110 protein-coding genes and 7 tRNA genes (2 of these 117 cut by a window edge) are annotated in these 115,343 nt (G+C 46.8%); 41 read left to right on the forward strand and 76 right to left on the reverse strand.

Annotation, left to right across the window (positions count from 1 at the left end; all coding sequences use genetic code 11):
* From OCU49_RS18465 to OCU49_RS18490, 6 genes are all read right to left on the reverse strand, one after another.
* On the reverse strand, window positions 1–66 hold the 5' end (the start) of the coding sequence (locus tag OCU49_RS18465) for a hypothetical protein (protein WP_261842028.1). Its footprint begins 192 nt before the window's first position; only the first 66 of its 258 coding nucleotides appear in the window; the start codon lies at window positions 64–66; the stop codon falls past the left edge of the window.
* A gap of 11 nt (window positions 67–77) precedes the next feature.
* Window positions 78–1,778, reverse strand: a complete 1,701-nt coding sequence (locus tag OCU49_RS18470) for a type II and III secretion system protein family protein (RefSeq protein ID WP_261842029.1) — start codon at window positions 1,776–1,778, stop codon at window positions 78–80.
* Between the two features lie 84 nt (window positions 1,779–1,862).
* Window positions 1,863–2,621, reverse strand: coding sequence for a Flp pilus assembly protein CpaB (gene cpaB, locus OCU49_RS18475; protein WP_261842030.1), 759 nt, complete (start codon window positions 2,619–2,621; stop codon window positions 1,863–1,865).
* Window positions 2,614–4,044, reverse strand: a complete 1,431-nt coding sequence (locus OCU49_RS18480) for a DUF8689 domain-containing protein (protein WP_261842031.1) — start codon at window positions 4,042–4,044, stop codon at window positions 2,614–2,616. Before OCU49_RS18480 ends, cpaB begins: the two co-directional genes overlap by 8 nt.
* Entirely contained in the window at window positions 4,041–4,622 is a 582-nt protein-coding gene (locus OCU49_RS18485) for an A24 family peptidase (RefSeq protein WP_261842032.1), read from the reverse strand. Before OCU49_RS18485 ends, OCU49_RS18480 begins: the two co-directional genes overlap by 4 nt.
* A gap of 53 nt (window positions 4,623–4,675) precedes the next feature.
* The gene (locus OCU49_RS18490; protein WP_261842033.1) at window positions 4,676–4,864 is read right to left on the reverse strand and encodes a Flp family type IVb pilin; all 189 of its coding nucleotides are present in this window, start codon (window positions 4,862–4,864) and stop codon (window positions 4,676–4,678) included.
* A gap of 368 nt (window positions 4,865–5,232) precedes the next feature.
* Between OCU49_RS18490 and OCU49_RS18495 the strand changes: the two genes are divergently transcribed.
* Window positions 5,233–6,048, forward strand: coding sequence for a helix-turn-helix transcriptional regulator (locus OCU49_RS18495; RefSeq protein ID WP_261845262.1), 816 nt, complete (start codon window positions 5,233–5,235; stop codon window positions 6,046–6,048).
* A 48-nt stretch (window positions 6,049–6,096) separates the two neighbouring features.
* On the opposite strand, the gene OCU49_RS18500 is transcribed toward OCU49_RS18495, so the two are convergent.
* From OCU49_RS18500 to gstA, 7 genes are all read right to left on the reverse strand, one after another.
* Window positions 6,097–7,407 carry a ferredoxin reductase family protein gene (locus OCU49_RS18500; protein ID WP_261842034.1) on the reverse strand — a complete coding sequence of 437 codons (1,311 nt, stop codon included), beginning with the start codon at window positions 7,405–7,407 and terminating at the stop codon, window positions 6,097–6,099.
* A gap of 42 nt (window positions 7,408–7,449) precedes the next feature.
* Window positions 7,450–7,896 carry a MarR family winged helix-turn-helix transcriptional regulator gene (locus tag OCU49_RS18505; protein WP_261842035.1) on the reverse strand — a complete coding sequence of 149 codons (447 nt, stop codon included), beginning with the start codon at window positions 7,894–7,896 and terminating at the stop codon, window positions 7,450–7,452.
* Window positions 7,897–7,994: 98 nt separating this feature from the next.
* A complete protein-coding gene (locus OCU49_RS18510) occupies window positions 7,995–8,591 on the reverse strand; it encodes a YceI family protein (RefSeq protein ID WP_261842036.1) in 597 nt (198 codons plus the stop codon).
* 88 nt (window positions 8,592–8,679) lie between these two features.
* Window positions 8,680–9,105, reverse strand: coding sequence for an organic hydroperoxide resistance protein (locus OCU49_RS18515; RefSeq protein ID WP_261842037.1), 426 nt, complete (start codon window positions 9,103–9,105; stop codon window positions 8,680–8,682).
* Window positions 9,106–9,278: 173 nt separating this feature from the next.
* Window positions 9,279–9,503 carry a tautomerase family protein gene (locus tag OCU49_RS18520; protein ID WP_261842038.1) on the reverse strand — a complete coding sequence of 75 codons (225 nt, stop codon included), beginning with the start codon at window positions 9,501–9,503 and terminating at the stop codon, window positions 9,279–9,281.
* Between the two features lie 48 nt (window positions 9,504–9,551).
* Window positions 9,552–9,926 (reverse strand): nuclear transport factor 2 family protein, encoded by a 375-nt coding sequence (locus tag OCU49_RS18525; RefSeq protein ID WP_261842039.1) that lies wholly within the window; start codon window positions 9,924–9,926, stop codon window positions 9,552–9,554.
* The gene (gstA, locus tag OCU49_RS18530) at window positions 9,926–10,534 is read right to left on the reverse strand and encodes a glutathione transferase GstA (RefSeq protein WP_261842040.1); all 609 of its coding nucleotides are present in this window, start codon (window positions 10,532–10,534) and stop codon (window positions 9,926–9,928) included. The genes OCU49_RS18525 and gstA overlap by 1 nt, the downstream gene beginning before the upstream one ends.
* 117 nt (window positions 10,535–10,651) lie before the next feature.
* Between gstA and OCU49_RS18535 the strand changes: the two genes are divergently transcribed.
* Window positions 10,652–11,542, forward strand: coding sequence for a LysR family transcriptional regulator (locus OCU49_RS18535; protein ID WP_261842041.1), 891 nt, complete (start codon window positions 10,652–10,654; stop codon window positions 11,540–11,542).
* A gap of 941 nt (window positions 11,543–12,483) precedes the next feature.
* On the opposite strand, the gene OCU49_RS18540 is transcribed toward OCU49_RS18535, so the two are convergent.
* Window positions 12,484–12,560: transfer RNA gene (locus OCU49_RS18540), tRNA-Met, on the reverse strand.
* Window positions 12,561–12,785: 225 nt separating this feature from the next.
* Here OCU49_RS18540 and OCU49_RS18545 point away from each other — a divergent pair.
* A complete protein-coding gene (locus OCU49_RS18545; protein ID WP_261842042.1) occupies window positions 12,786–13,403 on the forward strand; it encodes a DsbA family protein in 618 nt (205 codons plus the stop codon).
* A gap of 64 nt (window positions 13,404–13,467) precedes the next feature.
* Here the strand turns inward: OCU49_RS18545 and OCU49_RS23710 are convergent, their stop codons facing one another.
* Complete coding sequence (locus OCU49_RS23710) at window positions 13,468–13,902, reverse strand: cold-shock protein (RefSeq protein ID WP_272885300.1); 435 nt, start codon at window positions 13,900–13,902, stop codon at window positions 13,468–13,470.
* A 225-nt stretch (window positions 13,903–14,127) separates the two neighbouring features.
* Here OCU49_RS23710 and OCU49_RS18555 point away from each other — a divergent pair, with 225 nt between their 5' ends.
* Window positions 14,128–14,337, forward strand: a complete 210-nt coding sequence (locus OCU49_RS18555; protein ID WP_261842043.1) for a SlyX family protein — start codon at window positions 14,128–14,130, stop codon at window positions 14,335–14,337.
* Between the two features lie 22 nt (window positions 14,338–14,359).
* On the opposite strand, the gene OCU49_RS18560 is transcribed toward OCU49_RS18555, so the two are convergent.
* The 5 genes from OCU49_RS18560 to mpl form a co-directional block, all read right to left on the reverse strand.
* Window positions 14,360–15,181: a class I SAM-dependent methyltransferase gene (locus OCU49_RS18560; protein WP_261842044.1), complete on the reverse strand. Its 822-nt coding sequence runs from the start codon at window positions 15,179–15,181 to the stop codon at window positions 14,360–14,362.
* Complete coding sequence (locus OCU49_RS18565) at window positions 15,168–15,974, reverse strand: undecaprenyl-diphosphate phosphatase (protein WP_261842045.1); 807 nt, start codon at window positions 15,972–15,974, stop codon at window positions 15,168–15,170. Before OCU49_RS18565 ends, OCU49_RS18560 begins: the two co-directional genes overlap by 14 nt.
* 24 nt (window positions 15,975–15,998) lie before the next feature.
* Complete coding sequence (gene tsaB / locus OCU49_RS18570) at window positions 15,999–16,703, reverse strand: tRNA (adenosine(37)-N6)-threonylcarbamoyltransferase complex dimerization subunit type 1 TsaB (RefSeq protein ID WP_261842046.1); 705 nt, start codon at window positions 16,701–16,703, stop codon at window positions 15,999–16,001.
* A gap of 105 nt (window positions 16,704–16,808) precedes the next feature.
* Window positions 16,809–17,420, reverse strand: coding sequence for a flavin prenyltransferase UbiX (locus OCU49_RS18575; protein ID WP_261842047.1), 612 nt, complete (start codon window positions 17,418–17,420; stop codon window positions 16,809–16,811).
* A gap of 112 nt (window positions 17,421–17,532) precedes the next feature.
* The gene (mpl, locus tag OCU49_RS18580) at window positions 17,533–18,918 is read right to left on the reverse strand and encodes a UDP-N-acetylmuramate:L-alanyl-gamma-D-glutamyl-meso-diaminopimelate ligase (RefSeq protein ID WP_261842048.1); all 1,386 of its coding nucleotides are present in this window, start codon (window positions 18,916–18,918) and stop codon (window positions 17,533–17,535) included.
* Window positions 18,919–19,347: 429 nt separating this feature from the next.
* Here mpl and OCU49_RS18585 point away from each other — a divergent pair, with 429 nt between their 5' ends.
* Window positions 19,348–20,319, forward strand: a complete 972-nt coding sequence (locus OCU49_RS18585; protein ID WP_261842049.1) for a class 1 fructose-bisphosphatase — start codon at window positions 19,348–19,350, stop codon at window positions 20,317–20,319.
* Between the two features lie 179 nt (window positions 20,320–20,498).
* Window positions 20,499–21,032, forward strand: coding sequence for an inorganic diphosphatase (gene ppa / locus OCU49_RS18590; protein ID WP_261842050.1), 534 nt, complete (start codon window positions 20,499–20,501; stop codon window positions 21,030–21,032).
* Window positions 21,033–21,176: 144 nt separating this feature from the next.
* Here ppa and OCU49_RS18595 read toward each other — a convergent pair whose 3' ends face one another.
* The 5 genes from OCU49_RS18595 to OCU49_RS18615 form a co-directional block, all read right to left on the reverse strand.
* The gene (locus OCU49_RS18595; protein WP_261842051.1) at window positions 21,177–21,347 is read right to left on the reverse strand and encodes a hypothetical protein; all 171 of its coding nucleotides are present in this window, start codon (window positions 21,345–21,347) and stop codon (window positions 21,177–21,179) included.
* Window positions 21,348–21,494: 147 nt separating this feature from the next.
* The gene (locus OCU49_RS18600; RefSeq protein ID WP_261842052.1) at window positions 21,495–22,736 is read right to left on the reverse strand and encodes a porin; all 1,242 of its coding nucleotides are present in this window, start codon (window positions 22,734–22,736) and stop codon (window positions 21,495–21,497) included.
* 331 nt (window positions 22,737–23,067) lie between these two features.
* The gene (locus tag OCU49_RS18605) at window positions 23,068–24,384 is read right to left on the reverse strand and encodes an aspartate aminotransferase family protein (RefSeq protein WP_261842053.1); all 1,317 of its coding nucleotides are present in this window, start codon (window positions 24,382–24,384) and stop codon (window positions 23,068–23,070) included.
* A 51-nt stretch (window positions 24,385–24,435) separates the two neighbouring features.
* Window positions 24,436–25,095 (reverse strand): GntR family transcriptional regulator, encoded by a 660-nt coding sequence (locus tag OCU49_RS18610; protein WP_261842054.1) that lies wholly within the window; start codon window positions 25,093–25,095, stop codon window positions 24,436–24,438.
* A gap of 269 nt (window positions 25,096–25,364) precedes the next feature.
* Window positions 25,365–25,709: a helix-turn-helix domain-containing protein gene (locus OCU49_RS18615; RefSeq protein ID WP_261842055.1), complete on the reverse strand. Its 345-nt coding sequence runs from the start codon at window positions 25,707–25,709 to the stop codon at window positions 25,365–25,367.
* Window positions 25,710–25,805: 96 nt separating this feature from the next.
* Between OCU49_RS18615 and OCU49_RS18620 the strand changes: the two genes are divergently transcribed.
* Window positions 25,806–25,976 carry a hypothetical protein gene (locus tag OCU49_RS18620; RefSeq protein WP_261842056.1) on the forward strand — a complete coding sequence of 57 codons (171 nt, stop codon included), beginning with the start codon at window positions 25,806–25,808 and terminating at the stop codon, window positions 25,974–25,976.
* A 218-nt stretch (window positions 25,977–26,194) separates the two neighbouring features.
* Here OCU49_RS18620 and OCU49_RS18625 read toward each other — a convergent pair whose 3' ends face one another.
* Window positions 26,195–27,988, reverse strand: coding sequence for a TolC family outer membrane protein (locus OCU49_RS18625; protein ID WP_261842057.1), 1,794 nt, complete (start codon window positions 27,986–27,988; stop codon window positions 26,195–26,197).
* A gap of 464 nt (window positions 27,989–28,452) precedes the next feature.
* Between OCU49_RS18625 and OCU49_RS18630 the strand changes: the two genes are divergently transcribed.
* Window positions 28,453–29,118, forward strand: coding sequence for a transglutaminase-like cysteine peptidase (locus OCU49_RS18630; RefSeq protein ID WP_261842058.1), 666 nt, complete (start codon window positions 28,453–28,455; stop codon window positions 29,116–29,118).
* Between the two features lie 202 nt (window positions 29,119–29,320).
* Here OCU49_RS18630 and OCU49_RS18635 read toward each other — a convergent pair whose 3' ends face one another.
* The 13 genes from OCU49_RS18635 to OCU49_RS18695 form a co-directional block, all read right to left on the reverse strand.
* Complete coding sequence (locus tag OCU49_RS18635) at window positions 29,321–29,653, reverse strand: hypothetical protein (RefSeq protein ID WP_261842059.1); 333 nt, start codon at window positions 29,651–29,653, stop codon at window positions 29,321–29,323.
* A gap of 19 nt (window positions 29,654–29,672) precedes the next feature.
* Window positions 29,673–30,608 carry a type I secretion C-terminal target domain-containing protein gene (locus tag OCU49_RS18640; protein ID WP_261842060.1) on the reverse strand — a complete coding sequence of 312 codons (936 nt, stop codon included), beginning with the start codon at window positions 30,606–30,608 and terminating at the stop codon, window positions 29,673–29,675.
* A gap of 108 nt (window positions 30,609–30,716) precedes the next feature.
* On the reverse strand, window positions 30,717–35,309 hold the full coding sequence (locus tag OCU49_RS18645) for a retention module-containing protein (protein WP_261842061.1): 4,593 nt from the start codon (window positions 35,307–35,309) through the stop codon (window positions 30,717–30,719).
* A 101-nt stretch (window positions 35,310–35,410) separates the two neighbouring features.
* Window positions 35,411–36,031 carry a response regulator transcription factor gene (locus OCU49_RS18650; RefSeq protein WP_261842062.1) on the reverse strand — a complete coding sequence of 207 codons (621 nt, stop codon included), beginning with the start codon at window positions 36,029–36,031 and terminating at the stop codon, window positions 35,411–35,413.
* A 3-nt stretch (window positions 36,032–36,034) separates the two neighbouring features.
* Entirely contained in the window at window positions 36,035–37,438 is a 1,404-nt protein-coding gene (locus OCU49_RS18655) for an HlyD family type I secretion periplasmic adaptor subunit (RefSeq protein WP_261842063.1), read from the reverse strand.
* Window positions 37,435–39,564, reverse strand: a complete 2,130-nt coding sequence (locus OCU49_RS18660) for a type I secretion system permease/ATPase (RefSeq protein WP_261842064.1) — start codon at window positions 39,562–39,564, stop codon at window positions 37,435–37,437. Before OCU49_RS18660 ends, OCU49_RS18655 begins: the two co-directional genes overlap by 4 nt.
* A gap of 449 nt (window positions 39,565–40,013) precedes the next feature.
* Entirely contained in the window at window positions 40,014–40,823 is an 810-nt protein-coding gene (locus OCU49_RS18665; RefSeq protein ID WP_261842065.1) for a hypothetical protein, read from the reverse strand.
* Between the two features lie 452 nt (window positions 40,824–41,275).
* A tRNA-Ser gene (locus OCU49_RS18670) sits at window positions 41,276–41,363 on the reverse strand.
* 281 nt (window positions 41,364–41,644) lie between these two features.
* The gene (ftsZ, locus tag OCU49_RS18675; RefSeq protein WP_261842066.1) at window positions 41,645–42,841 is read right to left on the reverse strand and encodes a cell division protein FtsZ; all 1,197 of its coding nucleotides are present in this window, start codon (window positions 42,839–42,841) and stop codon (window positions 41,645–41,647) included.
* A 153-nt stretch (window positions 42,842–42,994) separates the two neighbouring features.
* Window positions 42,995–44,233: a cell division protein FtsA gene (gene ftsA, locus OCU49_RS18680; RefSeq protein ID WP_261842067.1), complete on the reverse strand. Its 1,239-nt coding sequence runs from the start codon at window positions 44,231–44,233 to the stop codon at window positions 42,995–42,997.
* A 1,039-nt stretch (window positions 44,234–45,272) separates the two neighbouring features.
* The gene (locus tag OCU49_RS18685) at window positions 45,273–45,923 is read right to left on the reverse strand and encodes a gamma-glutamylcyclotransferase (RefSeq protein WP_261842068.1); all 651 of its coding nucleotides are present in this window, start codon (window positions 45,921–45,923) and stop codon (window positions 45,273–45,275) included.
* On the reverse strand, window positions 45,920–47,656 hold the full coding sequence (locus OCU49_RS18690) for a DNA recombination protein RmuC (RefSeq protein WP_261842069.1): 1,737 nt from the start codon (window positions 47,654–47,656) through the stop codon (window positions 45,920–45,922). Before OCU49_RS18690 ends, OCU49_RS18685 begins: the two co-directional genes overlap by 4 nt.
* A gap of 36 nt (window positions 47,657–47,692) precedes the next feature.
* Complete coding sequence (locus OCU49_RS18695) at window positions 47,693–48,049, reverse strand: CNNM metal transporter family protein (protein WP_261842070.1); 357 nt, start codon at window positions 48,047–48,049, stop codon at window positions 47,693–47,695.
* Window positions 48,050–48,239: 190 nt separating this feature from the next.
* Between OCU49_RS18695 and OCU49_RS18700 the strand changes: the two genes are divergently transcribed.
* The 11 genes from OCU49_RS18700 to OCU49_RS18750 all read left to right on the forward strand — a co-directional run bounded on the left by OCU49_RS18700 (window position 48,240) and on the right by OCU49_RS18750 (window position 56,680).
* A complete protein-coding gene (locus OCU49_RS18700; protein WP_261842071.1) occupies window positions 48,240–48,881 on the forward strand; it encodes an O-methyltransferase in 642 nt (213 codons plus the stop codon).
* Between the two features lie 12 nt (window positions 48,882–48,893).
* Entirely contained in the window at window positions 48,894–49,295 is a 402-nt protein-coding gene (locus OCU49_RS18705) for a hypothetical protein (protein WP_261842072.1), read from the forward strand.
* 36 nt (window positions 49,296–49,331) lie between these two features.
* Window positions 49,332–51,800 (forward strand): intermembrane phospholipid transport protein YdbH family protein, encoded by a 2,469-nt coding sequence (locus OCU49_RS18710; RefSeq protein WP_261842073.1) that lies wholly within the window; start codon window positions 49,332–49,334, stop codon window positions 51,798–51,800.
* Between the two features lie 111 nt (window positions 51,801–51,911).
* Window positions 51,912–52,079: a YnbE family lipoprotein gene (locus tag OCU49_RS18715; protein ID WP_261845263.1), complete on the forward strand. Its 168-nt coding sequence runs from the start codon at window positions 51,912–51,914 to the stop codon at window positions 52,077–52,079.
* A gap of 10 nt (window positions 52,080–52,089) precedes the next feature.
* On the forward strand, window positions 52,090–52,437 hold the full coding sequence (locus OCU49_RS18720; protein WP_261842074.1) for a YdbL family probable chaperone protein: 348 nt from the start codon (window positions 52,090–52,092) through the stop codon (window positions 52,435–52,437).
* Between the two features lie 84 nt (window positions 52,438–52,521).
* Window positions 52,522–53,058: a disulfide bond formation protein B gene (locus OCU49_RS18725; RefSeq protein WP_261842075.1), complete on the forward strand. Its 537-nt coding sequence runs from the start codon at window positions 52,522–52,524 to the stop codon at window positions 53,056–53,058.
* The gene (locus OCU49_RS18730) at window positions 53,010–54,131 is read left to right on the forward strand and encodes a lipid A deacylase LpxR family protein (RefSeq protein ID WP_261842076.1); all 1,122 of its coding nucleotides are present in this window, start codon (window positions 53,010–53,012) and stop codon (window positions 54,129–54,131) included. Before OCU49_RS18725 ends, OCU49_RS18730 begins: the two co-directional genes overlap by 49 nt.
* A gap of 82 nt (window positions 54,132–54,213) precedes the next feature.
* Window positions 54,214–54,972: a phosphoribosylformimino-5-aminoimidazole carboxamide ribotide isomerase gene (gene hisA / locus OCU49_RS18735; RefSeq protein ID WP_261842077.1), complete on the forward strand. Its 759-nt coding sequence runs from the start codon at window positions 54,214–54,216 to the stop codon at window positions 54,970–54,972.
* Window positions 54,973–55,057: 85 nt separating this feature from the next.
* Entirely contained in the window at window positions 55,058–55,321 is a 264-nt protein-coding gene (locus OCU49_RS18740) for a hypothetical protein (RefSeq protein WP_261842078.1), read from the forward strand.
* A gap of 12 nt (window positions 55,322–55,333) precedes the next feature.
* A complete protein-coding gene (locus OCU49_RS18745; protein ID WP_261842079.1) occupies window positions 55,334–56,104 on the forward strand; it encodes a DUF4197 domain-containing protein in 771 nt (256 codons plus the stop codon).
* 9 nt (window positions 56,105–56,113) lie between these two features.
* Complete coding sequence (locus OCU49_RS18750) at window positions 56,114–56,680, forward strand: peptidylprolyl isomerase (protein WP_261842080.1); 567 nt, start codon at window positions 56,114–56,116, stop codon at window positions 56,678–56,680.
* An 81-nt stretch (window positions 56,681–56,761) separates the two neighbouring features.
* On the opposite strand, the gene OCU49_RS18755 is transcribed toward OCU49_RS18750, so the two are convergent.
* The 5 genes from OCU49_RS18755 to OCU49_RS18775 all read right to left on the reverse strand — a co-directional run bounded on the left by OCU49_RS18755 (window position 56,762) and on the right by OCU49_RS18775 (window position 60,464).
* Window positions 56,762–57,238 (reverse strand): YiiD C-terminal domain-containing protein, encoded by a 477-nt coding sequence (locus tag OCU49_RS18755; protein ID WP_261842081.1) that lies wholly within the window; start codon window positions 57,236–57,238, stop codon window positions 56,762–56,764.
* A gap of 10 nt (window positions 57,239–57,248) precedes the next feature.
* The gene (locus OCU49_RS18760; RefSeq protein WP_261842082.1) at window positions 57,249–57,806 is read right to left on the reverse strand and encodes a nitroreductase family protein; all 558 of its coding nucleotides are present in this window, start codon (window positions 57,804–57,806) and stop codon (window positions 57,249–57,251) included.
* 61 nt (window positions 57,807–57,867) lie between these two features.
* A complete protein-coding gene (queF, locus tag OCU49_RS18765) occupies window positions 57,868–58,707 on the reverse strand; it encodes an NADPH-dependent 7-cyano-7-deazaguanine reductase QueF (RefSeq protein ID WP_261842083.1) in 840 nt (279 codons plus the stop codon).
* 20 nt (window positions 58,708–58,727) lie between these two features.
* On the reverse strand, window positions 58,728–59,501 hold the full coding sequence (locus OCU49_RS18770) for an ABC transporter permease (RefSeq protein ID WP_261842084.1): 774 nt from the start codon (window positions 59,499–59,501) through the stop codon (window positions 58,728–58,730).
* Between the two features lie 42 nt (window positions 59,502–59,543).
* On the reverse strand, window positions 59,544–60,464 hold the full coding sequence (locus OCU49_RS18775; protein ID WP_261842085.1) for an ABC transporter ATP-binding protein: 921 nt from the start codon (window positions 60,462–60,464) through the stop codon (window positions 59,544–59,546).
* 188 nt (window positions 60,465–60,652) lie between these two features.
* On the opposite strand from OCU49_RS18775, the gene OCU49_RS18780 reads away from it, so the two are divergent.
* On the forward strand, window positions 60,653–60,970 hold the full coding sequence (locus OCU49_RS18780) for a PA2817 family protein (protein WP_261842086.1): 318 nt from the start codon (window positions 60,653–60,655) through the stop codon (window positions 60,968–60,970).
* 90 nt (window positions 60,971–61,060) lie between these two features.
* On the opposite strand, the gene OCU49_RS18785 is transcribed toward OCU49_RS18780, so the two are convergent.
* The 8 genes from OCU49_RS18785 to OCU49_RS18820 all read right to left on the reverse strand — a co-directional run bounded on the left by OCU49_RS18785 (window position 61,061) and on the right by OCU49_RS18820 (window position 66,474).
* On the reverse strand, window positions 61,061–63,937 hold the full coding sequence (locus OCU49_RS18785) for a bifunctional diguanylate cyclase/phosphodiesterase (protein ID WP_261842087.1): 2,877 nt from the start codon (window positions 63,935–63,937) through the stop codon (window positions 61,061–61,063).
* 15 nt (window positions 63,938–63,952) lie between these two features.
* Window positions 63,953–65,146, reverse strand: a complete 1,194-nt coding sequence (locus OCU49_RS18790; protein ID WP_261842088.1) for a porin family protein — start codon at window positions 65,144–65,146, stop codon at window positions 63,953–63,955.
* Window positions 65,136–65,561, reverse strand: a complete 426-nt coding sequence (locus OCU49_RS18795) for a hypothetical protein (RefSeq protein ID WP_261842089.1) — start codon at window positions 65,559–65,561, stop codon at window positions 65,136–65,138. The genes OCU49_RS18790 and OCU49_RS18795 overlap by 11 nt, the downstream gene beginning before the upstream one ends.
* 171 nt (window positions 65,562–65,732) lie before the next feature.
* Window positions 65,733–65,808 (reverse strand) — tRNA-Glu (locus OCU49_RS18800).
* A gap of 24 nt (window positions 65,809–65,832) precedes the next feature.
* Window positions 65,833–65,908, reverse strand: a tRNA-Gly gene (locus OCU49_RS18805).
* A 14-nt stretch (window positions 65,909–65,922) separates the two neighbouring features.
* Window positions 65,923–65,998, reverse strand: a tRNA-Glu gene (locus OCU49_RS18810).
* Window positions 65,999–66,274: 276 nt separating this feature from the next.
* A tRNA-Gly gene (locus OCU49_RS18815) sits at window positions 66,275–66,350 on the reverse strand.
* Window positions 66,351–66,398: 48 nt separating this feature from the next.
* Window positions 66,399–66,474, reverse strand: a tRNA-Glu gene (locus tag OCU49_RS18820).
* Window positions 66,475–66,913: 439 nt separating this feature from the next.
* Here OCU49_RS18820 and OCU49_RS18825 point away from each other — a divergent pair.
* Window positions 66,914–67,951, forward strand: coding sequence for an ABC transporter substrate-binding protein (locus OCU49_RS18825; RefSeq protein WP_261842090.1), 1,038 nt, complete (start codon window positions 66,914–66,916; stop codon window positions 67,949–67,951).
* Between the two features lie 19 nt (window positions 67,952–67,970).
* Window positions 67,971–71,459 carry a bifunctional diguanylate cyclase/phosphodiesterase gene (locus tag OCU49_RS18830; RefSeq protein ID WP_261842091.1) on the forward strand — a complete coding sequence of 1,163 codons (3,489 nt, stop codon included), beginning with the start codon at window positions 67,971–67,973 and terminating at the stop codon, window positions 71,457–71,459.
* 959 nt (window positions 71,460–72,418) lie between these two features.
* Here OCU49_RS18830 and OCU49_RS18835 read toward each other — a convergent pair.
* The 6 genes from OCU49_RS18835 to radC all read right to left on the reverse strand — a co-directional run bounded on the left by OCU49_RS18835 (window position 72,419) and on the right by radC (window position 77,900).
* Entirely contained in the window at window positions 72,419–74,671 is a 2,253-nt protein-coding gene (locus tag OCU49_RS18835; protein ID WP_261842092.1) for an EAL domain-containing protein, read from the reverse strand.
* Between the two features lie 74 nt (window positions 74,672–74,745).
* Entirely contained in the window at window positions 74,746–75,633 is an 888-nt protein-coding gene (locus tag OCU49_RS18840) for an alpha/beta hydrolase (RefSeq protein WP_261842093.1), read from the reverse strand.
* A 48-nt stretch (window positions 75,634–75,681) separates the two neighbouring features.
* Window positions 75,682–76,494, reverse strand: a complete 813-nt coding sequence (gene mutM, locus OCU49_RS18845) for a bifunctional DNA-formamidopyrimidine glycosylase/DNA-(apurinic or apyrimidinic site) lyase (protein WP_261842094.1) — start codon at window positions 76,492–76,494, stop codon at window positions 75,682–75,684.
* Window positions 76,495–76,614: 120 nt separating this feature from the next.
* The gene (gene rpmG, locus OCU49_RS18850) at window positions 76,615–76,770 is read right to left on the reverse strand and encodes a 50S ribosomal protein L33 (RefSeq protein WP_205657861.1); all 156 of its coding nucleotides are present in this window, start codon (window positions 76,768–76,770) and stop codon (window positions 76,615–76,617) included.
* Window positions 76,771–76,781: 11 nt separating this feature from the next.
* Window positions 76,782–77,018: a 50S ribosomal protein L28 gene (gene rpmB / locus OCU49_RS18855; protein ID WP_205657860.1), complete on the reverse strand. Its 237-nt coding sequence runs from the start codon at window positions 77,016–77,018 to the stop codon at window positions 76,782–76,784.
* Window positions 77,019–77,204: 186 nt separating this feature from the next.
* The gene (radC, locus tag OCU49_RS18860; protein ID WP_261842095.1) at window positions 77,205–77,900 is read right to left on the reverse strand and encodes a RadC family protein; all 696 of its coding nucleotides are present in this window, start codon (window positions 77,898–77,900) and stop codon (window positions 77,205–77,207) included.
* Window positions 77,901–78,126: 226 nt separating this feature from the next.
* Here radC and coaBC point away from each other — a divergent pair, with 226 nt between their 5' ends.
* Genes coaBC through OCU49_RS18890 form a run of 6 tightly spaced genes read left to right on the forward strand, consistent with a single transcriptional unit; the run spans window position 78,127 to window position 83,591 of the window.
* A complete protein-coding gene (coaBC, locus tag OCU49_RS18865) occupies window positions 78,127–79,329 on the forward strand; it encodes a bifunctional phosphopantothenoylcysteine decarboxylase/phosphopantothenate--cysteine ligase CoaBC (protein ID WP_261842096.1) in 1,203 nt (400 codons plus the stop codon).
* 6 nt (window positions 79,330–79,335) lie between these two features.
* Entirely contained in the window at window positions 79,336–79,803 is a 468-nt protein-coding gene (gene dut / locus OCU49_RS18870) for a dUTP diphosphatase (RefSeq protein WP_261842097.1), read from the forward strand.
* A gap of 36 nt (window positions 79,804–79,839) precedes the next feature.
* Window positions 79,840–81,315: a phosphomannomutase/phosphoglucomutase gene (locus OCU49_RS18875; protein WP_261842098.1), complete on the forward strand. Its 1,476-nt coding sequence runs from the start codon at window positions 79,840–79,842 to the stop codon at window positions 81,313–81,315.
* Window positions 81,302–82,228: an acetylglutamate kinase gene (gene argB / locus OCU49_RS18880; protein ID WP_261842099.1), complete on the forward strand. Its 927-nt coding sequence runs from the start codon at window positions 81,302–81,304 to the stop codon at window positions 82,226–82,228. The genes OCU49_RS18875 and argB overlap by 14 nt, the downstream gene beginning before the upstream one ends.
* Complete coding sequence (gene slmA, locus OCU49_RS18885) at window positions 82,225–82,818, forward strand: nucleoid occlusion factor SlmA (protein ID WP_261842100.1); 594 nt, start codon at window positions 82,225–82,227, stop codon at window positions 82,816–82,818. The genes argB and slmA overlap by 4 nt, the downstream gene beginning before the upstream one ends.
* 8 nt (window positions 82,819–82,826) lie before the next feature.
* A complete protein-coding gene (locus tag OCU49_RS18890; RefSeq protein ID WP_261842101.1) occupies window positions 82,827–83,591 on the forward strand; it encodes a sulfite exporter TauE/SafE family protein in 765 nt (254 codons plus the stop codon).
* 11 nt (window positions 83,592–83,602) lie between these two features.
* On the opposite strand, the gene OCU49_RS18895 is transcribed toward OCU49_RS18890, so the two are convergent.
* From OCU49_RS18895 to gpmI, 4 genes are all read right to left on the reverse strand, one after another.
* A complete protein-coding gene (locus tag OCU49_RS18895; RefSeq protein WP_261842102.1) occupies window positions 83,603–84,451 on the reverse strand; it encodes a divergent polysaccharide deacetylase family protein in 849 nt (282 codons plus the stop codon).
* A gap of 46 nt (window positions 84,452–84,497) precedes the next feature.
* On the reverse strand, window positions 84,498–85,817 hold the full coding sequence (locus OCU49_RS18900) for a S41 family peptidase (protein ID WP_261842103.1): 1,320 nt from the start codon (window positions 85,815–85,817) through the stop codon (window positions 84,498–84,500).
* A 62-nt stretch (window positions 85,818–85,879) separates the two neighbouring features.
* Window positions 85,880–87,031 carry a murein hydrolase activator EnvC family protein gene (locus OCU49_RS18905; RefSeq protein WP_261842104.1) on the reverse strand — a complete coding sequence of 384 codons (1,152 nt, stop codon included), beginning with the start codon at window positions 87,029–87,031 and terminating at the stop codon, window positions 85,880–85,882.
* Window positions 87,032–87,068: 37 nt separating this feature from the next.
* Window positions 87,069–88,619: a 2,3-bisphosphoglycerate-independent phosphoglycerate mutase gene (gpmI, locus tag OCU49_RS18910; RefSeq protein WP_261842105.1), complete on the reverse strand. Its 1,551-nt coding sequence runs from the start codon at window positions 88,617–88,619 to the stop codon at window positions 87,069–87,071.
* Window positions 88,620–88,985: 366 nt separating this feature from the next.
* Here gpmI and OCU49_RS18915 point away from each other — a divergent pair, with 366 nt between their 5' ends.
* The 3 genes from OCU49_RS18915 to secB are packed head-to-tail and all read left to right on the forward strand — an operon-like array spanning window position 88,986 to window position 90,171.
* Window positions 88,986–89,399 carry a rhodanese-like domain-containing protein gene (locus OCU49_RS18915; RefSeq protein WP_261842106.1) on the forward strand — a complete coding sequence of 138 codons (414 nt, stop codon included), beginning with the start codon at window positions 88,986–88,988 and terminating at the stop codon, window positions 89,397–89,399.
* Window positions 89,400–89,403: 4 nt separating this feature from the next.
* Entirely contained in the window at window positions 89,404–89,658 is a 255-nt protein-coding gene (gene grxC / locus OCU49_RS18920; RefSeq protein ID WP_261842107.1) for a glutaredoxin 3, read from the forward strand.
* A 27-nt stretch (window positions 89,659–89,685) separates the two neighbouring features.
* The gene (secB, locus tag OCU49_RS18925) at window positions 89,686–90,171 is read left to right on the forward strand and encodes a protein-export chaperone SecB (protein WP_261842108.1); all 486 of its coding nucleotides are present in this window, start codon (window positions 89,686–89,688) and stop codon (window positions 90,169–90,171) included.
* A gap of 110 nt (window positions 90,172–90,281) precedes the next feature.
* Here the strand turns inward: secB and OCU49_RS18930 are convergent, their stop codons facing one another.
* The 6 genes from OCU49_RS18930 to glnA form a co-directional block, all read right to left on the reverse strand.
* Complete coding sequence (locus OCU49_RS18930; protein ID WP_261842109.1) at window positions 90,282–90,743, reverse strand: YehS family protein; 462 nt, start codon at window positions 90,741–90,743, stop codon at window positions 90,282–90,284.
* Between the two features lie 94 nt (window positions 90,744–90,837).
* Window positions 90,838–91,164 carry a hypothetical protein gene (locus OCU49_RS18935; protein ID WP_261842110.1) on the reverse strand — a complete coding sequence of 109 codons (327 nt, stop codon included), beginning with the start codon at window positions 91,162–91,164 and terminating at the stop codon, window positions 90,838–90,840.
* A gap of 37 nt (window positions 91,165–91,201) precedes the next feature.
* Entirely contained in the window at window positions 91,202–91,666 is a 465-nt protein-coding gene (gene trmL, locus OCU49_RS18940) for a tRNA (uridine(34)/cytosine(34)/5-carboxymethylaminomethyluridine(34)-2'-O)-methyltransferase TrmL (protein WP_261842111.1), read from the reverse strand.
* 66 nt (window positions 91,667–91,732) lie between these two features.
* Complete coding sequence (gene ntrC / locus OCU49_RS18945; protein ID WP_261842112.1) at window positions 91,733–93,154, reverse strand: nitrogen regulation protein NR(I); 1,422 nt, start codon at window positions 93,152–93,154, stop codon at window positions 91,733–91,735.
* Entirely contained in the window at window positions 93,147–94,268 is a 1,122-nt protein-coding gene (gene glnL, locus OCU49_RS18950) for a nitrogen regulation protein NR(II) (RefSeq protein WP_261842113.1), read from the reverse strand. The genes ntrC and glnL overlap by 8 nt, the downstream gene beginning before the upstream one ends.
* Before the next feature lie 310 nt (window positions 94,269–94,578).
* Window positions 94,579–95,982, reverse strand: coding sequence for a glutamate--ammonia ligase (gene glnA, locus OCU49_RS18955; RefSeq protein ID WP_261842114.1), 1,404 nt, complete (start codon window positions 95,980–95,982; stop codon window positions 94,579–94,581).
* Window positions 95,983–96,627: 645 nt separating this feature from the next.
* On the opposite strand from glnA, the gene typA reads away from it, so the two are divergent.
* The 7 genes from typA to OCU49_RS18990 all read left to right on the forward strand — a co-directional run bounded on the left by typA (window position 96,628) and on the right by OCU49_RS18990 (window position 104,857).
* Window positions 96,628–98,445, forward strand: a complete 1,818-nt coding sequence (gene typA / locus OCU49_RS18960) for a translational GTPase TypA (RefSeq protein ID WP_261842115.1) — start codon at window positions 96,628–96,630, stop codon at window positions 98,443–98,445.
* A 149-nt stretch (window positions 98,446–98,594) separates the two neighbouring features.
* Entirely contained in the window at window positions 98,595–99,545 is a 951-nt protein-coding gene (pip, locus tag OCU49_RS18965) for a prolyl aminopeptidase (protein ID WP_261842116.1), read from the forward strand.
* 317 nt (window positions 99,546–99,862) lie between these two features.
* Window positions 99,863–101,341, forward strand: coding sequence for a Na+/H+ antiporter NhaC (gene nhaC / locus OCU49_RS18970; protein ID WP_261842117.1), 1,479 nt, complete (start codon window positions 99,863–99,865; stop codon window positions 101,339–101,341).
* A 248-nt stretch (window positions 101,342–101,589) separates the two neighbouring features.
* A complete protein-coding gene (dtd, locus tag OCU49_RS18975) occupies window positions 101,590–102,027 on the forward strand; it encodes a D-aminoacyl-tRNA deacylase (RefSeq protein WP_261842118.1) in 438 nt (145 codons plus the stop codon).
* Between the two features lie 32 nt (window positions 102,028–102,059).
* Window positions 102,060–102,953: an AEC family transporter gene (locus OCU49_RS18980; RefSeq protein WP_261842119.1), complete on the forward strand. Its 894-nt coding sequence runs from the start codon at window positions 102,060–102,062 to the stop codon at window positions 102,951–102,953.
* 114 nt (window positions 102,954–103,067) lie between these two features.
* The gene (gene bioA / locus OCU49_RS18985) at window positions 103,068–104,378 is read left to right on the forward strand and encodes an adenosylmethionine--8-amino-7-oxononanoate transaminase (protein ID WP_261842120.1); all 1,311 of its coding nucleotides are present in this window, start codon (window positions 103,068–103,070) and stop codon (window positions 104,376–104,378) included.
* Window positions 104,379–104,425: 47 nt separating this feature from the next.
* Entirely contained in the window at window positions 104,426–104,857 is a 432-nt protein-coding gene (locus tag OCU49_RS18990) for an acyl-CoA thioesterase (RefSeq protein ID WP_261842121.1), read from the forward strand.
* 86 nt (window positions 104,858–104,943) lie between these two features.
* Here OCU49_RS18990 and OCU49_RS18995 read toward each other — a convergent pair whose 3' ends face one another.
* Entirely contained in the window at window positions 104,944–105,102 is a 159-nt protein-coding gene (locus OCU49_RS18995; protein ID WP_261842122.1) for a hypothetical protein, read from the reverse strand.
* A gap of 23 nt (window positions 105,103–105,125) precedes the next feature.
* Between OCU49_RS18995 and OCU49_RS19000 the strand changes: the two genes are divergently transcribed.
* Together OCU49_RS19000 and OCU49_RS19005 are read left to right on the forward strand one after the other, a co-directional pair.
* Window positions 105,126–107,450, forward strand: a complete 2,325-nt coding sequence (locus OCU49_RS19000; RefSeq protein WP_261842123.1) for an FdhF/YdeP family oxidoreductase — start codon at window positions 105,126–105,128, stop codon at window positions 107,448–107,450.
* Between the two features lie 216 nt (window positions 107,451–107,666).
* Complete coding sequence (locus OCU49_RS19005; protein ID WP_261842124.1) at window positions 107,667–108,299, forward strand: ankyrin repeat domain-containing protein; 633 nt, start codon at window positions 107,667–107,669, stop codon at window positions 108,297–108,299.
* Window positions 108,300–108,370: 71 nt separating this feature from the next.
* Here OCU49_RS19005 and OCU49_RS19010 read toward each other — a convergent pair whose 3' ends face one another.
* The 7 genes from OCU49_RS19010 to hemA form a co-directional block, all read right to left on the reverse strand.
* Window positions 108,371–108,724 carry a RidA family protein gene (locus OCU49_RS19010; protein WP_261842125.1) on the reverse strand — a complete coding sequence of 118 codons (354 nt, stop codon included), beginning with the start codon at window positions 108,722–108,724 and terminating at the stop codon, window positions 108,371–108,373.
* A 165-nt stretch (window positions 108,725–108,889) separates the two neighbouring features.
* Window positions 108,890–109,243 carry a RidA family protein gene (locus OCU49_RS19015; protein WP_261842126.1) on the reverse strand — a complete coding sequence of 118 codons (354 nt, stop codon included), beginning with the start codon at window positions 109,241–109,243 and terminating at the stop codon, window positions 108,890–108,892.
* Between the two features lie 188 nt (window positions 109,244–109,431).
* Window positions 109,432–109,845 carry a CoA-binding protein gene (locus OCU49_RS19020; RefSeq protein WP_376787884.1) on the reverse strand — a complete coding sequence of 138 codons (414 nt, stop codon included), beginning with the start codon at window positions 109,843–109,845 and terminating at the stop codon, window positions 109,432–109,434.
* A gap of 3 nt (window positions 109,846–109,848) precedes the next feature.
* On the reverse strand, window positions 109,849–110,613 hold the full coding sequence (locus OCU49_RS19025; protein ID WP_261842128.1) for a HesA/MoeB/ThiF family protein: 765 nt from the start codon (window positions 110,611–110,613) through the stop codon (window positions 109,849–109,851).
* Between the two features lie 17 nt (window positions 110,614–110,630).
* Window positions 110,631–111,470 (reverse strand): peptide chain release factor N(5)-glutamine methyltransferase, encoded by an 840-nt coding sequence (gene prmC / locus OCU49_RS19030; protein ID WP_261842129.1) that lies wholly within the window; start codon window positions 111,468–111,470, stop codon window positions 110,631–110,633.
* On the reverse strand, window positions 111,470–112,558 hold the full coding sequence (gene prfA / locus OCU49_RS19035; protein ID WP_261842130.1) for a peptide chain release factor 1: 1,089 nt from the start codon (window positions 112,556–112,558) through the stop codon (window positions 111,470–111,472). Before prfA ends, prmC begins: the two co-directional genes overlap by 1 nt.
* A gap of 2 nt (window positions 112,559–112,560) precedes the next feature.
* A complete protein-coding gene (hemA, locus tag OCU49_RS19040; protein WP_261842131.1) occupies window positions 112,561–113,829 on the reverse strand; it encodes a glutamyl-tRNA reductase in 1,269 nt (422 codons plus the stop codon).
* A 356-nt stretch (window positions 113,830–114,185) separates the two neighbouring features.
* Between hemA and OCU49_RS19045 the strand changes: the two genes are divergently transcribed.
* On the forward strand, window positions 114,186–115,343 hold the 5' portion of the coding sequence (locus OCU49_RS19045) for a tetratricopeptide repeat protein (RefSeq protein WP_261842132.1). 642 nt of this gene lie beyond the right edge of the window; only the first 1,158 of its 1,800 coding nucleotides appear in the window; the start codon lies at window positions 114,186–114,188; its stop codon lies beyond the right edge, outside the window.

Here is a 115,343-nt window from a genome sequence, read left to right on the forward strand (position 1 = left end):
TGGTCTCTGCTGGCTACTACAACCGCTAATCATCAATCCCATTGCTATTATCATCAGGGTTTTCATGCCGCTGCCTCCTAATTAATTGAATGGCCGTAGTTATTTTCTAACCCACCGGATGAGCCATTAATTTTTGGCAATGGCGGTACGGCATAACTGGTTGCTGGCAACGACTTTTGGTCATCCTGATTGTCTGCAATCGCTTCGTTAATTGGTGCTTTTTTCAGGGTTTTATTACCCGCTGATGCAACCTGCTGCTGAGAGACATTTTTATCTTCGCTGTCTCCCAGGTTCTGACCCAAAATATAGAACTCAAAATCAGAAGGCTCGACAAAGTTGTCTGTTGGTAATGCTATTTCTTCGGTATTCAACGGCTTAGCCAATTGAGGTGTAACCAAAATAACCAGCTCTGTTTCACCTTTTTCAAATTCCTGGCTACGAAACAGATTACCCAGCACAGGAATGTCACCTAAGCCTGGAAACTTGTTCACAACTTCACGCATGTTTTCGTTAAGCAATCCTGCTATACCAATGGTCTGCCCATCAGCCAACTCAACCGTTGAGCTAGCTGAACGTTTGGTCAGTGCTGGCACGAAAAAGGTGGCATTAGTATTACCCGGAGATGCCGATACGCTGGCTGTTGAAGTCAATTCACTAACACTGATATTCAGTTTCATATTGATACGCTGGGAATCTAACACCACTGGTACAAACTTCAGGCCAATACCAAACTCCTTAAAATCAATGGTAATGCCATCTTCATTTGGTACTGGGATAGGAAACTCACCACCGGAAAGGAAAGACGCTTCCTGACCAGTAAGAGTGGTTAATGTTGGCTCTGCCAGAATTTTTGCTGAACCATCTTCTTTAGCAGCATCAAGCGCCATGCTGAACAGGAAATCCCCTCCCAGATAGCTGGCAAATAAACCTTTATCAGCAATAGCCAGATCATTCGGCGCAAATTCATCTATTGCAGGTCCGAAAATACCTCCTTGAGTGAAAACTGGAGTACGGGCACCTGTTGCACCGGCATTTAAACCACTAAATACGGCATCAGGAAAAGTCGCCCCACCACTGACAGCACCGAACTGGAAGTCATTGCCGGCACTGACCGCGTTGAACTTAATGCCCAGACGGCGGGCCACCCGGCGGGAAACCTCTGCAACGGTTACTTTCAGCATGACCTGCTGCGCGCCACCGACGCCCATCAGGTTGACCACACTGGAGATAGCATTATCTTCAGAATCATCTTTGGTGGGGACGGTAAAACTTTTAGCAATTTCTACTGCGGTATTCATCCGCGTCAGACTGCTAACCTCACCGCTCAATACAATCGCGCCCTGGGAGGAATGTACCTCTATATTCTCTTCGGGTAACAGTTCAAACAGCTTGGACTTCAGAGTATCCAGATCATGAGTTACTTCGATATCAAAGGCGCTGATAAGCTTATTACGGCCATCCCAGAGCAACACATTTGTGGTACCCAGACCACGGCCCAGAACATAAAGCTGTCCAGACTGCATGATGAGAATATCAGCGATATCAGGGTTACCAATTGAGATCTTTTTGACCGGCTTATTCAGACGCAGAATATGTGACTTATATAAAGGCACCCAAATCGTCTCTACTTGCCTAGTATGGTCGGTCAGCTCGTCATAGGTCTTTAATGTAGTACTGCGTGTTGTTTCCTGCGCGGCAACTGAACTGGCGGAAAACAAGAACATCAAGACAATCAGAGCCCTAAAAAGCTTACCGGGATATTGTATTGAATATTTCATAGTGACTTCCTTTCTTGCTGTCTGTGGAGGCTACATTTAGTGGCCGGATTCAGACGATTCAAAGCATTCGCGCAAACAGACGCCCTACAGTCTTACCTTGCTCTTCTGCACATTTGTGCCGCGAATTATAGTGACGTACGACCCACTGCTTGCCCGACGAATCTCTGGTTTCTTCACGACACCGCGATCCTTAGGGTTACGCAGGCTCAACTGGATAGGACCTTCATCACGGGCCTTAACAATGTCTTCTGCTTGCTGTGGTGATACTTCCAGAGTAACGGCACGCACGATCACCGGGTCTTTTTCATTAGTACTGGCGGTCTGGTCTACTGCCAGAACTTTCAGGTCGCTGAGAATAGTATTCGTAGTTGTACGTTTTTTAACGGTACGGCTGGCCAGGACATCAACCCTGTTACCCGGCAACAAGAAGCCACCGACACCGACAACATCATTTACCCGAACGGTTACGGCCCGCATATTAGGTTCAATAAGCGATGCTAACGTGCTGCCTTCAAGGTGCTCGCTGAAACGAGCCTGCATGAGAATCTCACCAGGAATAATATTCGCACTGGCAACCATGCCTTCTATTTGCTGGGCATTGCGAACAGCACCATCAGGAGCGAGCCCCATAGGCATCTCAATACGTTTCAGATGCCGTGATTCAACTTTTTGACCGTAAGGAATTTCCAGGGCAGCAGTCATAATGATTTCAGTCTCTACAACTTCTTTCGTTTCAACTACCTGGGGTTGCTGTGCGGCTAGCCAGTTATTAGCAACAAACACTGCCGCTACAGCCAGTAAACCTGAGAGCAGTAATAGCAATAGGGTTCTTGATTTAAACATGGTGACCTCCTGACAGTTCACCGGTATAGGCAAACTGGTCTTTTTCCTGATCAAGTTTTACGAAGTAACTTTTCCAGGCCCAGTCGATCAATTCTTCAGACAGTTTTCCGGGGTCAGCGAGATACAGCGCCTTGTCCTGCGCTATTCCTAGTATGTCTCGGGGGTGACATGGCAGTAAAGGTCGCTGCTCTCGCTGATAATGCTCCTCGAAAAGATATGTCAGTAGTGTTTGATCAAACTCGATCTGTTTCTCGATACAGACCTTTTTCCAGATTTCAGTAAATGCATACTCATCCAGCGTATCGAAAAAAACCTTATGGCCAATCCGGCGTAAGAAAGCCGCATCACCTAATTCAAGCGGATTAATATTGGTAGAAAAAATCAGAATCTCGTCAAAAGGCACTTCAAAGCTGTTACCGTTTGCCAGGCTGAGCAAATCTTTACGTTCTTCCATGGGGTAAATCCAGCGGTTAAATAACTCAACCGGACTGACCCGCTGTCGGCCCATATCATCAATGATGTACATGCCGTTATTGGCTTTAAGCTGAAGTGGCGCACGATAAATCTTAGTACTGGGCTCATATTTAACTTCCAGCATATCCAGAGTTAACTCACCACCGCTAATAACCACAGGACGTTTACATAATTTGTAACGTGGATCATGACCTTCGTTAAACAGCAAGTTAGGTCTGCCATCCGAATTCGCATCCGGATCGACAGCTTTGTGCACAAGTGGATCGTACAGCTGGATAATGCTTTCATTCACAGATATCGCATATGGAATCAGGCAGGCATCTGTCAGTAACCGGGTCAATCGCTGTGAAATATAGGTTTTACCTGTGCCGGGTGGGCCATAGATAACGATTGAGCGTCCCGAATTCATCGCTGGACCAAGCTGATCCAGTAAAGATGACCTGATAACAATATCCTGAAAAGCCTGCTGAGTTTCCTTCTGCTTAATAATCACCCGATGCACTGACTGAGCCTGAACAACTTTTTCATATTCAGATACAGGAACGGGAGCTGGGCCAATATAGCCACTTTTATTCATTGCTTCCTGACCGGCAATCCGCCCCAGGTCCGTCAGACTGTAATACAGTTCTTTGCTCTGCCCCAGACGGGGCAACACTTCAAGGCGACTTTCCTGGCGCAAATAATTGAGAATTTCTTCAATTACTGCACCGGACAAACAAACCCGATGGACTAACTGCGATATGGTCAGTCCACCCGCGTCATACAAATGCTTACTTATTAGCTCAACCAGAAACTGTTTACTTAAATAAGTATCTTCAATGCTGGTTGGTCGCGGTGCTAGCATCCGGAAAGACGACAATACAGTGCCATTGCCATTACCGTTGCCATTTACACCGGAGTTAGTACTGCCGCCACCATTAAGTAACGGATCTTGCTGGTGCTTTCTCATAAGGCACCGCCTGTGAGTAATTCACGCAGGTGATAAAACCCAAGTTGAGACTGATGCGCCAGCGCCAACACCGTTCCGGTAGTAATCGCCAGAGCATATGGAAAACGTAACGCTGCGGCTTCACCTTCCTGTGGCTGGATATAAATCAGCTTACGGGTGAAAAACAGCGTTTTAAAAATCAAAAAATAACGTTTCAAAAGCGCTAACAAACTGCCCTTAAACAGCACTACAAGTAACGCCAGAAACATACCTGCAATTAAGCTCAGTCCCGCTGCCTGAAACGCAGACAGCGGACCAAGCAGCGTTGCAGCAGCGGCCATCATTTTTACATCTCCGGCCGCCATCCCACCCGCTATATAAAAGGGAATGAAGATAAGAAAACCAACAACAAGGCCACTAAAGGCTGTCATTAAGCCACTCAGCCCTATCATTTCTAACTGGAATGCAACGCCACATATAAGAATCATCAAATTCAGTAAATTAGGAATTATATGTCTCGTAACATCAGATAATGTTGCTAGTAAGAGTAAGAACAGCAATACAAGCGTTACAGTTTCGCTAACTAATGTCTGTTGCATGTTGCAGTCCTCCTCTTAACTAAAACTAATCATCACGGCCTTATTAATAGCTTTTAAGAACCAGCAGTAATTGCATCTTCAAGACCTTCAATTGTGTTACCTACTGCTGTACCCAGGTCACCAAATGCAGTTACTACAGCAAGTCCCACTAAACTACCGGCAATTGCGTACTCAACTGTTGTCAGGCCTTCTTCATCTTTAAGGAATGCTGTTACCTGAGCAGTAATTGTTTGCATGTTCATAGGAAATTACCCCTGTTCGTTATGGCATGCAGTGCACACCTTATTATTCATTTCAATTTATTTTCTGGACTCTTGTTCTGATCGTTTCGGACCACGAAAAGTCGCTGTACATCAAATTTAGGAAGCGCCAGAAAATAACGTTAGGACTATTTTTTAAAACACTAGGACTATCTTTGCAGTCAGGTTTTATTTCGGATCTAAGTCAGTTGATATTGCAGTAAGTTATGTTTGGCAGGTGTTTGTTTTTTGATCTAAGGTTAAGAAACCCATTTTAGAAATGAAGCGTAAGGAAACGTGCGAATTACACTAAAAACAGCCAGGGAACAGGTGACAGAAAGGTAAAGTGAGGCCTTATGCACATAGCTACCATGCTCTGGGTTGACCTTAGAAATCAGTCAAATCAGTCATGTTTATCAAGCAGTTTTGAAGGTATTTGTCATACACAGACAGTCAAACAATCTTCCACATGCCCTCGCTTGTTAAACACCACTGAAGCGGACTTAATCTGTTTTGAATATGACTATCCGGACATACAAAGTTTGCATTTATTACAACAAACCCGGCAGTCTGAACCTGATTTACCTATCCTGATGTTTACGGAACAGCATTCAGAAGCCCTGGCAATATGGGCTTTTCGTACTGGTGTCTGGGACTATCACGTTAAACCATTATCTGAAGTTGATATGGTGCATATTACTGAATCATTGAAAACAGCCAGTGATTTTCGTGATGCTATCAAGCTTAGAAATACCCGCTGTGAAAGTGAGCCGCTGCCGGAAGAGGTTCGTTTCCGCGCACCCACTAGTGGTGAATCCATACTTCAGCACGCAATAAATTATGTTCAGAACCATTATCCCGAGAAGATTTTGGAGTCCGACATGGCTGATCTGTGCGGCCTGACAGTGAATAAGTTCTGTAGAATGTTCAAACAAACATATAGTCTGACATTCCAGGAATATTTAATTGGCTACCGCCTGAAAGAGTCTACCCGGTTGTTACTTAACCCTGTTGCAAGCATCGCAGATGTCGCCTTTACTGTTGGTTTTAACGACCCATCCTACTATGCCAGAGTATTCAAAAAATACATGGGAATCAGCCCGTCTGAATGTCGTCAGTTACTACGGGAAAAGCGTTCTTCTGACGCATTAGATACACGAATAATGGAAATGAAAATCCCTGTGTAAACAGAATCTTCCACAAAAAAACACCCGGTTATGCCGGGTATTTTTTTATTATCGTGCCTGATAAGCCTGCCAATGCTTCGTGCCCCAGGCGGCTAGCTTTCGCAGCCCTATGCCGGAACGCAATTCGAAAACTTCATAGTGAAAACGACTATTTCGTAAACCTCTGGCACCCAGCTGCTGCAAAAGAGATTCACGCATAGGCTTTGGTCCACAGTAATACACCCGAACTTCATCCAGACTGGCTTGCAGACTACCGCAAATATCATCTGCAGAAAGACGACCACGTACGGATGTTTCGATTAGATGCAAACTCAATTCGGGGCGTTTATCGACAATACTTTGTAATTCTTCCAGATGCGCAGCCTCATTCAGTTCACGCACACAGTAAAACAACTCAACCGGCGTAGAACACTTTTTATCCTGTGCCCAGGCGAGGAAAGGCGTAATACCTATGCCAGCAGCAATCCATACTTCGGCTTGCACATCCGGCACCCGTCGAAAATGCCCATATGCATTGCTCACATATACACGCATACCAGGTTCTGCCTTACGCTTTAGCTGACGGGTATAATCTCCCAATGCTTTAACAGTAAAACGTAGATTACCCTGCTGATCAGGCGCCTGGCTAATCGTAAATGGATGAGGCTCATCCAGCTGTTGGTCTGCAAATGACAAAAACGCGAACTGGCCCGACTGATGCTTAACAGCACGACCTTCCTGCTTTAAAGTCAGCGCCAGGGCACTGCCCTGAACTTCACGATTCACCACCTGGTATGCATAGCGACCGGTCATCCAGGTAAAAGGCATTAAAGTATACAAATAACACAGAATGCCCAGCACACAGAAACCCAGAGCATACATACCCAAAAGACTCTGCAATTCAAAAGGTTTTAACATAAAGACATAATGAAATGCGCCACAAACAAACATTGCACCCATAAATTTATGTGTTTTACGCCACAGGTGATAAGGCACAAAAGTAGCAATTGAAATAACCACTAATATCAGTAAGCCATAGAGACTCAGCTCACCAAGTGTTTCAGCCAGATCAACTAACCAGGTCTCCTGACCCAGCCCGTCGATTTCTGCATCTACCGTATCGTGAATAAGCACCGCTGCCATCGCAGCAATCCCTATCCATTTATGTAATACATAAATTCGATCAAGCCCGCCAAATACCCATTCCAGCCACCTCATTCGAGTGGCCAGTAATTGAGATATTCCCATCAGAACCAGAGCAGCAATGCCAATATATTGTGAAAATAAAGCCCCTGTATCATATTTTCCAAACAGAGGAATGAAACTATATAAGGGAAAAAAAACGGCGATTAAGACCAATAAAACACCAACAATTCGCATATAAACATCCTGCTGTAAAAGAAATATAAACTGTTTTAACAGTCAGTCATTACCGTTACGTAAATGCCGGTTCAAATTCTGTAGTTGCTGCAGTAACTGCTTAAACTCAACGGTTTCCAAACCTGTTGAACAGGCTACTTCTTGTTGAATAGAAGTAATTTCCGGGGTTAATTCACGGGCTTTATCTGTCAGGCCCACCATGACTTTACGCTCATCTTCTGCGTCACGGTAGCGGTTAATCAGGCCAGCCTGTTGCATACGCTTCAACAGAGGCGAAAGCGTACCTGAATCCAGAAATAGTCGCTCGCCAAGTGCTTTGACTGTTACCTCGTCTTCCGGCGTCAACGCCAGAAATACAAGGTACTGGGGATAGGTCATATTCAGGCGACCCAGCAAGCTTTTATACTCTTTGGTTATCGCCTGAGCGGTCGAATAAAGCGCAAAACATAAGCGCTCATCGAGTAAAGAAAGGTCATCTGTTGCAGTCATCTGCGGATCTATTCCAACGCTGAGGGCGGTACAAAAAGCAGAGCTATGCCCTGCTACTTTGTTCTGGAATATATCATGAAGCTAAGCCAAGCCGGAATTTATTGCTCCAGCATCAAACTGAAACTAACCGGAACGGTATAACCTATGTTGTCCAATCCAGCCAAGGACTTGAGCTTATCAATACCTGCTGTCAGACCAAAGGTTTCGGCACTCAGAACTACAGGTTGGCTGCTGCTGGCAAGAATCTGCTGACCGTCTGACATGAGACTGACTTTCACTTTCAAAGGTTTTTCCAGCCCATGAAAGCTAAGAGTGGCATCAACTTCAGCATTCGAAAAACCACCATCTTTTGCTGTCTGCATAATTTCAGCCGGTAGTTGGCTGGTCAGAGTTGCCATCTTAAACTTTGAAGTTTCAAACAGATGCTCACGCATTCGATCGTTACGTATTCCGATATTTGTTTCGATACTGTCCAGATCCAGCTGAATTGACAACTCACCTGCATCATTTAACTGCCCGGCCAGACGGGTAATATGAAACACTTCGGCGATATGTACTTTCTTTACCGATAAAAAATTCAAACTGGATTTCTGATTGTTTAATTGCCAGTCAGCCTGAGCCCCCATGCTGGCAGCCAGCATACAGGCAGCCAGTGCCGATGCCGGTAATAACCGTGTTAGCGTATTCAGATTCATTACTTTTCTCCTTAAATTTAAACATCAGATCCGTTATAACTTCCAGAGCAGAGCACCCAAATTAGCTCTCCTCTGGCAGCATACATAATCAGATAATATTCAGTACAACGTCAACATTGTTACGGGTTGCATTAGAATATGGGCAAACTTCATGCGCTGCCGAAATGAGTGTATCCAGTTCATCACGCGCCATGTCAGGCACTTCAATGTTCAGCACTACATTAATATTAAATCCCTGCCCTACAGGACCGATGCCCACTTCGCCATTAACCTTAGTCGCTGCGCTCAGCAACTGCCCGTTTCTCTGTGCGACTACTTTCATCGCACCAATAAAGCAGGCTGCATAACCCGCAGCAAATAGCTGCTCAGGGTTCACACCAAACTTACCCGCACCGCCTAAGGCCCTGGGCGTAGTGAGCGGCATATCCAACGCACCGTCATCAGAACGAACGTACCCTTCACGCCCACCTGTTGCTTCAGCTTTAGCTACATATAAGGTTTTATCTAATTGCATACGATTACTCCGGATAGATATGACTTTATGCATATAAAGTATTACACAATTAAATTGTGCGCAATTAATATTTAGTAATCTGTTAGCAAAACCTTCCGCTAGCCCATAAAAAAAGCCTGTCCAAAGACAGGCTTTTATCACTATCAGCTCGATTATTCAGACAATTGAACTGGCTAGTTAGATTTTAGCTTTCGATAATCGGTCACCGGTAAGCCACCTATCCCCCAGTCCTCAAGCGGAACCTCATCAATCACTACAAAAGTAGTTGCTGGCTGCTTATTTAAAACCTTAGAGAGCAACTCAGTAACACCGGCAATCAACTCAGCTTTCTGCTCCTGTGTTGGCCCCGTATTATCAATACCACCTTCTTTCGTTACTTTAATATTTACATAAGGCATTTATAGCTTCTCCGTTTCAGTATCATTCAGCTGGCCTGAATTCATTAATCATTGATAAGTAAAAACTTTGGACATGATCCGCCAGCCATGCTGATCAAAAGTTAATGTTAAAAAATCCGTATATTCCCGCTCTAACATAGTCATTGAGGCTTTAACAAACGCCAAACGCTCACCACCAAGCTCAACTGAGATAATTCGTTCGCAACGGGCATCACCATTAGCAGCAGGTGGTATACGTTTATCCACCGCAGCGAAATATTCAGCCAGCGACTTATTCATGTAGTCGCCTTCTACCATATTCACGTAACGTGCATCCGGATGAAAAACCTTTGCCAATACCTCAGTATCAGCCAGATACAGACCTTCAAAATACACATCCATAGCACTGCAAATAGTCGCTATTGCTTTTGCTGACTCATTCATCAGACCAGCCCTTCAGCTTTAAAAGCTTCCTGAACCGCCGGACGTTTGCTCACCCGCTCAACAAAACGGGCAATCCTGGGCCAGGGATGCAAATTGATACCGACAAAATTAGCCCAGTTACTGACCACAAAAAGATAAGCATCTGCCACAGAAAAATCACTGCCCGACAGATATTCACGGTCATCTGCAAACAAGTCATTCAGATAATTAAATTTGCTATTCAGACTTGCCCTGGCATTGTCTTTATCAGCTTCAGTGGCTGTTCCTGAGAAAAATGCCCCAAAAGCTTTATGCAGCTCAGAACTGACATAATTCAGATGCTCTTGCAGCCGAACCCGCTCGATAGTTCCTGCAGTAGGCGCCAGACGACCCGGTGCGCAGTGATCTGCAATATATTGCAGTATCGCAGCGCCCTCGGTAAGAACGTCACCGGACTCTAACTGCAGTACAGGCACATAACCTTTAGGATTGATCTCACTAAAATCCATGCCTGACTGGGTTCGGCCGATGTCAGTATCAACCGCTTCAAGTTCGAAGCCAGCCCCTGATTCGCGCAAAATAATATGTGATGCCAACGAACAGGCACCCGGTTTATAAAACAGCTTCATCGCTTGTCCTCTTCTCAATACATGATCAACAAGAGCAAGCGTACAGAGACAAATAAACTATAAATAACATTGTTTTTTCAATATCATGATCTAAAAATCAGATCGAGATACCCATACGTGACATACGAACAGCTCCTTATTCTTCAGGCAATAGTCAGTGAAGGAACTTTCAGAAGCGCCGCCGAACACCTGCACAAATCGCAATCGGCAGTCAGTCATATGTTAAAAAAACTGGAAGATGATATTGGCTTTCTGCTGTTTTCCCGTGAAGCATATCGTCCGCAACTTACTCCCGAAGGAGAAGTATTTTATCGCCAGGCAACCCGTGCTATTCAGCAAATGCAACAACTGCGCACAACCGCCCGAAATTTAAAAGCCAGACACGAAGCTTTTGTATCCCTTGCAGTAACAGCAACCTACCCTTTAACCCCTGTTTTAGAGGTTATCGGTCATATCAAGCAACAATACCCCACGACGGACATTAACCTCTCCCGCGAAACAATGGCTGGCCCACTGGAGCGGCTATTACAGCAGGAAGCCGACATCATTATTGCCACAATGGACGGCGTACCGGTTGATCAGGTAGAAGCCATTCCATTCGCTAATATCACCATAGTCCCTGTTGCTCATCCCGATTTCGAAGCAGCACAAAATCCACAGATGAAAACGATTAGCGAAATTCAAAGCTATACACAGATTATTGTTGCCGACAGCAGCACAAGCGCTACCAGCCAAAGCAGAGACCTTTTGCCTGGAGGACTCCGCTGGACGGTCTCTGATTTTGCAGCAAAAAAAGAAATCCTGCTCGCAAAGCAAGGCTGGGGAGGGATTCCCACACATATGATTGAAGAAGAACTTGCCAACGGCAGCCTGGTCGCACTTAATGTCGAAGGTTACCCACCTCGCTATTCTCAGCTATTTCAAATCCGGCGGAGAAATTCAAATACAGGAATAGTTGCACAGGCAATCTGGCAACAACTCACAGAATTACAGCACTCAACCACATGATATAAAACGTAAACACCTACCCCAGAAACGAAAAAAGCCAACCTTTCGGTTAGCCTCTTCTGTTTTATCACGCTGGTAGCGGGGCCAGACTCAAACTAACCACCTTCGCCCGGGGTTATAAAGAGCTGAGCCCGACGAGCCACACTGAAATATAATCTCAAATTTCAGGCATAAAAAAAGCCTATCTATAAAGATAAGCCTCTCTTTCTTACGTTGGTAACAGAGGCCAGATTCGAACTTATGACCTTCGCCTGGGTTATAAAGAGCTGAGCCCGACGAGCTACCTGCCTGCTATAAAATCATCTACCCCAGAAACGAAAAAAGCCAACCTTTCGGTTAGCCTCTTCTGTTTCATCACCTTAGTAGCAAGAACCAGACTTAAGCTGGCGACCTTCGCCCGGGATTATAAAAAGCTGAGCCCGACGAGCTACCTGCCTGCTATAAAATCACCTACCCCAGAAACGAAAAAAGCCAACCTTTCGGTTAGCCTCTTCTGCTTTATCACCTTGGTAGCAAGAACCAATCTTAAGCTGGCGACCTTCGCCCGGGGTTATAAAAAGCTGAGCCCGACGAGCTACCTGCCTGCTATAAAATCATCTACCCCAAAAACGAAAAAAGCCAACCCTTCGGTTAGCCTCTTCTGTTTAATCACGCTGGCAGCTAGGCCAGACTCGAACTGATCACCTTCGCACGGGGTTATAAAGAGCTGAGACCGACGAGCCACACTGAAATATAATCTCAAATTTCAGGCATAAAAAAAGCCTATCTATAAAGATAAGCCTCTCTTTTTACGTTGGTAGCGGGGGCCAGATTCGAACTTATGATCTTCGCCAGGGTTATAAAGAGCTGAGCCCGACGAGCTACCTGCCGGCTATAATAATTACATACCTCAGAAACGAAAAAAGCCAACCTTTCGGTTAGCCTCTTCTGCTTTATCACGTTGGTAGCGGGGGCCAGATTTGAACTGACGACCTTCGGGTTATGAGCCCGACGAGCTACCAGGCTGCTCCACCCCGCATCAACGTGGGACGCATATTAAGGACTCGGTGGTCTTAATGCAAGGAAAAACTTAATAAAAACATTATTGTCTGAGTTTTTAGCGCAACCTGCCTAAAACATAAATTGCCAGTTTTTAATGCAGTGATCGAAACGCTGGCCGATAGCCTGTTTAGAGATTAACTAAACTGATCCGGCGGAACACAGTTTCGCCTTATTCGAACTCCATAGGTATCAGGACAAATATATGGCTCTTATTTACGTCATGGACCCAATGTGCAGCTGGTGCTGGGCATTTCAACACCCGCTTCAGCAGCTTACAGAACGGCTCAACCCTGATATTCAGGTACTTTGCTATATGGGTGGGTTAGCCCCCGATAGCGACCAGCCAATGGATCCTGAGCTGCGTCAGGCGATTCAGTACACATGGCAACAGATTGAAGCCCGCACCGGCACCAGCTTTAATCATGACTTTTGGGCAAACTGTCAGCCAAGACGTTCTACTTACCCGGCTTGCAGGGCGGTCATTAGCGCTGAAAGCATGCAGCCCGGAGCAGGTATGCGTATGATTAAAGCAATTCAGGAAGCTTATTATTTACAGGCCAAAAACCCTTCGGATGCCAGTACACTTATTGAATTAGCTGCTGAACTGCAGCTAAATGAAGTACGTTTTGCTGAGGTTTTACAAAGTACTGAAACAGAACAAACTCTACAGTCAGATCTGCGCTTCAGCCATTCTATCGGCGTACAGGGTTTTCCCTTCCTCGCATATCAAAGCGATACAGGCATTGAACCATTAGCGGTTGGCTACTGTAGGGAAGAACAATTACTGACCCGGGCGGCACAGCTGGGCATAATTACTTAAGGCCTCATAAATAGCAGACACAAAAAAGGGAGTGACTGGCACTCCCTTTTTTTTGGCTTAAAAATTAGCTGCGGACAATAGAAACGTCCTCAGCCTGCAGCCCCTTATCACTCTCGCGCACATTGAAACGCACATTTTGCCCTTCAGACAAAGAACGGTGGCCACGGCCGCGAATGTTACGAAAATGTACAAACACATCATCGCCATTTTCACGCGTGATAAAACCGAAGCCCTTGGATACATTGAACCACTTAACCGTACCCAATTCACGATCATCATCTTCAGACGCATAATCGTCATCAGCCATATCCATCTGGCCAGATGCAGGTTTGCTAAACGCACCTGCTGCAACACAACTTACTACAACAATACCGAAAATTAACACCATATCCATTACTGGCAACTCGCCTTCGCCGGATAATCCGCCTATCACAGCCAGGATTCCCACTGTTGCAAGTGCACTGACAACAACACTAACTATCAGTTGATTAACACTCATTCTGGATCTCTTATCATTATTAAAAGTTAAATTTATAATATCTGCAGATGCGAAACTTGTAACTCTGCATAATTTATATACCTATTTTGGTAAAACTATTCAATACCTTAGGTATACTTAAGCAGGAATAACTGACATCTGAGAGAGTTTGCACTCTTTTACCTGCCTGATTATGATGTCGCCGCACTTTTCTTCAGAAAATCAACGATCACGGAAATACCCCAAATGTCAGAAAAAGACCGCATTACCGACCTCGAAGCTCGCCTGGCATTTCAGGAAGATGCCTTGGATAAGATGAGCGAAGTAATTGCCAAGCAGTCACAGGAAATGGATCGTATGAATGTATTGCTGAAGCACCTTCATTCACAGGTTAAAATGATAGGTCAGGACGCCATCAGCTCTCCGGATGCCGACGTACCACCACCTCACTATTAATGCTCAATATTCCCCGACAGGTTTACGGCATTTTTTTAAGCGCATAAATATCGTAGCGGCTGGACTTACCCAGTAACTGAAAGCTCGGCACAACACCTTCCAGACTCGGCCCGGTAATTTCAGGTGCTTTCCGTGAACGCTTCACTACAACCCGGTAACCGGCACAATCCAGCGCGGCACGCAGCAATGCTTCCGCGTCAGGATCTTCTCCGACAACATCCCGAAACACAGCCATTTCCTTCTTCACCTGCGCAGTCTTATCGGTATGAGGAAACATTGGATCGACATACACCACATCCGGACGCAGGGCGTCTGAGACATTCGCCAGCCATTCAATACTATTGGCATGCTGCAACTGCATATGCACCGCAATATCGGCCGTTTCCGAATCATTCTGAGCCAGCTTTAAACCACTTTCCAGCAAGCAATGAATAATCGGTGAGCGTTCTACCATCTGCACTTCACAACCTAAGGTAGCCAGCACAAAACTATCGCGACCTAAACCAGCAGTTACATCAGCAACTGATGGCCGGGTACTGCCTTTGATACCCACAGCTTTGGCAATCATCTGTCCTTTGCCGCCACCAAACTTACGCCGGTGAGCAACCGCGCCGGTAACAAAATCAGCCATCACAGGGCCTGGCGCTTTCTTGCCTGTTACCTGTAAATGTACCCCTTTAGGCCCGCAGAGCAGTAACTGAGGATACTCACAAAACTTAAGGTTAAATTTTGTCAGGCATGGCAAACCTAAACGCTCTGCCAACGCTTCGGCGTCGGGTTGCCAATATGGGTCTGTCGCAGCAACAGCTAACTCAAGTTCAGCTAATCCATCAGGCCGTAGCAAAGTACACCGCCAACAGGGTTACACCCAGTATCATCCGATAAATAACAAACGGCCCCATCCCAATACGGTCAAGCCACTTAAGGAATAAGTGAATACAAGACAACGCACTGATCGCCGACAAGACCGTACCCGCAAGTATCATTTCCCACTGATCGGCGGTACCTGTTTCAAGTAAGTCCATCCCTTTAAACACCCCGGCACCTAAAATTACCGGTATAGATAAAAGGAATGAAAAACGGGCTGAAGACTGACGGTCAAACCCCAGCATCAAACCGGTCGTCATGGTAATCCCTGAACGAGATGTACCCGGAATAAGAGCAATGGCCTGAGAAAATCCAATATACAGTGCATCTTTGAGGGTGATATCAGTCAGTTGGCGCTGCTCAGTACGGTTACGATCGGCCCACCAGAGCAAACCGCCAAAGATCAGAGTAGTGCCGGCAATAACCAGAATACTTCGCCCATAGGTATCTACCACACTGCTTAGCATTAGCCCGGCAATAACTGCCGGTAACGTTGCCAGAATCACCAACCAGGCAAGCTTGCCGTCAGCTCCGGCACTGCGCCCTGTACAGGTCACTAACCAGGCTTTAAGCATGCTCCAGATATCCTTACGGAAATACAGCATCACCGCCGCTAATGAGCCAATGTGCACGCCAACATCGAATGCCAGCCCCTGGTCTTCCCAGTTAAGCAGCTGTGATGGCAGAATTAGATGTGCTGAGCTGGATACCGGCAAAAACTCAGTTAATCCCTGAATCAATGCCAGTAAAATAATTTGAAACCAATCCATGAAAATTCCTAAATATCCGTAAGTTTACTGCTCTGACTTTTTCTTCTGCTGATCAATCTTCTTCCAAGTAACCTCATCACGCAGATATACCGGATGCGCGTCTTCAGGCGCAATTCCTTTACCTTCAGCGAAATCTGTCGCCGCTAACTGAGCCATACAACCAGCCGTCGGATAAATATCCAGTAAAGGCTCTGTAATCATCTGTTGTACTGGTGCCTGCATATCTGCCAGATAACTCCAGCCCTTACCTGCTCCGCACCACTGTGTTGAATCAGGTAATGTCAGTGCCTGTGGTGGACAAACAACCTCATCACCCAGACCAACCAATACATCGTTATCCAGCTGGTAAGCACGCCAGTAAACTTCATTCATCCGCGCATCAAGCGTTGCGATAACCTGATTTACACCCTGAGTCTGGGTTGTTTTCAAGGCAATTGCGGCCAATGTCGAAACAGGCAGTACTGGTAACTCAGCAGCAAACGCCAATCCCTGTGCAGCACCGGTCGCTATACGAATACCGGCAAACGAGCCCGGTCCCCGGCCAAAAGCGATAGCATCCAACTGTGCCACACTGATACCTGCTTCGATCAGCATTGCTTCAACCATCGGCAGTAACTGCTTAGTATGCTGACGGGGAATGATACGAAAATCTTCCAGAAGTTCGCCGTTATAACTCAGTGCGACAGAACAGGCGTCAGTGGAAGTATCCAGGGCTAAAATATTGGCCATTTATATCGATCCAAAGGAGGGAAAATAAAGGCCGTTATTCTACTGCCGGGCAGGGAAAAATGCACCCGGCACAGAAACAATAACGGCTTAAGACAAGAACCGGGCTTATTCCCCCCAGCGAGGCAACAGATCCTGTTCAATATGCAGTTGGTTAAGAATGCGGGCCACCACAAAATCGATCATGTCTTCCACGCTTTGCGGCTTGTTATAAAACCCGGGGCTGGCAGGAATCACAACCGTTCCCATCCGGGTCAGCTTTAACATGTGCTCCAGATGAATTTCTGAGTATGGCGCTTCACGGGGAACCAGTATCAGTTGGCGGCGCTCTTTCAGCGCAACATCTGCTGCCCGTTCTATCAGATTATTGCTGGCACCGCAGGCAATGGCCGATAAAGCACCGGTACTACAGGGACATACCACCATCTTAGCCGGAGCCCCTGAGCCAGATGCGACAGACGCCATCCACTGCTGCTTACCAAACACCTGAATCTGGCCGTCTTTAGCATTAAAGCGTTGCTGCAGATATTCAGCCTGTGCCTGGGTATTGCCCGGCAATTGCTCGTCAGTCTCAGTCGCAATAACAACCTGAGCAGCCTGGGAAATCATCACCATTACCTGACAATTAGCCTGCACCAAACATTCAAGTAAACGCAAACCATACTGCGCCCCGGAGGCACCGGTAATAGCCAGAGTTATTGCTTCACGATATGCCGACATTATGTTTCCTGCTTTTCAGTTTCTCAGACGATTGCTCTGAGACGACTCTTGTCTTGACGATTGTTTTAAAAAATACTTATTTAGAGACAAGTACATTGTTCTGAGCAAAACCTCAGACATTAGCCTGAAGTTTTGCCACCAGCTGACGATGAATACCACCAAAACCACCGTTGCTCATAATGACAATATGCGTACCTGGCTCAACACCCACCAATTGATCAATAATACTGTCCGTGGTGCCTGCCAGATGAGCAGTTACCGGGCTCGCATCGATGACATCCTGTAATGACCAGTCCAGCCCTTCCGGCTGATACCAGTAGACCTCATCCGCAAGGCGGGCAGACTCTGCTAACTTCGCCCGATGACTTCCCAGCCTCATGGTATTTGAGCGCGGCTCAATTACCGCTATCACTTTTTCGTTTCCTACCTGCGCGCGGATACCCTGCAAGGTAGTTTCAATGGCTGTCGGGTGATGGGCAAAATCATCATAGACCCGCACCCCATTAACATCAGCTAATAATTCCATACGCCGCTTAACACCAGAAAACGCACATAAGCCTTCGATGCCATGCTCAGTCTGAACACCCACATGACGAGCAGCTACCAGCGCCATCAGGCCATTATTTACACTGTGCTTACCCGTCATATTCCAGCTAACCGTGCCCTGCATTTCACCGTTATGTAACACTTCAAAAACAGACCCATCGGCTTCTAACAAGCGCGCCTGCCAGTGTTCGCCAGCATGACTGAAGCTTACCTCAGCATCAGTAACGGCGGTTTGTACTTGCTGCGTCCAACACCCCTGCTCGATAACTTCCGCTAATGCAGGCTGGTCAGCAGGTAATATTACCTGACCATTTTCTGGCACAATACGCACTACATGATGAAATTGACGCTGAATCGCTGCCAGATCAGGAAAGATATCAGCATGATCATATTCCAGATTATTCATTACCAGCGTCCGCGGACGGTAATGCACAAATTTCGAGCGCTTATCAAAAAACGCCGTATCGTATTCGTCCGCCTCAATGACAAAAAACGGACTGCCGCCCAGCCGAGCCGAACAGGCAAAATTCTGTGGAATACCGCCAATCAGGAAGCCCGGCGTCATATCCGCATGTTCCAGTAACCATGCAAGCATAGTAGCAGTAGTGGTTTTACCATGGGTGCCAGCCACTGCGAGTACCCACTTCTCCTGCAATACATGTTCAGATAACCATTGTGGTCCCGATGTATAACGCATGCCCTTGTTCAGCATAGCTTCAACGCAGGGATTACCCCGGGTCATCGCATTACCAACGATAATCATATCCGGCTGTGGTTCCAGCTGCGCCGGATCATAACCTTCTATCAGTTCTATGCCCTGCTCTTCCAGTTGAGTACTCATTGGCGGATACACATTGGCATCTGAACCTGTCACCCGATAACCCAACTCTTTAGCCAATACAGCCAGACTTCCCATGAAGGTTCCGCAGATACCTAAAATATGAACATGCACAGGGCTTTGCTCCTTGTTTTAAAAGCTCAGAAATAAATGCACAGAAATAACTGTGGTAACGGCGACCAAAAACGCTGAAACAGTCGCTACTCCGGTAAAATTGGCCTCATCATACCAGCTGGGACAACGAGTTTTTCAGATAATTTTATAGGGCTCTGCACCACGACTTTCTGCGTTACCCAAATCAAACTGAAAAGATTCCCGGCTAAGTATGTAAATTCAACATATAATTTACCTAATTTGTATGGATTTCTGTGTAATTCCACCCGGATTAGCGTAGAATTCGCACAATTTTTCAAACCTGAGAACTTTGCAAAACGTCATCAAATGACTGGGGAAAAATGGGATAAAACCTGTTATTTCACCAAACACAGATAACGTATAAAGCTCTCCACTCATACCAATCCAAACCCGAAGGTTTAAGCACTCATGCTACTGCTTAGTCAGTTTCTGAAACACCAAGACACTCCCGATGATCTGATCGAACTTACCGACACCCTAATGGTTGCCTGTAAAGAGATCGCTATCCAGCTGCGTGAAGGCGCACTGGCCGGTATTCTTGGCACCTCTGAAGAAGTTAACGTCCAGGGCGAGACCCAGAAAAAACTCGATATCATTTCTAACGATATCCTTAAAGCAGTATTACTGGATAACCCTCTGGTTGCAGGCGTCGCTTCTGAAGAAGAAGAGCATCCTGTTGCCGGTAATCCTGAAGGTAAGTACCTGGTTACTTTTGATCCGCTGGACGGCTCATCCAACATCGACATTAACGTGTCAGTAGGTACTATCTTCTCAATTCTGGAATGTCCGGAAGGTATGAGCGGTGGCGACGAAGCTGCATTCCTGCAGGCTGGCCGTAAACAGGTTGCTTCCGGTTACGTTCTGTACGGCACTTGTGCAGTACTGACGCTGACTACCGGTAACGGTGTGAACATGTTCACCCTGAGCCACACCGGTGACTTCATCCTGACCCGTGAAAACATTCAGATTCCGGAACAGACTCAGGAATTCGCAATCAACATGTCCAACCAGCGTTTCTGGGAACCGGCCATGCAGAACTATGTGTCTGATCTGTTACTGGGTGAAGAAGGCCCACTGGGTAAGCGTTATAACATGCGCTGGGTTGCTTCAATGGTTGCTGAAGTACACCGTGTACTGACCCGCGGTGGCATTTTTATGTATCCATGGGATAAACGCGCACCACAAAAGCCGGGCAAACTTCGTCTGATGTATGAAGGTAACCCAATGAGCTGGCTTATCGAACAAGCCGGCGGTCGCAGTACTACCTGCTATAGCGACATCCTGGATGTTGAGCCGGATAAAATCCACCAGCGTGTTGCTGTGGCACTGGGCTCCAAACAGGAAGTAACAACAATGATGGGGTATCACGGCGAAAAATAATCGCTCTGAATCCCCCGGCTGTTGTGCGATAAACAGGTTTTCTGACACAACAGCCGATATTAAGTCGAATATAAACATGGCATCGGATGTGTGTATAATCCGGCCAGACGATTTAACCCGATCACCCTGTCAGACCTATAGTGTCGACGGTGTTTTCTAAATATTGAGGAAGGCTAACAATGAGCTTTGCAAAAGTCCCTGCTGGTAACGATCTGCCAAATGACATCAACGTAATCATCGAAATTCCGGCTGAAAGCTCACCGGTTAAATACGAAATCGACAAAGATTCCGACGCGATTTTCGTTGACCGTTTCATGGCTGCACCTATGTTCTACCCAGCTAACTACGGCTACATCAACAACACGCTGGCCGATGATGGCGACGCGCTGGATGTATTAGTTGTTACACCATACCCAGTCGTACCAGGTTCTGTTATTCGCTGCCGCCCGGTTGGCGTACTGAACATGACTGATGAAGCGGGTGAAGACGCTAAACTGGTTGCTGTACCGCACGACAAATTGAGCAAGGCTTACAAAGATGTTCAGGACATCGAAGACCTGCCACAAATGTTACGTGACCGTATTAAGCACTTCTTCGAAAACTACAAAGGCCTTGAAGAAGGTAAGTGGGTTAAAGTTGAAGGCTGGGACAACGCTGAAGCAGCTAAAGCAGCTATCATCGAATCTCAGAAAGCTTACGAAGCAAGCAAGTAATTCTTCTGATAATGTTTACAAAACACCCGCACTTGCGGGTGTTTTTGTATCTGCAAGCAAAAGCACTGAATACACTCAACAGACAGCCGTTATATTTATCACTGCGAATAACGTTACCCAGACAGGTTCAGTGATAACAAACGCTTACTGCTTATCAGCAGTAGCCGGCTTACCACTATCCAACTTACCAGCCTCACCTGTGAACAACCCCGGGCCAGAAGGCGATTCAGTATTCGCATGATATTCAAACGGCTTAGCTGAACAGGCACTCAGTAGCGCGCTTAACCCCAGTATCACCATTAATTTTAACCACATAACTCCTCCTCTGAATAATACTCATAAAGAAAATTCAGATAAAAAAGCCGGGCTGCCACAAATATGCAACAACCAGGCCTTTGGTGCTCTGTCATAACTTTTAACGCGTTATTTAAGCGCTACAAAAGCACTCTCTTAGCATTGCTGTTAAAACTTAACCCGGGCGCCCATAATGATGGCATCAATATCATCTACATTGCCTGCGGCACGATCCAGTTGATAATTCCGGTAACCCACATACCCTTCCGTGGACCACTTATCAAAGTTCTGAACGAGTTGCAGACCAAAGTTTTCACCTTCATCGCCCTGCAGTGCCAGATCATCATTCTGGCTGTAATCTACCGATACCGCCGTCAGACCATGGGAGAACAGTTGTGTCTGGTAACCCACTTTACCGTAGTAAAAACGTGGATTGTCCCCACTGACCACATCCCGTTCACCGGCTGCAACTGTGAAGTTAAGGCCATTATCCAGTAACAGCGAAACCGAGCCGTTGACCTGGTTATCCACAGTTGTTGAATCCGGCTCAGAATAGGCAATTGCCGCTGCTAACTGTGCGCCGTCGAACTCACCAGCATAACGCAAAGCGGTATCCCATGTTTCACCGTCAACAACACTAGCAGAAACAGTAAAGTTACCGAAACTTGGCGTGTCGTAACGTACCCGGTCACCACGGCCCTGGCCATCAAAGTTTGAGAATACATTGCCCACCTGAGTGGATGTCAGCGTGCCGTTGCTGTCACGGAATAAAATCGCACCAGCAATATCAGCGGTACTCGAATAACCCACCAGATCAGTGCCCGACAAATCCACTTCAGATGTGCCATCAGACGCACTGGAGCCTTGGCCCAGCCACAACTTACCGTAGCGTTTGCTATCAAAATACACTTCCAGACGGCGCTGATTAATACCATTACCATTGCTGATGCTGGTCGTCTGATTATTCTGATTTACGGCAAAGCTGGAATTAGATACAAACTCAGCTTCAATAGCAGAACCTATTGTCAGATCATCCGACACATCGGCCTCGCCAATTACCCGCAAACGGGTTGATGATGAATCGTTATCGACGTTGTAGGTTTCGCTCTCTCTGCCATCATCCGCATAGAGCAAGCCACGGTTCACATGACCAGATACAGTTACCCGCACATTCTCATTGCCGGAAAGAATCCCCCGTCCCGATGTCGCTGCATCCGCTTTTGCTTCAGCAGCTTCGGCTTTTTGAGTAGCAACAGTTGCCTGTTGTTCAAGCTGATCCAACCGGTCTGTCAATGCCTGTATCTGCGCCCGTAGCGCTTCAGTTTCAGCACTGGCAGCCTGCGCGCCAACGCTTAGCAGCGCCATACTGGCAGTCACCGCCAGTGGTAATAATTGTTTTTGTAATCGCATAGGAGAACTCCCGTTCCAGAATAAAAAATACCGGCTAATGGCCGTTTGCCCGGTGAATCAAAACTCTGAAGTCAGTTTCATCAGACCCACTGACCACCGCCGGTAACAGTTAAATAACTCAAGGGGTAACTGTTCTGTTTGCCAAAAAGCAGCGAAGTTCTCTGAAAATCTTTTATTTGGACGTTAAGACATATTAAATGGACGAGTAGACAGAAAAGCGGCGATTCAGTGAGGATCGTTGATAACCATGAACAGCTTTATTTATAACAGGCATAAAAAAGCGCTTCTGAGCAGAAGCGCTTTTCCAGAGATGATTCTCAGTCAGATCTGACTAAGCTTTGGCAGCAATTTTATCCAGACTTTCTTTTAAGGCCTGGTCGAGAATATCAATACCACGATCTATTTCTGCTTCAGTCACCGTGAGGGGTGGCGCAATTCGCCATACCGAACCACGCTCTTTTCGGCGCCGGATATTCATACTCAGCCCCAGTTCAAAACAACGCTTTGTCGTGATTTCGCCAAGTTCATGATATGCCTCTTTCGTCTGGCGATCTTTCACCAGTTCAACCCCCAGTAATAAACCGAGACCACGGATATCACCAATCTCTTCATACTTATCCATAAGCCCTTCTAAACGGCCTCGCAGATAATTGCCCACCGTATGCGCCCGCTCAACCAGATTATCTTCAACAATAGTACGCAAGACAGCAAGGCCGGCGGCAGCAGGCAAAGGATCAGAAACATGGCTGGTGTAATAGGTAAAACCCCGTTCATGCACAGTTTGCTCGATTGCCTCAGTAGTAATAGTGGCGGCAAACGGCAAGCCGCCTCCCAGGCTCTTAGATACACTCATAATATCTGGTGTAATACCGAAGTGACTGGCACCAAACTTCTTACCTATACGGCCAAAAGCAGTTTGCGCTTCATCAAAGATAAGCAACATACCACGCTCATCAGCCGCTTGGCGTAACCCTTCCATATAACATTGCGGCGGTACGATGACACCTCCAGCACTGATAACAGGTTCAACAATAATAGCTGCTGGTGCACCGGCACTGTGCATATCGAACATTTTAAAACCCAGCTCAAGAGCAGCCATTGCGGATTCATCATCCGTAGCGCCGGGAATGTGCGGGCGATAACTGTACGGTTCCGGTATTGCAAAAACACCGGGCATGGTTGGGCCATAACCACGACGGTCACTGGCATAGGAAACGCTGGAAGCCGCACCGGTTACACCGTGCCATGAACCTCCAATCGCGATAACTTCAAAGCCTCCTGTGTATAGCTTAGCCATACGCAATGCTGCTTCGTTGCTCTCAGAGCCAGTATTGATAAACAGGGACTTCTTCAGATCGCCCGGCAGCCAGTCTTCCGCAAGTGTTTGTCCCAGTTCAGCGACTACATCCGGAATCATTCCGCTGAACATGTGATAAGCGCGCTCACCACACTGGCGAACAGCTTCGATAATAGCCGGATGGTTATGGCCAATGGTGGCGCACATCTGGCCAGATGTGAAATCCAGAATTTCACGGCCGGAGTCATCCCGAACAATGCAGCCAGAGGCATGTGTAAAAATATTCTCGAACGTATCGCCGCCGTAGCGAACCAAGTATTCCTTAGCTGCAGCACGAAGATCCTGAGTCATTGCTTATTCTCCTAAAGATATAAGTGTCTGACTACAGGAACTGGCCGCCAGTCAGAAGTCTAAAATGCCATCCTCGCCTATCCGACTGAGAATCGTGGCTAATGAGTGATCCAGATGCTCACTGACGGTCGCAAGAAAAGCGTCTTCATCACGTGTATATAACAATTCAATCATCCGCCGGTGTTCAGCAACCGCTTCATCAATGCGTGTGCCTATATTCCACATAAAATAACGTGGAAAGCTGTTCCATAAACTGCGGACAGACGCCACCAGATATTCGTTACGACTGGCAGCAAATATCAGTAAATGAAATTCCTCATCCACTTTTACCAGTTCTTCAAAACGTCCGGCTTTCGCATATAACGCCATTCGCTCAACCAGCAATTGCAATTCATCAATTTCAGTTTCTGTAATAGCGTCGAAAGCCAGTTTTGAGGTTTGCGTCTCGATAATTTTACGCGCGGTATAAATTTGCTTAATGCGCTCTACATCCATAGTTGCAACACGTGCACCACGATGTTGTTCGTAACTCACCAGTCCAGCGGCTGTTAGCTCGCTGAATGCTTCCCTTACCGGCGTACTGCTCAGTCCTAAATCAGCAGCAACATCGTTTTGCCGTAATGCCTGACCAGGCTCATAACGGCCAATACGTATTGCATGCCGCAACTCTTCAGTTGCTAACTGACGCTTGGTTTGAAAGCTTACTTTCATAGTTTCACCCAGGTGATTTTATGAACTTTACATATTATATATAATATATACAAATTAACTTTAGACTACCGAACTCAATATCAGTCACATGAACCGGCAGCACAGCTATTCAGCGCTATAACAAACTGATAAGCAATGAGAAAAATCAAGAATTGGCGCTATTTTGACCATCTTGAATTATTTGCATCTTCATGGCTTAACAGCAGAGGTTTTTAAGAGGAAAAACAAAAATGATGCTCATAAACTGAACAGTATATGGAATAGTCAGGCTATTCAGTTTCAGAAGCTGGATACGAGTTAGACATAACTTCGCTGACTTTATGTACAGCATCTTTCTGCCGAACATCTAAATGTCGGTATGTATCCAAAAGAATACTTTCATCTTCGCTTAATCGTTGCTCTATGAAGGTGTTCATTCGTTTGCCAGTCAAAATATACTGCACATCAGCCCCTTCAGCAGCAATCGCTGATAAGTAACCAGCATCGGGCATACGCAGGCCTTTTTCATAGTTAGACTGAGCATTCCGGGCAACGCCGCCAAAGCCAGCAAATACCTGCTGGCTCACATTCAGACGTAACCGTTCTTCCTTAAGCCGTGCTCCAATACAATCCATACGAATACTTTTATATTGACCTGCACTCTTTTGGGTGCAATATTATTACAGTAACTAGCCGTTACTCACACATACTGACAGGGAGTAATTATAACCATGGAAACCGGCAAAACCACTGGAAAAAATATTCGCGTACAAACTGTACTGAAACACTCGTTATACTTGCGCTTACAAAAGCTGCGCCTCAATGAGGACCGTTCAGAATCTAAGATGGCAGCAATTCTCATAGAAGAGGCTCTGAATGCACGCCAGTCAAAATCAGAATGAGCTGATACACATATGTAACTCATACCAATTTCAGTAACAGGATAGACCGTGTTAATCCCTTCCCTTAACGCCTCTCTGCACCCTGAATCCGTTATTCAAAGACTTGCCGATACATCCTTCTTTTTTCAGTTAATGAGTTATAAACACATAAAAAAACCCGGCCACCAGGGCCGGGTTTAGATTCTGCAGTTCGGCCACTGCAGTAGGCGTCAGCTGCATTACAGCTGAAATTTCTCAGATTTATCGATCACCATATCGACCCGGCGATTTAAACGCCGTCCTTCTGCGGTTTTGTTATCGGCCATAGGCTGTACTTCACCATAACCGACTACTTCTAACCGGGCAGGGTCTATACCGTGGGTATTTGTCAGTCGATCATACACCGCCTGTGCACGCCGCTGAGACAAGCCCATATTGTACTGTTCAGTCCCAATATAATCCGTATGACCTGCAATAACTCCCACCACTTCCGGGTTATCTTTAAGGAATGTCGCAGCATCACTGATATCTTTATCATAACTATTAACCAGAACCGCTGAATCAAATGCAAATTTGGCATCCATTCGGAAGGCCAGCTTGTCGCCGTCTATTTCACGGAAGCGACTGTCAGTTAATAGTCCCGCCATAATGGCTTCTTTATCAAAGGTTGTTTGCACCGGCAGTTCAGGTGGGCAACGTCCTTCAAGATCATTACGTGGCTCTATCGCATCCTGAGCCGCTTTAGCGCCGTCAATACCAGCCACATCATATGAAGCCAGCAATTGGCCCATAGTGGCCAGCGTGCGCGCCTGAGCCAGTTTCAGGTTATGCACAGTATTCACATAGGTACGACGTACTTCGAAGTATTCATTTTCTGTATCAAGCAAATCCAGCAAGGTTCGCTGACCAATATCAAACTGTTCACGATACGCAACCCGCGCATCCGCCACAGCCGCCTGGTTACGGGCAATATACTGTTCCTGCTGACGCAAACTACCAATATCATTGAATGCAATCACAGTATCCTGGCGAACATCACGACAGGCTTTCTCACGCAACTGAAACGCGACATCGACTAACTTATCGAACTGCCGCTGACGTGCCGCATCTGAACCGCCATTATAAAGGTTATAACTCATCAGCAATTCAATCGCCTGCTCTTCCCGACGCTCATCTACTCCATCAGTAAAGTCTTCAACTTCTCCTCTCAGGCGTAGATCTAACCGTGGCATCATCGCTGCATCACGGGCTTTACGGGCGGCGTGCGCAGCCAGAACATTTTCAATTGCGGCATTAAGACGCGGACTAAGTACATAAGCCCGCTCCAGTGTGTCTCCACGGGTATTTGGAATCAGCAAATCAGGTAACTCAGGTACATCTAAGCGGGCTGCTGGCAACTCTCCTACGACACGTTGAAAACGTGCTGTCACATCATGCAGATTAGTAGCTTCTGTCAGTAAATTCGCTTCAGCCAGAGCCAGGCGGGCAGTTGCCTGCTCAAGATCCACACGGCGGGCGATGCCTGCTTCATGACGTTCTTCGATATCGGCAAAAATACTACGGTGTTGAATATAGTTATCTTTAGCCAGCGCGACTAGCTGCTGATAGCGCATCGTATCCATGTACGCACGCACGGTTTCCAGTGCCACAGCTTCAGAAGTACTGCGGAACTCGTAAAATCTAACTTTGCGTAAATGATCCAGCCGGGACACTTCATTTCGGGTCGCAAATCCATCGAACAGCATTTGCGTTAGGGTTAACCTGACATTCCAGGGCTCATAATCAATTTCAGGCTGATTACTTCGATCTAATTTTTCATGTCCGATCTGACCTGTCAGATCAACTTTTGGATAATAACCACCTTCACCTGCACGCTGTTCTTCAGCGGCGGCTTCAAAGGTATACCAGCTGGCCAGTACATCCGGATTTTGCACAACGGAGCGCGATATTGCTTCGTTTAATGATCCGACAGGCTCGGCCAAAGCCGGAGATGCCACAAGTATAATTGTGGCGAGCAAGTAGCGATAAGCCATCTCCCATCTCCCTCTGTCATCAAATCAAATCCGTTTGCCCTTTGATGCACCATAGTTAAGGAATCTGAGAATTATCCTGACCTGCTCTGCTCAAAGCAGCGCAGCATTCCAGACTAACCTGACATCCATCACCGCATGCATACCAGTTTCCGTTGAACCACAGGTCACTGCTTGCATACTGAATATCAAATTGCCCCGAACTCCTGAAATTCATCAGGTTTATTCTTCTATTCCATCATTAAAAATTTTCACCTTTGTCTAAAAGTAGTCGGTGGATGCAAGTAAGTAAAAAAATTTTAACGTAGTTTCCTCCTCAATTTTTTTTATAATCCGCCGCTAATTTATATGGCCGCAAAGGATTAATGCCCACGTTTGCATAGAAATTGCATTAAAAACCGAAAGTTTCTGTAACTAAATCAAAAACTTCAGATTATTAATTTACTTACACGGGCATTAGCTAATTTATGATCCTAAAAAAGCGGATTACCGGACTGATCTTAATCCTTCTAAGTATCAGCACGCCAAAATACGTTATTGCTCAGGTGAGCATAAAAAAACTGCAGTCTGTTAACGAACAAAAATATGGAGAAATTGCAGCAGAAACAATTACTAACTGGCAGGCTTTACTTGAAAGCAGTACTGATTTAAGTACTGAAGAAAAGCTATTCAAGATTAATAATTTTTTCAATAAGCGAGTACGCTTTGAATCTGACAGGCAAATCTGGCAGCAGACAGACTATTGGGCTACTCCCTTAGAAACCCTTGCAAAAGCACGTGGTGACTGCGAAGACTTCTCCATTGCCAAATACTTTTCGTTGATTTTACTTGGTATTCCGGAAGAGCAACTACAGCTTACTTATGTCAACGCAACACGTAGCTTTCCTGGAAGGAAAGTAAATCAGACACATATGGTCGTTACGTATTTTCCAGAAGACTCTGGATCTCTGGTTCTTGATAATTTAGTTTCAGAAATTAGACCGAGCTCGGAACGCTCTGATTTAAAAACAATTTTTAGTTTTAATGATGATGGCTTTTGGGTCGACGGTGAAAACCAGTTTAAATCTCCGGAAAAAAGAATTCGCCGCTGGGGAGAAGTTAAATCACGTATGCAGGCAGAAGGATTACTATAAAAAATATCAAGTGAATTCTTCTTGAAAAATATTTCATGCATTTTTATTTGATTAGATATTTTCATCGTTTAAAGAAATATAGAAAAATTATCCCAGGCATTTATCGCTAGAAAAAAAGTCCCCCGACCTATTAACATCAGTTTTTATGATGCCTGTTAATACCAAAAGGAAATATTAATCAGCTTTATTTATAAATTAATGATCATAAAATCAATTGTTCATGCTCCTTCTCAGGCAATATATCCAGTTGTGATTGTAGAGATTTACGTACCAACTGACGCTTGAGTATCTTTTTTTGCACAGGTACGGGTAAATCCGTGAAGCGAATCTGATTCTGCTCCACTAATAGCATCACCAGATCTTCAATCACCCGGATCAGTGGTTTATCCATCCGGGTGAGCTCATCCTCTTCTACAGAAGCGGTAAGGTTAAAAATATCCTCACAATCCTGGTTATCCAGAGGGGCAAAACCATCCAGTGGTTCCTTGCTAACAGCGGCAATGTGTTGCCGCTCATCACGCTTCACATAAATCATCCTGATACCTGCAGCATGTTTAATCAGTAATCAATTTACCATTATCAACCAGGTCCTGAATTAACAGCGCCTGATCGGAGTTTCCGGTTACCAAATCTATTCCTGTCAGCTCAATGGTTTGCTCTTCTACGGCATCAACATTCGTGAAGTCACTGTTAAATCCACCGGTCGTGCTGATATGAACAACTGTATCGCCATCATTACTGAGATCAAAATACAGATAGTCAGTCAGGTCATTATTTTGTTCATCAACCAACAAGTCACTGAGATCAAGAACGTCACCATCACTGCCAGGCAAGGCTGTATCAAAATCAGTAATGACATCTTCAGCCGGATCCCCCGGACTACCTCCGTCATTCAGATTCCAGACAAAGGTATCACTACCCAGGCCGCCAGTAAGCGTATCATCCCCACCCCCACCAATTAGCGTATTAGCCTCTTCATTACCGCCCAGAGCATCAATTGCATTTGTTCCGGTTAAAGTATCCTCTGTACCGCTGATACTTATATTGATGCTATCTGCTGCAACATCAAAATCAGAGTCACGAACATTGAACGGAGCGATCAAACTGAAATCCTGATTTTCAGAAAGGTAATCCACTGTCAGCTCATCAGGTACCAATTTATATTCACCTTCATCTGCTTCAAAAACTATAAAGGTAAACTCGCTGAACCCTGCATCAGACGCATCAAGCTCAAATGTATCTCCATCGTTTACTACGACTGATCCGCTAAAACCACCGGCAGGTAAGTCTGTATAAGTAAATCCATCCTGCCCCAGCATAGCGAGTTCAGCAGGTGTAACCGCGTAGACGGTGTAACGCAAAGTAGCAGAGGCATTACCATTGGTATCCACCATCAGACTAATCTGCGTCACCCCCTGATCGAAACTCATAAATAGATGATCTTCCTGGCCAGAATCAGAATCAATATCCTGACCATTTCCTACCCCCATGCTATTTGCGCTGGTATTGACAGTACTACGTACATATTCATTCTCACCATCATCAAATTCATAACCATAGAAGAGAGTCTGGATCGGATCTACATCAAGCCCGGTAGATCACAACCTAAAGCTGTCACTGTTACCGCCTGAAAGATTTGCACCAATAGCAACATCTGTCGCTTCAGTCTGAATCGGCAGATACTGCGTATAGGTGTATGTATCCATGTCGTCATTCACTTGTAGCGTAAATACAACTGTATTATCAGCAAGTACACCGGTAATAGTTTGTGTCTGGCTATTATGAATATAACCAATCGGCTCATCATTCGCGTACAAAGTAGTACTTGGCGTAAATTCACCCCAAATAAAAGTTTGTGGTGTATCAGCTGAAGGATCGATACTCAGGGTGCCAACTACCGTAGTCTCGCCATTAATTCCCATACCATCAGCAAGCGCAATAACTTCAGGAACATCATCATTTTGTGTGATAACAATAAAACCCGGATCTGAAACAGAACCATCTGAATCTTTTGCCGTCACTTCAAAAGAAGTCATGGTCTGATCACTATTGGGCGCATGGGACACTGCAGTTACCAAGCTATAACTGTAATTAATGGTGCCAGTATTAGCATCATACCCAGTGATGACCATTTCTTCGTTCGCATCACTAAATACTGTCAACGGTGCTAGCTCTGTTGCAGCAAGTAAGTCTGCAACCAATAATATATTGCCGGCGATAGTCACTGATGCCAGCCCGTCCGGTGCATTCACTTTAAAGCTGCTGTTCGTCGTTTCACTATCGTCCATATCTGACAGAATCCCGACGTCATATACCTCACCTTCACTACCAGTCATATCCAGTGTCACAGGCTCATCGACAGGTTGAATACTCAGAGTAACCGTTGCGGTATTAGATTCCAGATTGCCGTCGCTAACGCTGTAGGTAAAGCTGGTTGGTGCGGGTTCAGAGCCGTCATGGTCATACGTGAAGCTGCCGTCTTCATTCAGCGTCAGGGTGCCGTCACCAATGCTAACCTGGGCTTCGCCTTGCTGATTAAACACCACTGGCTGGCCATTCACATCCATGATGGTCAGCGTGTCATTTTCAGGGTCAGAGTCGACACCGTCACCGGTGTTCTGGGTGATGATATTGCCCATCACCTGACCACCCTCATTGACGTTATAGTCGTTGTCAGTAGCAACCGGTGCGTCGTTCACCTGTTGAACACTCAAGGTAACAGTTGCGGTATTAGACTCTAAACTGCCGTCACTGACACTGTAGGTAAAGCTGGTTGGTGCGGGTTCAGAGCCGTCATGGTCATACGTGAAGCTGCCGTCTTCGTTCAGGGTTAGTGTGCCGTCACCAATGCTAATCTGGGCTTCGCCCTGCTGATTAAACACCACTGGCTGGCCGTTCACATCCATGATGGTCAGCGTGTCATTCTCAGGATCAGAGTCGACACCGTCACCGGTGTTCTGGGTGATGATATTGCCCATCACCTGACCGCCCTCATTGACGTTGTAGTCATTATCAGTAGCGACCGGCGCATCGTTCACCTGCTGAACGCTCAGGGTTACGGTTGCGGTATTAGACTCTAAATTGCCGTCGCTGACACTGTAGGTAAAGCTGGTGGGTGCGGGTTCAGACCCGTCATGGTCATACGTGAAGCTGCCGTCTTCATTCAGGGTCAGAGTGCCATCACCAATGCTAACCTGAGCTTCGCCCTGCTGATTAAACACCACTGGCTGGCCGTTCACATCCATGATGGTCAGCGTGTCATTTTCAGGATCAGAGTCGACACCGTCACCGGTGTTCTGGGTGATGATATTGCCCATCACCTGACCACCCTCATTGACGTTGTAGTCATTATCAGTAGCAACCGGTGCGTCGTTCACTTGCTGAACGCTCAAAGTAACAGTTGCAGTATTAGACTCTAAATTGCCGTCGCTGACACTGTAGGTAAAGCTGGTGGGTGCGGGTTCAGAGCCGTCGTGGTCATACGTGAAACTGCCGTCTTCGCTCAAGGTCAGGGTGCCATCACCAATGCTAACCTGGGCTTCGCCCTGCTGATTAAACACCACTGGCTGGCCATTCACATCCATAATGGTCAGCGTGTCATTCTCAGGGTCAGAGTCGACACCGTCACCGGTGTTCTGGGTGATGATATTGCCCATCACCTGACCACCCTCATTGACGTTGTAGTCATTATCAGTAGCAACCGGTGCGTCGTTCACTTGCTGAACGCTCAAAGTAACAGTTGCAGTATTAGACTCTAAATTGCCGTCGCTGACACTGTAGGTAAAGCTGGTGGGTGCGGGTTCAGAGCCGTCGTGGTCATACGTGAAACTGCCGTCTTCGCTCAAGGTCAGGGTGCCATCACCAATGCTAACCTGGGCTTCGCCCTGCTGATTAAACACCACTGGCTGGCCATTCACATCCATAATGGTCAGCGTGTCATTCTCAGGGTCAGAGTCGACACCGTCACCGGTGTTCTGAGTGATGATATTGCCCATCACCTGACCACCCTCATTGACGTTGTAGTCATTATCAGTAGCAACCGGTGCGTCGTTCACTTGCTGAACGCTCAAAGTAACAGTTGCAGTATTAGACTCTAAATTGCCGTCGCTGACACTGTAGGTAAAGCTGGTGGGTGCGGGTTCAGAGCCGTCGTGGTCATACGTGAAACTGCCGTCTTCATTCAGGGTCAGAGTGCCATCACCAATGCTAACCTGGGCTTCGCCCTGCTGATTAAACACCACTGGCTGGCCATTCACATCCATAATGGTCAGCGTGTCATTCTCAGGGTCAGAATCGACACCGTCACCGGTGTTCTGGGTGATGATGTTACCCATCACCTGGCCACCTTCATTGACGTTATACTCGTTGTCGGTAGCGACCGGCGCATCGTTCACCTGCTGAACGCTCAGGGTAACGGTTGCGGTATTAGACTCTAAACTGCCGTCGCTAACGCTGTAAGTAAAGCTGGTGGGTGCGGGTTCAGAGCCGTCGTGGTCATACGTGAAGCTGCCGTCTTCATTCAGGGTCAGAGTGCCATCACCAATGCTAACCTGGGCTTCGCCCTGCTGATTAAACACCACTGGCTGGCTGTTCACATCCATGATGGTCAGCGTGTCATTCTCAGGATCAGAGTCGACACCGTCACCGGTGTTCTGGGTGATGATATTGCCCATCACCTGACCGCCCTCATTGACGTTGTAGTCATTATCAGTAGCAACCGGTGCGTCGTTCACTTGCTGAACGCTCAAAGTAACAGTTGCAGTATTAGACTCTAAATTGCCGTCGCTGACACTGTAGGTAAAGCTCGTTGGTGCGGGTTCAGACCCGTCGTGGTCATACGTGAAGCTGCCGTCTTCATTCAGCGTCAGGGTGCCGTCACCAATGCTAACCTGGGCTTCGCCCTGCTGATTAAACACCACTGGCTGGCCATTCACATCCATGATGGTCAGCGTGTCATTCTCAGGATCAGAGTCGACACCGTCACCGGTATTCTGGGTGATGATATTGCCCATCACCTGACCGCCCTCATTGACGTTGTAGTCATTATCAGTAGCGACCGGCGCATCGTTTACCTGCTGAACATTCAATGTCACAACTGCAGAATTTGATTCAAGATCGCCATCAGTGACGGTATAGGTAAAGCTGGTTTCTTCTGGTTCTTCACCGTTATGCTGATAGGTGTAACTACCGTCTTTATTAATGGTCAGGGTTCCATCGCCAATTGCAATCTGCGCTTCACCTTGCTGATCAAACACCACTGGCTGACCGTTGATAGTGGCGATCATCAGAGGATCGTTGTCAATATCGCTGTCGGCACCATCACCGGTATCATCTGAAATAATATTACCGGATACCTGTCCCCCTTCATTAACGTCGTAATCGTTATCGGTGGCAACCGGTGCATCGTTTACGGGATTCACCGTTATGCTTACAGTTGCCGGATCCGAGGTATTTCCAGCTTCATCTGAAACTATGTATTCGAACGTATCCGGACCGTTATAATTTTCATTTGGCGTATAAGTTACAGCACCGCTTACTGGGTCAACACTGATAACACCATTACTCGGCGGGCTAATTATTGTGACTGTGGTTGGATCAAGATCACCATCAGGGTCAGAATCATTGCCCAGAATATTGATGATAACTGAGCTGTCCTCATCGAGGCTGATGGCATCATCAACAGCAACAGGTGACTGGGCCTCATCCACAGGTAACAAATCAGGAGAGATAAATGGAGAATCACTGGCACTGAATGTCTGACCACCAAAAGAAGAAGGAGATGTCGTCTCAACTATGCGGGTGAGTACTACAAAGTCGTGGCCTTCACCACCGTTAGGACCAGCACCACCAGCGGCAGGTGCAGGTAATACATCAGTTGGATCCTGCCCAGCCTCAATAGCAGCTAAAACAGCAGCGACTGACTCGTCGCTAATCGATTCAGCCTCAGCAAGGTTTTCTTCTTCACCGCTCACCATGCTGTCAGTGATAGCCACTTCAACCGGCTGATCAAAAGACATATATGTGCCATCAGTCATTGCCAGCTGCACAAATGCACCTTCTGAAGGTACCAGAACATCACCTTCGATAAGTTCATCACCAACCTGAAGCTGTCTTAATTCTCCGTCACTGTTACGCGCAAACACGACACCAGACATTGCTGCCACTGTTGCGATGGGAGTATTCGAAGCCATGATACCTCTCCCTTTTAACCATAAATAAATAATCAGGGTTAATAAGGTTAGGTGTTGAAAGGATGTTTAGACCTGTACCTGAAGTACAATATGAGCGATTTTCATACAGCAAAAACTTCATGTTCATTGAGTAAAAGCACAAGATGTACTCTGTCACGTGCTCCAGACTTAGCAAATATAGATGATACATGTGCTTTGACAGTCCGCTCAGTGACCCCTAATGAACCAGCAATTTCTTTATTGGACGCTCCCTGTGCAATAAGCTGAGCAACCATTTGTTCCCGCGCTGTAAGCTCATCGAAAAATACCGCACCTTCGCAGCTTTCAACTTGCATATAGCGGGAGCTAACCTTTAACACTTTACCGATAAACTCAGCACCTACCCAATATCCTCCATGCTCTACAACCAGGGCAATTTCTCTGAGTAAGGTTGCAGCGGCAAGCACATGACTATAGCCAGCACTGCCGGAGCGAAACACCATCATAGCCTCATCATCATTCGGTAAATTTGAAAGCACCACTACCGGTGTACGTAACTCCTGAGCAGCGTGCAGCCAAAGCGTTTTTTCTACCGGCTCAAGGGAGGTAAAGTCCAGCCATATAAGACCTGAGCCATAATGTACCCGCTGTGCTTCCTGAGGCGTTCTCACCGTCAGTGCATCTGGAAATGCTTCATGCCACCGAACTGGCGAGAGCTTTTTTTTACTGACGAACACATGCATGGTTCATCGCTCCGTTAACGCATATTGCCGGGCCCGGAATACAGGCTTAAGCATGTAATGCAGAATGCTTTTCTTACCTGTCAGAATATCCACTTCGGCCACCATTCCGGGAATTATGGGTTTTCCCTTTCCCATATTTGATTCTAAGGTTTTTACTCTGACAATATAGAACGGCGTGCCATTTTCATCGACTACAGTATCCGCACTGATGTGCTCAACCGTCGCCTTCAAGCCGCCATAAACTATAAAATCATAGGCGGTAAACTTAACTAATGCCTCCTGACCCGGCCGCAAAAATGCGATATCACGGGGATTAATCTTTGCCTCAAGTAATAAAGCATCATCTAAAGGGACGATTTCTATTATTTCTCTACCTGGTAAAATCACTCCGCCAATAGTATTAAAAAACAGTTGCTTAACTGTCCCCCGAACAGGAGATACAACCGCTGTTTGCTCAACCCGGTCAAGTAATCCCCGACTACTTTCGGTAAGCGTATTTATACGCGATGTAGTACTGGATAATTCCTCACGAATATCATTTTTAAATTCTAAGGCAACTTCGCTAATCCTATTCTCAGCCTCAGCAATAGTCGCCAGAATACGTTGCATCCTGGCCGCAACCTGAGCGCGTTCTCCGCTGAGACGGGATACTTCTCGACGTAAGCGCAGCACTTCTATTTCAGATACAGCGCCCGAAGACAACAAGGGTGCACTCACCTCCAGCTCATGAGCGGCAAAACTGTAGCTACGGTCTAACTGAGACTTCTGCGCCCGCGCTTCCACTAGCTCCTGACGTCGCTGGTCCAGTTGCTGCCGGGCAATACTCCTGGCCGCCTCTAATTCTTCCATACTGGAACTAAACAATGCCATTTCCTGTTCGACCACTTCAGGAACAGATTCCGCCATATCATTCGTTGGATAAAAAGGTACTTCTTCAGCCACAGACTGCAGACGCTCAGCTTTAACCTGAAGAGAAACTAGCTCGGCACGGTTCTCCCGAAATGAAGCAACAGAACGTGTAGCATCCAGTTTTACCAATAACTGACCAGGTTCAACCGCATCCCCTTCTGACACGGCCAGTTCAGTTACCACACCGCCATCCTGAGACTGAATAATCTGCACCTGACGAGATGGAATTACTTTAGCTTCACCACGGGTTACTTCATCTATCTCTGCATACGCGGACCAGGCAATCAAACCCATCACTACCAAGATAATCACATATAACAATTTACGGGTTTTAACCGGATCCTGCTCCAGCATGGCTCTGTCGGCATCTTCCAACCAATTGAGATTGTCCGGTTCATCTACTGGAATCCAGTGTTCGAATGCCCGGTCCATAAGCCGCCGTCCAGGCGACTGCTTAGTCTCATTGTTTAACGGAGGAATAGGCGCTGAACCATTCATATCGCCCTCCCGATCCTGCCTTTACGTAACGCTTCAACTACCTGATCCCGGGGACCATCAGCAACAATCTTGCCGCTATCCAGCACAATAATTCGATCAACTAACTCCAGCAAAGCAGTATGATGGGTGATAACCACCATTGTTTTACCTACCGCATAATCACGTAGATTATTCAGTATTGCCGCCTCAGATGCATGATCCATAGAACCTGTCACTTCATCTAATAGCAGTAACGGCGGCTCATGAATAATTGAACGGGCAAGCGCCACAGCTTTACGCTGACCACCGGATAAGAATTCTCCGCGCTCTCCCACGTTCATGTCATAGCCCTGGGGATGCGCATTTATAAAATCGTATAATTCAGCGACTTTAACTGCCCGTTGAATAGCCTCCTCACTCGCCATAGGATCAGCAAAAGTCAGGTTATCCCGCAGCGTGCCATAAAAGAGTGTTGCGTCCTGCGGGACAAAGCCGACCTGATGACGTAATTCCGCGGGATCCAGCTGTCGTACATCAATACCATCAACAAGAATTGCGCCTTCTTTAACCTGATAAAGACTGACAATTAAGCGCTGCAATGTTGTTTTACCAGAACCAACCCGCCCCAGAATCGCTACATGCTCGCCGGCCTTAATCCGAAAAGAAATATCCCTTAGCGCCTGAACTTCTGCACCCGGGTACGTAAAGCTCACTTTACGAAATTCTATTTCTCCCTGAAGAGAACCCCGGTTAAAAAAGTTTTGTTCCGCCGGACGTTCAACCGGCTGCTCCATAATTGCGTTCAAAGCTGTTAAAGCTGTCCGCGCATTATGGTACTGAGTTAAAAGCGATGCCGCCTGACCGAGCGGTGCCATCGCCCGGTTGGCAAGCATCATAGTGGCAATAAGTCCCCCGAGACTTAATTCACCTTCCGAAATCAAATACACACCTATAACTATTACACTCACGCTCACTAATTGCTGAATCCACATAGCAAAATTCAGGTTACTGGTCGCCAGCAATCGCAGTTGCACGCCCACCCGATCAAGATAAGCAGCAGCTTTTTCCCAGCGACGCTGCATGACACCTTCTGCGGTTAAAATCTTTAACGTATCGAGACCAATAAGACTCTCGATCAAAACCGAATTACGCATTGAACTTGCCTGATACATACTTTCAGTCAGTGCTTTCATTTTGCCCTTAGTTGTCAGGGCATAGCACAGAATAAGAAACACACCGATAAGCGAAGGCAACATCATCACTGGTGATATCCAGCCCAGCACAAGAATAAAAATCAGAGTAAACGGCAGATCAATTAAAGCGGTAAGGGAAGCTGACGTAATGAAATCTCGTACTGTTTCAAAAGAACGTAAATTGGCAGCAAAAGCACCTACAGACAGTGGTCTGTACTCCATTTTCAACCCTAACACCTGCTGCATAATGCGCACTGACAAAAGGATATCGACCCGTTTCCCTGCCAGATCCAGAAAGTAGCCCCGCATTGTACGTAGTAACAAATCGGCAATAAGTACGATACCTATCCCAAACGCCAGTACCCAGAGAGTTTCAAATGCGTGATTAGGTACAACCCTGTCATATACGTTCATCGTAAATAGAGGGAGCGCCAGCGCAAATACATTGATAAACAACGCCGCCAGCAAAACATCCCTATACAGGCTTAAGTTTTCAAGCATTGCCCCCCAAAACCAATGAGACGGTTTTTGCTTGGTTATCTCCGGTGCCCGTGCATCAAAATTCAGTTTAGGCCGGGCATAAATAACAGCTCCGGAATAGCGTTTATCCAGCTTCTCTGCCGGCACTTCCATCACACTTTCCGGAAATTCCGGATAGATAACCTGAGCAGATTGTTTATTCCTGCTCCACGACATCAACACGCAAGCCTCATCACCTTCCAATATTAAAACAGCAGGCAAAGCTCGATTCTTAAGTGTTTCTAAAGGTTTTTTTAGAATTTTACTGACAAAGCCAGCGCGGGCTGCAGCACGAGAAAATAAAGATGGAGTAAGATGTTGTTTTTCAAGAGGCAATCCAGCAACAAGCGTATCTCTATTGAGACTATTCCCATGAAAGGAACTCAACACTAAAAGACACTCAAGCAGGTGATCAATACCTGTCGCTGTGCGCATATCCCCCCCTGTTTCAAACGTCACAGAAGCGCTACTTAACAGTAGAGCAGTCTATACAATCTAGTCGAATCTGGTGAAATCTATAAACTTTGAAGCACATTTTTAATGTGTGCGTTTCTCTCGATGCAGTAAATAACTGTGACCCGCGACCTGTAAAAACAGGCTCCGAAGGGCAAATAAGCCCCAGAAATTTATATATTATTAGCAATGTGTGAAGTGACAGTACCGTTTCCAGCCACAGATCTTAAAACGTCTCAAAATCAATAAAACTAAGAAACAGGCAGGGCTCTGCTCTTCTCAGCAAGAACCAATGACGAAATAGCCAAATTAAACAAACACTGGAAAATTACCCGCTTTAAATCAGACCAACAGATACTCTTCCAAGCTATTCTGTTTCGAATATAGCCCGACAGCACCGCTTGCTAGTAATAATCTGCTCAGCGACTACGTTAATGCTGTAACTTAGTCAGTCCGCAGGAAGACACTAAGGCTTCGTTTTTCTTACTGGCCTCCGGATAAATATTATCCAGCAACCATTCTTTACGCTTGCAGCCATACATAGCCTGCTTGAGACGCGAGTCCATACCCGCGCATTCAGCCAGCTTATCATTCATAAACTGCTGAGTTTGGCGAAAGAAGTCTGTCGATTTAACCGACGAAAAATCTGTTAGCTCGTATCCCAGTTCACCAAGCATTTGCTTATGACAAACGACATTTTTAGGCCCGAGCATAGAGATATATTTTTGCACCGCCACATCAATACCTTCTACTTTTAGCCCTTCTCTGGCAACGGAACAGGCATCCATGACTCTGCCCAGAGTATTCGCAGCCCCCTGCAAAGGTAAATGTGCAGTAAAAGCACTGCCTCTGGCATCCGTAATTTCAACCAGTAATTCGTCACCGTGCAGCATTTGTCTCGCTAGATGGGTTTTATCAAAATCACTGGCAAAAACAGAATCACCGCGGGTAGAAACAATCCAGTCACTTTGAACTGAATCTTGCTTATCTACGCGATAGCGCACTGGATATTTATTCCCAACACCAATGAAATGCCCGACGGAAAAGATCAAATCAAACTCTTCTTCCTGCAGGCATCTGGCAAGTGCCAGACTGCGCTCTTCAATTGAACGCACCATTGCAATGTGTGTTTCCTGATCAGAGAACTCATCGACCCGTTTGGCATAAAACCAATCCTCAGCCGCCAGTTCTGCTGGTAAACATAAACTGAATGTAATCAGTAATATACATAGTCGTTTCATGGCAGTTACTCCCATTCACGATTGTGTATGCACCTACCTGGATATGAATGCCCATCCCTGTGGCCCATATAATTAAGCGTAGACCATAAGGCTTTCCTGCCTGTTTTTACTTGTAAACAAATGGCATCCAAACGGTCAAAAACCAAATACAGAGAACTATTCTGGTATGAAAGGCCCTGATATTTAGTTAGGAATCAAATCGCTAAAATTAAATGGCGGCGAGGAAGAGATTCCCGAGTTACGCTGAACACTCTGGCTATAGTCGTTCCTCCGATGTGCGTCGCTACGCTCGGCTCGAACCCGCGAGGCTTTTATTCGCATGCGCTCACCCATAAAGGGCCATCGTCGCAAGCTCCAATGTTATCTCGCTGCGCTCGATTCACCCTCCAGCACAATCTTTCAGACACAAAAAAGCCCTGATGTTTAGTCAGGGCTTAATCGTTTTAATTAGATGGCGGTGAGGGAGGGATTCGAACCCTCGATACCTTTCGGTATACACACTTTCCAGGCGTGCTCCTTCGGCCACTCGGACACCTCACCGCAATTCTTCAGTACTTTTCAGCACTTCAGAGTGGCGCGTACTTTAATGGAATTTACGTGCTAAATCAAACCTGTAACCGGAGTTTTTTGGTTTTTTTTTGTACTCTGTAAAATTCAATAAAATACCTGTTATCTCTACTGTATGTCTTACCTAACAGTGGCCCACGAAAAAGCCCGTTTAACGAAGTTAAACGGGCTTTCTATACAAGTAATACTCTTTACAGAGCGGGCTATTTCAGGAAGGGACGATTCCTTTAATAACCCCGTTACTCACGTCTGGATTAATCAGCTTGTCGACGCAGGAAAGCTGGAATATCCAGGAATTCCATATCATCAGTGCCGGTTTTCTTAGCTTCGCTGGCTTCGACTGCCGGCGCTGGATTATCTTCTGCACGCAGAGAATCAGACGCTTTGTTACGCATAACTGTTGGTAATTCCAGCTGGCTGTAATCTGCAGCAGCACCGCCGGCAACCGCTGCACGCTTAGGCGCACTGTTTACCACTCGGATTTCCTGCTCGACTGCCGCACCCAGACCAGTTGCTACAACAGTGACCTTGATCTCTTCGCTCATCTCAGGATCGATAACGGTACCGACAACAACAGTAGCATTTTCAGACGCAAACTCTTCAACAACCTGACCAACTTCTGAGAACTCACCCAGCCCCAGATCCAGACCTGCTGTGATGTTCACCAGAATACCGCGTGCACCCTGCAGATCAATGTCTTCCAACAGAGGGCTGCGAATAGCTGCTTCTGCTGCTTCAACACCACGGTTTTCACCACGTGCTGTACCGGTGCCCATCATTGCCATGCCCATTTCAGACATAACAGTACGAACGTCGGCGAAATCCACGTTGATCATACCCGGACGGATAATCAGATCAGCAATGCCCTGAACCGCACCTTTGAGTACATCGTTAGCGGCATTAAAAGCATTGATTAGCGAGCAGTTTTTACCTAGCACCTGCATCAGCTTTTCATTAGGAATGATGATCAGAGAGTCAACATTTTCAGACAACTCTTTAATGCCCTGCTCGGCGATCAGCACTCGCTTCTTACCTTCAAACGGGAATGGCTTAGTAACCACTGCAACCGTCAGAATGCCCATTTCCTTAGCAACTTCAGCAACAATTGGTGCTGCACCTGTACCGGTACCGCCACCCATTCCTGCGGTAATGAATACCATGTCAGCGCCACGGATCATTTCAGCAATACCTTCGCGGTCTTCCAGTGCAGCCTGACGACCTACATCAGGATTTGCACCGGCACCCAGACCTTTAGTGATCTCGCCACCAATCTGCAGCAGGCTTTTCGCCAGCATATTATCAAGTGCCTGAGAGTCCGTATTAGCACAGATAAACTCTACGCCATCAACATCTGTAGACACCATGTGCTGGACGGCATTACCACCGCCTCCGCCAACGCCGACCACCTTAATGACCGCGTTCTGGGGTACGCTATTAACTAATTCAAACATGTCCCTTTCCTCCAGCTTAAGCGTGTTATTAACGCTTAGGTCTGTCTTTCTAATTATGATTGATGCGTCGGCTCCGCCAACACATACAACTTGTTTTGTACTGAAGGCCGGCATCTAACTACTGGCCAATCAAAATATTAGTTCCCTGCCGTTTCAGAAATTTCTCTGAAACCAGCTTTTCATTCGTTTCAGCGCCGGCGTATTCGGCACTGAACTGATCTCTACCGGCAGTTCATCTTGCCGGGGTACATTATCCTGTTTTGCGTATTGCAGCAGGCCAATAGACGTTGCATATATAGGGCTGGCTAAAATATCCGCCATCCCTTTAACGCCTTTAGGCAGAGCCAGGCGAACTGGCATATGAAAGATCTCTTCTGCCAGTTCAACAGCACCTTCCATTTTTGCAGTGCCGCCGGTCAGAACAATACCGGCTGCAATCATGTCTTCGAAACCGCTGCGACGTAATTCAGCCTGCACCAGCGTAAATAATTCGTCATAGCGCGGTTCAACAACTTCAGCCAACGCCTGACGTGAAAGGTCTCTAGCTGGTCGGTCTCCGACACTCGGTACCTTAATTGTTTCATGTGCCCCTGCTAGCTGAGCCAGTGCACAGGCATACTTCTGTTTAATTTCTTCGGCATTAAGTGTTGGAGTACGTAACGCCATCGCGATGTCGTTCGTGACTTGGTCACCAGCAATAGGTATGACTGCTGTATGCCGGATTGCACCACCTGTGAATATGGCAATATCAGTGGTTCCACCACCCATATCCACCATACAAACGCCAAGTTCTTTTTCGTCATCAGTCAGTACTGAATAACTGGACGCCAACTGCTCGAGAACGCTGTCATCTACTGCCAGGCCACAACGTTGCACACATTTTTCAATGTTCTGTACAGCATTCACCGCACCTGTCACCAAATGAACTTTCGCTTCCAAACGAACACCGGACATACCCAGCGGTTCACGGATACCTTCCTGATTATCAATTACATATTCTTGCGGCAATATATGTAAAATTTTCTGATCAGCAGGTATTGCAACAGCTCTTGCTGCATCCATCACCCTTTCCAGATCATGTTCCATCACTTCACGGTCACGTACGGCTACAATCCCGTGAGAATTCATGCTGTTGATATGGCTACCAGCAATCCCCACAGTAACTGAATGAATTTTGCATCCCGCCATCAGCTCAGCTTCTTCTACTGCACGCTGAATGGACTGCACTGTCGATTCAATATTCACCACAACACCACGCTTTAAACCACGTGAAGCATGAGAACCTATGCCTACAATATCGATCACACCATCCGGGCCAACTTCACCCACAAGACACACCACCTTTGAGGTGCCAATGTCTAACGCGACGATCATATTGCTTGCCATGGTCATATATAAAACCGCTTTTATTACTCCGGCACCATGCCGAAGAATTCAATGTATTGAAACCTGCCTGCCAAAACTGTGGAAAAGCTTGTCAGCGAATATTCAAAAGTGAATATTGATCTCCTCAGCTTTTCTGAATAATCAACTGCCATAAAAATATTTATCAACAATCTTTTATCAACAGCTTTACTGACGTTTTTGCCAGCTATCTTTTTCTAATCAGAGCCTGGTTACTATTTAACCAAACCTTCTCCGTAAATTCTTTTCCACAAAAACCTGAACAATTAACAACCAGCATAGTTCAGTTTTTAATCAAACTCAGTGTAAAACGGCATTTTTAATAATTAATGCCAAGAATAAACCATTCAATTTAATTTTTAAGCATTTTTTTAGGATATTGATTTAATTCTTTGCTTAAAGGCAATTATGTTCCGCCGCACTACTGTGTATCGGCAAAAACCTGCCATCTTTAGCAGAAATTTCACCATGATAGCTGACTTTTCAGCCAATCCGGCTAATCCTGAACCTACTGTATATTTTTAACACAATTTAATTTTTTTTTGTACAAAAAACATACAAAAATCAAAATTTAGTTTTGAATAAACAAACACTAATCAATATTTAATATTGACGTTTTTACTATATTTCAAAAATTAATATTGATGATTTTGCTAATTTTCAACATTTAATATTGATGATTTTATTAATTTTCAAAAATTAATAATGATTAATCAAGCAATATTCAAAAACCTATTTTGATTAATCTCATATATTCTTAATTACTGATAATTAAAGAAACCAATGTAATTACCCACAAACACTGACAAGTAGTTAAGATATCAACAGCTATCAGGAAGCTAATGGGAGAATAGATGTGCACAACCAGAACGCGATAACTGCCCACAGAAGAGGTTAATACAATAAGAAATATTCACAGGGTGATTTGGATAGGAAAAACTGAGGCGGGCTCTTGTACCTGTGTATAACCCCACAGAGTTACGTTGCTAATATTCGAACTCAGCGAGCTAAGATCACACTGCAGCAATCATGAAGGATAACTATAACTGGCCAATTGCTGTTGCCAGTTCGCTAGCTCAGGAGTGCTTGAAACGTATTCTCGCAAAGTCGTTACGCCATCCGCCAGGTAACTGGTATCAAGGAAGTTATCGACAACCTCTTTACTCTGAGTGGCTGCAGCCTGTAAGCAAAAAAACAAATAACGGGGAAAAGGCAGGATATCTGTACGCCACAACTCCCCCTGATAGTACTGGCCAACCCTACGATGATATTCGGCAGGCGTTATACACTTATTCAAGCGATAGTCAGTATCACTAAAGCCACTACACATACGCGCCTGTGAAGGTTGCTCTGACCCGGTTGCAGATGCCAGTAGCTCAGTTGAAACTTCTATCCAACGAAAGCGATGCTCTCGCTCATATAGCTCAAGAAACTCATCTTCACTACATTCAAACTGACTACAAATAATTGAGCTGTCAGAATCTGCTTGCGTTGAACAGGATGCGATTTGCAGGCTATCAGCATCAGCACCATGCCGGCTAATGAAAACAATACCTACTTTATTAAAAACACGCCTGTAGCCCGACACTTTCACCAATCTGAAGTTCTGCAGTCCCGGTACTGTTTCACGGGCAGAAGCTTCAGATAATAAAGATCCGTAGCCAGCAACAGAAATCATTTCAGTTCATCATCCCGGCGAAAAGAATCGCCGGATACGGCAACTTGCTCAGTATCGCCAGAACTGACAAATGGTGCCGACTCAAAAGCAGTATCCACCAGCCGTACTTTCGGCGGTGCAACATCTTGTACTTCTGTATCTTGTTCTTCAGTAGTTTGCTCTTCTTTCTCTTTAAACGCCTGAGCACCCAGAGTATTTACTTCAGAAACTCCATCGGCGATTACTTCAGGATCTTCTGTGCGAGGCAGGTTTTGCAGTTCTGCTTCAGCAGCTTCATCCTGCAAGCGCTTGTCCATTTGTTTCTTATTACGGACACCCAACTGTTGCAGAGAGGCTACCTGAGAAACAAGATTACCGCGCCCGCTGACCAAGCGTTTATGCGCCATATGATAAGCCTGAGAGGAACGTTCCAGGTGCTTTCCTACATCTTCTAGAGACTCAACAAAGCCAACGAACTTGTCATGCAACTCACCGCCCCGTCGGGCAATTTCCTGAGCATTCAGGCTCTGGCGTTCATAACGCCAGATATTATTAATGGTGCGTAATGTCACCAGCAATGTCGCCGGGCTTACAAGAATAATGTTGCGTTCGTATGCAAATGCAAACAAGTCCGGATCTTCCTGAACGGCCAGTAAGAACGCGCCTTCTATAGGTACAAATAACAATACGAAATCGAGACTGCGAATACCTTCCAGATCCTGGTAAGCCTTATCGCTGAGACCACGTACATGGTTACGGATAGATTGCAGATGATCCCGCAGGTTTCGTGCCCGAACAGCATCATGCTCCTCGGAACAGAAAGCCTCATAAGCTGTCAGGGAAACCTTAGCATCAATAATGACATCTTTTTCATCAGGTAAACGTACAATCACATCAGGCTGTAAACGGCGACCACCGTCATTCACGCTAACCTGAGTCTGATATTCATGGCCTTCACGTAATCCGGACTGCTCCAGCACCCGTGATAAAATTACTTCACCCCAGTTGCCCTGTGTTTTGGACTCACCCTTTAAAGCGTTAGTCAGATTTACCGCATCCGAACTCATCTGCTGATTCAGTTGCTTCAGTTGCTGAATCTGTTCGTACAGAGATCGTCTGTCCCGGGATTCTTTGTCGTAAGTGTCTTCAACCCTTCGCTTAAAGTCACCCAACTGCTCTTTCAACGGTGTCAGTAAATTACCCAAAGCATCGCGGTTTTCATCTTTAAAGGTTTTAGACTTTTCAGCAAAGATTTTATTGGCCAGATTCTCGAACTCACCTTTAAGCTGATCACGGGCATCATTCAGCAACTGCACTTTCTCATGATGTGCAGCCCGCTCACTCTGCAATTTTGCCTGCAGTTCAGCATTACGGGCCTGATGCTGGTTCTGGCTTAATCGCAATTCATTCTGCTCGGTCAGCAACTGAGCATAGTCATCTTCCAATCGCTGTTTTTGTAAGCTGATTTGTTGCAGGCGAACTTCTTCAAGTTCGAGACGGCGTATCTGTTCGGCCTTCTCATCCAGCGATAGCTGTAACTCAGAAGCTTTTTCATCAACAACTGTACGGGCATCTTTAACTTCTTCCAGTTTATCTTCTAACTGGCCGATTTTGACGTACTGCTGACTCTGCATCAGCTGTGCCTTACGTTTATGTTGCTGAATACGTAACGTCATCAGCAGCATGCCAAACAACGTGCCCGCAATCGCGCCTACAGTAAGAATAACAATTGGCTGTTCAAGAAACTCATTCATGGCGCAACAACCTCCGTGTCTGGCAGGACTAACCTGTTACCAGAAATAATATAGAAGACCAATGGCAGCAATGTTCAGCGGCAGCATCAAAAAGATATTTGTCAGATCACCAAACAAACGCTGTGTAATCCCTACTGAGATAGCCGGAAAACTTAATACTAAACTGCTCGCTGGAATCCACCACTCTAACAGGCGGAAGCCATATGCCATTGCACCAATTAAGGTTAACGCGGCAAGGTTACCGATCATGATGACCGTTACCTGACCATTTCTGCTATGCAAAAAGGCCGGTTTATCTTCCTCTTTAAGCTTATTCAGTTGACCTGCACTCAGCGCGGCAGACATCGACACGAAGCCACTGAACAGAAAGATAAATAAAGGCTCAAATAACATACAGGTTTCCTGGCAAGCAAAAATGAGCCGCTATTGTAAAAGATTTTTACCGCAGCAGCAGGCTTTTACTGAATTTCATCGCAGAAAAGCCAACCAAAATGTTATTATGCGGCGAATTTTTAGTGCACAAAACAGCAGATTTATTTGCCAGCGAGTGTTCCTGCAAAACTGCCGTCCAAAGAGAGACATTATGAGCCAGTACCTGGTTAACGAAAGTATCGAAGATTACGCCTTTATCAACACCGCTGAAGAACCACCGTTGCTGCAGGAATTAATCGACAAAACCAACGAAAATATGGGCTGGCCGCAAAAACTTTCCGGACGCCTGGTTGGTCGTACTCTAAAAATGCTAAGTGCAATTCACCAACCTAAGACTGCTCTTGAAATAGGCATGTTCACTGGTTACTCCGCACTTTCGATTGCTGAAGGTATGCCTGATGATGGCAAGTTAATTTGTTGCGAAACGAACCCACGCGCTATCGAGTTCGCGAAGACCTTTTATGACCGCAGCGAACATGGTCATAAAATCGAAGTGATTTTCGGCAAAGCGCTGGAGACCATCCGCGAACTGGATCTGGAGCTGGACTTCACCTTCATCGATGCAGATAAACGTAACTATCTGAACTATTACGAAGAAGTTAAAGCGATGACCCGTGTCGGTGGCCTGATCGTTCTCGACAACGTTCTTTGGTCCGGTAAAGTTATACAGCCCGAATCCGACATCGATGACATTTTAGTTGAAACTAATCGCCGTATCGCTCAGGACAGTGACGTTGAAAATGTCTTTTTGACAGTTCGCGACGGCCTCAACGTCGTCCGCAAAGTTCGCTGATCCGGAGTCAGAATGAAATTCATTTTACGTGAAGGCGAACAGCCAGAGCTCCTTACTTCTGATACTGACCGGCCACTTAGCGCTAACGAACAATTAATCAGCTCGGCAGAACAACTTTTAGCGCTTTACCGTGACACGGACACCAATCAGCCACTGTATAGCCAGTTACAATATATTCGGGATCAATATCTTGAGGATCTGGATACTGTTGAGACCCGAAACGATATTTACGGACTGATTTTCTGGCTGTTATTCGATAAAAATATCAGCTATGCCGGCGAATCCCTGGAAGAAACCGCAGATAGGTTAAGTGATTTAGACATCGACTCTGATACCGACGCCTACACTGAAGTTATCTTTCACCTGAAAGACGCCGTAGACAGATTGTACGAACTGGAACTGGACGAAGACTGACACGACAAACGCCATAACAGACAGGGAGGACGGATATTGATCAAACACACAGCCCGAATTCTGTTATCAGCCCTGTTTATCGCTTTTATTTCAGCGCTAATTATCGCCTTTGCTGCCAGTTATTTTTACTGGCAGCAACTAATTCCCTGGGCTGCTGAGCGCTGGCTCCAGGAACATAACTGGCAGATTACCGAAATCAAAGGGGCCGCCCCCGGAACAACTGGCTGGCAAATTGATGCTCTCAGTTTGCAACAAATATCCCCATCTGACACAAATACCCGAATTCAAATCCACCAGCTAAATATTGATTGGAATTTGCCCCGCTTATTCACCGAAGGCAAGCTCGAACAAATCAGTCTGCAAAGTGCCGACATTCAGTTACCAGCCACTTCCTCTGACGCAACAACCCAGGTAGATCTTAGCCCCTGGTTATCTCCTGCAATTATCAGCCAGATACCAGCCAATAGTATCCAACTAACAAATGTCAGTATCCAACGCAGCCAGCCTGAATTCACTAGCCGTGTACTGAACAACTTACGCTTTTCTGACGGCCACCTAAGCTGGAGCAGCAATATCACATATCTTCCCGGCTATCCGGGCTTCGAAGGCCTGAAAGCTGAATTAAAGACACACCTTTCACAGCAAACAGACTCTTCTGAGGCATCAATACTGCTTTCACCCTTCAATTTAAAAATACAGTTTCAGAACCAGCTTCTGTTAAGCAGCCAGGGGAGTTTACAGTTAGGTACAAAAATCCAGCTTAATGCCGAGCATCAGTTACAGCTGGAAAATATAGCGGCCTTTTTATCTCCTTTGTTACTAAAGCACTCAGCAGAGCAATTCCTTCCAGAGGAAATTCTTCCGATGCTAAAAGGTACACTTATCATCACAGGACAAACCCGCTTACAGCCGCAATACAACCCGTCGCTACCATTACAAAGCCTGCAGCCTGAAAGCAAACAACAGATAAGCCTGAGCATTCCTCCTGCTTCTCTTACCCCGTTAGGTCTTAAGGATATTTCAGGCACAGCAGCACTTGAGTTAAACGCCTCAGCCACACTTACGCCTGATAAACTTCATATAACAATGACAGATAATAATCAGTTCACAGTCAGCGACTTACGATCACCATCATTACAGAGTAAAAGCGTACGTCTTACTCTGTCGGAGCCTGTTGATATTGAACTGCCTTTAACTGACCTGACACAGCTGAATATACCTAAGACCACTTTCACTCTGCACAGTCAAAACAATAAGATAATTTCTCAATCAACGGCTTTAGAGATGAGCCATCAACCCATTCTATTAACAACAAACGAATTTAAACTCTGCATAACGGCCCCCTGCTCCAGTGATTTACTGAATATCAGCGGCACACTGAACAGTGCGGATATCAGAGTGACCCACCCCGACTTCAGCTTACCAATGGCAAATTTGAACAACCGCTGGCAGTTACAACAACAGGCCAGCGCCTTAGATTTAAAACAACAATTTAATGTAACCCTGTTCGACATACTTTTGCCTGCGGGTCAGCAACGCATTCGGGGCAATTCTCGCACTCTGAAAGAAGCAGGCAAGCAGCCTCTGATGACTGCCAACTGGCAAATCAAACTGCCATCACTTACCGGCATAGAAACACTCATTAAACGTTATTATCCAACGATGCCCGACGAGTTAACATTTAGTGACGGCGAATTATTCCATCAGGGCGCCTTACATTATGAAAATAACCGCCTTGCACTGCGGTTACGGCAGCGCATTGAAGGACTGAACGGTCAGTATCAACAGAACTCCTGGATAGGCTTGAACTGGCATTCTGACTTGCGTCGCAGCCTCCGGGGCAAGCTACGTGACGATGGCAACCTGAGTGTCGACTTCATAGCTGCCGGCATCCCCATTGAACAATTCAGCAGTAACTATCAACTACGGCCTGAAAAAGGCAATCCCAAACGCCTACAGCTGAGGTTAACCAAACCTCATGCACAATTATTAGGTGGTGAAGTAATTGCTGATGACTTCACAGTCGACGAGTCTTTTGAGTTAAATACAAGGCTAACCCTGAACAACATCCAACTCAAAGATGTACTTGCACTGGAACAACAGGAAGGTCTTAGCGGTGAAGGGATTTTACAGGGGAGTATTCCACTGGAAAAAAATACCGCAGGCTTCCAGGTTAATGATGGCCAAATACGCAATATTGGCACCGGCTGGATTAAATTTCAGCCTACCCCTGAACTAACCAGTCTTGCCAGTACAACACCAGGGCTGGGAACGGCTTTCAAAGCGCTGGAGAACCTGCAATATTCGCAACTGAATATTGGCATGAATTACCAGCCAGATGGCAGCACCCGGCTAAACACCAGATTACAGGGTATGAACCCTGACTGGAACGCCGGACAAAAAGTAGACTTAAGCATCAACATAGAAGAGAACTTATTACAGTTAATCAAGGCGTTACAATACACGAACAAATTGACTCGCAGCCTTGAGAAGCGTTACCGTTAAGCGAAAGAACCTTTAGATGGGAACCAGTCAGTCCTGCACGGGTTCTAACAGGTACTGGAGAGACCGATGGTTATAAACTTGGTTACAAAATTCTGGCGCAAGACTGGCCTAATGCTCGGCTGTTGCATTTTATTATCCGCCTGCGCTCCTACAGTACAGGTAGCTGTTCCCAACGAACCCATCACAATAAATCTCAATGTTAAAATTGAGCACGAGATTCTGGTGAAAGTTGATAAAGAAATTGATGACCTGTTCTCCGAAAACAGTGACTTATTTTAGGAGCCTTATAATGATCAAGCATGTATTCAAAAACGTCCTAAAGCCGCTTATCCTGCTAACTTTTATGCTCAGCCTGGCCAACAGTGCCTGGGCCCTGAATCTTGATGAAGCCAAGTCACAAGGGCTCATCGGCGAACAGTCAAACGGCTATCTCGGACTGATCAATAACAGCAATGCTTCTGCTAAAAGTCTGATTGATGATATCAACCGCAAGCGCCGTGCTGCATATACAGCCAAAGCACAAAAAGCCGGTGTCGAATTAAAAATAATTGAAATTCGTATAGGTGAACGCTTGCAACAACGCGCCAAGAAAGGCGAATATGTCCAGCGCAGTAATGGCCAATGGCAAAGAAAATAAAAATAATCTGAAAGCTTTCGCGGTGAAACTAGCGCAGACTAAGTGCCCTAAGAGGCACGCCGTGTAAGACTTTCCTAACAGTGAATGGGTAAAGAAGTGAGCATCTTTGGAGTAACAGGACGCCCCTCTTATCGATCGAACAACCTGCTGGGATTTGTAGTGTGTGCCGGTATTTTAGCCGCTATCAATATCTACATCAACCCACAGATTAATTTAACAGAATGTGCCTTATGCACTGTCACCCGCCTGACATTTGTAGCGATGGCAGGATTGTTCTTTCTGGGCTTTATATTTAACAGCATTGGTTGGCTACAACGGTTATTTTCAGTTTTTAACCTGTTGTTAATTGCACTCGCAGCTATTGCCAGTATGCGCAATCTAGCACAAGAATCACGTACAGCAGCTGAACAATGTTCCCAACCGATCATCAATGTATTAAATATAAACAACCTTGATAGTGTTGTAAGCGCTTATCAAAAAGCATCTGTTTGCCCTGTACAGGATTGGCAGCTCGGCGTGTTAAGCTACGCGCATCTTTCTCTGATCGCCCTTGCCGGGCTGACGGTTGTTGTATGGAAATTAATGACGAAAAAAGCCAGGCGCGACGCCTTCTTCCGCTAAAATCCGGCCTCCTTACTCTGCTATGCAGCGCCGGATTATTTACCAGTGCTGTGCAGGCAGCAGAACCTATTATTGAAGACCCGCAACCTCTGGCACCCGAATGGGCCGAAAACGGTACTTTGAATCTGTATTTCGAAAATGACTTATTTGCCGAAACAGATCAGAACTATACCAATGGTATCCGCGCTTCCTACGTGACGGGCGATCTCACCAGTTTTCTGGATGATCCGGAATTGCCTGAATGGATTCGCACCTATAACAGCCTGATTAATCCACTCTTGAACTGGCACAACCCCAATATCAATCCGCAAGATACACACCGTAATCTGGTGGTTACCTTTGGCCAGCAAATCTACACCCCTAGCGATATAAACCGTACAACTGTTGATCCGGATGATCGCCCTTACGCCGGCTGGTTATATCTGGGGGTAGGCTACAACCAAAACAATGATCGCTGGATGGATTCAACACAGTTAAATATAGGCATTGTTGGTCCTGCCGCCCTTGGCCAGGAAGCTCAGGACTTTATTCACGACTTGCGTGGATTTGAAAAATTCGAAGGCTGGGATAACCAGCTACACAACGAACTCGGCGTGCAGTTTGTTTACGAAACTAAATACAGACAGAGTGAATATAAACTGGTTGATGATATAAATTACGACATCATTTATCACAGCGGCTTTAGTCTGGGTAATGTCGCAACTTATCTTAACGCCGGTGCAGAGCTTCGTATTGGCTGGAACTTACCAAACGACTTTGGTACCTCAACACTTCGCCCCGGTGGTGATAACAGCGCTCCCGGGCGCTACAAATTAGGCACCACCACCAGCGTACATGCTTTTTTATCCGCCGATGCCCGACTGGTTGCCAGAGATATTTTTCTGGACGGTAATACCTTCAGCAACAGTCATTCAATTGACAAAGAATATCTCGTCGGAGATCTTGCTGCTGGTGTTGCTATGCTGAATGGCCGTTGGAAATTTGCCTATGCTCAGATATTCCGAACCAAAGAATTTAAAGGCCAGCCTCACAGCCATAGTTACGGATCCTTCTCTGTTACATATAATTTCTGATAAACCGGCGGCACTAATTGCCTTATGATAATATGCCGCCTTCTAAATACTTCTGTATCTAACTGATTGAATAGGTAATTTTGTGACCAAATTTCGCCCCTGCATCGACCTTCACCAAGGTCAGGTAAAACAAATTGTCGGTGGCAGCCTGAACGATCAGGGCGCTGACACTAACTTTGTCAGCCAGCATGATGCCGGTTATTACGCCAAGCTTTATCGCCAGCATAACCTCACAGGAGGTCATGTTATTGCTCTGGGTCCCGGTAATAAAGAGCAGGCTCTCAACGCTATGGCTCAGTGGCCTAAGGGGCTACAGTTTGGTGGCGGAGTAAATGCAGGTAATGCAGCGGAGTATCTTGAAGCTGGCGCATCCCACGTAATTGTTACTTCTTATTTATTCGAAAACGGCCAGTTTAGCTGGCAGCGCCTGGAAGAAATTAAGACTATTACCGGAGCAGACCGCCTGATACTGGATCTTAGCTGCCGCCGAACAGAATCCGGCTGGAACATTGCCACTGACCGCTGGCAAACAGTGACTGATACACAGGTAAACGCAGAAACGCTGGCATCACTCAGCGAGCATTGCGCAGAATTCCTTATTCATGCCGCTGATGTGGAAGGCCTGCAAGCAGGAATTGATGAAGACCTGGTTAGCTTGCTTGGCCAAGCCTGTAATATTCCTGTGACCTATGCAGGCGGTGCACGCAGTCTGGATGATCTGAAGCTGGTTAACACACTGTCCGCCGGCAAAGTAGATCTGACGATTGGTAGCGCGCTGGATATTTTCGGTGGTAAAGGTGTCTCACTTGAAGCTTGTATTAACTGGAACAATCAACACTGAGATTATAAAAGGACCGGGATCATAAACGCCCGGTTCAGCTTACTCCGGCGATGATGGTATAGCTCTGAAAAAGAATCTGAACAGTATGACAACGACCGCTTCTTCTGCCGGTACAGGTGCAGGTATCTGTAGCTGCGCGATGGCAATCGCCGGAATCTTTTTCTGGGGCATTATTTTTGTGCCTCTGGCCGTTTTATTCATGCTGCCTGGCTTTTTACTGGCCATATTTAAAGGCAGCCCGGCTGGCCTTGGCTATAATTTTCTGGCACTACTGCTGACTATCATTGCTATTATCACTTCACCAGTGTTACTCGGCCTGATCGGACTTGGCAGCTTCGCCATTTTGTAAACGGACATCACTATGAAAACATCTAACATTATTCTCAGCACCGCTATAGCGACATTACTTAGCTTGCCTGTGCAGGCCGGATTTGGCGACCTTCTCAAAGAAGTCGAAAGCGCTAGCAAAGACATTCTTAAAGAAACTACCCAGTCAGCAACAGATTCGGGCAGTAAAGGTAGCGGACTGGACTACAACACTCTGGTTGCCGGTTTAAAAGACGCGCTCGATGTTGGTTCTCGCCGGGCAGTGGAATCTCTCAGCCAGACTGATGGGTATATGTCTAACGCTCTGGCGCGTATCCCGCTTCCGGAGCAACTTGATAAAGCCAGCAGTCTGCTACGTAAATTTGGCTTAGGCGATCAGGTTGATCAGTTCGAACTAAGCATGAACCGTGCTGCAGAGAAAGCAGCCCCCCAGGCAACAGAGATTATTGTCTCAAGCATTAAAGAGATGAGCATTGAAGATGCTGAAAAAATCCTCAATGGTCCCGATAACGCCGCAACTGAATACTTTCGCAATAAAACGTCTGCCCGTCTGACAGAGTTATTCAAACCCACCATCAAAAGCTCAATGGATCAGGTAGGCGCTACCCGCTATTACGGCCAGCTTAGCCAGGAAGCTAATAAGGTGCCGCTTGTTGGCGATGTAGCAAAAGGATATAACCTGGAAGATCACGTCACCAACGGTGCACTGGACGGTTTATTTAATATGCTGGCTGCCGAAGAAAAGAAAATCCGCGAAAATCCGGCGGCACGTACCACCGAACTCCTCAAACAAGTTTTTAAATAAGGAAAGCCCATGAAACACCTGATGACTAAACTCAGCGGTTTGCTGATCGGAATGCTGCTTATATGTAGCAATGTCTTTGCTGCAGATAACCCGGTTGTCACCATGACTACATCAGAAGGCGTTATTAAGCTGGAGCTATACCCTGAAAAAGCGCCACATACTGTGAAAAACTTCCTTACTTATGTTGAAAATGGTTTTTACCAGGGCACTGTGTTTCACAGAGTAATGGATAACTTCATGATTCAGGGCGGTGGTTTCACCAGCAACATGACGATGAAAGAAACGCTGCCACCAATTGTTAACGAATCAGCAAATGGACTCATTAACAAAAAAGGCAGTATTTCGATGGCCCGCACTCAGATTGAGGACAGCGCTACTGCACAATTTTTTATTAACCTGAAAGATAACCACTTCCTGAACGGCACACCGGGCAAAGCTGGCTATGCAGTTTTTGGTCAGGTAATTGAAGGTATGGATGTCGTTGAAAAAATTGGCAAAACTAAAACAGGAAACCGCGGCAGGTTCCAAAACGTTCCCGTTAACAGTATTACTATTAACAATGTTGAACGCTCCTGATTAGTGGTCTGTTTGTTACACAAAAAAGCCTGCTAAGAATGCAGGCTTTTTTGTTAATGCTTAGTAATTAAAACGCAGCCTTCAGCGTATTAAAGCAACATAAGTACCTGTTAACGTCAGTGCAGGGCTTTCTCCCTGCTGCATAATAACAACGTTAAGTGTCACCCGGCTTCGCCCTTTTTCTTGCAAATAATGAATGAAGCCTGGCCATTCCGACTTCGGAAGCTCTGCCTGTGCCGCGAAATCTCCGGTGACAGGCGCCAGATACTTCAGCTGGCTATCCCGAATCATTACATCGCAGTCCAGCCCTACAGATCTCAGCTTCAGTGTGACCAACGCCCAGCCGCATAAAGTTGCCAGGGTCGCCAAAGAACCACCAAATCCCGTGCCTTTATCATTTACGTTCGGCGCCAACTCAGCTGCCATCACTAAAGTATTATCAGCAAAGTGTAATGGCTTCATCCCCATATGGTTTAGCAGGGGAATCTGTTCCTGTAACCAGGGTAAAAATTTTTCCGGATCAGTGTCTAGATAGCTATTCAGAAGTGAATCTGACATATACGTCTACTTAAGCTGGCCAGCTGCTAACATATTCGCTGCTATCCAGCAGTGGCGCACTACGGACTTTACTCGGAGTACCAAGATATACATAGCCAATAATTTCTTCGTTAGATTTCAGTCCCAAACCTTCCTTCACGACAGGATCATATGCCACACCGCCAGTACGCCACATAGCGCCGACACCCTGTGCATTAGCAGCTAAAAGCATATTTTGTACCGCACAGCCCGCAGCAATTAACTGCTCACTGGCGGGAACCTTCGGATGCTCAGTAACAGACGCTATTGCAACAACGATAGTTGGCGCGCGAAATGTCATTTTACGATTGCGGGTTAATACATCCTCACTTACTTCAGGGTTCGCCTGCAAAGCCGCCCGGGCATACAGCTCACCTAGGTCCTGACGCGCATCCCCTTCAATTACAAGAAAACGCCATGGACGCAACGCCGCATGATCAGGTGCACGCATTGCAGCGGCAAACATGTTTTCCAGCTGAGAGGCATCCGGGCCGGGTTCCTGTAACAAAGGCTGAGAAAAACGCTGCTGCAAATTGGTTAACGCATCCATAGAAGATCCTTATAAAAAGAAATACGGGAAACGCAGCAACCTGCGCCTCCAAAACAAGCGGTTACTGGCGGCTGAGCCGAAGGTTTTCAGGCGTGACTGCCTGACTGCTCCGATAGGGATTAATATCTAACCCACCGCGACGCAAATATCGGGCGTAAACAGTCAGATTCTGCGGCTGACACTGTTGCCAGATATCCATAAAAATTGACTCTACGCACTGCTCATGAAAATCGCCATGCTCACGGTAAGAGACCAGATATTTAAGAAATCCTTCACGACAAATTGGAGCACCAGTGTACTCAATAACAATACTTGCCCAGTCAGGCTGACCGGTTACAGGACAGTTTGACTTAAGTAAATGGCTATACAGACTCTCAGTGACTACATCGTCAGTATCGCCTTCACGCAGCACCAGACAATCCGCATTGGGCTCGTAATCTGTAATATCTACATCAAGCTCATCAATACACTCCCCCCTAAACTGACTCACCTGGCCGGCGCCATCTAATGCCAGCAACTTAACGTCAACCTCAGCACCAGCCGCTTCTGAAAGATCAGCCTGCATGCGTTGCAGCACATCAGCCTCAGCAGCAAAAGCAGTCAGGTTAAAAGAGTTCAGATACAACTTGAATGACTTGGATTCAATAATATGCGTGGAATCAGCCGGTATACGAAACTCTGCCAGCCGTACCACAGGTTTACCTTTCTGGTTCAGCCAGGAAACTTCATATGCGTTCCAGATATCTACTCCGCTAAAAGGCAAAGTCTTCTGTTCAACACCCCGGGCCTGCCAGTTCAGATTTCGCTGAATCGGATACAATAATCCAGAGTCGTACTGGTTAACATACTGTGTATCAGCACCTAAAGGCGCGTGATGTAAACTTTCTTCAATTTCTTTCATATCATCTCAACCAGCCATACTCAGTGACGAATTCCACGCCCTGAACTAAGCAAATGTAACGAATAGCCAAACAATACCAGAATAAAACCAATAATCATGCTGTAGGCAAAAACCACATCAATATCACTTACACCCAAAATGCCGTACCTGAAGGTATTCACCATATACAGAATCGGGTTCAACTGAGATACCCCCTGCCAAAAATCAGGTAGCAGGCTTATCGAATAGAATACGCCCCCCAGATACGTCAGCGGTGTAAGTACGAATGTCGGAATAATAGACACATCATCAAAACTGTTGGCAAATACAGCATTAATAAAACCGCCCAGGGAAAACAGAATCGCCGTCAGCAATACCACCGATACCATGACCCAAAGATTATGAATCTGCAGATCTGTGAAAAACATAGACAGACAGGTAACAATAAAGCCAACCCCCAGCCCCCGGACCGAACCACCGACAACATAACCACTGAGAATTACCCAGTTTGGTACCGGCGAAACCAGCAACTCTTCAATATGTCGCTGAAATTTGGTGCTATAAAACGACGACACAACATTGCTGTAGGAATTAGTGATAACCGACATCATGATCAGACCCGGAACGATATACTCCATGTAATCGAAACCACCCATTTCACCGATTCGTGAACCTATAAGGTTGCCGAAAATAATGAAATATAAAGTCATCGTAATTGCCGGCGGAAGCAAGGTTTGCCCCCATATCCGTGTAAACCGGCGAATCTCACGACTTACGATCGTCATGAATGCGACCCAAAGCTCTTTATTACTCATCTGGTTTCCCGTATCACTTTGCAGAACCGCAAAGGCAGTACATTATTTAAGATTCTTATCGACTAAGGATACAAACAGCTCTTCCAGGCGATTACTTTTGTTTCGCATACTGGTCACTTCAATCCCCTGCTCCGCTAACTGACTGAAAATGGGGTTCATAGCTTTATTCTTTTCCACCTCCACCAGCAGGCTCAAATCACTTTCCAGGCTAACGTTATAGCCCTCTAAACGGGGTGCTTGCTGTAAAGCTGGCGCTACGTCCATCACAAATGACTCGGTATTCAGCTGTGCTAACAAAGCACGCATAGTCGTATTCTGAATAATCTCACCGTGATCAATAATCGCAATGTTACGGCACAAATGCTCGGCCTCTTCCAAATAATGAGTTGTCAGAATAATGCTCGTACCTTCAGCATTAATTTCCTGCAAAAACTCCCACATGGAACGGCGCAATTCGATATCCACACCCGCTGTCGGTTCATCCAGAATCAACAAGCGTGGCTCATGCACCAGTGCACGGGCAATCATCAGACGTCGCTTCATACCACCTGAGAGCATCCGGGAAATATCATTACGCTTTTCCCACAGTCCCAGTTTTTCTAAATAGTGATCCGCTCTTTCAGACGCTTCTTTTGCCGCAATACCGTAATAACCTGCTTGAGTGGTAACAATGTCTTTTACCTTCTCAAACATATTGAAGTTAAATTCCTGAGGTACTACCCCCAGTTCACGCTTTGCCGCTGCCGGATCTTTATCCAGATCATGGCCAAACACTGATACCTGACCAGAGGTTTTATTAACCAGAGAAGAGACGATTCCCAGGGTCGTTGATTTACCTGCGCCATTAGGCCCAAGCAAAGCAAAAAAATCCCCCTGCTGTACCTCGAACGAAATCCCTTTTAAAGCTTCAAAGCCATTGCCATAAACTTTACGAAGATCCTGTATGGTTAATGCACTGGTCATGCGATTTCCTGTTAGCTAAAGAAGCGCTGAATACGCTCCGGCAAGAACATCATAAGTGGGGATAAGTCATGCAAATTTCAAGCAGGCTTCAGCTAATAGCTATACTCTTGTGAGATCATAATGAAGCTGTTAAATTTGCCGCGACTTCCAATTGCTGCTTATCAGCATATATAAACACTGAGATTCTCATGACACCACGTGAAGAAATAGCCGAAGCATTCCGCGCCTTAGAAAGCACCCTTGAAAAAGGCCTTCAGGCGACAGGCAGTGAAGATGCCATTATTGCTATGCAGCATCGCTTTGAAAACATCTACGAAGCCATTAATGCGAATGAAGATTATGTTTACCTGGCACAGGAAACTATCGCTCACTTTTTTGTCATGCACCCTAACCTGACCCATGTAATTCCCCGGGAACTTCTCTGGCGTCTGGGCGGCTCATGCCTGCACTTTCTAACAGACGACGAAATTGCTGAATTTACCCGCCAGGAAGAACAGCTACACTGAGCTTTTGTATGACGTGCTTTAAGCAATCGCTTAAGCCAAAAATGTAAGTCTGTCTCTTAAACCCTGAGAGTGTTTTGCTCAAGCCAAGAGTTAGCTTTCTGCCGGTAATCTGATGCCTGAATTATCAGGTATCTGATTACGAGCATCGACAAACGCATATAACGCCTCTGCAGTCAGCGGCTTACTGTAAAAATATCCCTGCACATAATGGCACTCCAGTGCAGTTATAAAATCCAGTTGTTGCTGGGTTTCTACACCTTCTGCGATGATCTCTAACTGTAATGACTGACACATAGCTACTGTTGCCATGATAATCGACTCATCACTTTGATCCTCACCAATATCCTGAATAAAACTGCGATCAATTTTTAACTTCTCTATCGGTAAACGCTTCAGATAGCTCAAGGATGAATAACCTGTACCGAAGTCATCCATCGCCAGAGAAATACCCAGGTCCCGAAGATATGTCAGCTTACCTATGGATACTTCAGGCTGCCGTATAATAAAACTTTCAGTTACTTCCAACGTCAGATATTCAGGATTTAAGTCTGCATCCTTCAACGCACGCTCAATTGTTGGAATAAGTTGTTCATGAGCAATCTGCTGGCCAGCCAGATTTACTGCCATCCGCATTATAGGGAAGCCCTTTTTCAACCAACTGCTCATCTGCTGGCAAGCTTCCCGTAATACCCACTCTCCCAGTGGAATAATCAAATCCAGCTCTTCTGCTAAAGAGATAAAACGGTCCGGACCCAACAAACCGGCTTCCGGGTGCTGCCAGCGAACCAAAGCCTCAACCCCGACAACCATATCGGTACGGACATCAATCTGAGGCTGATAATGCAGTACCAATTGGTCACTCTGGATTGCTTTACGCAAATCAGCACCTAAAGCGAAACGTTCGAAGCGTTGGTTATCTTTTTCAAAATCGTAAATGAAATACCCATTCCTACCTGCATCTTTCGCCTGAAACATTGCAACATCCGCATGCTTAATGAGGCTGCTGCCATCGTTACCGTGATCAGGAAAAGCACTTATACCGATACTGACCGTCACAACCACTTCATATTTTTCAATTAAAAATGGTTGCTGAAATGCCTGTAAGATTTTATTGGCGACAAGCTGAACACCCTCCATATCCCTTGCACTGCTCAGTAAAACGGTAAATTCATCGCCCCCCAAACGGGCCAGCAAATCAGTCTGACGGATACAATCATTAATACGTTGCGTAGCAATCAGCAGTAATTGATCACCGACTGTATGCCCAAGCGAATCATTTACTTCTTTAAAGCGGTCCAGATCGATAAACAAAACAGCAACACTGCCAGAGGATATCCGTGCTTTTTCAATAGCGTTGTTCAGACAGCTCATAAAAAACTGCCGGTTTGGCCTTTCCGTCAAAGGATCATGATTAGCTAACCAATGCAGCCGCCGCTCAGCCCGCTTCCGGTCACTGATATCCATACCGATAGACAGAATCATCGGAGCGCCCTGCTCTTGCCTTAACTTAGCGTGTAGCCATGAAATATCATGCTGATTGCCTGCCGCATCCAAAAGAACATTATCGGTACGCACCTGGTTCTCCAGACCTGACATAAGGCGTTCTAACTGAGAGACATACTCCTGGCTTTCATTATCCTTCTGCAGTAAATCAAAAAAGCTCAGCTGACTTTGCTGGTTTTGCTTTAAACCCAATAACTGCATACCGAAATGATTCAGAGTATGCAGCTCACCCTGCTTATTCTGAGTCAGAATCAACATAGGTGCACTTTCCAGCAAACTCATCAGGAAATCCCGTTCCTTACCCAATTCAAACCGGCTTTTCTCAAGACTTTCAGTTCGCTGATTGACGACTGTTTCCAGCCGTTCTAATTGCCCTGTCAGATCAAGCGTACTATGTAATACGATATCCCGCTCATCATAACCAAACCAACGCCCCGGCTGATTAAACTTCAACAACTCGGTACGCATCTGTTTATATTCACTCTGGCTAAGCAGCGGCAAGTGCTGAGCTAATGCAACCAGGAATGCCAGTGGACGTCTTAAGGTCATCGCCATCAAAACACTGGCAACAAAAATACCCAGCAGACCTGTTAGCAGATAATTAAATAAGGTGGTTTCAATGGTTTTAACGTCAGCTGAAATGTCATCCAGGACCAACCAATATGCAGTTCCGGCTGCAACCCCTGGCAGAGGTTCGAAAAGCACTTCATAGTCCCGGTCCTGATAACTGATCCGATACACACTACCCTCAGCATGGAATTCTTTCTGATTGCTCAGGAACTCCAGTATTGGCTGATTACGCTGCCTGTTTGTCAGCGAACTAATGAGCAATCCCCAATCATGCAACTCACCGGCCTGCTCTGGCGCGCCCAGCGCTAAACCAATATCCAGTAAGGTCTGTTGCTTGATGTTATAAATGACATCATAAAGAAAACTGCTTACCATCATCACACCCACCTGATGATCATCCAGCAGTAGCGGCAATAATACATAACGCACACATACAGAATTACATACCAGCTGTCTGACCGGGCGCTCTGTTGTAATAACCTGTTGTATATAGCTCTCAGGAACTGAGACTTTATCTCCCCAGAAACTGATCAACTCTTCACGCTGATCGTACAGGTAGATGGAATTTACCGAGCCACTTAGTTGTAAGGCATTAAACCGCCGCTCAATTGAGGTGCGAAACCCAGCCAGAGCATCATCTTGCTCTGCATTCAAACTACGGGCATCGATAGAGATGAGTTCAGCCGTTTCCAGAAGCCTTTCATAAGAGACATCCAGCGAGCCATTTAAACGCCCGACTTCTGCACGGTTAACATGCTCCCTTTGCCGGCTAAACTGTTGCTCTAACTGATACATCGAAAATAACGCGAATGCTCCCTGTACAGTAATCAGCACCAGCACCAAAATAAAAAATATTCGCCACTTTAAACTGATAAACCGAGCCGCTTCCACCATCCTACAGCCTCATCCTTAAAACCGATAAGTCACTTGCAGAGCGAATAAATTCCAGTACCGCTCCAGTTTTGAATTATCCGGATTATCCTGCTCTGGCAGCCAGCCAGTGCCATCAACATAATGATACTCAGCCCTAACTAACCAGGCAGGATCAGGGCGCCAACCAACGCCAAGTGTCAGATCTTTAGCAAAAAAATTATGTTCAGCCCGGCGAAAAGCAGCACTGTTAGCGGCTCCATTTCGATCGGACTTATCCAGATAAAGTACATCATACCGGGCTATCAAATCCCAGTTCACGGCAAAACGATATTGTGCCTGCAGATAGTAAGACTCTGACTCTGTTCTGGGCCGTTGACTAAACACTCCGCCCAGCTCACCCCAGTCAATTTCTTGCCGCATATATTCTGATGTAAATGTCCACTTTTCCGTATTGTACTGACCAGAAAGAACGGTCACATTTACCTTCAGATCTCCTGCGTTAAATTCCTTGAGATCAGTCGGAAAACTATTACCACTTAGCGGCTCATAACCAAGCTTAAACTCAGCCAGAGTTATACCTGCCCGGAAGCGATTTCCTTCAGAATTATAAATGCTGCGGAACATCATTCCTTCAGAGTCAGCAAAGCGACCACTGGCATCAAACGTCAGATATGCATATTCAACATTTTCATCTTTACGAGGCATCCCGTAGACCAGATCAAAGTCCAACCTCCCACTTCCAAGACTCGTACCTGCGTAAACTCCCACCCCATCAACGGACAGCTCCAAATCTCTCGCCTGATCAAAATACAGCGACTGCGGCAACATAATAGAAGGCCGGGTAAATGCCACATCTCGGGTATCATTATAAAAACCAAAAGGTATTTTCAAACGCCCTGCTCTAAGGCCGTATTGCGCTACTGCTGTATCTTCAATCCGGTAATCCATTAGCGCATAATCAATCTGTGGTGAGCCATCATCAACGGCCCCCGCCCGACGTGACATAAATTGCCCCGCCAAGTGTAGCTGAGGCAGTACCCTATAACGGGTATTAACAGCTATCTCTCTGAAATCCAGGCTGCCATCAGAGCTATTACCATAAATATTATTCTTATCGGTATAGAAAAAACCTTGTGTCAGAAAACCGTTTACACTTAGCTCCTGTGCCGACACGCCTGACGCCAGTAAAAACATGCCACTCAGCAAGACACCACAATCTTTAATACTCATAAACGACCCTCACGTTCTCCGTTCCAGTCAGGTCTTGCTCTATATAACCTATAGCACCTTTACCGGTAGAAATTTTCTCCAGCATTTCTTCTGTAGAAAGCACCTGATACGGCGCATCTCCAGAGCCGGTAAAAACCGCCCGGTCCCAGACATTACGTAATTGATAAGGGAAAACACCCAGATAGCGCTTAGTAAAATTCAGATGCGCCGGATCATCATCGGCAAAAACATAGACTTCAACCGGCGAACCATCCTGCCAATAACTGAGGCGCATTGAAAAAACAGATAACAGAGACTGACGGCTAACACCATCGAGATTAACATCAGAACTGACAATAACAGCGCCTGCCTGAGCATTCAGGGCACTGAAGCACAATATGAATAACAGTGTTGATCTCCGTATCACCGCTAACATTGCGTTACCTGTCAGATTATCGTTGTTTCAGTATAAGTAAGGGGCAGTAACCTGAACATAATCCACAGACAGGAAACATCCCAAAACGGAAACATAAAGAATATGCTGATAATATTTTGTTTTTAATAGAAAAACTGGAAGTAATATAACACGAAGAGAAAAACTTGAAAGTGGCGTCCCATAGGGGGTTCGAACCCCTGTTACCGCCGTGAAAGGGCGGTGTCCTAGGCCACTAGACGAATGGGACGCATTTTACAGCCACACTGTAAATTGGAGCGGAATATCGGGCTCGAACCGACGACCTGAACCTTGGCAAGGTTCCGCTCTACCAACTGAGCTAATTCCGCCAAACCGGTGAAAATGGCGTCCCATAGGGGGTTCGAACCCCTGTTACCGCCGTGAAAGGGCGGTGTCCTAGACCACTAGACGAATGGGACACAACAGCTACATAAGTTATTCGAAGACCTAAGTAACTTCCTCACCAGAGGAGGCGCGTATATTAATGAGTCGCACCGACCTCGTCAAGCCGCAAATTAAGATTTTATGAAAGTTTTTACAAACCCGCGAAAACAGGTAAATACCTTCTCTTAAAGCACAGACAACTGGCACTGAAAAAACCTGCATTGCATGAATGAACAACGCAAAGAATATTTCAGTAGAAACGAATAAGAAAACAAAAAGAATGAAAATAAGAAATATAGAGTGGCAGGAATTGGAGCGGAATATCGGGCTCGAACCGACGACCTGAACCTTGGCAAGGTTCCGCTCTACCAACTGAGCTAATTCCGCGTCCTGCCAGAACGTACCCAATATTAAACCAGGCAGTGTCTGAAAAAATGGCGTCCCATAGGGGGTTCGAACCCCTGTTACCGCCGTGAAAGGGCGGTGTCCTAGACCACTAGACGAATGGGACGCTGCGGTCTTCGTTAAAAGACGGTGCGTATACTATAAATCTGACTCCCCGAGGTCAAGTACCTATCGAGGTTTTATTTCAAAAAGATAGGTTTATGCTCAATTCCGGTCGATCTGCACCAATAATCATATTGATATTCCATGTTTCAACTTTCAACAGGCCTTTTATCATCATCTGCAAACGTTTAAAGACATTGACAAAGAGCACTCAAAAAACCCTGAATGTCACTAATAAATAAGGGGAAAACATCCCAAATTCACCACAAAGATACTTGCACTCTGGGCTAGCATTAGGTCTTATTGTTAGGAATACCGTTTAAATATTTACAACATAAAAAATTCCAATGCTGAGGAGGCCAAATTTAATGCTAAGCGTATGTAAAATACCCCGCTGTATATATCGCCTTCCGGCAGTACTCACATTTCTGGCCTTACTGTTAATGAATGCAACAGTAACTCAGGAAAGTCAGGCAAGTCAGGCAAGTCAGGCAAGTCAGGCAACTGATGAACAGATATATAAAGTATTTATTCTGCACAGCTATGAACTTGATCATGTTTGCGGTCAGCCGCAAAGCGCCGGCGTCATCGAAGCGTTAAACAATTCTGGTTTCAGCGGTCAAAAACTCAGTATCGAAGCTTATGCTATGGATACTAAACGCACCAACACCACCGCAGAAAGCATTACAGAGCAGGCAAAGATTGCACTCGAAGCAATTAATGAATTTCAACCTGACGTGTTAGTTACCCTTGATGATAATGCCTTCTATTCTGTGGTGAATTCACTTGATAACCCTAAATTTCCAGTTGTATTTTCCGGTCTGAATAACCTACCTGAAGCTGATGGGCAGACGCATTGGTTAAATAATCGCAAGCAGCCTGGCGGAAACGTCACTGGCGTATACGAAAAAATCCACTTTGTGACCGCTGTCCAGGTGCAACGCAACATTAATACCAACCTGCGTAAAATGCTGATTCTTTCCGACAACTCCCCCACCGGTAAGGCACTGATAAAACAAATACGTGAAGAACTGAAGCAAAACCCACTGGATATCGAGTTCGAATATAAAATCACCGATAGCTGGGAAGAGTATCAGCAGTTTATTACTGCTGCTAACGCCTCAGATATCAACTCCCTATACCCTGTTGCCCTGCGGCTAATCGACAAGCAAGGCAAAACATATACGGGGAATGAAATTTTGCAATGGACCGCAAAACACAGTCGTAAACCGGCCATACCACTTAACTTTTCCTTTGTTCAGTTAGGCTTGTTTGGCGGTGCCGGTGTTGACTTTCATGCGATGGGATACCAGGCCGGATTAAAAGCTGCTGCCATCTTACAAGGCGAAAGTGCCGGTAACATCCCTATTGACGACGCCAAGCGCTACGCGCTGGTTTTTAATCTGCCCCGCGCCAGAAACCTCGGTATAGAGATCCCGCAGGATATCTTACTGGCGGCAGATATTGTCTACACAGAATAATTGCAATTAAGGTGAATCGATGGGCTATCGATCCAAACAATACAGCCTGAAAAAAATAATCTTGCTGACAATAGCAGGGCTAAGCACTTGTTCTACATTGCTAACGGCCCTGCTTTTACATTACAACTATGACGGCAAGCTGCTGCAGGAATTTCAAAGTAAAATTTCTACAGAAAGTCATAACGTCAGCCTGGGCCTGAGTAATAAACTCAACCAGGTAACTCACCAGCTAAAAGAAATCAGCCTGGATAATTCCATCCGGGTGACACTTATGCTGGAAGTTGACACACAACTCGAAGAACGTCTCGAAGCCTATCAGGGCTATCCGGAGAACACGGAGTTTTTCCTCTGGAATAACAAATCTAAAAGCATTGCCGCAGCAACGGACCCAGAACTTATCCCATTTGCCCAGGCCCTCATTAACGGAGAAGTCGGCGAAGGTCAGGCTAACCGCGGCGAAGCCGGGAAATTCCTGATTGGCTACATCCAGCCAATTAAACGTAAAGGCGAAATGCTTGGTAAAGGTGTCGCCATTTACACCTTTTCAGACGAGAGCATTAATACTCAACAATTTATGGCGGCCCCCGGCACAGCAGTACTGATTTCTGGTAAAGAAGATGATTTTTTCCTAAATTCAGGTGAGCCTGCGGTATTAGCACTACAGGAAAACAGTGCACCGGTAAGAAGCTATGATGCCTATCACAACACACCTACCGAACAGCTGACGCACGTCCAGCTCAACCGACAGGAAGGCATCTTATTACGCCTACCCAGCTTTAGTAATCTCTATTACTTTGCACCTAAACAAGAACTGCAACAGGCACAGATGGAAAGTACATTTATTTCCGTCGCGACAGGCCTGTTCTTTATTTGTCTGAGCATAATATTTGCGTTCTGGCTAACCCGCCGTATTGTACTGCCACTGCAAACCATTTCTGACATGGCTAAATCTCTGTCTGAAGGCAAAGCAGATACGCTTATACCTCACTCATCTCTGACTGAGCTCCACCAATTCACCCGCTCACTGGTGGAAATCATGTCAAACCTTAAACAGGCGGAAAACAAACTACGGATCAATGAACAACGTTTCCGCCAGCTGTTTGAGTCCACTGATGGCATTGCTGTTCAGGGCTACGACTCTGAACGTAAAGTTATTTTCTGGAACTCTGCCAGTGAAGAGCTATATGGTTACTCAGCACAAGAAGCAATTGGCCAGCAATTCGAGGACCTACTTTTACAATCCGGACGCACTAACCCATTACTCAAGAAACTGATAGCGCTTCAGGAAAAAGGTGAATCACTCCCCTCCGGCGAACAGCGACTACATCATAAAAATGGCGAACAAATACCCGTATTCTCCAGTCAGATGCTGCAATACAACGTCGCGGGTGAACCTGAACTATTCCGTATTGATATTGATATTCGCCAGCGCATTATTCTCGAACAAACCCTGATGAAAACCAGGGACTGCCTGAGCGCCCTGATGGATAATATCGACTCCATCGTTTTTGTTGCCGACCTCGACACCCAGGCGATCATCTTTATAAACCAGTACGGCATTGAAGTACTGGGAGACGTAATCGGTGATTGCCAGGGTAACCCTTTACAGACTCAGATTACGGCACCCTTTGCCTGTCGCAGCACCCTACTTGACGCAGACAGCACACCTAACGGTATCCATGTATGGGAGCAATATGTCAGTGATACCGGATGCTGGTATGAATGCCGTGACCAGGCAATCCAGTGGCTGGACGGACATTTGGTACGAATGCAGGTTGCCACAGATATTACCGCCCGAAAAACAGCCGAACACAAACTACTGCTGTCAGATGCGGTTTTCAACACCACCAGTGAAGGCATCATGGTACTTGATTCCGAATTCCGGATTCAGACCGTCAACCCAGCCTTCAGTCATATAACAGGTTTCAGTGATACAGAAGCCAGGGGTATGGCATCACCACTTCTGAAAGCGCCTGAATTGCACCTTGGCGAGCAAGATAAAGCTATCCATAAGGCGATGTCAGGCATCGGACGCTGGGAAGGTGAAGTCTGGAACCAGCGCAAGAACGGCGAGAGCTATCCTGAATGGGTATCTATAAACCGCGCTAAAGACGCACGTGACAGCAACGATTTTTACGTTGTACTGTTCCAGGATATAACCAAACGTAAAGAAGCTGACGAGAAGATCCTCTATCAGGCTAACTTTGACGCTCTGACGGGCCTGCCGAACAGAAACCTGTTTGCTCAGCGCTTACGTCAGGCAACACAGGACGCAGCTGATAATCATAACGATGTAGCACTGCTGTTTATCGGGCTGGGCCGCTTTAAACGCGTCAATGACAGCCTGGGTCACAACTATGGCGACATGCTTCTTATAGAGGCAGCACAGCGCCTGCGGGCAGCAGTTAAAAGTAATGATACGGTCGGCCGCCTTGGCGGCGATGAGTTCAGCATTATCCTTTCTGATCTGCGTAACCCGGATAAAGTACAGGATATTGTCGAAAAAATTCTCGACAGCATTACCCGCCCTTACATGCTCGAAGACAAAAAAGCATACGTTGCAGCAAGTATCGGTATTACCCTGCACTCCAGCGACGGCACTGATATCAATACGCTGATGAAAAATGCCGACACAGCGATGTCCATAGCCAAACGACAAGATAATACTTATCGCTTCTTCACACAGGATATGGATACTGAAGCACGCCTGCGTCACGACCTGGAAATCGAGCTTCGCAGCGCGCTTAATACCCAACAGTTTGTACTTTACTATCAGCCAATATACGATCCATTCAGCGGTATTCAGCTAAGTACAGAAGCACTTGTACGCTGGATTCATCCGGAAAAAGGCCTGATCCCACCAGATCACTTCATCCCATTGGCTGAAGAAACCCAGCTGATCGTTCCGCTGGGGGCACAGATCTTGTTCCAGGCATGCCAGGACGCAGCCAACTGGCCTGAAAACGAAGGCATTCAGCCAAGTGTCGCGGTAAATATTTCCAGCCAGCAACTTTATCGAAGCGACATTATTCAGACGGTGAAATATGCACTGGAAGTGAGCGGACTTCCTGCTAACCGACTGGATCTGGAAATTACTGAGAGCGTTCTGTTATCCGATGACAGCGCAGTAATGGACACCTTACTGGCAATTCGTGATCTGGGTGTTGGCATTTCCATTGATGACTTCGGCACCGGATACTCTTCCCTGAGTTATCTGAAGAAATTCCCGGTAACTAAGCTAAAGATCGACCGCTCCTTTATCGCCGACATTACCGCAGACACCGATGACAGAACCCTGGTACAGGCAATTCTGGCAATGGCTAAGGGGATGGGGCTGACTGTTGTAGCTGAAGGCGTGGAAGATGCTGAGCAACTTGAATTCCTCCGGGAGCACCGCTGTGATCTGGTACAGGGCTATTTCTTCAGCCGACCAATCCCTAACGAAGAACTGCATGAGTTGCTCGACCTGTCTTTTGAGATTAGCGATATCGAGGATACTGAAAAATAAATGCAAATTAATCTCAAAAACAGTTGATAATAGTTATCATTAAGATAGTATAAATCCCGCTCGTAAGTGATCAGCAATCCTCTCACCTCACCGGGAATTTGCTGCGGGAAAGTGCCTGATTTGGCCAGGCACTTTCTCAACCACACACTTACCAGCAGCGGCAGACATCCTGGCAGGTGTTACCGTTAGCTACAGGCTCTTGTCATAAGTATTTTTTAACCGGATGCGTGCATCCGGTTTTTTTTCGCCTGCAATATTTACAGGTATGTCCGCCTGACTCAGGTCAATCTCAAAAAACCACTCAAATAAAAATAATTATCATTAATAGTTGATAATCATTATCATTAATGTATTATTGATCTGGCTCGTAAGTGACCAGCAAAACCTCTCACCTCACCGAGAACTTGCTGAGAGAAAGATCCGATTTGGCCGGATATTTCTCACCATCATTTACTGGCTGCGGTTATTACCCTGGCAGGTATTAACCGTTAGCAATAGGCTCTTGTCATAAGTATTTTTACCGGGTGCTCGCACCCGGTTTTTTTTCGCCTGAAGAACAGTGCCGGTACAGGCCCACCAGATACAAAGTGCAGAGAGAATAAACAGAGACAGAGACAGAGACAGAGACAGAGACAGAGACAGAGACAAAAAAGATATAAATTAGAAAGTTCGGTACCTGAAGCAGAGCTTCAGATACCTGGAATATCAAACCAGCATAAACAACAGCAAAGTAGCTACAATTGCTGCAACTACCGGAAAACTCAGTGCTGAAGTAATCGCTTGCGTATTAAAACTCATAACAACCTCCATGCCTCAATGAAGAAGCTATGATAGCGATGAAATCATTAGATGTAAATGATAATGATTATTATAAAGAATTAAATACTTTAAGACGACCCAAAAAAATACCGCAACCCTAAAGCAGCGGTATCTAAGTAAATCAACTCAAACTACAAACCTTAAATCACCGGCTCAGCTTCCAGGTTTTGTGCGATCTCAGTTTCAAGCCCAGGAAGTATGAAAGCCTCTGGCAGCGGTCTGCTATACAGATATCCCTGCGCCTGATCACAGTTTAGCGTCATCAGTAAACTACGCTCTTCTTCTGTTTCGACACCTTCCGCAATCACCGACATCCGCAAAGCATGCCCCATTTGTAACGATGCTTTAACAATCTGCAAACTGGAATTATCTTTTGTAATTTCACGGATAAAGCCCTGATCCAGTTTAAGCTTATCAACTGGCAGGTTCTTCAGATACAGCAGGGATGAAAACCCGGTTCCAAAATCATCAATAGCAAACTGAACGCCCTTCTCATTAAGCGCATGCATAGTATCTTTCGCTTGCGTGAGATCTCCCATGAATAACGATTCAGTTATCTCAAGTTCAAGGGCGCTTCCAGGCAAGCCACTCCGCTCAAGCGCATTCAGCACCTTATCAACAAAGTCAGGTTCAACAAACTGCTTCACAGAAACGTTAACCGCAATCCGCTCAAACTCAACCCCCTGCTTTCTCCATATAACCGCTTGCTTACAAGCCATATCCAACACCTGATCACCCAAGGTGATCATCATGCCTTCTTTCTCAGCTATTTCGACAAAGATATTAGGCGGTATTCGCCCTTTGTCAGGATGATTCCAGCGTACTAAGGCTTCAAAGCCGCATATTTTACCCGTATCCATCACCAACTGAGGCTGATACTCCAGATAAAGCAATTTATGCTCAAGGGCGTCACGCAACGCTGTCGCCAACGCCTGTCGCTCGTTCATCTGCGCCGTCATCTCAGCGCAGTAGAACATATACCCACCAGGATTAACTTCCTTAGCGCGATGCAAGGCAAGATCAGCACACTCAAGCACCGATACGGTTTCTAAAGCACTTTCATGATTACTGGCAACCCCCACAGAAGTGGTAATCGTCAGGTTTTGATCGCCGTGTGACATTGGCTTACCAACCTCAGCAATCAGTATCTCTACCAAATGCGTCAGTGAAGCCTGATTATTTTCGCCAGGAACGTACACAGCAAACTCATCACCACTAATACGGGCAACTTCACACCCCGTTTCCAAACGGCTTTGAATACGCTCAGCAACCCGTTTAAGCATGTAGTCGCCAACCTTATGCCCAAGCGAATCATTAATAAGCCGAAATGCATCCAGACCAAGCAATAGCAACGCAAAAGGCTTGTCTTGCCCCGCTTCGGTATTAAGCTCCTGCAACATATCCTTAAAATACTGCCGGTTTCGCACACCTGTCAGGTCATCATGGAATGCCAGATAACTGACTTCTTCTTCAATCTTCTGACGGGTTTTAACTTCTTTTTTCAGGCTTCTGTTCCACAAAAACAACCCTGCAAAACCTAACGCCAGTAATAACAGTACTAACCACAAAACGCCCTCCTTGACCTTGCCGATATCAACCCGAAGGCTGTCCTCAGGCTTCAGCCACTCCTGGCTAAAACGGTCTACCGTTGCAGCCGGAATAGCCGCCAATCCCTTACTTAATAACTGATGCAACATTTGTGCATCAATACCTGTTGCAAACGCAACACGGTAATCAAACCCGACATCTCCAACAATGCTCAGGTTATTAACACCCTGCTGCAAAGAATACTGATAACCACCTGATGGATAAGCACCTACACCCGCCACCTCTCCAGTCACCAGTAAATCGAATGACTTCTTGATATCTTTGGTTTCAACCAGCTCAACCTGGGGATAATTCTTACGAATATATTCAGCCAGTGCTGTATCAGCCCGCACAGAAAATTTCATGCCGGCAAAATCAGCCATGCCAGCAGTTTCGAATAACTCTTTACGGGTAAATATTTTATTTGGTAAATAAGCATAGCTTGGCGTAAAACGAAGGTACTTCTCACGCTCAGCAGTCTTTGATATACCAAAAATCACATCAATTTCACCGGCACGCATTGCCGACATCATCGCGCTATAGGAATCAAATTTAATATAATCGAATGGCGTTTCCAGCTGCGCTTCAATCTCTCTGAGAAAATCGACAGACAGCCCTTCCACTTCGCCATTATCGGCCAATACAGTTAAATATGGCGGCACAATAGCCAGACCAATACGTACCGGAGCCTCACGGGCATCCAGCCATGTCTGTTCTTCTGCTGATAAATCAAGCTTCGCGGCATTTACCCAGGAAACGCACAACAAACCGAATATCACGCAACATACTGACAACAATCTAGCCACAGCAACTCCCGGCTAACTACATGATTCAATTAAAATAAACCAAAAGACTGTACTCTGAGGAAAGGCTCTCTCGCTTACAAGACCTTTCTCAGCCACTCAGCCACAATACCTGTCAGTTTGAGAGGTGATTGCAACGGTAGCATATGCCCTTCATTAGGAATAGTTATCATTTCCATATTATGAACAGCCTGTTTCTTAACCCGCTGCGCATAATTCAGAGATAACACTGAATCCTCTTCCCCTTGTATGAGCAACATATCAAAAGAATAACGCTCTCTCATCACACCCGCTTTGTGTCGAAACAAGCCCGCCAACGTTCGTAACGGATACTCCATCACCAACAAAGGATCATTCTGCAATAACTCAGCCGCAGGGTGGCCACTGATTAACTGACGAAAATCCAATACAGTTTGTAAAGGTACTCGCCAGTCAGGTAACCAAAGCGCACTCCCCCAGGTCCACTGCCATCCCAGAAAGTGCCACCAGTCCGGCGCTTCTTCGGTCACCAGCAAAGTTTGACAAACAACTGCCTGAAATCTTGAATCATACTCAGCAACAGCAAGTGCCAGCATCGCACCAATAGAATGCCCGAAGGAAACCTTAGGGCCGGTAAACTCTGCTTCCAGTTCGTCTAATACCTGAGAGGTAATTCGCTGAACATCTTCTGGCTGATAAACACCAGGCATACCTGAAGAATAACCATGCCCTGGCGGATCAATACCTACAAGGTTAACCCCCTGCTCGGCAAGAGAAGCCAATAACTGCGCATATAACTCCACATAGGTACCCAACCCCGGAAAAAACACAACCAGAGGCGCTGCTGAGGACTCAGCCCTATACAACTCACAATGAATATCGGAACTTGTTAGCTGAAGGCATTCACGCCGCTGCAAGGCCTGAGTATTACCCAGCGCACAATGCAGCTGATTATAGAAGCTACTGTCGCCTGCTCCTGCTTTCATAGATTTCACCTACTCTGAAGCAAACAACTTAAACGCAACAACACCCGACTAACGCTGACAGTTCGGGCAAAATACCGTACTACGCTGACCTAAACGAATTTCAGTTAAAGGTGCATCACAGCGTAGACAGGCTTCGCCACCGCGCCCATACACCGACAACTCCTGTTTAAAATAACCTGGCTTACCGTCACCGCCAACGAAGTCTTTCAGGGTCGTCCCTCCCTGCTCAATTGCAGCAGCGAGAATACGCTTGATTTCAATAACCAGCTTCTCAATACGCTGTCGGGAAATACGGCCAGCAGCTCTCTTGGGATGAATACCTGCAGCAAACAAGGCTTCGTTCGCATAAATATTACCCACACCAACCACTACATTCGAATTCATAACCAGCTGCTTGATCGCTACCTTACGTCCGGTACATGCAGCCTGTAAATGATCCGCATCAAAGGCATCGCTTAAAGGCTCAGGACCAAGCTTAATAAGCAATTCATGCTGCTCACCTTTCGCCTGCCAGAGGAGAGAACCAAAACGCCGTGGATCAGTAAGCCTCAAGGCCATACCATTCTGAAGTACCAGATCAACATGGTCATGATATGCTGGCGGCTGATCTGCAGACACCATATACAGACTACCGGACATACCTAAATGATACATAGCGGCCCCCTGATCAGTATTCAGTAATAAGTATTTACCACGTCGCTGAATCGACTCGATTACTTTGCCTTTCAGCCACTCTGGCAAACCGGCAGGTACCGGCCAGCGTAGCTTTGGCTGCCTGACTATCAGTTGCTCGACACTCTGCCCAACTATATGAGGTTCAATGCCTCTGCGTGTCGTTTCTACCTCTGGCAATTCCGGCATGACATCATCCTAATTAACAATAAATGCGTAGCTCAACTCTACTATATCCATCATTCAAGACACGAACGACAGACGAAAAAAAACCCGGACAAGCCGGGTTTTTTTATTCAAACTAAGATATTACTTAATCTTAGCTTCTTTATACATTACGTGCTGACGAACAACTGGATCGTACTTCTTCATTTCCAGCTTATCTGGAGTAGTACGCTTGTTCTTAGTAGTAGTGTAGAAGTGACCAGTTTTAGCAGATGAAACCATCTTAATCTTATCGCGCATGAGACTGCTCCTTAAACCTTGATGCCGTTCTTACGAACGTCTACCAGCACAGCATCGATACCTTTCTTATCGATGATACGCATACCTTTAGAAGAAACGCGCAGACGTACAAACTTCTGCTCGCTCTCAACCCAGAAACGGTGCCAATGCAGGTTTGGCAGGAAACGACGACGGGTTCTGTTCAGTGCGTGGGAAACATTGTTTCCTGTTACAGGACGCTTACCTGTAACCATGCAAACTCGAGACATGTTAAATACCTTTTTCTAAAATAATTGCCTTCTCAGGCAGTCAATCCCTATCCGATACTTATCAACCAGTGAAAACTTACTGGCTTCAGGCGGAGCGTCTATACAAGACTAAATCCCATACCATGGATAGAAGAGCGCGCATTTTACAGAAAATAAAATTTATAAGCCATAGCAATCTGTATTTTTTTACTCTCCGGCGCATTCAGGCAACAACATCCCCCGCTCCGCCATCGAAACAGCCTCTGCGCCGCCAATCACGATATGATCCAGCAAACGGACATCCACCAGCGACAATGCCTGTTGTAAATGCTTTGTGATAGCCACATCCGCATGACTGGGCTCCGCCACACCTGACGGATGGTTATGACAGATAATAAGCGCGGCAGCGTTATGCTTCAGAACTAGCTTCACGACTTCCCGGGGATGCACACTGGCACTACTGATCGTTCCGAAAAATAACTCTTTAAAGCAGATCACCCGATGCTGACTATCAAGCAATAAACCAGCAAACACTTCCTGAGAATAATACCTCAGCTGATTAGTCAGATAGTTCTTCACTGCCTGAGGACAGTCCAATACTGAAGTTCGCTCCAGCGCCTCTCCCTGGATACGCAGACTTATCTGCAAGGCAGCCTGTAACTGAACATATTTAGCTTTACCAACGCCTTTTATCCGACACAAATCTTTCTCAGGTGCCGTTGCTACACCCGTTAAACTGTTAAACTCACTGAGTAGTTCACGGGCCATATCCACAGCACTGCTGCCAACAATGCCGGTACGCAAAAAAATTGCTAACAACTCAGCATCAGAAAGTGCCGCTGCACCACGAACCAATAGTTTTTCCCGCGGGCGCTCCTGCGCCGGCCAGTCTGTAATCGCCATCCCTGCTCTCCCGTTTATAAACATCCCTGTAATATCTGCCCATAACCAACCGATCCAGCAGATACAAATAACACTCAGGAAATAATACCTTAATTAGCAGACCCGCCCAAACCAACAACCATTCACACCTCAGATGTATTTATTGCACCTGCAATAAATGGTATCTTTGTCGGCCTTTTCAGACACAGTCTGCTTCTATCTCAAGTAATGGTGGTCGTTCAAGGGTATGCATAGACTCACTAACCGACAAATAGTTTTAGGTATTACCGGCGGTATTGCGGCCTATAAAAGTGCCGAACTTACCCGGATTCTGAAGACTCACGGCGCCGATGTCAGAATCGTTATGACACCTGCTGCCTGTGAATTCATTACTCCGCTAACACTGCAGGCATTATCAGGACATGCGGTTCATCAGCACCTTCTTGATCCTGAAGCTGAAGCTGGCATGGGACATATTGAACTGGCCAAATGGGCCGACATGATCCTGATAGCCCCCGCTAGCGCAGACTTTATGGCCCGCCTCAACAGCGGCATGGGTAATGATTTACTCAGCACAGTATGCCTGGCCAGCGAAGCACCTGTTGTGCTCGCTCCTGCCATGAACCAGGCAATGTGGCGCGATGTTCAAACCCAGCAAAATGCCACTGACTTAAACGCCAAAGGTATTCATTTACTAGGGCCCGGCACTGGAGATCAGGCCTGCGGCGATAATGGCCCTGGCCGTATGCTCGAGCCTCTGGACATTGCAACTCAGGCGGCCGCCATGTTTGAGCAAGGGTCATTATCCGGTAAACGGGTTTTCATTACCGCAGGACCAACCCGGGAAGCTCTGGATCCGGTACGTTACATCAGTAATCACAGCTCGGGAAAAATGGGCTATGCCCTGGCAGCAGCAGCAGCCGATGCCGGCGCCCGGGTAACACTGATCAGTGGACCTGTTAACCTGGAAGCTCCTGCGCGTTGCGAAAGAGTTCAGATAGAAAGTGCTCAGCAAATGCTTGAAGCATCATTAGCCGATGTGAATGACTGTGATATTTTTATCGCAGCAGCAGCAGTAGCAGATTATCGCCCGGTCTCTGTCGCCGAACATAAGATGAAAAAGGGCAAAGAAGAGCTGATGGAGCTGCATCTGGTAAAAAATCCGGATATCGTTGCCACGATTGCCAATCAGCGAAACAATCCTTTTTGTGTTGGCTTCGCAGCAGAAACACAGGATGTTATTGCCTATGCTCAGGGCAAACTTGAACGTAAAAACCTAGACCTGATCATCGCCAATGATGTTTCCCGCAGCGATATCGGTTTTAACAGTGACGACAACGCAGTCACTGTTATCAGCAAAACATCTGTAACACCATTGCCACAAACCAGTAAGCGCCTGCTGGCTAAACAACTGATCAACCTCATTGCCGACGAATACACCAGGAAGTAAATCATTATGAGCATCCAGAAGCAGTCTTTGCAGGCTAAAATTCTCGATTCACGTATCGGCAACGAATTCCCCCTGCCCAGTTATGCAACCGAAGGTTCTGCCGGGCTTGATCTGCGTGCCTGCATTGATCAGTCTGTAACACTTTCACCCGGTGAAACGCAATTACTGCCAACCGGACTGGCAATTCACGTTGCCGATCCTAATTTATGTGCAATGCTTCTGCCCCGTTCAGGCCTCGGCCATAAACACGGCATAGTACTGGGCAACCTGGTAGGCCTTATTGATTCGGATTATCAGGGACAACTGATGGTCTCATGCTGGAACCGCAGTAATAGCTCATTCACTGTCGAACCCGGTGAACGCATCGCGCAAATGGTACTGGTACCAGTAGTACAGGCTGACTTCGAAATTGTTGATGAATTCAACGACAGTGACCGCGGGGAAGGCGGTTTCGGCTCATCCGGCCGACATTGATAGCTATTCAGGGACAGACAGGACAACAGTAACAATATGCCACTACCTCTCGACACACCAGGCATCGATCCGAATATATTTCGCGCCTACGACATTCGCGGTATTTTCGGCCAGACGCTAAGCGAAGCCTGCGCTGAAAAAATCGGCCAGGCAATTGCCAGCGAAGCCAGAGAACGACACATAGCGACCCTTGCCGTCGGCTATGATGGTCGCTTATCCAGCCCAGCGCTAAATAATGCTTTGATAAAGGGCATCACTAAAACAGGTGTAAACGTCGTCAGTATTGGCATGGTACCAACACCCGGACTGTATTTTGCAACCGTACTATTTGGCACGGGCTCCGGCATAATGATCACCGGTAGCCATAACCCAACTGACTATAACGGCTTCAAAGTAATGCTTGGCGGCGAAACCCTGGCAGACGCAGCAATTCAGCAACTTCACCAACGCATCCTCAATGAGGATCTTCACGCTGATCCGTTGCCCGGTAATATTCGCCACCAGGACGTACAAGCTGACTATATCGCCCGTATTTCCGAACAACGTACCCTGGATACAAAAAACACACCGTTAAAAGTCGTTATTGATTGCGGTAACGGTGTCGCCGGGCCCTGGGTACTGGCATTAATGGAATATATGGGGTGCGAAGTTATCCCATTATTCTGCGATGTTGATGGTAACTTTCCAAACCACCACCCGGATCCTGAGCATGCAGATAACTTGCAGGACCTGATCCGCAGCGTGACTGAATCCGGAGCAGATATAGGCCTGGCATTCGATGGTGATGGTGACCGGCTTGGCGTTGTGGATAACCTGGGGCAAATTCGCAACACCGACGAACTGCTCTGCCTGTTTGCGCTGGAAATTCTCAAGCAGCATCCAGGTGGCGAAGTGGTTCACGACGTAAAATGCTCACTTAATCTGCGTCGTTTAGTCGAAAACAACGGCGGCATAGCAACTATGTGGCGCTGCGGACATTCAATGATCAAAGGCCGCATGAAAAAGACCGGAGCAGCTTTTGGTGGTGAATTCACCGGCCATCTGTTTTTTGCCGAAGACTGGTATGGTTTCGATGACGGTTTATATACTGCAGTCCGCTTGCTGGAACTGCTCATTCAGGCAAAAAACCAGCAACAGACCGCCAGCAATCTGTTTGACGCCCCTCTGGCTGACTACCCTGCCAGCATTGCTACCCCCATGATCCACATTAGCAGTACTGAAGACAGCAAGTTTGAGATCATCAGACAACTGCAACAACTGGAATTTAATCATGCCCGGGTCAGCACCATAGACGGCTTACGGGTGGAGTTTACTGACGGTTGGTTTGGTATCCGCGCATCCAATACCAGCCCGACACTGACACTAAGAGTAGAAGCTGATTCAGCCACTGCTCTGCAACGTATTTACGCGACAATTTATAGCCATATACAACAACTTGCACCTGAGCTTCAGTTGCCGGAAGAATGGCTGAAAACCCGAACAAACCAAGAGACAGACCATGCCTTTATCTAGAAAAGCGGCGATGAATACCGCCAACGTACTGAGTGAGGCGCTGCCTTACATTCAGTGTTTCACCGGTAAAACAGTGGTGATCAAGTACGGCGGAAACGCCATGATCGACGACAAGCTGAAAAACAGCTTTGCCCGTGACATCGTGATGATGAAGACGATCGGCATCAACCCGATAGTTGTTCATGGCGGCGGCCCGCAAATAGGCGACCTGCTGGAAAAACTGGCAATCGAATCTCACTTCGTCAATGGCATGCGGGTTACCGACTCAAAAACCATGGATGTAGTTGAAATGGTGCTGGGCGGTATGGTTAACAAAGACATTGTTGGCCTGATAAACAGCAACGGTGGTAAAGCCATCGGCATGACAGGTAAAGACGGCATGCTGCTGAGCGCCCGCAAGCTGAAGGTGAAACACAAAACACCGGAAATGAAGGCTCCGGAAATCATAGATATCGGCCATGTAGGTGAAGTTGAAAACGTTAACGTCGACGTACTGCACATGCTGGTTAACTCTGACTTTATTCCAGTAATCGCACCAATAGGCGTTGGTAAGGATGGCACGTCTTACAACATCAATGCTGACCTGGTTGCCGGCAAAGTATCTGAAGTTCTGCAGGCCGAAAAACTTATCCTGCTGACCAATATCGAAGGCCTGCTGGACAAAGACGGCAAGGTACTGACTGGCCTGACAACAGAACAGGTTGACGGTCTGATCGAAGACGGCACCATTTATGGCGGTATGCTGCCGAAGATTGACTGCGCGCTGAATGCAGTAAAATCAGGTGTTACCAGTGCACATATCATTGATGGCCGGGTCGAGCATTCCTGCCTGCTGGAGATCTTCACAGATGAAGGTGTCGGCACCCTGATTTCCAATAAGACTGATGAAAATAAAGCAACGGATGCATCATGAGCCAACCTGAAAAAGTTTCCCGTCGCGAGCAGATCCTACAGGCCCTCGCGATGATGCTTGAAAATGATCCGGGCGCGCGTATCACTACCGCCTCCCTGGCTAAGCAAGTCGGCGTCTCAGAAGCCGCCCTGTACCGCCACTTTCCAAGCAAAGCACGGATGTTTGAAGGCCTGATCAGCTTTATTGAAGAAACAATCTTTAGCCGTGTAACACTCATTACACAGTCTGACGCTACTGCGCTTAAACAGTGTGAGCAAATCCTGACGTTGTTACTGGCATTTGTTGAACGCAACCCGGGAATGGCCCGCATCCTTACCGGTGACGCTCTGGCCGGCGAAACTGATCGCTTGCGCCAGCGCATCAATCAGTTCTTTGAACGTCTGGAAACGCAGATCAAGCAAATTCTGCGTACTGCAGAACAGACCGAAGGCCTGCGCACTGAGCTGCCAGGCGGCGCAACAGCCAATCTGTTACTGGCATGTGCTGAAGGCCGTATTCGTCAGTTTGTACGCAGTGAGTTCAAAAGCCGCCCAACTCAAAACTGGGCTGACCAGTGGAGTGTTCTTGCCAACGCCGCCAGCCGCGACTAAGGCCTCCAATGCTTGAACAATCCGGTCTTTTACTGATATCTCTGCTGGCTAATGGCTTATCAGCCATGGCCGGCGGAGGTGCCGGTTTGCTGCAACTTCCCGTTCTGTTATTCCTTGGTTTAAGCTTTAGCACGGCACTGGCGACCCATAAAATCGCCAGCGTCGCACTAGGCTTAGGCGCTACTTTACGGCATCTGAAAGAAAGTACTTTGGAACGTCGATTCTGTGGTTACATTCTTGCCACAGGCTTACCGGGAGTTGTGCTTGGCGGTGTACTGATACTACAGATTCCAGAAAAACTTACCCTGATCAGCCTTGGCATACTGACCACAGGACTGGGGGTCTATTCAATATTCAAAGCTACGCTCGGGCTTGAATACACACCCAAACACCGTGATCTCTCAGGGATGATTATTGGCGGAGCGGTACTGTTTTTTATTGGTATTTTGAACGGTTCGCTGACCTCAGGTACTGGCCTGTTTGTGACTATCTGGCTGGTACGCTGGTTTGGGCTGGATTACAAACGTGCAGTTGCGTATGTACTGGTATTAGTCGGCATGTTTTGGAATGGATCAGGCGCAATTACGGTCGCATTGCAAACACCGCCTCAATGGTCATGGTTACCAGCACTGGTCATAGGGGCATTAATTGGCGCCTATGCCGGCACTCACATTGCGCTGGCTAAAGGCAACCAGATGATCAAACGTATCTTTGAAGTACTGACAATTCTGGTAGGAATCAAACTGATCTCAGACGGGCTGACGATTCTATAACAGCATATAGCTCATTGATTGTAATGGCTCTCCGTCGCCTGGCACTCATCAGATATACAGAAATGCTGCCGGGCCCGTTCCAGATCCTGACGATCCTGCATTTGTAGCAAAAAACCACTCGGTGCTACCAGCTGCACACCCAACTCACCTAAACGTGGCAGAGCCTCCTGCAAATAATTGATTGTCACCGGATAAGGATGGCCAATCAGCACAGCAAACCCCCGCATTTTTGCCAGTTCTATTGCCGCATTAAACTGCTTATCTACAAACTCAGTAGTTTGCTCATGATCCAGAAACACATCGCGGATTAGCCAGGGAATATTTGCCTGACGTGCCGCTTTCCAAGCAACCGTATCAGAAGTCGTCAGACTATCTATAAAAAACATTTGCTGTTTTTTTGCGACCTTCATCGCCCATTGCATCTGAGGGTTTTTCTGCGTCAGTAAACTGCCCATGTGATTATTAAATCCCACCGCATAAGGCACAGCCTTAAGATCACCCCGGAGCGTTCTGACAAAGTCTTTTTCGCTCAGCTTATCTGTAAGGCCACCAGGGCCTAGCGCCAGCTTACGGGTATTATCCATTGGCACATGTACCATGACATCCTTACCCTGACTATTGGCCATTTCGGCCAAAACCTTACTCTTAGCAGTATGCGGCAGAATTGAATATGCGATTGGGCCCGGTAAATTAATCGCCGCAATGCCCTGTGCCAGATTATCACCCAAATCATCAATAATAATAACCAGACGCGGCTGTTCGCTGTCAGCACTCGCCGTGACAGTAAACAAAGCACTCATATTCAGAGCACTTATAAACGCAAAACAGGCAAACAGTTTTTTAACTGCTTGCCTGTTCAAATAGTTTTGCGTTAACGTCGCCAATGCTTAACCCGGCCTTTGCAGCTTAGTTCTCAGTTTTAGCACTTTTTTCAGTAACCTGACGCGCAATGGCCAGACCACGTAACAAACCAATCGCTTCGTAAAGCTGATAGTCTGTTTCGGCAATACGGCGCACATCGGCTACCGCATTTTCAGCATCACCTTCACCATTTTCAAGGTGACCACTCAGGTCACTCTCCTTAATGAAGTTACCGCTTTCACGCAGCTTAATTTCCGCTTCAGCGACATAGATATCCGGCTTAATACCTTGCGCCTGAATGGAACGACCGCTCGGCGTAAAGTAACGGGCAGTAGTCAGTTTCAGTGCGCGCTCTTTTGTCAGTGGCAATACGGTTTGCACTGATCCTTTACCAAAACTGTCGACACCCATAATCACTGCACGACCCTGATCCTGAAGCGCACCGGCAACAATCTCGGAGGCAGACGCCGAACCCTGGTTAATCAGTACCACTAAAGGAATATCCGTCAAACGCTCACTGGTCGCTTTATACTGCAATTCAGAGTTGGCTTTACGGCCTTTGGTATAAACAATCAGGCCCTCATCCATAAATGCATCACTGACATCTACTGCTGCACGCAACACACCGCCAGGATTGTTGCGTAAATCCAATACCAGACCAGTAAGCTCGGTTGCTTCTTCCAGCTTCCCCATGGCTCGCTTCAAGTCATTACCGGTATTCACCTGGAACTGAGTGATCCGCAAATAACCAATGCCGTCATCCAAGACACGCTGCTTCACACTGGCAACGCGTATAACATCACGCACAACGGTAATTTCCAGCGGCTTATCTTCGCCCTCACGTACAATAGTCAGAACCAGCTCAGAACCTGCCGGACCACGCATCAGCTCAACAGCATCATTAAGATCCATACCTTGCACAGCCTGATCACCCAGCTTAATAATCAGGTCACCGGCTTTTACACCTGCTTTTTGTGCCGGTGTATCATCAATCGGCGTAATAACCCGTACGAAGCCATCTTCCATACCAACTTCAATACCCAGACCGCCAAACTCACCACTGGTGTGTGTCTGAAGCTCGGAGAATGCACTTGGCTCCAGATAGGTAGAATGCGGATCCAGACCTGCCAGCATGCCACGTATAGCATCTTCTAACAGTTGCTCATCGCTAACCTGTTCAACATAGTCCTGTCTAATACGGTCAAACACTTCAGTGAATACACGAATTTCTTCTAAGGGTAACGGCTTAATAACCGGCGCCGGCGTATCTTCAGCCTGGGCACTACCCGCCAACAATGACACGCTTAATAAACATGGCAAGCCAAAAGGCTTACACAGACTCGCTAGCTGCTTCGTCAGCTTCATACTGAATCCTTAATTCTGTGGATACTACTCAATCATATCCAGGCTACATTCCTGTTGACCGGTCAGCGTTTCACCAGCCATTGCTTCGGATTTCGTGCTTTACCTTTATAACGCAAGGCAAAGAATAAACTTGGCTTACTGTTGCCACCACTGTTTCCTACAGTAGCTACGGTTTCTTTAGCAGAAACCCATTCACCCACATCTTTTAACAAACTGTCGGCCTGACCATACATCGTCATATAGCCACCGCCATGATCAATAATCAACAACAGACCATAACCTCTTAACCAGTCGGAGAACACAACCCGGCCATGATGTATAGACTTAACGGCCCGTCCTTGCTTAGCTGCCAGAATCACGCCATCAAACCTGACACCTTCCCGCATGCTACCAAACCCACGGGTTAATGTACCCTTTACCGGCCAGGGCAAACGCCCCTTCAGTTCGGAAAAGGCCCGATCATTACCGCCAAGTGCAACTTCATTGATGGAAATCTGCAACTGCGCAAGAACTTTTTCCAACCTTTGCTGATCTGCTTTCAGATTTTTCAGCTTACGGCTACCAGCTTTTAGCTGTTTTTCCAGCTTAGCCAGTACTTGCTTACGTTCACCGCGGCTGGACTTAAGCTCAGTAGCACTAACCTGTAACGCATCCCGACGATCAAAGACAGTCTGTTGAGTACTGCGGATAGCCTGTTCTGCCTGATCAAGTTGGACCAGATCATCACGAAATCGTTGCAATTTATCCGTCATTGTCTGGTTTATACGATCATAATACTGCAGCATCCGCGAGACCTGTTCAGGATCACGCTGGGTTAACAATAATTGTAAACGCGGCAATTTACCGGTTTTATATTGCTGCTTTAACTGTGTTTCTAAGCCTCTCGCCTGTTCACGCAGCGACGCTAATATAGGTTTTCTGGACGCCTGAAGCTTTTTCAGCTTAGCTTCGGCACCACCCAACTGCTTATTCAGAGTGCCAATTTGCTTTGCCAGCTTGCCTATCTTTTTATCAATACCCCGTAATTCACCCTGAACAGACTTTTTATCTCCCTTCGTTTCATTCAGAGTTGCCGTTAACTGACGAACACTTTTCTGCAGCGCTTTAATTTGCGCAGCCGTAGCCGCTTCTTCACTTGCCGCAAAAGAAAAAGAAGGTGTTAATAAACTGAGGATAAGCGCCAGTAAAATCACTGGCTGAAATATCAGGCGCATATAAAAATGGCCGCGTTAGCAGAGGCGGCCATCATCATCAATTGAAACGCACCAGAGACTGGCCAGTCATTTCAGATGGTGCATCCAGCCCCATCAGATCCAACAACGAAGGTGCCAAGTCACATAATGCACCATCTTCCAGGCTTAACTGGGCACTACGCGGTCCGTCATAAACAAGAGCAACAGGCCAGTTAGTATGCGCAGTATGCGCCTGTCCGGTTTTTGGATTCACCATTAATTCGACATTACCGTGATCTGCCGTAATCAGTGTTTCACCTGCTACGCTTTGCATCGCTTCAAGCACCTGACTGATCGCACCGTCAATCACTTCTACCGCTTGTACCGCCGCATCAAAGTTCCCGGTATGACCAACCATATCCGGATTCGCGAAGTTACAGACAATCAGATCGTAAGCGCCGCTCCTGATCGCTGCAACCAGCTTTTCGGTTACTTCAGGGGCACTCATTTCCGGCTTAAGGTCATAAGTAGCAACATCCGGTGAAGGCACCAGAATACGATCTTCCCCGGCATATGGATTTTCTTCGCCACCATTAAAGAAGAAGGTAACGTGAGCGTATTTCTCAGTTTCAGAAATCCGCAACTGAGTACGACCCAGGTCAGACAAATACTCACCCAGGCTATTAGTCAGCTTATTAGGCGGATACGCACAGCTTGCATCAATAGAAGATGCGTATTCAGTCAGCATAACAAAATCGGCTAAAGCAGGTACCCGGCTGCGCTGGAAACCATCAAAATCGATATCAACAAACGCACGGGTAATTTCGCGGGCACGGTCCGGACGGAAGTTTGCACAGATCACTGTATCATTATCACGAATCAGACCTTTTGGCTGACCGTCATCACCGATGATACAAGTTGCAGCAACAAACTCATCGTTTTCATCGCGCTCGTAAGCATTCGCAAGTGCATCGGCAGCAGACGTTTCATAATGTGGCGCCAGCCCTTTAGTCATCGCATCATAAGCTGTCTGTACACGATCCCAGCGGTTATCACGATCCATTGCATAATAACGGCCAACAACAGTCGCCAACGCCCCAGTACCTAATTCCGCAAACTTAGCTTCTGCAGCTTCGATTGATGGCTGAGCACTGCGTGGTGGCATATCACGGCCATCCAGAATACCGTGCAGGTAAACTTTACTAACGCCGCGTTTTACAGCCATTTCAAGCAACGCAAAAATATGCTCTTCATGACTATGTACACCACCGGGCGATAACAGCCCCATCACGTGAACGGCACCATCAAGCGCTTTAGCTTTATCGATTGCATTCACAAGCACTTCATTGTCGAACAGACTGCCGTCATCAATAGCTTTACTGATACGGGTGAAGTTTTGATAAACAGTACGACCAGCACCAATATTCATGTGCCCCACTTCAGAGTTACCCATCTGACCATCAGGCAAACCTACGGCCAAACCTGAGGTTGCAATACGACTGTTTGGCGCATTCGCCATCAGACGGTCCCAGGTAGGTGTATTAGCGGCCATCACGGCACTGGATTCAGTGGCTTCGACGCCGAAACCATCAAGAATAATCAAAGCTTTGGTGCTACGTTGCTCAGTCATGGGTGACCTTTTCCAGTGTTACTGCCCGGCTGCGAACATCAGGCTGGCTGATACGGGCTTTTAGCTGATAAGTAAGACCGCGCATTTTACTTGGAATTCCCACATAAGGCGAACCTGAGCGGCTTTTTGCAATAATTTTTCCAGGCAGGTAATGCCACTTTATACTGCCTCCGAATGAATCCTCAGGAAATCGTCATTATTTAGCCTCAGCCAGTTACCTCAACAGCAAACGCGGGGTATACTTGGCCGCTTTATAGATTTTAACTGCGGCATCTGCAGCCTGATTTGCTGAGCAAACAGCACACAATGCCCGCCACTTTTGCTAAAGACTGCGGCTTTATTAAGCGCATTTGGAAAAGGTTTACGATGGAACAAGTGATCGAATTCGCAACCAATAACATCATGTTGATTATCGCCTGGATTATGACCCTGGCAATGCTGGTGTTCACCGAACAACGTAAAGGCGGAAAATCCGTCAATACACATGAAGCAACCCGCATGATCAACAAAGAGAACGCTGTTATTCTGGACGTCCGTCCTAAGAAAGAATACACCACTGGCCACATCACCAATGCGATTCATATTCCGGTTGCTGAACTTGATACCCGCATGACAGAGATCAACAAGCATAAAGACAAGCCTGTTATCGTTGTCTGCAACCTGGGCCAGACAGCAGGTGCAGCCACTAAAAAGCTGATGACAGCAGGATTCAGCAACGTTGTTAAGCTTTCAGGCGGCATGACCGAATGGAAAGCACAAAGCCTGCCTATTCTGAAGTAATACCATGTCTGAGATTACTATATACAGTAACGGCTGGTGCCCGTTTTGCCGGCGCGCAAAAATGCTCCTTGAGCATAAAAACACTGAATTCACCGAGATAGATGTAGAACGTCTGCCCGGTGCCCGGCAGGAAATGATTGAACGCACCAAGCGTACTTCTGTGCCGCAAATATTTATCGGTGATTACCACGTGGGTGGCTGTGATGAGCTGTTCGCCCTGGAACACCAAGACAAACTCGACAGCCTGCTGAAAGGCTGATCATCGACTGACATTAAGGATTTAAGCATGGCTGAGAACGAACAAGCGCAACAAGAACAGGCAGCTCCACAGTTTGCTATCCAGCGCATTTATACAAAAGATTCTTCTTTCGAAGCACCAAATTCACCAGCAGTATTCACTAAGCAGTGGCAGCCAGAAATTAATCTGGATATGAATACTTCTACCAATAAGCTGGAAGAAGGCGTTTACGAAGTTATTCTAACTCTGACAGTTACTGCCAAGAACGCTGAAGAAACAGCATTCCTGTCAGAAATCCAGCAAGCAGGTATCTTCACTGTTTCCGGTCTGGAAGAGCAGGAACTGCATCACACTCTGGGCGCATTCTGCCCGAACATTCTGTTCCCATATGCACGTGAAGCAGTTGACAGCATGGTTAACAAAGGCAGCTTCCCTGCAGTAATGCTGGCGCCGGTTAACTTCGACGCACTATACGCTCAGCAAATGCAGCAGCGCATGGCTGAAGCGGAAGCCGCTCAGGAAGCACAGCACTAAGTATCTTCTGTCTATTTCTGACTAAATACTAAAAAAGGTCGACTGTTAAAACAGCCGACCTTTTTTGTGCGCTTAGCTTTTCGCCGCCTTTTCAGGCTTTTCAACGCCTTTTATTCAGGCCTGTACTTAAGCTGCAGACCTTTTAAAAAGTTTCTTAAAATCTGCGTTTTACATTCCCGATAATGCTTATGACCCGGTTTCCGGAAAAAAGCACTTAACTCATGCTTACTGATATCAGAGCCACCCATCGCCAAAATCTCCAGCACATCTTCAGCTTGCAGATTTAAAGCAATCTTCAACTTCATGAATACAATGTTATGCGACAGGCTTGATTCCGGAGCGACCTGCGGCCCTTCTCGTTTACCACGTTTTTCATTGATAAAACCGTTTAAAAAAGTGGCTAGCAATGAATCTTCACACAGCTGAAAATCAGCATCGTCATCTTTCTTTAACCAATCACTCACCTGGCTGCGACTCACTGATACATCTGCTGCCGCAAACACACCAATCATGCCATTATCATCGATATTAAAAATGTAGCGAACACGGCGTAAAACATCATTATTAGTCATGACTGATTCCGTTTATAAATACTGTAAAGCGTGGCGTGATCACCACGAGAAATAATCAGATGCGTTGTTTAGCTTGCCTGCTTAGCTACTTTGCTTAGCTTGCCTGCTTAGCTAACCAGGCATCTGCCTGACCTGTTTCTATCAAAGACTGCAGACCTGCAGCAGGTACCGGCAAAATACCCAGCATTGCTGAAGGCGGAATTTGAAACTGCGTGTGCAGTGCGACATAGTTATCAACCATAACAGCTATGGGCAGCTGCTGATTCTGTAACGCACGAATGTTAATCATCTGACTCTGAGATCCGGTAAACATCAGCGTCTCCTTCTGATGCCCGCAGGCTTTCAACCAACACTGGCTTCTGTCCAGAGAATACTCCACCTGCGCCAATTCAGTGAGCAACCATACTTTAGATTGTGCCATGCTGAATATCCTTGCCAGTTATACTAAAACGCAACGATTAAACCTGACCGCCAAACCCCAGCTTACGCCAGGCATCATACACAACAACCGCAACGGTATTAGATAAATTAAGGCTGCGACTGTCACCTTTCATCGGTAAACGTAATTTTTGCTCTGCCGGCAACGCATCACGCACTTCGTCAGGCAACCCTTTTGTTTCCCGCCCAAAGAGTAAAATATCTCCGGCACTGAAATCAGCATCACTATAATTAGTCGTGCCTTTAGTGGTTAGCGCCCAGACCTTACCCGGCTGCAGCTGAGCAACACAATCATCCAGGCTTGCATAACGCTTCACTTCCGCAAACTCATGATAATCCAACCCTGCACGGCGCAGTTTTTTATCATCAAAATCAAACCCCAGTGGCTCAATTAAGTGCAACTGAAATCCTGTATTAGCACACAAGCGAATAATATTACCGGTATTCGGTGGAATTTCCGGCTGAAAAAGCACTACGTGCAACATAAAAAGTCCTGATGATCAAAAAAACACTGGGCGGCAATTATAGCCGGACCGCCCAGTGATTACAGCTCAGACATTACTCATTGCCAATTCTTTAATCTTCCGTGTCAGGGTATTTCTCCCCCAGCCCAGCAACTCAGCTGCATCTTTGCGCCGACCACCGGTATGCGCCAAAGCAACACGAATCATGACTTTTTCAAAGTCCGGCACTGCAGTCGACAATACATCCGAATGGCCTTTGCCCAACTCCGCTTCTACCCAACGCTGCAGACCAACTTGCCAGTTCATGCCTGTATCAGCTGTAGTCGCGACATCGCCTGACTGTTCCATCAGCTCAGGCGGCAAATCTGCCACCAGAATTTCCCGCCCTGATGCCATAACTGTTAGCCAGCGACAGGTATTTTCAAGCTGTCGCACATTACCCGGCCAACTTAGCCCCGCCAGAAACTCAGCAGTTAGCGGATTCAGCACTTTAGGTTCAACAGCCAACTCCCTGGCAGAACTTTGTAAAAAGTGGTCCGCAAGTTTCGGAATATCTTCCTGACGCTGCGCCAGCTTCGGAATATGAATACGGATGACATTCAAACGATGAAACAAATCTTCCCGAAAGCGCCCGTCGGTCACCAGTTTTTCCAGATCCTGATGGGTCGCAGCAATAATACGTACATCTACTTTAACCGAAGTGTGTCCGCCAACCCGGTAAAACTCACCTTCAGCCAACACCCGCAGCAAACGAGTTTGAGTATCCGCCGGCATGTCACCAATCTCATCAAGAAATAAGGTGCCACCATCTGCCTGCTCAAAGCGCCCCGGACGCCGACTGGCAGCGCCGGTAAAGGCACCTTTCTCATGCCCAAACAGCTCTGACTCCATCAGGTCTTTAGGTATTGCCGCCATATTCAGCGGTATAAAAGGCGCCGCCGCACGGGGACTATGCTGATGTAAAGCCTGGGCAACAAGCTCTTTACCCGTTCCTGATTCACCATTAATCAGCACAGTAATATTCGACTGAGATAAGCGCCCTATCGCCCGGAAAACCTCCTGCATCGCAGGCGCCTCACCGATAATTTCAGTACTTGGCTCAGGCTGAACTTCCACCAGTGACTGTTGTTCATGGGCATGTTCAACCGCCCGCATAACAATCGCTGTTGCCTCATCAATGTCAAAAGGCTTAGGCAAATACTCAAAAGCACCGCCTTTATAAGAAGCCACTGCGCTGTCGAGATCAGAATGCGCAGTCATTATAATGATTGGTAAATCAGGATACTGACTGTGCAACTTATCCAGCAGCGTAAAACCATCAATACCCGGCATCCGAATATCACTCAGTACTACTTCTGGCCGCTGACTACCCGTCTCAAGGCGCTGCAATACGGCATCACCGCTATCAAAACTTGTCACCTTGACGGCATCACTTGCCAGTGCTCGTTCCAATACCCAGCGAATAGACTGATCATCATCCACCACCCAAACATTCGCATAATTAGTCACGGCGGATCTCCTTATTCAGTTGCGGTTGCATACCTGAAGGCAAATTATCTGGCAGGCTTTCCAGAGGTATCAGTAACTGAAAGCGGGTTTCGCCCGGCACAGTTTTACATTCGATCAGGCCACCATGCTGAGCCAGAATCGTTTGAGCAATAGCCAGCCCAAGGCCCGTTCCTGACGCCCGGCCGCTAACCATCGGATAAAAAATCTTACTAAGCAGTTCTTTTGGAACGCCCGGCCCGTTATCAACAATTTCGACACTGCACAGTAATCGATGGGTTTCGCTGCCCAGGGTTATATTTCGCACCACTCTGGTGCAGAGCTTAATCGCCGGCTGCTCAGTAGCGCTTTCCTGTAAAGCCTGCATACTGTTGCGAACAATATTCAGCACCGCCTGAATCAACTGAGACTGATCTCCGGCAAACTCAGGCAAGCTCGGATCATAATCACGCACCAGCCCAATCTCTCCACCGGTTTCAGCTTCGAGTAAGCTGGCAACATGCTCAAGTACAACATGGATATTCACAGCTGATAGCTGAGGGCGACGATAAGGCCCAAGCAGACGATCAACCAGATCCCGCAGCCTGTCTGCCTCACTGATAATGACCTGGGTATAATCATGCAAGCCAGGATCTTTCAGCTCCCGCTGTAACAACTGAGCCGCTCCCCGCAAACCTCCCAGAGGATTCTTAATCTCATGAGCAAGACCACGCACCAGATTAATCGATGTCTCATGTTGACTGAGCAACTCTTCTTCTCTGGATATACGTAACCAGCGGTCCCTGGGATGTAACTCCACTAACAGCAACTTCTCACCTTGCTGAACCATCGGATTAACACTGTAATCCACAGTGAACTGATGACCAGACAGACTGCGGACCTTCGCCTCCCGCTTAGTAAAAGGCCGCTGATCTTCTAGCGCTTCGCCCAGCAATTGCCAATCTTCATCCGCGAGCATCAACCAGTTCCTTACCGGCACATGAAACAGGCGGCGCTCACTCGCTTCCAACAACATCTCTGCAGCTGGATTCATATACACCAGTGAAAAGCGATCATCGATCAACATCACTGCCGTGGTCAGATTATCCAGTAACTGTTTATAAAGTTTTGTGGCCATATAATTGCCTGCCAATACCCTTCCGAAGTTTGGTCTCATGCCTTGAAGACATAATCGCCAGCCTCTGCGTGCTGATCTAATCCAGTTATAAAAAGACACCGACAAAATTGTCGCTGATTCTCTCAACTCTTATTATTTACTCTGCAAAAACCGAACCAGCCTAAATAATTAAATCACTTATACATTTTGCACCAAAATAGTGCACTTCGCATATATTACATCATTTACATATATCAAATTGGTGTCTGATGTAGTTCCACAGGCAAAAAAAAACCTCCCGAAGGAGGTTTTCTTAATCTGCTATCTGTTATTAAACAGAGTAGTACAGATCGAATTCTACAGGGTGTGTAGTCATGCTGACTTTCTCACACTCTTCACGCTTCAGCGCGATGAAAGCATCGATCATGCCATCAGTGAATACACCACCAGCTGTCAGGAAGTCACGATCCTGATCCAGGCAGCTCAGCGCTTCTTCAAAAGACGCTGCAACTGTTGGGATCTCAGCCGCTTCTTCCGCTGGCAGATCATATAGATCCTTATCAGCAGCATCGCCAGGGTGAATCTTGTTCTGAATGCCGTCCAGACCTGCCATCATCAGTGCTGCGAAGCACAGGTATGGGTTAGCAGATGGATCAGGGAAACGGGTTTCAACACGGTATGCCTTAGGATTAGTTACATAAGGAATACGGATAGAAGCAGAACGGTTACGGGCAGAGTAAGCCAGCATTACCGGTGCTTCGAAACCTGGTACCAGACGCTTATAGGCATTAGTAGAAGAGTTAGTCAAAGCGTTTAGCGCTTTAGCGTGCTTGATAATACCGCCGATGTAATACAGCGCCATTTCACTCAGACCAGCGTAAGCATCACCGTGGAACAGGTTAACGCCATCTTTGTTCAGAGACATGTGAACGTGCATACCAGAACCGTTATCACCAACTAATGGCTTAGGCATGAAAGTAGCAGTCTTGCCATATGCGTGAGCAACGTTGTGTACGCAATACTTCAGGATCTGAACTTCATCAGCTTTGTTAGTAAGGGTGTTCGGACCTACACCGATTTCACACTGACCAGCAGTTGCTACTTCGTGGTGGTGTACTTCGATAACCAGACCCATTGCTTCCATTGCGTCACACATAGCGCCACGCAAATCATGCAGAGAATCAACTGGTGGTACTGGGAAGTAACCGCCTTTAACACGTGGACGGTGCCCAGTGTTACCGCCTTCGATGCTGTGGCTGGAAGACCATGCAGCTTCCTGAGAGTTGATGCTGTAACCACAACCGCTGATATCTGCGTGCCATTTAACTTCGTCAAATACGAAGAACTCAGGCTCAGGACCAAACAATGCTGTGTCAGCAATACCGGTAGAGATCAGGTAAGCTTCTGCACGCTTAGCAACAGAACGTGGATCACGGTCATAACCCTGGCCAGTAGAAGGCTCAACGATATTACAACGTACGATAACTGTAGAATCTTCAGAGAACGGATCCATTACAGATGCGCTGTCATCTGGCATCAGAATCATGTCAGACTCGTTAATACCTTTCCAACCGCCGATAGAAGAACCGTCGAACATCTGACCTTCTTCAAAGAAATCTTCATCTGCTTCGCTGGCAGGAATAGTAACGTGCTGCTCTTTACCATGTGTATCAGTAAAACGCAGGTCTACCCAACGTACGCTGTTTTCTTTAATCAGCTTAATAGTCTCTGACATTATCGTCATCTCCACTGGTTTAAATTTGTCTGTTTCATACCGTTACTACATATAAGCAATAACCGCAGGATAAAATGTGTTTGCTAGGGCACTGGTCAAACGTATAAGGCTTACCGGCACCTTTGCCGCTACTACCGTTATGGGCAAGTCTAAAAGCAAGGCTTGTGCCAACTTTTAAATAACCTATTTATCATCACTAAAAAAACTTCTGAAAGGGCTCAAAATACAACCTAAGACACCCACAAAAGCATTACCAGTCCCAATAAGCACCTGACTTTGCGCAACTTTTTTACAGCCTTTACTCGGCACATCTATATAAAGTCAAATGCTATAAGACAGTGCGGCGAAGCAACATACTGGCACTTGCTACGACAACAGCTAAACTTTTTCGCACCAAAATAGAGCATAAAAACCAATATCGCCCCATAATAGGGCACCGAATAGACGCGGTATCCATATCAAATATTTTCGCCGCACAATATTACTGCAGTTTTACAGCCGGACCCTATATTTCTTACTGCTAAATCAGCGATTTAATATGGCATTTTGGTGATTTTTTCAAAACATGCATAAGAAACACACAGCTTTACCCACATTCATGTATAATGCGCGCCTAATTTATTTTGTCTGCACAGGTTCTCAGACGTGATTGAAAAACTAAGAAACATCGCAATCATTGCGCACGTTGACCATGGTAAAACCACCCTGGTCGACAAAATGCTCTCGCAGTCCGGCACTTTGGGTCGTCGTGATGAAGGCACTGAGCGTATCATGGACTCCAATGATCAGGAGAAAGAGCGTGGTATTACCATTCTGGCGAAGAACACCGCCATTGAATGGAATGATTACCACATCAACATCGTAGATACACCGGGCCACGCTGATTTTGGTGGTGAAGTTGAACGTGTACTTTCTATGGTTGATTGCGTATGTCTGCTGGTTGATGCGGTTGATGGTCCAATGCCACAAACCCGCTTCGTAACCCAGAAAGCTTTCGATCAGGGTCTGCGCCCTATCGTAGTTGTTAACAAGGTTGACCGTCCCGGCTCACGCCCTGATTGGGTAATCGATCAGGTATTTGATCTGTTCGACAGCCTGGGTGCCACCGATGAGCAACTGGACTTCCCTGTTATCTATGCATCTGCGCTGAACGGCATTGCCGGTACTGAGCCGGACGCTCTGTCTGAAGACATGACGCCACTGTTCGAAGCGATTGTAGAACATGTTGAGCCACCTAAAGTTGATACTGACGGTCCTTTCCAGATGCAGATTTCTGCACTGGACTACAACAGCTACGTAGGTGTTATCGGTGTAGGCCGTGTAACCCGCGGTACAGTTAAAGTTAACCAGCCAGTTAAAGTGATCGATACCGAAGGTAAGATCCGTGGCGGTAAAGTTCAGAAGATCATGGGTTACCTTGGTCTGGAACGGGTTGAAGTTGAAACTGCACGTGCTGGCGACATCATCTGTGTAACAGGCATCGAAGTACTGAACATCTCTGACACCTTGTGTGATCCTGCACAGGTTGAGGCACTGCCTGCACTATCTGTTGATGAACCTACTGTATCTATGACCTTCCAGGTGAACGATTCACCTTTCGCAGGTCAGGACGGTAAGTACGTTACAAGCCGTAACATCAAAGATCGTCTGGAACGCGAACTGATTCATAACGTAGCTTTACGTGTTGAGCCAGGCGACTCTCCTGAGAAATTCAAAGTCTCTGGCCGTGGTGAATTACACCTGTCAGTACTGATCGAATCTATGCGTCGTGAAGGTTACGAGCTGGGTGTTTCCCGTCCGGAAGTTATCCAGAAAGAAATCGATGGCCAGGTTCAGGAGCCTTTCGAAGTTGTTATGATCGATGTTGAAGATCAGCATCAGGGCAGCATCATCGAAGAGCTAGGCAAACGTAAAGCTGACATGACTAATATGGAAGTTGACGGTAAGGGTCGTGTACGTCTGACCTTTATGATGCCTTCCCGTGGCCTGATCGGTTTCCGCTCAATGTTCATGACAATGACATCCGGTAGCGGCATCATGACTTCTGTCTTCGACCACTACGGTCCGGTAAAAGACGGTGAAGTTGTTAGCCGTAACAACGGTGTTCTGGTTTCCATGGTATCCGGTAAAGTTCTGGCTTACTCATTGTGGAACCTGCAGAGCCGTGGTCGCTTATGTGTTGTGCCTAACATCGACGTTTACGAAGGTATGTTGCTGGGTATTCACAGCCGTAACAACGACCTGGCCGTTAACCCGATTAAAGGTAAGCAGCTGACCAACGTACGTGCTTCCGGTACTGATGAAAACATCCAGCTTACACCACCTATCCACTTCACACTGGAACAGGCACTGGACTTCATCGAAGACGACGAGCTGGTTGAAGTAACACCTAACTTCATCCGTCTGCGTAAGAAAATGCTGACTGAAAACGAGCGTAAGCGGGCATCCCGCGGCGCGAAGTAATTCAGCCACACCTCTGTAAGCCGGTTTTTAGCCTCTAAAAACCGCTTCCGGCCCGGACAGCACTCGCTGTCCGGGCTATACTCCTCCTTGCATTTATTCAATTTCTTTTAAGCCGCATCAGCACTTAAATCGATAAGCAAGGTAGCCCAATGCATACACTTTATCCGGACATAAATCCCTATAAATTACACACGCTGGACGTCGATACACAACACAGCTTGTACGTCGAAGAAAGCGGTAATCCGCAGGGTATACCGGTATTGTTTGTACATGGTGGCCCCGGCGGCGGAACCAGCCCCCAGCACAGATGCTTTTTCGACCCTGAACGTTACCGCATTGTGTTATTTGACCAGCGTGGTTGTGGCCGCTCGACCCCACATGCGGAACTGAATAACAACACCACAGATCATCTCATCGAAGATATCGAGCAGATTCGCGAACACTTAAATATTGATCAGTTTTTACTATTCGGCGGCTCGTGGGGCGCCACACTTAGCCTGCTTTACGCGCAGCGTTATCCTGAGCGAGTTTGCGGACTGATCCTGCGTGGCGTATTTCTTTGCCGCCGGGAAGACATTCAATGGCTATATCAACAGGGAGCCAGCGCAGTATTCCCTGATTACTGGCAAGAATACATACGCGAGATACCTGAATCGGAGCACGCTGACCTGCTAACCGCCTATTACCAGCGGCTTACGTCAGATAATGAAATTGCCCGCATGTCTGCAGCCAAAGCGTTGTCCGTATGGGAAGGTCGCTGCTCAACACTCGACCCTAAACCGAACGTTATTGATCACTATTCTGATCCTTACATAGCTTTAGCTATGGCAAGGCTTGAAGCACATTACTTCGTTAACGAAGGCTTTATCAGCAGCAACCAGATCATTGAACAGGCTGAGCGTATCACTGAGATTCCAACAGTCATCGTGCATGGCCGCTACGACATGGTCTGTCCACTGCAACAAGCTTATGCACTTTATCAGGCACTACCGCAGGCAGAACTTCATATTGTACGGGATGCCGGACACAGCCTGATGGAACCGGGTAACATTGATAATCTTATTAAAGCCACTAAAGCATTTTCCCTGTCACTGGCCTGACGTATAACCCATAACATGTCAGTACATCTTTGCTTGTCGCAGTTATGATCTGCCAGCTCACACCTGACCGATCATATCTGCCAGCATTGAACACTTACTTCGCGACCTTATCTTTAAAGCTACATAGAGAAAGTACTCCCTCACCATTCCCTTCACATTTGTAAATGACAAAAAAAATCCTGTTTACAATGTTTTACAGGGCATTCACCACTGCTCCAAAGAAAGACTTTAGTATTTATCTGTGGCCGACCGTCAAGTTTAAAACTGCACAGTTCCTGACGATCCGCCACAGATTGAAATATAAGCTGGAGCATAATATGAATAATAAAATTGCTAAGCCTGGCCTCATTATGGCACTACTGCCAATAGTGTTGACCCTGGCTATTTTAGGCATTCAACTTTTCTACTTTGGGGACTTCACCCCTCACATCCCCTTAGCTATTGGCCTGGCAATTACAGCCCTTATTGGCTGGTGCCGTGGTTACCGTTGGGATGATATCGAAGACGGCGCACTGCACGTTGTTCGCGTTGGCCTACCATCTATTGCCATTCTGATGACTGTTGGCATGATCGTTGGTATTTGGATTGCCAGCGGCACAGTCCCCCTATTGATTTACTACGGCCTGAAAATACTCAGCCCTGAAATATTCCTTGCTGCCAGCATGCTACTTTGCGCTGTGGTTTCGGTTTCTCTGGGTACTTCATGGGGAACAACAGGTACTGTCGGCCTGGCGCTGATGGGTATAGGTGCTGGTTTTGATATACCAATGTACTGGACGGCTGGCGCTGTTGTTTCCGGTGCATTTTTTGGCGACAAGATCTCACCATTATCAGATACAACCAATCTGGCACCGGCGGTTACCGGGGTAAACCTGTTCGATCATATTCGTAACATGATGCCGACAACCGTTCCGGCTATGCTGATTGCGTTTGCCATCTATGCAACTGTTGGCTACACCCTGATCGGCTCTCAGCAGGTCGACTTCTCTAAAATTCAGAGCATCACTGGCGGCATTGAAGATAACTTCAACCTGTCGCTGCTACTGTTACTACCGCCACTGGTAGTTATTGGTTTGGCACTGAAAAAAATGCCAGCATTACCCTCATTATTTGCAGGTGTGTTACTGGGCGCAGCTCTGGCGGTAACCGTTCAGGGCATATCCCTGCAAGATATCTTCAACTTCATGCATTCAGGCTACAAAATCGATACTGGTATAGCTGAAATTGACGGCCTGCTTAACCGTGGCGGCATTACATCCATGACCTGGGTAATCACACTGGTACTGATTGCACTCAGCTTCGGCGGTGCACTGGAACGCACCCGCTGCCTGGAAACACTGATAGACGCTGTGGTAAGCCGTACTCAGAGCTTCTTCGGTCTGCAAGCCTCTGCGACGGGTTCTGCTGTTGCTACCAACCTTGTTGCGGGTGATCCATACCTGTCGATTGCTTTACCTGGTCGCATGTTTGCGCCAGCATACACTAAAGCAGGTTATTCAAAACTGAACCTTTCACGCGCAGTAGAAGAAGGTGGCACCCTGATATCACCGTTAGTCCCCTGGAATGCAGGTGGTGCATTTGTCATTACCGCTTTAGGTCTGGGTATTGGTGACGGCAACTTTGAGAATCTGTTGTACATCCCACTGGCGTTTGCTTGCTGGCTGTCGCCTCTGTTCGGATTGTTTTATGCAGCAACAGGACGTTTCTCGCCAAAAGCATCAGAACAGGAAATTGCTCAGGCTAATGCAGAAGAACATGATGCACTAAGCCTCCAAGAAGCTAAAACGGCAAGCTAAGTCAGCAACATCCTAACCGTCTTACTTATACACAGCTTTGTATAAGTTATTAGCCAACGCCGTCTTTCTGACGGCGTTTCTTTATATCGCCTAAAACTGAAACTAAGACAGACAACAACTCCATAATATTTTCCTTCCGGCCTGACCAATTGCTGGCCAGACTATCTCAAAGTGAATACCATGCGCCCTTGCTTCTATATCTCTGTCTATTTGTAACAACTTTTGTTTCATCACGTTTAAGGCGCATCATGAAAGCACTGATCCAACGGGTTAAATCTGCAGCAGTAGATATTCACGGCGAACGTCGTAGTGAAATTGGTACAGGTATTCTGGTGTTACTCGGCGTGGAAAGAACCGATACGACTGCTGATGCCGATAAGCTACTGAAGAAAGTACTGGGCTACCGGATATTCTCCGACAGCGACGGCAAGATGAACCTTAATGTACAACAGGCTGAAGGTGGCCTGCTGGTTGTTTCTCAGTTCACGCTAGTCGCCGATACCCGTAAAGGCATGCGACCCGGCTTTTCTTCCGGAGCATCACCGCAACTGGGTGAAGAACTTTACGATTACTTCGTTAAGCAAACCCGTGAACTTCATCATCAGGTAGGCACGGGACAGTTTGGTGCCGACATGCAGGTCAGCCTGGTAAATGATGGCCCGGTTACTTTCATGCTGGAAAGCTAAATGCACTATGGCCGATATGGATAACAGCCCTCATGACTGACTCATACGCACTGGCAGAGCGGATTTTTCTCACAGTATTCCCATTGTTTACTATTGTGCTGTCCGGCTACCTTTACGGCCGTCTGAAAAATCCTGATATGCGGCTGGCTAATCAGCTGAACATGGACATCTTCGTTCCTGCCTTGCTGTTCTTTGTACTCTCCGCAAAATCCTTCGACTTGCCCGCCTTTAAAACCCTGGCATTAGGCGCAGCCATCATCATTATCGGTTCCGGATTATTACTATGGCCTCTGTGCCGGATATTTAAGATCGCACCGAAAACCTTCCTGCCACCAATGATGTTCAGTAACAGCGGTAACCTTGGACTACCGCTGATTTTATTGGCCTTTGGAGAACACGCGCTGCCCGCAGCGGTGGTGTTATTCATTGTCGAAATGACATTGCATTTCACCCTTGGCATTTACATGATGGACCCACGCACCAATCCATTAAAACTGCTGCGTATGCCCATCATCATAGCTACTATTGCAGGGCTGAGCTGGAGCAGTCTGGAACTGACTATGCCTGCAGGCATAGCAACCGCACTAGACATGCTCGGACAGATTTCAATCCCACTATTACTGTTCACTTTAGGCGTACGCCTCATCGACGTTGACTTCAGCGCCTGGCGAATAGGCGTACTGGGTGCCGTACTTTGCCCCGCTGTCGGCATTTTTATTGCCCTGCTGCTACAGCCACTGCTACAACTTGAAAGTGAGCAATATGCCTACCTGCTGCTTTTCGGCGCATTACCCCCTGCGGTACTTAATTACATTGTTGCTGAACAGTTTAATCAGGAGCCCCGCCAAGTTGCTTCAATAGTACTGATCGGCAATATTGGCGCGCTACTTTTCATTCCTGCTACCTTATATTTCGTACTGCGCTAATCACTAAACTGCAGTTGTTATGCGGTTTGCTTTCTCTGTCAAAGCCCGCTGTAATAGCGCCAGTTTATTTTTTGGCGCTGTATATATATGCGCCCGCATAACCGGGTAACTCTCATGACATCTATTACCACAACAGACCTCAGTTTCGACCAGCAACACATCTGGCACCCATACTCTTCTATGATCAATCCGCCTTCTATGTATCCGGTGGTATCTGCAGAAGGCGTACGCATCAAACTGGAAGACGGTCGTGAACTGATTGATGGCATGGCCTCCTGGTGGTCAGTTATTCACGGCTACAACCATCCGGAACTGAATCAGGCAGCTCATGAGCAAATCGATAAAATGTCTCATGTTATGTTTGGCGGTATTACCCATCAGCCAGCGATTGAGCTGGCAAAACAGCTGGTAGAAATGACACCGGCTAATCTGGACAAGGTTTTCCTTGCTGATTCAGGTTCTGTCGCCGTTGAAGTCGCCATTAAAATGGCGATTCAGTACTGGCACGCACGCCGCGCAAATGAAGGCAAAACCAATACCAAGCACAAATTACTGACTATTCGTAATGGCTATCACGGCGATACTTTTGGTGCGATGTCGGTGTGTGACCCGATTAACGGTATGCACGAAATTTTTACTGAAGTACTGCCCAAGCACTTCTTTGCCCCGGCACCACAGACAGGCTTTGATCAGCAATGGGATGAAGCTGACTGCTCTGAACTTAAACGCCTTTTTGCTGAGCATCATCAGGAAATCGCGGCACTAATACTAGAACCCATAGTGCAAGGCGCTGGCGGCATGCGCTTCTATTCACCGGAGTATCTGAAAACTGCCAGACAACTGTGTGATGAATACGACGTACTGCTGATTGCCGACGAAATCGCCACAGGCTTTGCCCGTAGTGGCGCCCTCTTTGCCTGCGATCATGCCGGTATATCACCGGATATTATGTGTCTGGGTAAAGCGATTACCGGAGGTTACATGACTCTGGCTGCGACGCTGACATCCAGCCATATTGGGGAAACTATTTCTTCAGGTGGCGCGGGTTGCTTTATGCACGGCCCAACCTTTATGGGCAACCCTCTGGCATGTGCCGTGGCCAACACCAGCCTGAAATTACTCCGTGAATCCGACTGGAAAGCGAATACCCAGCGTATACAGCAGCAGCTTGAAGCAGGTCTTTCACCATGCCGCGAACTTAATTCAGTTGCACAAGTGCGCTGCCTCGGCGCTATAGGCGTTGTTGAAATGAAACAGCCGGTGGATGCCCGTCGTATTCAGCAGGCATTTGTAGACGCTGGCGTTTGGGTAAGACCATTTGGTAAGCTGGTATATGTGATGCCACCCTATATTATGAGCAATGAGGACCTGGCAATTCTCACCGGTGCTATGCATCAGGTGCTGGTGAAGATGGAAAACAGTTAATTTAAAATCATAACGCCAGGGAACACTATTCTGCACGGAGTTAGCTTATGGCCCGTATAAAAATAGACATGCCCGATAACTACAGCTTCAGCACTGATATGCCAGTACGTATCAGTGACATAAACTACGGCGGACATTTAGGTAATGACGCCGTTTTATCTATGATTCACGAAGCCAGAGTGCGTTACCTAGCCAGCTTTAACTACACCGAAATGGATGTCGAAGGTTTAGGCATCATCATGACTGACTCAGCCATTGTGTATAAAGCCGAAAGCTTTCATGGCGAGCAAATACAAATCGATATTGCAGTCGGAGATTTTAACAAATACGGCTGTGATATTTTTTATCTGTTAACCAACAAACAAACCGCTGTTGAGATTGCTCATGCTAAAACAGGGATTGTTTTCTTCGACTATGAAACCCGCAAAGTAACGGCCACACCGCAATCCTTCCAGGATAACATCCGCAAAGATACTTAATGAATTCATTCGGCCGGAGCTACCGCTGCCGGCCTCTCTTTTTTACTCCCGCATAACAACTGCTTATTTCTATCCACAGGAATATTTCAGGCATTTTTAAACAGCGCTTTTAAAACTGCACCTTTACCGACAAAAATTTTTTTTACTGCGACATAAGCTTTATTAATAATAATTATCATTTGCAAATCACTGTCAGTTTCTGTAAAAGTAGCGCCATTTCTATGCTCAGCCGTTTCATGCGGCAATAATAATTCCTAAAGGAACCATAATGGCCAAAAAGAAGATCGCCACCTATAAAGGCTCAGCCGGTGGCTGGGGGGCGCTCGCCAGTACATCCAGGCATTTGCTGAAAAGCGAAAACCCGGTTAAAAATATCCGCAGCCTGATGCGTACTAACCAACACAAAGGTTTTGATTGCCCGGGTTGCGCCTGGGGTGATCAGAAATCTGGCCACAAAGTAAGCTTCTGTGAAAACGGCGCCAAAGCTGTTAACTGGGAAGCCACTGCTAAAAAAGTCGGGGCTGACTTTTTTGCAAAAAACACCGTGAGCTATCTGGATACTCAGACTGACTATTTTCTGGAATACCAGGGTCGCCTGACCGAACCACTTCGCTATAACAGTGAAACGGATCACTATGAGCCAATTAACTGGGACTCAGCCTTTCAGCTGATCGCACGCCACCTGAATGCTCTGGAATCTCCTGATCATGCCGAGTTTTATACCTCGGGCCGCGCCAGTAACGAAGCTGCATTCCTGTATCAGCTATTTGTCCGTAGCTACGGTACCAATAACTTCCCTGACTGCTCCAATATGTGCCACGAGGCCAGTGGTGTTGCACTCAAGGAAACCATTGGCGTAGGTAAAGGCACAGTCACAATGGATGACTTTGCTCAGGCTGATGCAATCTTCGTATTCGGTCAGAACCCTGGCACCAACCACCCGCGTATGCTGGATACTCTGCGACAGGCTTCCAAGCGTGGCGCAACTATTGTCAGCTTCAATAACCTGCGCGAACGCGGTCTGGAACGTTTTACCAATCCGCAAAAACCTATGGAAATGCTGACCAACGGTTACACCGAAATCAGTAAGCATTACTACACGCCAAAACTTGGCGGTGATATGGCTCTGGTACGCGGTATTATCAAAGCATTGCTGGAACTGGATCAGGAACGTCTGTCGATGGGCAAAAATAGCCTCCTCGATCACAACTTCCTGGCTCAGCATGCTGAAGGTGTCGACACCTACCTTGAACTGGTTAAAGCCTCTGACTGGACGGTACTTGAAGAACAGTCCGGTATTAGCCGCGAAGACATGTTCAAAGTTGCCGGTATCTACGCCCGTTCCGAACGGGTTATTTGCAGTTGGGCAATGGGTCTGACCCAGCACAAACACTCAGTAGCAATTCTGCAGGAGATCGTCAACTTGCTGCTGTTACGCGGCAATATTGGCAAACCCGGTGCAGGCGCCTGTCCGGTGCGTGGCCACAGTAATGTTCAGGGCGACCGCACCGTCGGCATCGATGAAAAAGCACCTAAGCCTCTGATCGATAAAATGGAAGCGGTATTCAAAACACCGATGCCACGGGAACGGGGCCACAATGCGATTCAGGCCGTGCAAGCTATGCTGAAAGGCGAAAGTAAGGTATTTATCGGCATGGGCGGTAACTTTGCGGCGGCCATGTCTGATACCGACGCTACCCGCCAGGCATTGCGTAACTGTAGCCTGACAGTCAACGTCAGTACTAAACTGAACCGCTGCCACCTGACACCTGGTCAGGACTCACTGATCCTGCCTTGTCTGGGCCGTACCGAGGTTGATGAAACCGTTACTGGAGAGCAACGTATCACCGTTGAAGATTCAATGTGTATGGTGCACAGCTCCGGTGGTGTATTACCGCCAGCCAGCGATCAGTTAAAATCTGAAGTTAATATTATCGCCAATATTGCCCAGAAGACACTGGGTAATCATCCGGTTGACTGGTTGCACCTGGCTGAAGATAACAACCGCATCCGTTCGCTGATCGAAGCCTGTGTTCCGGGTTTCCACGACTTCAATGAACGCCTGGAACAACCAGGTGGTTTCTATCTTGGAAATACTGCGGCACAACGCATCTGGATGACTGAGAATCGTCGTGCAAATGTAATGAGCAACCCATTACCGGAACAGCTCATTGCTGATCAGATTCAGCAGCAAACGGCACCGGAAGGCACTGAAATTTTCACCTTGCAGACACTGCGTTCGCATGATCAGTACAACACGACCGTTTATGGCTATAACGACCGTTACCGCGGTGTCAAAGGCATTCGTAAAGTTGTCTTCATGCACCAGGACGATATGGACAAGCTGGGCCTGAATACTGATCAGGAAATCACCCTGACGTCCCACTGGCACGATGGCAGCGAACGTTCTGTGAGCGGTTTTAAAGCGGTTGCCTACGATATCCCGAAAGGCAACATGGCCGCCTACTATCCGGAAACCAACCCACTGGTACCGCTGGACAGCTACGGCGACCGCAGCTTTACGCCAACCTCTAAGGCCATTGCGATCAGCCTGAAAGCTGATAACAAAAGCAATGCAATCAAGCTAGGCTAAAATACTCAGGCCCGGCTAAAAACCGGGCCTGCTTTTCAGTATCTATAGCCTCTTGCTAACACACTCTTATCTGACGAAATCTCAAACTTTTCTATTTACCCTTAATTCAAAATTATCAGCCTAAGAAAAACGACTCCCCTACCAGCCGTGATATTATGCTTTCTCGCTGCCCCTATTCTGGTAACACCAGAAAACCTTCAAGAAAGCAGAACAGATATGCAATTTTTTCAGCAACGCCGTCTTAGCAAACTTCGCCAAAGCATTCTTGACGGCGACATTATGGCTGTCAAAAAACAGCTGAAAAAACTCGCGTCAGATAACGAAGAAACACTCGTTCTGGACACTGATTCAGGGAACATATCCCCTCAGGAATTAGCGATTCGCAGCAATCAGCCACAGGTACTAGAGCACCTTCTCCAGGCTGGATTCACTGCGAATAATACTGACAGCCAACAGCAACCACTGCTATATCTGGCATTACAGCAAGAACAAAGTCTGGCGCTGATAACCGTACTATTACAGGCTGGCGCAGTGACCGAACCTGGCAACCTAAGCGGGCAACTCCCGGAAACAGCTTTACTGGCCTGCTTCAAATATCAGGTCAGCCCACTGACATTGCATATCAGCCGCCTGGCTGAACAGGGCGCTAACCTGCAGCATACTGATAAACAGGGGAATAACCTGTTACATCAGGCCCTGCAGCTGGAAGACCAGAATCTGATTCAACTGCTGATTTCCAGTGATCTGAGCATGGTAGACCTATCTCCGGAAACTTACTCCCCTGCTATATTCGCCTACGCAAAACGCTGCGCTGAAGACCTGCGGGTACGCCGCCTGATGATGGGATAACGGTGACGGGTAACTGAAACAAAAACGCCCCGGCATTTGCCAGAGCGTTATTAATAATCAGTGCCGTAGAATCACTTTTTAACAGCTGCAATCACAGATATTTCAAATAACAATTCCTGACGCGCCATACGGGCTTCAACACAGGCACGGGCTGGTGCATAACCTGTTGGTACCCATGGGTTCCAGATTTCATTCATCGCTGCAAAGTCTTTCATGTCCCGCAGATAAATAGTTGCAGACAGTATATGCTCGCGGTCACTGCCTGCCTCGATTAACAAAGCATCAACCTTATCTAAGGTTGTCTGAGTCTGCTCCTGAATACCTGCAGACGCGTCCGCCGCTACCTGACCACACAAGTAGACAGTATCGTTATGAATTACAATGCGGCTGGAGCGTTCGTTGGTACCCTGGCGTTCAATAGTCATGTGTGTTTCCGAAATCTGTGAGTTATCAGTCAAAGGACTACAGTTTACCTTCTCACCAGCGGGTTGCCAGCCTGATTATTCTAAAATTCACATGCAGAAACAAAAACGCCCCGGCGACTGCCAGGGCGTTTGCTTACGATAATAGCTATCGCTAAAGCTGTAATTTTATTGCTTTTCAGCAGCAACCACAGAGATCTCAACCAGTAATTCCGGACGCGCCATACGGGCTTCAACACATGCGCGTGCAGGTGCATGGCCAGCAGGAACCCAGGCATCCCATACTTCATTCATTGCAGCAAAGTCTTTCATATCGCGAACGTAGATAGTTGCAGACAGCATATTCTCACGATCGCTACCAGCTTGCTCCAGCAATACGTCGACTTTATCCAACATTGTCTGAGTCTGTTCTTTGATATCTGCAGAAGCATCTGCAGCTACCTGACCACACAGGTAAACAGTTCCGTTATGTTTGACGATGCGGCTCATGCGCTGCTGGGTTTCTAGGCGTTCGATAGTCATATGTCTTTCCGAAGTCTGAAGTTATCAATCAAAGCGCAATAGTTTACCTGCTAAACATTAACTTTCCAGCGCGATCACTTCAAAATTAGCGAGCAAAACAGATGATAAAACCGAACACTCAGAACAGAACAGAAAATAAGAAGGAAGAGGCGGCTGCTGTAAGACACAGCAGCCGAAATAGCAGCATTTTATGCGCTTTGCGGCAATTCCAGACGCGGCAGCTCAATTGCCGGGCATCTATCCATAATCACCTGTAAACCTGCAGCGGTGGCTTTCGCTGCCGCCGGTTCGTTAATGACACCCAGCTGCATCCAGACAGCCTTCGCATTGACTGCAATTGCTTCATCAACCGCATCACCGGCTTCAACAGAGTTGCGAAAGATATCCACCATATCAATAGGTTCATTGATATCAGACAAGCTGCCAACGACGGTCTGGCCATGAATCTCTTCGCCGACTTTATTAGGGTTAACAGGAATGACGTTGTAACCTTTAGACAGCAGGAAGTGCATCACCTGATTACTGGCACGGTGCGCTTTAGGGCTGGCACCAACCATGGCAATTGTTTTAGCACTGGTTAATACAGAACGTATTGTATCCATCACTTAAGCTTCCTTCCGGTCATGTTTTCCACAGCAAGGACACTGCGGGTCGCGTTTTAACTTCAGACTGCGCCACTCCATGTAACGCGCGTCCAATAATAATAATTTGCCTACCAGCGGAGTACCGACACTGGCCAGAACTTTCAACGCTTCCATTGCCTGGACAGAACCTATAATGCCCACCAACGGCGCCAATACGCCACTTTCAGAACAGGTCAGATTCTCATCGCTGCCTTCACGGTACAGACACCGGTAGCAAGGCGAGTCCTGCTGACGTGGATCGAATACCGCAACCTGACCTTCAAGGCGAATTGCTGATCCAGAGACTAGTGGCTTTTGGTGAGTCACACAAGCCTGATTGACACCAAAGCGGGTATCAAAATTGTCGGTACAATCTAATACCAGATCCACTTTTGCGACCCACTCGCCGAGATCTTCAGAAGTCAGGCGCTGCTCAACTGTCACTACGTCAATGTCAGGGTTAATCGACTTCAGTGTTGCCGCAGCCGAGCGGACTTTAGCGGTACCTATATCTTCAGTACCGTGCGCAATCTGACGCTGTAAATTGGTCAGTTCAACTTTATCGTCGTCGACAAGAATCAACTTACCAACACCTGCTGCAGCCAGATACATCGCTACCGGACTACCCAACCCACCGACACCTAACACCAGTACTGTTGAGTTCAGCCAGGCTTCCTGTCCGCCAATTTCCACTTCCGGCAACATAATCTGCCGGCTATATCGCAATAATTGCGCATCATCTAACATTAGAATCCTCTTCGCTGCTATAAGACCAACAGCTTACGTCCCCAGGTCATCCGGTCATTACCCGCCAGATCCTGAGCAGACGCTACTTGTGAATACCCCTGCTCCCGCAGAATTTGCTGCACGCTATCAGCCTGATCATAACCGTGTTCGAATAACAGCCAGCCTTCGTTAAATAACTGCTGCCATGCCTGTTCAGAAATTGTCCGGATATCTGCCAGCCCCTTATCCTCAGCCACTAAAGCAGAGCGCGGTTCAAATCGCACATCACCCTGTTCTAAATGGGGGTCTTCAGGATCAATATACGGCGGATTGCTCACCACCATATGCAGCTGCTCAGGTACAGGCTCCAGCCAACTGCCTTGCAGTACGGTTACATTACTAAGACCCAGAGCTTGCCGATTCTGTTCCGCTAATTCTGCAGCATCCACAACAAAATCGACGGCAAATACCTCCCAGGCAGGACGTTCTGTTGCCAGTGCCAGGGCAATAGCCCCGGTTCCGGTACCCAGATCAGCCACTCTCGCAGGAGTTGCAGACAACAGCTCCAGCGCCTTTTCGACAACACATTCCGTATCAGGACGGGGAATCAGCGTACTGGCATTTACCGCCAGATCAAAACTCCAGAAACTCCACTGGCCCAACAGATGTGCGACCGGCTCACCGGCGATACGCCGTTGTAATAATGCTTCAAATGCAACCTGCTGCTCGGCCGTCATGGCTACTTCAGGATGCATCATCAGATACGTGCGGGATTTGTCTAAGATATGGCACAACAGTAATTCGACATCCAAGCGCGGTGAATCGCTCACCGCCCTCAGGTCAACACTACCCTGCAGTGCCTGACTGATTTGCAGCATCAGTTTTCAGCTGACAGAGCACCCAGCTGTTCTGCCTGATACTCATTAACCAGTGGATCTACTACCTGACCTAACGCCCCTTCCATCACTTCTGACAACTTATAAAGTGTCAGGTTGATACGATGATCGGTAACCCGGCCCTGGGGATAGTTATAGGTACGAATTCGCTCAGAACGGTCACCGCTGCCAACCAGACTCTTACGGGTACTGGCTTGCTCTGCCGCATGCCGTTCCTGCTCAGCTGCCTGCAGTCGGGATGCCAGTAATGACATCGCTTTAGCACGGTTTTTATGCTGCGAACGCTCTTCCTGACACTCAACCACCACCCCGGTAGGGATGTGCGTCAGACGAATTGCTGAATCGGTTTTGTTAACGTGCTGACCACCTGCACCGGACGCCCGGAAGGTATCAACCCGTAAATCAGCTTTGTTGATTTCTACGGCATCAGCTTCATCCATCTCAGCCATAATCGCGACAGTACAGGCAGATGTATGAATACGTCCCTGAGACTCAGTCTCCGGGACACGCTGTACCCGGTGTGCACCGGATTCAAATTTAAGACGGGAATACACATCTTTACCGATGATACGGGTAATAATCTCTTTATAGCCGCCGTGTTCACCTTCATTGGTACTAACTACTTCCACTTTCCAGCCCTGCGTTTCAGCAAAGCGTGAATACATACGGAATAAGTCACCGGAAAAAATTGCCGCTTCATCACCACCTGTACCCGCACGTACTTCTAAAAACACATTACGCGCATCGTTCGGGTCTTTCGGCAACAGCAAAATCTGTAGCTGGTCTTCCAACGTCTCAATCTGCTGTTTAGCCTCAGCGACTTCTTCTTTAGCCATCTCACGCATATCAGGATCAGAATCATCCTGCATCAGCTGTGCCTCTTCGAGATCACCCTGTGCACCCAGATAAGACTGGAAACACTGCACAACAGGTTCAATCTCAGCGTACTCCATTGAGTAAGCCCGAAACTGATCCTGGTTACCGATAACCCCTGCGTCACCCAGCAAGGCTGCCAGCTCTTCGTAGCGATCGGCCAGTATTTCCAGTTTGGTTAAAATTGATGCTTTCATAATTAATCTTCTTGTCGTTGTTCTTCCAGCTGAAATAATTGCTGGGCGATTTCAAGCATTTCGGTTCGCCCTTCGGCGCTGGCCTGGCGCAGCTGAACCGTCGGGTGGTGTATTAGTTTATTGGTCAGGCCACGGGCCAGATTAGTCAGTACTGCTTCCGGGTCTTTACCATTAGAAAGCTGCTTAATAGCTTTCTCAAGCTCCTGCTGGCGCAGCTGATCCGCCTGATTACGTACTGCCATAACCGTACCAACCGCTTCCAGTGAGCGTAACTGACGCATAAACTCTGTGGCACCCACAGCCACAATTGCTTCAGCTTCTCTGGCAGCAGACTCGCGGCTGCGTACATTTTCTTCAATGACTTCCCGCAAATCATCAACGGTATAAAGATAAACATCATCCAGCTCTGCAACCTGCGGCTCGATATCACGTGGTACCGCAATATCCACCATAAAAATAGGCCGGTGTTTACGCTTCTTCAGCGCAGCTTCAACCGCGCCTTTACCAAGAATAGGCAATTGACTGGCGGTAGATGCAATAACAATGTCTGCATCTTCCAGAGCTTCCGGAATATCGCCCAGTAAAATTGCTTTGGCATTAAAACTTTCGGCCAGAGTTTCAGCACGTACCAGTGTCCGGTTCGCGACCGTCATATCTGTTACACCGGCTTCTTTCAGGTGCCGGGCAACCAGTTCGATCGTTTCTCCGGCACCAATAAGCAAAGCTTTACTGGTACTCAGGTCTGCAAAGATATGTTGCGCCAGACTTACCGACGCATAGGCAACAGAAACCGGGTTCTCACCTATTGCCGTATCAGTACGAACTCGCTTCGCAACAGTAAAAGTCTGCTGAAACAGACGCGAAAGCTCTGCGCCAACAACACCTACTTCCTGAGACACAGCATAGGCAGACTTCAACTGACCAAGAATCTGAGGTTCACCCAATACCAGTGAATCCAGACCACTGGCAACACGCATCATGTGCTGTGCGGCATCCTGATCCCAGTGAGCATAGCTAGCCTGCTGAAGCTCGTCTGCATCCAGTTTATGATAATCCCCCAGCCATTCCAGCAACGCACGGGTGCCTTCCAACTGAGTAGAGCAGTACAGTTCTGTACGGTTACAGGTCGACAGAATCACGGCTTCGCGAAGCTTCGCAACCTGACAAGCCTGAGCCAGCGCGTCAGCCATTTGCTCGGGCGCAAAGGCTACTTTTTCACGGACTGCGACAGAAGCTGTCTTATGATTAATTCCCAGCGCCAACAAAGCCATTGAGGAAAACGCCACCCCTGATTAAGATCGATATGAAGCTATATTTGTAGACTGCAGACACCATAGCCTGCGCAAATAAGCGCGTCATAATACACCTTATTGTTTAAAAGGTTAAAAGCCTAACAACAAACAAGAGGATTTTTCTTGATCTGAGTGCAACCCTTATACAAGTTTTGTGGTCTACTAAGCAGAAATGCACGATATAGAAGTATCCGCAGGCATGACAACTCAGTCAGGATTCATCTATAGTGAGCACAATTAACGGACTCTGCAGAACGTGTCGATAAGCCCCGTACGCTGTACCGGATGCTTAACAGGGAATCGACTGACACTCATCAGTAAGGCAATTAGATATAGTGAATACACAACTCAAAACCAGGTTCATCTCATACCGCCTGGCGGTGTCACAACTATCCGGCGCAATGCTGCGCAACTTACCAGGCAAAGCTGCCGGCACAATAGCACTGACCGGTTTACTGATCAGTGGCTGTGCCCAGCAACCAAGTCAGCCTGACAGCATACTGCAGAGCCATCAGGCAGATTTACCGGCCGTCGAATATACGCAAGGCGAACTTAACCGCGAAACGCTCTACGATCTGATCATCGCCGAACTGGCTGGCCAGGAAGAACAATACGAACTTTCGCTGGCAAACTACATCCGACAGTCCCGGCTAACCAAAGATCCGGCTATCGCCAAGCGCGCTACATATATTGCTCAGTACATCAATAAACCGCAACGCATGCTGGAAGCCGCAACGCTCTGGCAGGAAGCGGAACCTGATAACGCAGAACCTTATCAGATTGCTGCCAGCATCCTGCTACAACAGGGTGATTTTGACCATGCCTTGCCATTGCTCAATAAAGCACTGGATCACAGCAATCCACAAACCCTGCAAATGATCGCGAACAGCTCCGGCAAGCTCAGCCAGAAAGAGCGCCAGGCCTATATCGACGTACTCAGCGAAAAGAACACCACCAAAGCCAACCCAACACTACTGACGACCTTAGGTATTCTGTATAAGAGTAACAACCAGCCGGGCCCCGCGAGTAAAGCGTTTGATCAGGCTATCGAGTTATCACCTAAACATCACGGTGCATTATTTCAGAAAGCAGAGCTACTGCGTAAACAGGGTAAAGTAAAACAAGCACTTGGCTTACTTGAAGGCGTCATCGAAGGCAAACAGGCTGAACAGCAGCTACACACCTTATATATTCAACTGTTATTTCAGGATGACCAGAACGAAAAAGCCGTAAAGCAGGCCAATCTGTTACTTGAACTGCGCCGTGCCGAACCGCAACTGGGTTTCTATCTTGCGCTACTGATGCTGGAAAAAGACCTTATAGAAGACAGCGAGGCTGTTTTTAAAAAAATTCTTAACCGCTACCCGCAGAACACAACGCCTTATTACTATCTAGGACTAATTGAGCTACAGCGTGAAAACGATGCGCAAGCACTGGAATATCTGACTAAAGTAAAAGATCCGAATAATCTGCTGCCAGCCCTAAGCAGAATT

This window comes from Aliamphritea ceti (assembly GCF_024347215.1).
Classification (GTDB): Bacteria; Pseudomonadota; Gammaproteobacteria; order Pseudomonadales; family Balneatricaceae; genus Amphritea; species Amphritea ceti.

What these genes read in the sequence shown, in the direction of transcription:
- mutM (WP_261842094.1), bottom strand. Translation starts at nt 76,494, where the DNA reads ATGCCGGAATTGCCAGAGGTAGAAACGACACGCAGAGGCATTGAACCT.
- OCU49_RS18660 (WP_261842064.1), bottom strand. Translation starts at nt 39,564, where the DNA reads ATGCGCACAGCGACAGGTATTGATCACCTGCTTGAGTGTCTTTTAGTG.
- OCU49_RS19025 (WP_261842128.1), bottom strand. Translation starts at nt 110,613, where the DNA reads ATGTTAGATGATGCGCAATTATTGCGATATAGCCGGCAGATTATGTTG.
- OCU49_RS18830 (WP_261842091.1), top strand. Translation starts at nt 67,971, where the DNA reads ATGGGCTATCGATCCAAACAATACAGCCTGAAAAAAATAATCTTGCTG.
- glnL (WP_261842113.1), bottom strand. Translation starts at nt 94,268, where the DNA reads ATGGCCACAAAACTTTATAAACAGTTACTGGATAATCTGACCACGGCA.
- OCU49_RS18930 (WP_261842109.1), bottom strand. Translation starts at nt 90,743, where the DNA reads ATGACTAATAATGATGTTTTACGCCGTGTTCGCTACATTTTTAATATC.
- prmC (WP_261842129.1), bottom strand. Translation starts at nt 111,470, where the DNA reads ATGCTGCAAATCAGTCAGGCACTGCAGGGTAGTGTTGACCTGAGGGCG.
- OCU49_RS18470 (WP_261842029.1), bottom strand. Translation starts at nt 1,778, where the DNA reads ATGAAATATTCAATACAATATCCCGGTAAGCTTTTTAGGGCTCTGATT.
- OCU49_RS18545 (WP_261842042.1), top strand. Translation starts at nt 12,786, where the DNA reads ATGGCTCTTATTTACGTCATGGACCCAATGTGCAGCTGGTGCTGGGCA.
- OCU49_RS18705 (WP_261842072.1), top strand. Translation starts at nt 48,894, where the DNA reads ATGAAATTCATTTTACGTGAAGGCGAACAGCCAGAGCTCCTTACTTCT.
- trmL (WP_261842111.1), bottom strand. Translation starts at nt 91,666, where the DNA reads ATGTTGCACGTAGTGCTTTTTCAGCCGGAAATTCCACCGAATACCGGT.
- OCU49_RS18900 (WP_261842103.1), bottom strand. Translation starts at nt 85,817, where the DNA reads ATGAAGCTGACGAAGCAGCTAGCGAGTCTGTGTAAGCCTTTTGGCTTG.
- OCU49_RS18770 (WP_261842084.1), bottom strand. Translation starts at nt 59,501, where the DNA reads ATGAGTAATAAAGAGCTTTGGGTCGCATTCATGACGATCGTAAGTCGT.
- OCU49_RS18760 (WP_261842082.1), bottom strand. Translation starts at nt 57,806, where the DNA reads ATGGATGCGTTAACCAATTTGCAGCAGCGTTTTTCTCAGCCTTTGTTA.
- OCU49_RS19005 (WP_261842124.1), top strand. Translation starts at nt 107,667, where the DNA reads ATGCAATTTTTTCAGCAACGCCGTCTTAGCAAACTTCGCCAAAGCATT.
- OCU49_RS18595 (WP_261842051.1), bottom strand. Translation starts at nt 21,347, where the DNA reads ATGTGGTTAAAATTAATGGTGATACTGGGGTTAAGCGCGCTACTGAGT.
- OCU49_RS19000 (WP_261842123.1), top strand. Translation starts at nt 105,126, where the DNA reads ATGGCCAAAAAGAAGATCGCCACCTATAAAGGCTCAGCCGGTGGCTGG.
- gstA (WP_261842040.1), bottom strand. Translation starts at nt 10,534, where the DNA reads ATGAAGCTGTTTTATAAACCGGGTGCCTGTTCGTTGGCATCACATATT.
- OCU49_RS18905 (WP_261842104.1), bottom strand. Translation starts at nt 87,031, where the DNA reads ATGCGCCTGATATTTCAGCCAGTGATTTTACTGGCGCTTATCCTCAGT.
- slmA (WP_261842100.1), top strand. Translation starts at nt 82,225, where the DNA reads ATGAGCCAACCTGAAAAAGTTTCCCGTCGCGAGCAGATCCTACAGGCC.
- dut (WP_261842097.1), top strand. Translation starts at nt 79,336, where the DNA reads ATGAGCATCCAGAAGCAGTCTTTGCAGGCTAAAATTCTCGATTCACGT.
- OCU49_RS18745 (WP_261842079.1), top strand. Translation starts at nt 55,334, where the DNA reads ATGAAAACATCTAACATTATTCTCAGCACCGCTATAGCGACATTACTT.
- OCU49_RS18575 (WP_261842047.1), bottom strand. Translation starts at nt 17,420, where the DNA reads ATGTCGGCATATCGTGAAGCAATAACTCTGGCTATTACCGGTGCCTCC.
- OCU49_RS18585 (WP_261842049.1), top strand. Translation starts at nt 19,348, where the DNA reads ATGCTACTGCTTAGTCAGTTTCTGAAACACCAAGACACTCCCGATGAT.
- tsaB (WP_261842046.1), bottom strand. Translation starts at nt 16,703, where the DNA reads ATGGCCAATATTTTAGCCCTGGATACTTCCACTGACGCCTGTTCTGTC.
- OCU49_RS18825 (WP_261842090.1), top strand. Translation starts at nt 66,914, where the DNA reads ATGAATGCAACAGTAACTCAGGAAAGTCAGGCAAGTCAGGCAAGTCAG.
- OCU49_RS18645 (WP_261842061.1), bottom strand. Translation starts at nt 35,309, where the DNA reads ATGGCTTCGAATACTCCCATCGCAACAGTGGCAGCAATGTCTGGTGTC.
- OCU49_RS18490 (WP_261842033.1), bottom strand. Translation starts at nt 4,864, where the DNA reads ATGAACATGCAAACAATTACTGCTCAGGTAACAGCATTCCTTAAAGAT.
- OCU49_RS18565 (WP_261842045.1), bottom strand. Translation starts at nt 15,974, where the DNA reads ATGGATTGGTTTCAAATTATTTTACTGGCATTGATTCAGGGATTAACT.
- OCU49_RS18795 (WP_261842089.1), bottom strand. Translation starts at nt 65,561, where the DNA reads ATGTTAGCGGTGATACGGAGATCAACACTGTTATTCATATTGTGCTTC.
- OCU49_RS18935 (WP_261842110.1), bottom strand. Translation starts at nt 91,164, where the DNA reads ATGGCACAATCTAAAGTATGGTTGCTCACTGAATTGGCGCAGGTGGAG.
- ppa (WP_261842050.1), top strand. Translation starts at nt 20,499, where the DNA reads ATGAGCTTTGCAAAAGTCCCTGCTGGTAACGATCTGCCAAATGACATC.
- OCU49_RS18785 (WP_261842087.1), bottom strand. Translation starts at nt 63,937, where the DNA reads ATGGTGGAAGCGGCTCGGTTTATCAGTTTAAAGTGGCGAATATTTTTT.
- OCU49_RS18690 (WP_261842069.1), bottom strand. Translation starts at nt 47,656, where the DNA reads ATGAATGAGTTTCTTGAACAGCCAATTGTTATTCTTACTGTAGGCGCG.
- OCU49_RS18505 (WP_261842035.1), bottom strand. Translation starts at nt 7,896, where the DNA reads ATGACTGCAACAGATGACCTTTCTTTACTCGATGAGCGCTTATGTTTT.
- OCU49_RS19010 (WP_261842125.1), bottom strand. Translation starts at nt 108,724, where the DNA reads ATGACTATTGAACGCCAGGGTACCAACGAACGCTCCAGCCGCATTGTA.
- OCU49_RS18480 (WP_261842031.1), bottom strand. Translation starts at nt 4,044, where the DNA reads ATGAGAAAGCACCAGCAAGATCCGTTACTTAATGGTGGCGGCAGTACT.
- bioA (WP_261842120.1), top strand. Translation starts at nt 103,068, where the DNA reads ATGACATCTATTACCACAACAGACCTCAGTTTCGACCAGCAACACATC.
- queF (WP_261842083.1), bottom strand. Translation starts at nt 58,707, where the DNA reads ATGAAAGAAATTGAAGAAAGTTTACATCACGCGCCTTTAGGTGCTGAT.
- OCU49_RS18720 (WP_261842074.1), top strand. Translation starts at nt 52,090, where the DNA reads ATGATCAAGCATGTATTCAAAAACGTCCTAAAGCCGCTTATCCTGCTA.
- OCU49_RS18620 (WP_261842056.1), top strand. Translation starts at nt 25,806, where the DNA reads ATGGAAACCGGCAAAACCACTGGAAAAAATATTCGCGTACAAACTGTA.
- pip (WP_261842116.1), top strand. Translation starts at nt 98,595, where the DNA reads ATGCATACACTTTATCCGGACATAAATCCCTATAAATTACACACGCTG.
- OCU49_RS18655 (WP_261842063.1), bottom strand. Translation starts at nt 37,438, where the DNA reads ATGAATGGTTCAGCGCCTATTCCTCCGTTAAACAATGAGACTAAGCAG.
- argB (WP_261842099.1), top strand. Translation starts at nt 81,302, where the DNA reads ATGCCTTTATCTAGAAAAGCGGCGATGAATACCGCCAACGTACTGAGT.
- OCU49_RS18495 (WP_261845262.1), top strand. Translation starts at nt 5,233, where the DNA reads ATGCTCTGGGTTGACCTTAGAAATCAGTCAAATCAGTCATGTTTATCA.
- OCU49_RS18605 (WP_261842053.1), bottom strand. Translation starts at nt 24,384, where the DNA reads ATGACTCAGGATCTTCGTGCTGCAGCTAAGGAATACTTGGTTCGCTAC.
- radC (WP_261842095.1), bottom strand. Translation starts at nt 77,900, where the DNA reads ATGGCGATTACAGACTGGCCGGCGCAGGAGCGCCCGCGGGAAAAACTA.
- OCU49_RS18525 (WP_261842039.1), bottom strand. Translation starts at nt 9,926, where the DNA reads ATGAATGAGTCAGCAAAAGCAATAGCGACTATTTGCAGTGCTATGGAT.
- glnA (WP_261842114.1), bottom strand. Translation starts at nt 95,982, where the DNA reads ATGTCAGAGACTATTAAGCTGATTAAAGAAAACAGCGTACGTTGGGTA.
- OCU49_RS18775 (WP_261842085.1), bottom strand. Translation starts at nt 60,464, where the DNA reads ATGACCAGTGCATTAACCATACAGGATCTTCGTAAAGTTTATGGCAAT.
- OCU49_RS18790 (WP_261842088.1), bottom strand. Translation starts at nt 65,146, where the DNA reads ATGAGTATTAAAGATTGTGGTGTCTTGCTGAGTGGCATGTTTTTACTG.
- ftsA (WP_261842067.1), bottom strand. Translation starts at nt 44,233, where the DNA reads ATGACCATGGCAAGCAATATGATCGTCGCGTTAGACATTGGCACCTCA.
- OCU49_RS23710 (WP_272885300.1), bottom strand. Translation starts at nt 13,902, where the DNA reads ATGAGTGTTAATCAACTGATAGTTAGTGTTGTTGTCAGTGCACTTGCA.
- OCU49_RS18625 (WP_261842057.1), bottom strand. Translation starts at nt 27,988, where the DNA reads ATGGCTTATCGCTACTTGCTCGCCACAATTATACTTGTGGCATCTCCG.
- OCU49_RS18700 (WP_261842071.1), top strand. Translation starts at nt 48,240, where the DNA reads ATGAGCCAGTACCTGGTTAACGAAAGTATCGAAGATTACGCCTTTATC.
- OCU49_RS18740 (WP_261842078.1), top strand. Translation starts at nt 55,058, where the DNA reads ATGACAACGACCGCTTCTTCTGCCGGTACAGGTGCAGGTATCTGTAGC.
- OCU49_RS18990 (WP_261842121.1), top strand. Translation starts at nt 104,426, where the DNA reads ATGGCCCGTATAAAAATAGACATGCCCGATAACTACAGCTTCAGCACT.
- dtd (WP_261842118.1), top strand. Translation starts at nt 101,590, where the DNA reads ATGAAAGCACTGATCCAACGGGTTAAATCTGCAGCAGTAGATATTCAC.
- OCU49_RS18665 (WP_261842065.1), bottom strand. Translation starts at nt 40,823, where the DNA reads ATGAAACGACTATGTATATTACTGATTACATTCAGTTTATGTTTACCA.
- OCU49_RS18980 (WP_261842119.1), top strand. Translation starts at nt 102,060, where the DNA reads ATGACTGACTCATACGCACTGGCAGAGCGGATTTTTCTCACAGTATTC.
- OCU49_RS18635 (WP_261842059.1), bottom strand. Translation starts at nt 29,653, where the DNA reads ATGATTTATGTGAAGCGTGATGAGCGGCAACACATTGCCGCTGTTAGC.
- OCU49_RS18750 (WP_261842080.1), top strand. Translation starts at nt 56,114, where the DNA reads ATGAAACACCTGATGACTAAACTCAGCGGTTTGCTGATCGGAATGCTG.
- OCU49_RS18755 (WP_261842081.1), bottom strand. Translation starts at nt 57,238, where the DNA reads ATGTCAGATTCACTTCTGAATAGCTATCTAGACACTGATCCGGAAAAA.
- hemA (WP_261842131.1), bottom strand. Translation starts at nt 113,829, where the DNA reads ATGGCTTTGTTGGCGCTGGGAATTAATCATAAGACAGCTTCTGTCGCA.
- OCU49_RS18610 (WP_261842054.1), bottom strand. Translation starts at nt 25,095, where the DNA reads ATGAAAGTAAGCTTTCAAACCAAGCGTCAGTTAGCAACTGAAGAGTTG.
- OCU49_RS18780 (WP_261842086.1), top strand. Translation starts at nt 60,653, where the DNA reads ATGACACCACGTGAAGAAATAGCCGAAGCATTCCGCGCCTTAGAAAGC.
- gpmI (WP_261842105.1), bottom strand. Translation starts at nt 88,619, where the DNA reads ATGACTGAGCAACGTAGCACCAAAGCTTTGATTATTCTTGATGGTTTC.
- OCU49_RS19020 (WP_376787884.1), bottom strand. Translation starts at nt 109,845, where the DNA reads ATGGATACAATACGTTCTGTATTAACCAGTGCTAAAACAATTGCCATG.
- rpmG (WP_205657861.1), bottom strand. Translation starts at nt 76,770, where the DNA reads ATGCGCGATAAGATTAAGATGGTTTCATCTGCTAAAACTGGTCACTTC.
- OCU49_RS18840 (WP_261842093.1), bottom strand. Translation starts at nt 75,633, where the DNA reads ATGAAAGCAGGAGCAGGCGACAGTAGCTTCTATAATCAGCTGCATTGT.
- OCU49_RS18640 (WP_261842060.1), bottom strand. Translation starts at nt 30,608, where the DNA reads ATGGGGGTAGGAAATGGTCAGGATATTGATTCTGATTCTGGCCAGGAA.
- coaBC (WP_261842096.1), top strand. Translation starts at nt 78,127, where the DNA reads ATGCATAGACTCACTAACCGACAAATAGTTTTAGGTATTACCGGCGGT.
- OCU49_RS18600 (WP_261842052.1), bottom strand. Translation starts at nt 22,736, where the DNA reads ATGCGATTACAAAAACAATTATTACCACTGGCGGTGACTGCCAGTATG.
- OCU49_RS18555 (WP_261842043.1), top strand. Translation starts at nt 14,128, where the DNA reads ATGTCAGAAAAAGACCGCATTACCGACCTCGAAGCTCGCCTGGCATTT.
- cpaB (WP_261842030.1), bottom strand. Translation starts at nt 2,621, where the DNA reads ATGTTTAAATCAAGAACCCTATTGCTATTACTGCTCTCAGGTTTACTG.
- OCU49_RS18510 (WP_261842036.1), bottom strand. Translation starts at nt 8,591, where the DNA reads ATGAATCTGAATACGCTAACACGGTTATTACCGGCATCGGCACTGGCT.
- ftsZ (WP_261842066.1), bottom strand. Translation starts at nt 42,841, where the DNA reads ATGTTTGAATTAGTTAATAGCGTACCCCAGAACGCGGTCATTAAGGTG.
- OCU49_RS18890 (WP_261842101.1), top strand. Translation starts at nt 82,827, where the DNA reads ATGCTTGAACAATCCGGTCTTTTACTGATATCTCTGCTGGCTAATGGC.
- OCU49_RS18715 (WP_261845263.1), top strand. Translation starts at nt 51,912, where the DNA reads ATGCTCGGCTGTTGCATTTTATTATCCGCCTGCGCTCCTACAGTACAG.
- OCU49_RS18650 (WP_261842062.1), bottom strand. Translation starts at nt 36,031, where the DNA reads ATGCATGTGTTCGTCAGTAAAAAAAAGCTCTCGCCAGTTCGGTGGCAT.
- OCU49_RS18685 (WP_261842068.1), bottom strand. Translation starts at nt 45,923, where the DNA reads ATGATTTCTGTTGCTGGCTACGGATCTTTATTATCTGAAGCTTCTGCC.
- OCU49_RS18725 (WP_261842075.1), top strand. Translation starts at nt 52,522, where the DNA reads ATGGGTAAAGAAGTGAGCATCTTTGGAGTAACAGGACGCCCCTCTTAT.
- OCU49_RS18485 (WP_261842032.1), bottom strand. Translation starts at nt 4,622, where the DNA reads ATGCAACAGACATTAGTTAGCGAAACTGTAACGCTTGTATTGCTGTTC.
- OCU49_RS18915 (WP_261842106.1), top strand. Translation starts at nt 88,986, where the DNA reads ATGGAACAAGTGATCGAATTCGCAACCAATAACATCATGTTGATTATC.
- secB (WP_261842108.1), top strand. Translation starts at nt 89,686, where the DNA reads ATGGCTGAGAACGAACAAGCGCAACAAGAACAGGCAGCTCCACAGTTT.
- grxC (WP_261842107.1), top strand. Translation starts at nt 89,404, where the DNA reads ATGTCTGAGATTACTATATACAGTAACGGCTGGTGCCCGTTTTGCCGG.
- OCU49_RS18520 (WP_261842038.1), bottom strand. Translation starts at nt 9,503, where the DNA reads ATGCCTTATGTAAATATTAAAGTAACGAAAGAAGGTGGTATTGATAAT.
- prfA (WP_261842130.1), bottom strand. Translation starts at nt 112,558, where the DNA reads ATGAAAGCATCAATTTTAACCAAACTGGAAATACTGGCCGATCGCTAC.
- OCU49_RS18500 (WP_261842034.1), bottom strand. Translation starts at nt 7,407, where the DNA reads ATGCGAATTGTTGGTGTTTTATTGGTCTTAATCGCCGTTTTTTTTCCC.
- OCU49_RS18615 (WP_261842055.1), bottom strand. Translation starts at nt 25,709, where the DNA reads ATGGATTGTATTGGAGCACGGCTTAAGGAAGAACGGTTACGTCTGAAT.
- nhaC (WP_261842117.1), top strand. Translation starts at nt 99,863, where the DNA reads ATGAATAATAAAATTGCTAAGCCTGGCCTCATTATGGCACTACTGCCA.
- OCU49_RS18630 (WP_261842058.1), top strand. Translation starts at nt 28,453, where the DNA reads ATGATCCTAAAAAAGCGGATTACCGGACTGATCTTAATCCTTCTAAGT.
- OCU49_RS19015 (WP_261842126.1), bottom strand. Translation starts at nt 109,243, where the DNA reads ATGACTATCGAACGCCTAGAAACCCAGCAGCGCATGAGCCGCATCGTC.
- OCU49_RS18515 (WP_261842037.1), bottom strand. Translation starts at nt 9,105, where the DNA reads ATGCAATTAGATAAAACCTTATATGTAGCTAAAGCTGAAGCAACAGGT.
- OCU49_RS18730 (WP_261842076.1), top strand. Translation starts at nt 53,010, where the DNA reads ATGGAAATTAATGACGAAAAAAGCCAGGCGCGACGCCTTCTTCCGCTA.
- rpmB (WP_205657860.1), bottom strand. Translation starts at nt 77,018, where the DNA reads ATGTCTCGAGTTTGCATGGTTACAGGTAAGCGTCCTGTAACAGGAAAC.
- OCU49_RS18875 (WP_261842098.1), top strand. Translation starts at nt 79,840, where the DNA reads ATGCCACTACCTCTCGACACACCAGGCATCGATCCGAATATATTTCGC.
- OCU49_RS18695 (WP_261842070.1), bottom strand. Translation starts at nt 48,049, where the DNA reads ATGTTATTTGAGCCTTTATTTATCTTTCTGTTCAGTGGCTTCGTGTCG.